The sequence below is a fragment of the Pseudomonas sp. GD04158 genome (assembly GCF_029834875.1).
GTDB classification, from domain to species: domain Bacteria; phylum Pseudomonadota; class Gammaproteobacteria; order Pseudomonadales; family Pseudomonadaceae; genus Aquipseudomonas; species Aquipseudomonas hydrolytica.
The window spans coordinates 1-115,343 of the sequence record NZ_JAODYT010000006.1; the positions used below are offsets into that span (position 1 = coordinate 1).

The window sequence follows — 115,343 nt, forward strand, 5'->3', positions numbered from 1 at the left end:
CCCGAGCTGCGCCGGGCCCGGCTGCTGGAGATGGCCGATGCCATGGACATGTTCACCCAGGGCAGCGATGGCGAGATGTTCGACCGCCCCGGCACGCCCTGGCCGGAGGCCGACATCACCATAGTCGACCTCGCCACCTACGCCCGCGAGGGCTACAACGCGCAGCTCTCCATCGCCTACATCTCGCTGATCAACACGGTCAACAACCTCGCCGAGCGCGACCAGTTCCTCGGCCGCCCGATCATCAACGTCACCGACGAGGGGCACATCATCACCAAGAACCCGCTGCTCGCGCCCTACATCGTCAAGATCACCAAGATGTGGCGCAAGCTGGGCGCCTGGTTCTGGCTGGCGACGCAGAACCTCGACGACCTGCCCAAGGCCGCCGAGCCGATGCTGAACATGATGGAGTGGTGGTTGTGCCTGGGCATGCCGCCGGACGAGGTGGAGAAGATCGCCAGGTTCCGCGAACTCACCCCGGCGCAGAAGGCCCTGATGCTCTCGGCCCGCAAGGAGGCCGGCAAGTTCTCGGAGGGGGTGATTTTGTCGCGCAGCATGGAGCTGCTGTTTCGCGCCGTGCCGCCCAGCCTCTACCTCGCGCTCGCGCAAACCGAACCGGAAGAAAAAGCCGAGCGTTACCAGCTTATGCAGCAACACGGCATCAGCGAACTCGACGCCGCGCTCAAGATCGCCGAACACATCGACCGGGCGCGCGGCATCACCTCACTGCCGCTGGACTGGAGCCGTCCGCGGTAGCCTCATGGCGGAATCGGCAGCATGAACAACCATCCCATCTCTGGCAGAATCGGCCACTTCTCCGGAACCCACCCCGTCGCTATGCCGCTGCCCTACGACATCCTGCGTCTGTTCACCTCGCCGCAGGGCTACCTCGTCGAGATCCACCACCTGGTCGGCCAGGCCGCTGCGGCAGCCGCCGCGCGGGAATGGCTATGGGTCACGGATCGCTCCGTCACCAGCCTGCGTGCCCTGCATACGGAAAGCGATACGCCGCAGGTGCGCTATTTCCGCGAGGCGCAGCTGCAGCTCGACGGCGTACGCGCGCAGTTGGTCTGGCCCAACGGTGACTGCCAGGCGCTTATGGCCTGCTCGATGCCGGCGCTGCCTGCTGCGCAGCACCAGCTCATCCACAACCATCTGAGTTGAGGCGCGCCTCAGCGTCCTTGGTTGATCTGCTGCTCCAGCGCAGCCAGGCGCTCGATGATGCGCTCGAAGGGCAGCGTCTCGCCGTAGAACATCTGCGCGGTCAGCATCGCCTGATAGTCCTCGCGCAACGCGCCGAGCAGCGCCGCTTCCGGTACCAGCCGCAGCCCACCTGCCGCACACCGGTCGTAGTGACTGTGGCCACTGCGGTAGAAGGTCTCCTTGATGTTCAGCACATCGCGCAGCAGCGCGATGTCGGACACGGCCCGACGACCAACATCATGATCCGCCAGGCGCGCCAGGTCGTACCAGTGCCGCGACAAGCGCTCGGCACCTGCGCGCATCTGCGGACGGTGGCACTCGACATGGATCAGCGTCGCCTTCTCCCAGAACGTCCGCATGGGCGACAGCACGACTACCTCCGCGCTCGGAAACGCCAGCTCCGGCACATAGGTGGCCACGTCCGGCACGATGGTCAGCCGGTCCTGCGGCAGGGTCGCGTTGCGACCGCCAAACTCGATCAGCACGCTGGGGCGCAGGTAGGCATCCGTGTTGTCCACCGCGCTCGGGTAGTAGAGCCAGAGCTTTTCCGCGTCCTCGCTGACCTCAATGCTGATTTCCCTGCCCGGTAGCGCCTGTGCCAGGGCTTCGCGTAGCGCCGGCACCAGTTCCTCGGTCACATGCTGTGCCAACGCGGCCTTGAGCAAGTCGGACAGGCGTCGGCGCTGGTTGCTGCCGAGGCTCGCCAGCTCCGGGACGTCCTCGACCAGGCTGCGGTAATCGACGGTGACATCGATGTCCTCGGAGAAGCGCTCGACGGCCTGATAGACCTTGGACAGCGACGTGCCCCCCTTGAACGCCATCGGCTTGCGGCACGGCAGACTGAACAGAAGCCCCAACACCTGGCACAACCAGATGTCCTTCTCCAGGATTTCAGCCCGGCGCCCCAGCACCGGGGCCAGCCCGAGCAACAGCTCGGCCTGCTCCGCCAGGGATAGATCGAAATAGCGCTCGGTGCCCTCAGCCATGCACGACCTCGCCACGCTCATAGCGGCGCAGCGCCGCCACCATCCAGGCCGGCATCACCGCCTTCGCCTGGCGCAGCGCCTCGAACTCGCTGCTCGGCAGGCGCTCGGCGATACGCTGGAAGGTCGCGGACGTCACCTGATGCCGCCCCAGGTACCACAGCGCGGACAGTGCCTGTCCGGCAGCGCGCCCCGCCAGCACCAGTTTGCGCGGAGCCACATGCTGCAGGCGCACGACCATCTTGCCCAAGCGCACCGTGCGCGACGAACCTGTGGTGTAGAACACCGGCTGCGCTGGTACCTGTGTCGACAGCCCGAACCGCCGTGCGGCCTCGGCGCCATGCACCTCGATGGTTGCGCCCTCACGCGCGGCCAGCGCTTGCGCCACCTGCTCCGGCGCTGGCATAGCCTTGATGCCGAAGCGTCCCACCTTGGGCACGCTGTACAGGCCATGGCCGATACGCTCGATATGGCCAGCCTTGGTCAGGCGCATCAGGGTCTGGTCGATGGCCGCGCGCGAGCCCACCCCGGCGAACAGGGCTGGGGTGAAGGGCTCACCGACTGGCTGCGCCGCGATGCGTTCGCGAATGACTTGGGCTGTACTCATGTCGACCTCCATTTGTTAGATATTTTGGTTAAAAACCTAACAACATGCAAGGTGAGCGCTTTCTGTGAGGGGGACCGCCGGATGGCGAGAGACGAACTCACAGCCCTGCCGGAGCCATTGCCTGGCGAGCGCAGGCTGCGCTGGAAGTGCTGCCATCTGGTGGAATCTCACAGCACTTGATCTTAATCGCCAAAGGCAGGGCTCTGACCAAAGCGGACACGCCGATTGCCGATTCCTTGTCGTGCACCTCGCCGCGCTGCGTTCGACTGATGCGGCAAGTCGGTAGCCAGGGTCTTAAGGCTACGCGTGCACTGCTGCGCTGACCCGTCCCGTTCGCCTCGCATCCCCCTGCGAACAGCCACCGCCAACGCGGTGGTGGATGCCCTGCCCATCTCGACACCATCCCTATCGTCCTCGGAGCCAAGCCCTCCACGGGCGTACCTCCGGACACTCCCACGGAGGTCTATGCCATGCTCACGTCCCACGCCCGTCTCGACACCTCAGCAGAACCGGGCTCTGCATCGGTTCTCGCGTATGAGAACCGCCTCATCGTCCAAGCCATTGCCATTCTGGAGCGCCGGCTGTTCGTCGATGGCCCGCCGATGTCGGATCCACAGGTCACCCGCGACTACCTGCGCCTGAAGCTGATGCCGGAACCCAGCGAAGTCTTCGTCGCCTTATTTCTGAATGCCAAGCATCAAGTCATCGCCTGTGAAACGCTGTTCCGAGGCACCATCGATGCCGCGCAGATCCATCCCCGTGTGGTGGTTCAGCGGGCGCTGCAGCATAACGCGTCCGCTCTGATCGTCTCGCATCAACACCCCTCGGGCTGCTCAGAACCTTCATCCTCGGATGAGCGCCTGACCCAGCGCCTCAAAACTGCACTGGAGTGCGTCGACGTGCGCCTGCTGGATCACTTCATCATCGGCAAAGGCCAGCCGTACTCGTTCGCGGAGCATGCCCTGCTGTAGTCCTTCGTGGCCGTGCCACGCTTCCTCCCTCACCCAGAGTCGGCCGTCCATATGGACGCGCCGGCTCGCGATGCAATCGGCGCGCCGCCGTTCCCGTTTGTTTGTCGTCGCGCCCTCGGTCTGCGAGTCAACTGTCTGCACCGTCCACCTCAGGGTTCTTCGACATGCCAGCCCAACGCCTCTGCCGGCTCCCATTGCGCCCGTCCCTCTGCACCGCAGCGTTGTGCGCCGCGTTGCTCGCGCCCTTGGCGCAGGCCGCTGAGATCCTGGTCGTCACCGACAGCCGGCACCCGGTGCAAGCCACCGGCGGTGCTCGGCTGATCGAGCTGGATCAACCCGCCCGTATCGAGGCCGAGCTGGGCGCCCATGTGCCGGCCGATCCCTCGCGCGGCGCCGCGATGGTGCAACAGCGCTTGTACAGCGGCGGTGTCGAGCTGCAACAACGCCTCGGCGCGGCCTATCAGGGAGTGGTCGATGCCTGGAGCCTCGGGGTGACAACGATTCCGGCGGTGATCGTCGATCACCGTTATGTGGTTTATGGCGAGCCGGACGTCGCCAAGGCGGTTGCGCTGATCGAAGCGCACCGGAGGACGCAACCATGACGCGCTCTTCCCGCCTGCACGCCGGCATCGCCACCATCTTGCTGAGCACGGGTGCACCGTCGTTCGCGCTCACCACGGCGACCATTGCCATCTCAACGCTCTCGCCGGACTGCCTGGAATACCGCGTGGTCGGCATCTGCTTCTGGCTGCGCTGCAGCAGTTTCGGTTGCTCGGTGGAGACCTCAGTCAAGGTGCGCCACTTCGTGCCGGACGCGGTGGTCTCCAGCTATGCCAACACCGGCGCCAATCCCTGGCTGGAGGTGCGGCCGATGAGCCCGCCCAACGCCACGGCGCAGGCCGGCGGCGATGGCACGACCAACCAACACCACGAAAACAACCTGGCCAAGCTCAAGAACGCCGATGTGATCGGCCATCCCGGCGGCTATGTGTTCAGCCAGTTCGCCTCCGGTTTCGGTTACAGCTGCGAAGGCGCTGGCACTGCCTTTATGCCCTACCTGTTGAGCACCCTCGACACCCTCGCATGGCGCTACAACCTCCCCGAAATGCTCTACCCCGAGGCGCTGATGCCCGGCGAGCGTGAGATTGGCAGCCGCAGCGGCGGCGATCTCTGGGGCAACGTCTACCCGCGCGGCGGCTTTCTGCACCAGAGCGACGACTACCTGGCAGGGGCCGTGGTGGCCCAGCGCGCCGGCGATATCGTCACCCGCCGCGGCCAACTCCACGTCTACCAGCCACTGCTCGCGAACGCCAAGGACGGCTACTGGCCAGCCGGGGCGTTGCTCGAAAGCGACGCGCAGACAGGCAAATGGCAGGAGCTGACGCCGACGCTCTCGCGCACCTGCGCGGTGTTCCCGCACCGCGCTGCTCGCGTACAGGCACGGCAGGGCGATTACGCCTGGGCGCTGTGGCGGCCCTACAGCTGCTGCAAGCGCGAAGGCCAGGTGTTTCTGGGCAGCGTCGATTTCAACTGAGGCCGGCCATGACCAACCGTTTTGTTTCCTCGTCCCGTCTCCGCCGCTACCTCGCCCTGCTGACGGCGCCGTGGGTATTGGTCTGCGTCAGCGCATCCGCCCAAACCAGCGTCAGTCAGTACGGCGTGCAACACCAGGGCGCTGTGATCGGTGACGACGTACTGTATTCGATCGGCGGCGGGCGCGCCGTGTCGATGACGCCCGCATCCGCCATGCGCTCGATTGGCGTCGGCGTCGGCTGGAACAGCAACCTGATGTGCGGCGATATGTCGATCTCCACCACCATCCAGAACCAGTTGAACGGTCTGACCAACGGCTTTCAGACCATCATGTCGTCGGTGATTCAGAACGCTACCGCCGCGGTCGCCTCCTTGCCGGCGCTGATCATCCAGCGTGCCGATCCCGGGCTGTACAACCTGCTCACCAACGGCGTGCTGCAGGCACGCTTGGACTTCGACCGCTCCAAGCTGACCTGCCGCGCCATGGTCGAGAAGATGGCCGACGTGGCGGGCGGCCAGGTCGGCTGGAACCAGCTCGCCGACGGCATGGTGCTGACCCAAGCCGTCGCCAGTAGCGACGCCGTATCCGCCATCGAGCAGACCGAAACCAGCCGTGGCAACGACGGCGTGACCTGGGTTGGAGGCCGCAATGCTGGCGGCTTCGGGCAGAACCCGATTCGCGTTATCAGTGACGTGACCCGCGCCGGCTACAACCTGGTCAACGGACGCGCTGTCGAAGACGCGAGTTCGATCGATCCTGTCCAGTGTGGCGGCAACCTGACCTGTCAGGCCTGGAGCTCGCCGGCGGCCGCCACGGCCTGGGCCGTGCGCGTGCTGGGTGAGCAGGAACAGCGCACCTGCGAAACCTGCAACAAGACCGTGACCACGCCGGGCGTGGGCCTCACCCCGCTGATCCAGGAGGAATACGAAAGCAAGCTCGCAGCGCTGAAGGCGCTGATCGTTGGCAGCCGCTCCCTGAGCCTCGACAACCTGCAGGCGGCCAGCAGCGCCTCCCTGCCCATCACCCGTGGTGTAATCGAGGCGCTGCGCGATGAGCCCGACCAAGACATTTTGGCGCGGCGCCTGGCCTCGGAGATCGCGCTGTCCAGCGTGCTCGAAAAAGCCCTGCTGCTGCAGCGCACGCTGCTGACCGGGCGCAAGGAGCCGAACGTTGCGGCCAATGACCTGGCGCAGAAAGCGGTGTCTCAGGAGAGCGACCTGCTCGACCGCGAGATCCACAACCTGAAAACCGAGCTGGAACTGCGCCGCGAGCTGGCCAGCAATTCGCCCAGCGCCATCATCCAGCGGCACAGCGCACGCTCCGCCGGCTCTCGCGCCGTCTACGAGGGCGACCCAATTCCCGACCGGCTCGAGCTGTTGCAGCGCCCAGCCCAGACCGGAGGTACCCCGTGAAGGGGCTGCGGTTGCGCTACGCAGGCCTGGTGCTGCTGGGCACCCTCCTCGTCCTGCTGGCCGCCGTCGCCGCCAATGTCGTCGGCATCCATCTGGCCGGCGGCATCGACGGCTGGCAGGCCTGGCTGGCCGCGCACAGTACGCATTTCCTGGCCTGGCGCCTGCTGCTCTATGCCGGCACCGCCTATGGCTGGATCTGGATGCGTCGCCGGGTACTGGCACGCGAGCCGGACGCCGGCACTCGGCGGCGCCTGCTGCGGGCCGAACTGGCCGCCGTCGTCGCGGTGGCCGCACTGGAACTCAGTCCTTACCTGCAGGCGGGATGACCGGAGGCTGCGATGACGCTCTACACCACCGACTACCTGGAGTACTACCTGACCCTGGTGAGCTGGGTCGTTCACAACGGCATCTGGGCCGTGCTGATCGCCAGCGGCGCCTTCGCCATCCCGTTCCTGGCCATCGTGCTCCAGGAGTGGCTCAAGGCCCGCGCCGAAGGGGCCGACGAAGGCAACAAAGGCGCGCTGTCGGCCGTGCGTATCGAGAGCCGCATCTTCGTCGCCATCGTGGTCATCCTGTTCGCGGGCATGCCGTTTATCGACGTCAGCTTCAACACCCTGCAGTTCGATCGCACCCGCTCGGCGCAATGTCAGGTCAGCGTGCCGCTGCCCTCGGCCACCGGCTGGTCGCAGTCCTTCAGCACCCTCAACAACCAGTCGGCCAAGGTGCCGGTGTGGTGGACCTTCATGCACACCGCCTCGCGCGCGCTGACCGGCGCGGCGGTGGCGGCGATCCCTTGCGGCACCGACTTGCGGCAGATGCGCATGGCGGTCGACGCCACGCGCATCGCCGACCCGGTGCTGGCTCAGGAGGTCAGCGATTTCACCCATGACTGCTACGGCCCGGCGCGGGCCAAGCTCTTCATGAACCGCCCGGCGCTGAATGAGGAGCAGATGCACGACGTAACCTGGATCGGTTCGCGCTTCTTCCTCGACACGGCGGGTTACTACGACACCTACCGCGCCAAGACGCCCCGCGAGGGTTGGCCATATGACAGCAACCGGGATGCGGGCCTGGCGCAAGTGCCCAGCGGCGCGGGTTATCCGACCTGTCGGCAATGGTGGTCCGACAGCAATGGGTTGCGCGCGCGCCTGTTGCAACAGGTGGACCCCGACCTGCTGAGCCGCATCGGCGGCTGGGCCAGCTTCCTGTCGCAGGAGCAGGTCGACGACTCGGTGATTCGCGCCATCGCCTCGCCCAGGCAGCAGAAACTCAACCAAGGTGCGGTCTACAGCGACTACGGCGGTCAGATCGAGATGAGCGTCCCCAATGTCGCCACCCGCGCGGTCAGTGACGTCGGCCTGACCATCGGCTCCATGGCCTTCTTCCCGGCCATGGATGCCATGCGCCAGGCCCTGCCGATGGTGCTGGCCCTGCTGAAGATGGCACTGGTGATCTGCATCCCGCTGGTGCTGCTGATCGGCACCTACGACCTCAAGACCGTGGTCACGATCAGCATCGTGCAGTTCGCGCTGTTCTTCGTCGACTTCTGGTTCCAGCTCGCGCGCTGGATCGATTCGACGATCCTGGATGCCCTGTATGGATGGGGTTGGGGATCGAATCGCCCGCATGCGAACTTCGATCCGCTGATCGGGCTCAACAACACCTTCGGGGACATGATCGTCAACTTTGTGATGGCGACGATGTTTATCGTCCTGCCCACGTTTTGGGTAGCCGCCTTGGGGTGGGTTGGCGTGCAGACTGGCGGCCTTCTCCAGGGGCTCTCGGATGGAACCCGGCCAGTGAGTCAAGCCGGGGGGAAGGCATCAGGAATGGCGTCAGGAAAACTCAAATAGAAAGCCAACCCGTAACACAAGGCGTCACTCATCGTCATAACGCGGGTCTGCATAACGCGAATCAGGGGCGTCGTTGTACAGGGCCGGATGATATCCAGGGTTGTTTTTGTGTTCGGACTGTTCACCAACCGCCCACTCTTCTGACTCATCTTGATCGGATTCACGTGCCATCCAGGCAGCAGCAATTGCAAATCCGAACAACAGCGCCAGCCAGAACGCGACATACAGCAGCACACCCAGCACGACCAGCTTCACGACCCACAGCAGTGCCGTCGCCGCACCAGCGGACAAGCCGTGCGCCACCAACCAACCGGCGACCTGATGTTCACAACGAACGAAGCCCCGCCACATTCCGCCGATCCGACGGCCGAAGCGTTCTGCTTTGCTGATGCGGGCTTTCGTGTTCATCGTCGTCACCTGCTACATGTGTTGGCTGGCTACTCCGGTTTGCTCCAATCCTGGCGGCTCGCAGTCACCAATGCGTTCCAGTCATCGGGCGGATTGCCTCGCCCCAGCATCTTCTCGAACACCGCATAGGGATCGGATTGGCTGCCTGCCGAGCGCAGGGTCTGCTCGTCGTTGACCCAGGCGAACACGATCACCTTCGTCCTGGAGTCGTAGCGGAAGAACAGGCGGAATCGCCGTCCGATCTTCGCGCGCCGCCAGTGGCGGTACGCCGGCCCCAGGGTGTTGCCCTGGCGGAACTCGTCGCGCGCGGGATCGCCCGGTACGACGTCCATAATCAACTGGCTCAGCGCCCGGAACAACCTTACGTTGGCATTGGCTTCGAACCCTTGCGGGTCGCTCCGTTCGGCTCGTTCCGCGGCCGCCTGCAGCTTGCGCAACTGCTCGATCACACCCTCGTGAAACAACAACGTCCAGCCATGCCGCTGCATCACAGCGCCACGTCGCCTTCGATGTCCTCATCCAGATTCACCGTTCGCCCCGCGCTCGCCAGCATAGCCCGCGCAAGATCCTCCGGCAGCGCCTGGACATGCCGGCCGGCCCGGATGTCCGCTTCCAGCAGCCCCAAGAAAGCTCCGATCGCCGGGTCTTCGTGCTCAGCGTCCGCTCGGGACACGATGACTTCGCCTCCACGCAGATCAAAGGCCACTTTGGCGCCGGTGTCCACGCCCAGCACCTGCCGGATGGGCTTGGGCAGCGTAAGCTGGCCCTTGGAGGTCAGCGTGGCGGTTTCATGAATTTCAGGCATCGTAGCTCCCTCGATAGCAATGCCTACACAGTAAGGCCATTTCCTTACTCCGTCAACCTGACCGAGCATGACACCTCCTTCGCTCGAAAAGAAAAGCGCCATCCTAGATTCGCCACAGCTCGCCTGCCCGCCTCAATCCGACTTGAGCCAAACCGCGTTGGTAGTGGTTCGCCAGGAGCCGCGGCCCTATACCCAAAGGCTTCCGTAAAGGCCAAAGGGTTGAAAAGGGGCAAGGGAATGGGGCCAAGGGGAAAGGCCCTACCCGAAAAGGCCAAAAGGCCCCCTGAGCAGCCCGTCATCGGGGTCCGCCATGCTCTCGCTGTTCCAGCCCCAAAGGGCTTCACCAACCACTGGCGCGCCGTCTACTCCAGCCATCGAACCCGCCCCGGGCCTGACGCAGCCACAGTCGGCGTCCTCACTTCTGGCCACACCCCGCCGGCAACGCCTGCTGGAACACATCTGGCAGCGCACCTCGCTCTCACGCCAGCAGTTCACCGCGCTGTACCTCGCCCCCTTGGAACGCTACGCGGAGCTGGTCCAACTATTCCCCGCCTCCGAGAGCCACCACCACGCCTACCCCGGCGGCATGCTGGACCACGGCCTGGAAATCGTCGCCTACGCGCTCAAGCTGCGGCAGTCCTATCTGCTGCCCACCGGCACCACGCCGGAAGATCAGGTGATTCAGGCGGAAGCCTGGACAGCCGCCCTCGCGTACGCCGCGCTGCTGCATGACATCGGCAAGGTCGCCGTCGATCTGCACGTCGAATATAACGACGGCAGCACCTGGTACCCCTGGCACGGCCCGTTGGCCCGCCCCTACCGATTCCGTTATCGCCAGGATCGCGAATACCGCCTGCACAGCGCCGCAACCGGCCTGCTCTATCGGCAGGTGCTCGATGAGGGGATTCTCGACTGGCTCAGCCAATATTCCCCGCTCTGGTCTGCCCTGCTGTATGTCCTGGCCGGCCAGTACGAGCATGCAGGCGTCCTCGGCGAGCTGGTAATTCAGGCCGACCGCGCCTCGGTTGCCCAAACCCTGGGCGGCGATCCTGCACGCGCCATGGCGGCGCCCAAGCACGCCCTGCAGCGCAAACTGCTCGACGGCCTGCGCTACCTCTTGAAAGAGGAACTGAAGCTCAACCAGCCTGGGGCTTCGGACGGCTGGCTGACCGAGGATGCACTATGGCTGGTCAGCAAGACGGTGTCCGACAAGCTACGCGCGCATCTGCTGGCCCAGGGCATCGACGGCATCCCCGCCAACAACACCGCCGTGTTCAACGTGTTGCAGGATCACGGCATGCTTCAACCGACCCCGGATGGCAAAGCGATCTGGCGTGCCACCGTCACTAGCGACACCGACTGGTCGCACAGTTTCACGCTCCTAAGGCTGGCACCTGCCTTAATCTGGGAGGGGGATGATCGGCCAGCGCCATTCACGGGCACCGTCACGATAGAGACCGGGACCTGCGATGCCTCGGTAGAGCCACCAAACGGTAGTGATGACACCTCACTGGAGGTGCCCTCCATAGCGACGCCGTCTCCTGAGCCTATTACCGACGGCGTCGACGACCTGCTGGCACTGCTTGGCAACGTAGACACAGAGCGGAACCTGGATGAGATGGTGACTCAACGGCCCTTAACAATAAACGCTGGTGAATCGCCAGCACCTGCGCTGGAGAGTGACTCGGCTCAGCATCATCCGATGCTTTCATCCACTGAGAACGAACGACACACGCAGGAGCTACCTTCCGGCGAACACTTTATGGTCTGGTTGCGGCACGGCATCCACAGCCGAAAGCTGATCATCAATGACAGCAAGGCACTGGTGCATACCGTAGCCAACACCGTATTTCTGGTCAGCCCTGGGGTATTTCAGCGCTACGCCCAAGAACACCTGCAAACAGCCGTTCTAGCTAATCAGGAGCAGATTGCCGATTGGCAGTGGGTGCAGAAGCAGTTTGAAAAGCTGAAACTACACCGCAAGCAAAAAAACGGATTGAACATCTGGACGTGCCTAGTGACGGGGCCACGCAAGTCCCGGCGATTACATGGCTATCTGCTGTCCGATCCGCAATACTTGGCTGAGGAAATTCCTCACGAAAACCCCTACCTACAACTGTCCCGTTCAGTAAGTTCAGGTATCTATACCCCCGGATCCACCAATCAAGAAGCTAAAGAAACTCTGAAGAATACTTCCCGAGTCTGGTGAAATACGCCGATCCCGTTGCCTGCGTATCCCGAAGAATCAGTCTGGCTATTGACCGCACTGATCGTGCGCAAAATGCGCTCAACCTCACTAACGACTATGGTCTGCTCTTCACCCGCCGATGCAATCTGGGTATTGAAGGAAACTATGCGGGAGATCGCGTCAGAGATGCACTCCAGTGCCCGCCCCATCTCGGCGGAGCTGGCTGCGGTCTAGCTCACCTTATTATGACTGACCCGCAGTGCCTTGACCGATTCGCTGACAGCGAAGTGCAGTCACGTGATCATCGCCTCGATCTCGGCGGTGGACTCCTGCGTCCGTTTGCCAACTCCCGTTGCTCCAATGTCGACATGCCCCCACCTTGGTAACAACCAAAGCCACCTCGCGCCATTGCTCGGCGCCTGCTTGATCTCATCCAGTGAAATGCCGGCGCGCTGCGCTACCTTGATGATACTGATATAGCGCAAGACTCCAGGCATATAACGTCGCTGGTTGGCCGAGGTGCGCAAGCTGCTGATCACCCCCTTGGACTCATAGAAGTGCAGGGTTGAAACGGCCACGCCACTGCGTTTAGCCACTTCGCCGACCTTGAGTAAGCGAGGTTGCTTTACATTTCTATTGGCCGAGAAATTGCTCATGGCGTTCACTCTATAGAGGCATCTATGACTGAGTTTCTAGAGGTTTGCAGACGATAACTGTGGCCGACCTCTAGGGAGGCGGCCGACCCACTTTGCGGCCCACATGTTCGGAGCGCTTTTCGACACCGGTGTCGCCCGCATCGGCGCAGACCACGTCCTCCTCACCATGCAGCAACTGGTCGACCTGGGTGACATCCGCCACGTTGGCCGCGGTGCCTACCATGCTATGCACCAGCCCCGACTCGTCATCCACGCCGATGTGGGCCTTCATGCCGAAGTAATACTGGTTACCCTTCTTGGTCTGGTGCATCTCCGGGTCGCGCTTGCCGTCCTGGTTCTTGGTCGAGCTGGGCGCATGGATCAGCGTGGCACCGACGATGGTGCCCTGGCGCAGCGACAGACCTCGGTCACCGAGATAGCCATTGACCACCGCCAGAATCCCGGCCGCCAACTCGTGTTTTTCCAACAGGCGCCGGAAGTTGAGGATGGTGGTTTCGTCAGGAATACGATCCAGGCTCAGCCCGGCAAACTGGCGCAAGATGGTGGTCTCATACAGCGCCTCTTCCATGGCCGGATCGCTGTAGCCGAACCAGTTCTGCATCAGGTGAATACGCAGCATGGCCAGCAGCGGATAGGCGGGCCGACCACCTTCGCCCTTCGGGTAATGCGGTTCGATCAGGGCAATCAGACCCTTCCACGGCACCACCTGCCCCATCTCGATCAGGAACAGTTCCTTGCGGGTCTGCTTGCGCTTGCCGGCGTACTCAGCATCGGCAAAGGTCATCTGCTTCATGGAAGAGCTCGGATGGTGGAATCGGCGTATTTCAGCAGATTCGGGAAGTCTTTTTCAGGCCTTCCATAAGAACCCAAGCCCCCCTCCTTTGAGAGGTTTGCACCAAACACGAACTGGTTAGCCTGAGACGTCGGCAGAAACAATAGGATTCTCTATCGCCCCTAGCCTGAGACTGCACCCTGCCCGAGAAAAAGGCCAAGGCTCTATAGCCAATCTCGCGAAGGAAACAAAAAGGCTTCGCTTAAAACGCGTGGCTGCAGCGAACTCACAGATATGGAATCAGTGTTGCCATGCCGATCTTGGCCGCCCTATTGGCTGCACGCAGCCCTTATCACCCACAGCCGGCACATTGCAATACGTTGACCGGACCCATGAAGAAAGTATGAGGTGACTCCATGAGCATGATGATGACTGCAGAACAAAAAATGGCCGTAGAGGGACTGCGTAAGTTTCTGGATAACGAAATCGAGCCGAAAATTCGCGCCCATGGCGAACACTTTATCCCAAAAAACATGATGAAGAGCCTAGTCAGCGCCCTGGCCGAGTATGGCCTTATCAAAGCACCGCATCCGGAAGAGTGGGGAGGGCTGAACATGGACTGGGTGACGCATCTACGGCTGTGGGAGGAAGTAGCCGTCAGTTCACTGGATCTGGCCATGCCGATCTTGATCAATGTGTGCGCTGCCGACCTCCTGATCAATCATGCACCTGGGCATATCCAGGAGAAGTACCTGCCCGGCCTACTGTCAGGCGAGATGTTTGCCGGCATAGGCATTTCCGAGCCCGATGTGGGCTCGGATGTCGCCGCCGCCAAGACCCGTGCCGTTCGCGATGGAGATCACTGGATCATCAATGGCGAGAAGACCTGGATTTCCAGCGGTGAGTACATGGATCTGTTCATCTGTACCTGCAAGACCGGCAAGGGTGAGCTGACCCATATCGCCATCGATGCCAACACGCCGGGCCTGGAAGCCCGTGGTATTTCCAAGATTGCCCTAAACGGCCAGTCGACCTCCCAGGTCTTCCTGTCGGATGTACGAGTACCGATGGAGAACACCATTGGTGGTGTGGGCCAGGGCCTGAAGAACACCCTGGTCACCTTCGAACGTGCCCGTTGTCACATGGCCGCCTGGGGATATTCCATCGCCCGCCGTGCACTTGAAGAGTCCATCAATTACAGCCAGATCCGCAGCCAGCACGGCAAGCAGATTGCAGGCCACCAGTTGATAGCGGAGAAGATCGCCGACATGGCCACCCACATCGATGCAGCACGGCTACTTACCCTTCGTGCCGCGGAATTGATCGATAACGGCCAGCGCTGTGACAAAGAGTGTTCGATGGCCAAGTGGTACAGCACCGAGATGGCCGTGAAAGCCTGCCGTGACGCGGTACAGATTCACGGCGGTAACGGCGTGACCAAGGAATTCATTGTTGAGCGCCTGGCGCGCGAGGCAATCCTCGGTCCGATTCCTGACGGCACAACGGAAATCCAGAAGCTGCTGATTGCCCGACTGCTGACGGGCATCCAGGCGTTCAGATAACAAAAAATATCCGATAGCAGGAGAGAAGAATGAGTGATGCTGCGCTGTTGTTTGAACAGGTTGGGCCGGTTGGCTGGATAATCCTGAACCGTCCAAAGGCCATGAATGCCATTAACCTCGCCATGATTGCCGCCTATGAAGAGCTGCTGCCACAGGTTGCAGGCAACAACGACATAAGGGTTCTGGCCATTACCGGGCAGGGACCGGCCTTCTGCGCCGGGGCGGACCTGAAGGAACTCCTGGCCTCGTCCCAGCTGTCGCCGGGCGAACCTGACTTCATCGACCTCTTGACCGATCGGGTTATCAACCCCTTGCGCGACTACCCTAAGCCGGTAATCGCGGCGTTGAACGGCATTACCATGGCGGGAGGCCTGGAGACGGCGCTATGCGCTGACATAGTGCTTGCAGCGGATAGCGCAAGGATCGGCGACGCGCACGCTAACTATGGTGTTTACCCCGGCGCTGGCGGCGCTGCCGTCTTGCCGCGCATCGTGCCGCTCAATGTTGCCAAATACCTATTGTTCACAGGCAAGACACTGTCAGCCGAAGAAATGAAAGCCTATGGCTTCGTCAACCAGGTGGTGAGCGCCGACGCGCTGCGCGAAGCAACCCAGTCCCTGGCCGAGGAAATTGCCGCCAAGAGCCCGATCGCCCTACGGCGCATGAAGGAAGTTGCGAACACGGCCGGCGACAAGAGCCGTCACGCTGCTTTGCAGCATGAGTTGGTAATGTTCCGGAAGCACATGCGCTCCTACGACGCCAACGAAGGCTTAAAGGCATTCAGCGAAAAACGCCCCCCCTGTTTCAAAGGCTACTGACCCTAGCGAGAACATATTCGAACATTAGTCCGTATTTCAGGATGCCCTGAAAGCCAGACTCATTCGCTAGATGCGATATGGAGACGAAAAATGAACCTACAGAACAAAGTCGTAGTGATTACCGGTGGTGCCTCCGGCCTGGGGCAGGCAACCGCTCGCTTCCTGGTCCAGGAAAAGGGTGCCAAGGTCGCACTGCTAGATATGAACGAAGCAGCAGGAAAGGAGACAGTGGACGAACTGGGCGGCGCGAATGCCGCCTTCTATCGTGTGGATGTCACGGTCGAGCAGGAGGTAGATTCGGCGCTCGATGCCATTATCGGCAGGTTCGGTGCCATTCATGCCGACATCAATGCTGCTGGGATTCCTTTGCCGTTCAAGCTCCTCGACAAGGAAGGAAAGGCCTCGGGGCTGCAGAAGTTTCGGAGCGTGGTCAACATCAACCTTATCGGCCTATTCACCGTGATGGCGAAGTGTGCGGAAAGGATGTCGCTGAACGAGCCCGACGAAAAAGGCGAGCGCGGCGTCATCGTGAACATTTCTTCCGGTGCTGCATTCGAGGGCCAGATCGGCCAGTGTGGCTATAGCGCCTCAAAGGCGGGCGTCAACGGCTTGAACATGCCAGCGGCCCGCGAGCTGGGACCGCTAGGCATTCGCGTCAACTCGATCGCCCCAGGCCTGTTCGCAACCCCCATGATCAACTCCCTGAACCCCAAGGTGCAGGAGGCATTGACTGCCATGTGCGAGGCGCCCAAGCGCATGGGCGAGATGGAGGAATTTGCCATGGCTTGCACATTCCTTATCGAGAACAGCTACATGAATGGCCGTACCATCCGCCTGGATGCAGCCACTACCATGCAGGCCAAGTAACAACCACAGCGCTCGCCGTCAACACACTAGCCTACGGGAAATAGCCGTAGCGAGGTGCCCGAGGCGGCTATAAACACAGAAACGCGCGGAGAGTCTGATCCTTCGCAATCGATTTGCTGCTTTCAAAATCGGTGGGGGCTGAAGACAGCCAGAAATACATGGCTACTTCAGACCATCCCTAAAAACAAACGCAATAGAGAACGCCCCATGCTGATCAACTTCAGTAATCATTTCGAGTCTTTGGCCAACCGCTTTGGAGACAGAGAAGCCATCGTTAATACCGAGCGCAACCGGCGATACTCTTACAGAGAGTTCCACCTATTAACCAACCGGATTGTAAACATGATGCAATCCACCTTGGGGCTGGGCCTGAACGACCGTTTTATTAACATACTCGAGAACGACAATCTATCGCTTCTGCACTTCCCTACTATTTTCAAAGGTCCGGCCACTGCCGCCTTCTGCAACTACCGGGACTCCCTGTCGGAGCATACCTGGCAGGTCGAATGCGCCAAAGCAAAAGTGGCATTCATCGAGAAAGAGCTGCTCGGCAGCCATTACGACATGCTGCGGGAGCGCCAGGTTACTGTTGTAGTCATGGACAGACCAGATGAACCAAAGGAGGGCGTCCACTATTTCTGGGATCTGCTCAGAACCGCCCCAGACCATAATCCCGAGGTTGAACTGAATGACCGCGACCATTGCGCAATCATCCGTTTTACCGGCGGCACGACCGGCAAGGGCAAGCCTGCGATGTACAGCATCGACAACTGGCTGAACTGCCGCGATACGGCATTCGCCATTACCGACAAGGGCATGTGGTCGGAAGCGACCCGGGTCCTGCATATCGCCCCGATCAGTCATGGCAGCGGCATGCTATACCTGCCGAGTTTCTATTCCGGCGGCTGCAACGTGACTCAGAATACGCCGGACCTGAAACACTACTGCACGAATATCCAAAAAGAGCAGATCACCCATAGTTTCCTAGTGCCTACCATTCTCTACCGCCTGCTCGAAATCGACGCTGACATGTCCTCCCTGCGCTACATGCTTTATGGCGCGGCCCCGATGAGCCCCGGCAAACTCAAGCAACTGCAGGCCAAGATGGGCAACATTTTCGTTCAAGTATATGGCTCCACCGAGCACTTCGGCTTCAGCTCTAATCTGAGCATCGAGCAGCACATTATCAACACACCAGAAGATGAAGTCCGTCTCAGCTCCGCGGGCCAGCCCACTTCTGGCGTCGAGTTCATTATTGTCGACGACAATGACCGAAAGGTTGCCCCGGGAGAAAGCGGCGAGATCTGGATGCGTTCTCGTGGCACCTGCCTGGGTTACCTCAATGCGCCGGAAAAGACCGCGGAAGAATTCCATAACGGCTTCTGGAAATCCGGCGATATCGGCTACATGGACAAAGATGGATTCATTTACCTGATAGATCGCAAAAAAGACATGATTATTTCCGGTGGGTTCAACATCTACGCTAACGAAGTCGAGGCGGCGCTGAACTGTCATCCGGCCGTTCTGATGTCTGCCGTTGTCGGTATCCCTCATGAGGAATGGGGGGAGGCGGTCCATGCAGAAGTGCTCCTGCGGGATGACAGCGAGGCCTCGGAGCAAGAGCTGATCAACTTCGTGAAAAACAGGATAGGCAACTATAAGGCCCCAAAATCCGTAAAAGTGGTGAAAGAGTTGCCGATGAGCGTGGTGGGCAAGATCCTGCGTCGAAAAGTCCGTGAGCACTATTGGGGCGAGGGACGCAAGATATCCTGAGTGCATTACCGATTCTATAAGCCACTCAAGGCGGTACCTGGCTGGTGTTACCGGGCCGGCGTTCCAGATACACCACCTTTAAAACAAGGAACTACAACATGAGCGATATTTTCATTGCCGGCATTGGCATGACCAAATTCGGTCGTCACCTTCAGCGCAGTTACAAAGACCTCACCCGCGAAGCGGTCGAGCAGGCCCTCACTGATGCGGGGGCCGAATTGCAGGATGTCCGCCAGGCCTACTTCGCTTCCTGTGTCATTGGATTCATGCAGGACCAGCACATGATTCCCGGGCAGGTGGCCCTGCGCTCGATGGGGTTTGCCAGCATTCCCATCTTCAACCTGGAAGGAGCCTGTGCTTCCGCCTCCACGGCGCTTTACTTGGCCGCCCAAGCCATCAAGGCGGGAAGCTGTGACATAGCTATCGCCGTCGGCACTGAAAAAATGAATAGCCCCGACAAGGCCAAGATGTTTGCGGCCTTCGACTCGGCCTGGGATGTATCGACCCTAGACGCGAATCGCGATGCCCTGATGCAAATGGGTGCCAATGTGGAATGCCCAGAAGGCTCTCAGTCCAGCCGCCCCTATTCCATGTTCATGGATGTCTACGCAGCCTTCTGCCGCCAGCACATGAAGACCTTCGGCACCACCCAGCGCCAGATTGCGGCCGTTTCGGCAAAGAACCACCTGCACTCCGTGCATAACCCGCGCTCCCAGTACCAGAACGCTTATAGCATCGATGAAGTCTTGGCGGCCCCGGCCATCACCTATCCACTTACACTCCCCATGTGTGCTCCCATTTCGGACGGATCCGCGGCTGTGGTGCTATGCAATGACAGTGGACTGAAACGCCTGAAAGGTGATGCATCACGCGCAGTGAAACTGCTCAGCAGCGTCGTGCGCTCTAGCACCGACCGCCACTATAGTGACTACCGGAACCACATTACCGCCCTTGCAGCGGCGGAAGCCTACGAGAAGAGCGGCATCTCCCCGGCGGATATCGATGTCGCCGAGGTGCATGACGCCACCGCCATGGGAGAGATCATCCAGGCTGAGAACCTGCAACTGGTCCCCTTCGGCGAGGCCGGCGCGGCAGCCGAACGCGGAGACTTTACGATTGGCGGGCGGATCCCAATCAACCCATCCGGCGGACTGGAGTCCAAAGGCCATCCAATTGGGGCCACGGGTCTCGGTCAGGTCTTCGAGTTGGTTAACCAGCTGCGCGGCGAGGCCGGCAAACGCCAGGTCGAAGGCGCCCGTATTGCTATCCAGGAGAATGGTGGCGGGCTGTATGGCATAGAAGAAGCGACCGCGGTCGTCAACATCTTCGCCAAACAATAAAACTAGCTACTGCAAGGTAAGCGTCTGGACAGCACACCAACTCGATCCTTCTAGCTCCCAGCATGGTGTCCACCTGTTTTTGGTGGACACCATTTCAAGCCCCTTTCCAGCACCGCCTTGGTCAGCCTGGGACGCAACCGTTACTCCGTACCTTGCGAGTTCGCCGGACGCTGAGTCAGCAGCCGTCTGTATCCGACGCGGGTCGACCTGGCGGCCGATGATGCCGTGATTGCCAGCCATGCTCGCCTGCTGGATCGTGACCAGGTCAGCTATGACTGGCAGCACTACCTACCGCTGATCGAGCGAAAACCGGGGGCACTGCGTAATGGTGCGCCTTTCGCGGATTTGCCCAGGCCACTGCGCCAACTTCGTCATGGGCTGGCGCGGCATGCCGGCGGTGACCGGATCATGTCCCAAGTGCTGGCCGCCGTGCCGGTCGCAGGATTGGAGGCGGTGCTGGTCGCTGTCGAGTTGGTGCTGGAAAGTGGCGTCCTGAGCGCCGAGCACATCCTCAATATCGTCGAGCGTCTGACCGCAGCAGCGCCACCGGCCACAGTGGAAAACCGCCTGCCACTTAAGGAAGCGCCACTCGCCAACCCAGCGCGCTACGACCGCCTGCGGGTGGCCAAGGAGCGCGGCCATGCGTGATCTTCTGGCGGAACTCAAGGAGCTACGCCTACACGGCATGGCCACTGCCTGGGCGGAGCTGAGCACGCAGGATGGAGCTGCTATCTCCTCCTCCCGATGGTTGCTCGAACACCTGCTCCAACAGGAGCACGATGACCGCGCCATGCGCTCGGTGCGTCATCAACTGAGCATGGCCAAGCTACCCATGCACCGTGATCTGGCCGGTTTCGACTTCGCAGCGTCCTGCGCTGACGCCCGTCTGATCAGGGAACTGGCCCGCCTGGACTTCACTGACAACGCACAGAACGTAGTGCTTATCGGTGGCCCAGGCACTGGCAAGACTCACCTGGCCACGGCACTGGCAATATCTGGCATCACCCTGCACGGTAAGCGTGTGCGTTTCTACTCCACGGTAGACTTGGTCAATCTGCTGGAGCGAGAGAAGCACGACGGCAAGGCCGGACGCATCGCCCAAGCCCTGCTACGCATGGATCTGGTGATTCTCGATGAGCTGGGCTACCTGCCGTCCTGGTAGAGCTTGCGCCAGTGGAACAGTTGGTTGGGGTTGATGCCGTTGCGCCGGGCCACCACCGAGACGCTTTGCCCCGGCTCTAGGCTCTCGCGCACCATGGCCAGTTTCTCCTCGACGCTCCAGCGGCGACGCCGCTCCTGGCCGAGCACTTCGAAGGTTTTGTCTTTGCTGGTAGTCATAAACACAGTCGTTTGCCTATCCCTTATGGTAAGGGGGAAACGGTGTCCTGTGTTTCAAGTGGCTCGTTCAACCACAATCGATCAAGTCATCCGCTCATTTCGGAGTTTTAGCCGCCGCGAGCACCTCTCAGCGAGCATTTCCCACATTACGGGCGCCCCTCTCCTGCATTCGTCAGCAAATGTCGGCGCGCCATCCACAGGTTCGACAGGGCATGGAGGGCAAATAGGGGGATATCCGTTCGACCACCCATGAGGTTTGGTCGCATCGCACCAACACCTTGCGTAAGGCTGCCTGGCAGCTAGGGCGCAAGCGGATTGCGGTGGCAAAGGTGTTGGTGGCTGATCAAGATCTGCGCTTCAGGTACGGCGCGTGCAATGCACTCGTCGGCCCTCTCCTTACATATTGAAACCCGCAAACACCCCCTTTGAGAGGTTTTACCGCCATCTGCCCAGAATAAGCTACCTGCATCAACGCGCGAATTTCAGCTCACCTAAAAGGACAACAAAGCAATGCCTCTACGCAATCTGAAGGTACTGGATTTCTCGACATTACTTCCCGGCCCCTACGCTACCATGATGATGGCGGATCTGGGCACGGATGTTCTCCGGGTGGAAGCGACGGAACGAGCCGATCTGCTCCGGCAACTACCGCCCTTCAACGCGGACGGTGCCTCCTATAACCATACTTACCTCAATCGCTCCAAGCGCTCCATTGGACTGAACCTGAAAGAACCGGAAGCGGTCGTCATCGTTAAGGCCCTGATCAAAGAGTACGACATAGTGGTCGAGCAGTTCCGCCCTGGTGTGATGAAGCGCCTCGGGCTCGGTTACGAATCGCTACGAGCAATCAATCCTTACCTGATCTATTGCTCGATCACTGGTTTTGGCCAGACCGGCCCCTATGCCGGCCGGCCTGGGCACGATCTCAACTACCTCGCCATCTCGGGTGTCTCCAGCCATACCGGCCGTGCCGGCCAGGGGCCCCTACCACTGGGCGTGGCTGTCGCAGACATTGCCGGCGGCTCGCTGCTAGCGATGACAGGCATTCTCAGCGCGGTCATTGAGCGCCAAAACAGCGGCCAGGGACAACACATCGATATCAGCATGACTGATGCTGCCTTCGCGCTGAATACGTTCGCCGGCGTAAGCGCGTTGAACACCGGGGTCGAGCCCGGCCCGGGCATGATGCTCAACGGCGGATCGTTCTATGACTACTACGAAACAGCCGACGGCCGCTACTTCTCCGTAGCCGGACTGGAGCCCAAATTCTTGCGGCTACTGTGCGGGGTACTTGGAAGACCGGACTTGGTCAGTAAAGGTCTGAGCCAGAATCCCACTGATCACCAGGAACTGCGCGAAGTGTTGGCCACGACTTTCAAAAGCGAGAGCTTCTCACACTGGCAATGCGTCTTTGCCGACATTGAAGCCTGCGTGGAGCCCGTGCTTAGCGTTTCGGAAGCGGCCGCACACCCACAGATGCGCGCACGGGGAATGGTGATCGAGCTGAGTGAGCCTGGTGGCAAAGTCCAACGGCAGGTCGCAAATCCCATACGTTTCTCGCGCAGCGCCCATCAGTACAAATTCACAGGAGTCGAACTAGGCGCTCACACGGAACAGGTGCTTGGGCAGCTCGGCTTCGACAGGAATGCCATCGACGCCCTCAGAAAAAAAGGCGTGGTTGGCTAAGCCAGGCGGTGCCCCCAACGAGACTCAGTCGATCAGGCCCAGCAGCTTGGACTTTTTCAAGGCCTGAGTTCTGCTGGAGACAGACAACTTGCTGTACAAGTTCTTCAAATGCCACTTCACCGTACCTTCCGATATGCCCAGCACTCGCGCAATTTCCTTGTTGTAGAGCCCGTTGGCGACCTGAGAGAGAATCTCCTTCTCGCGCTCGGTAATCTCGGAGCTGCTCAGCAGCTCCAGATCGGAGAGCCCGCCATCACCCTCCACTGACGTCCGGCCGCCTCCGGCAGCACCGTCCTGACCCGCTGACGGAAGCAGGGCGGCCCCGGCCTCCGCGAGCAAACTGTCAAGGTAAGACTTGAAGCTAGCATCGACGCGGGACACCTCGTTGCAGATGCCAACCAGTGCCTCGGGCAAGTGACGCACCTCATCGATGAAGATACGGCGGAAACCCTGCGTCTTGCCCAGTGCCAAGGCTGGAAGAAGAGCCCGGGCTGCCGCCACCTGCTCTCCAGCTAACCAGTGCAGCAATGCGAGCAGCATTCGCATGCGGGCACCAAGATAATGCACGCCCACTACCTCCAGATCAGCCACTCTCCGTCCCAGGTTCTCGATCAGCTCGGCGTTTAGCCCCGTGAAACAGCAGATTCTGGCCCTGGAAATCAGCGTTTCATCCGCGATCAACCTAAGCACAACAGGATCCAGCTGCTCATGGTCCGACAGGCTAGACAACCGGGCGAACTCGTTCCTGGCGGCGCTCAGATCACCGCTCCAGATTTCCGACTGTATGCGCTGTGCTCGACAGTTCGCCTCCAGACGAGGCCAGCGCCGCTTGAAAGCCACAGCCTCCATCTCATCCAGCAGCACCCAGGCCTCAGTCTTTGCGCCATTAATCTGGTTAATACGCGACATGGTCCTGTAGCCACTCTGAATAATTTCCGATATGCCCAAGTCCAGCGGGACGGTGTGCACCGACGTCAGCAGTTCCTCAGCCTCTTCAAGCTGGTTACGTTCGTAGTAGAGGTCCGCAAGACAGACAATACTGGCAATCGTAACCATAGAGCGGCGCCCAGCATACTGCTCAGAATACTGCCGCGCCTTCTTGAAGATGTATTCCGCCTTGTCCAGTCGTCCCCGCCACATCCAGCCGAGCCCCTCCAGCAAAAGGCGGTAGGGCACGCCGAAATGCATGCCCGGGCCTGGCATTTGCCAAGACTGCATGGCGTCGATCTGATCGAACCTGCCCTGATAGAGGTAGACTAAGGCCAACGTGTTGAGCAGCATCTCCCGATCGGTAATGTTGAGACCCTGCAACCTCTCGACAAGAGGCAGCGCCTGCGCCAGTGCGGCGTCAAAGTGATCATCCAGAGCAAATATCAGCCCCCGGGTGATCTGCTGTTGAACAGCAAATCGTTCGGCGCCGGCGTCTAGGTCGGCCTGGTTCTCGGCCATCCCCTCGAGCAGCGTAGCGGCGCCACGCAAGTCCATCATTAATACCTGTGCGCGGGCGATGGCCAGCCGCAGCTCTGGCTTTTTGCGCAGCATTTCCTCCGGCAAGCGCCGCCCCCAGCTCAGCAGCTTCCCGGTACGGCTGCGCCCTAGCATATCTAGGGCGCAGCGCTCGATGAAATCCTGAGCCTTTTCGTTGTCACCACAGGCCAGAGCATGTTGTACCCCCTCGGCCCACAGGCTCCGGGCCGCGAACCAGTCGCATGCGACCCGGTGCAGCGCCATGACATCCTCGGTCGGAGTGAGCTTCAGACGCTTGCGCAGAAACTCAAGAAACAGGCGATGGAAGCGATACCATTCGCCTTGCTCATCCAGTGCCGAAATGAACGGATTGACCTTAATCAGTTTGTCCAGCAGAGCCTTACCATCCAGCACTCCGGCGACCACTTCGCACAGTTCGGCGCTGAAACGGTCAAGGATGGCACAACGTAGCAGCACCCGCTCGAGCTCCCCCGGCAACAGGTCCAGCACCACCTCCGCCAGGTAGGCATGAAGGTCCTTCGACTTTGATGAGAACTCTTGCAGGTAGAGTTGCGGTTCGCTCTTGAAACGGGGTGACAATGTGGCGAGCTGAACACCGGCAATCCAGCCCTCGCTGACATCATAGAGGTCTCTCAGCAAGGTGGAGCTTGGCTCCAAGCTCAGCGAGTTCCGCACAAAGAGACCAAGATCCCCTTGGTCAAACCTGATATCCTCAACCCCGACCCGCAGCAACTGCCGATTGACCTTCAGCCGGGTCAGATTCAGGGCGGGCTCGGTACGGGAGGAAAACACTAGGTGCACGTTGGCCGGCAGGTTGTGGAGGAAATGCCCCATCAGGAGCTGGACACCCGAACCACCCAGGTAATGGTAATCATCCAGAACCAGTACCAGTTCCCTTTCGCTGACCTGCAGTTCGCTAAGCAGAACAGCTTCCACCGCCTGCACCGGAACCATGGGGCCGGCGGACAGCATTTCGCTGGTGCCATCACAAAGATGCGGGCATTCCGCAGAGAGTGCGGCGGCCATATACGAGAGTAAGCGGTGAGGACTGTTATCCTCCTCAGCAAGGCTGACCCAAGCGACGGTGGTTCCGGCTGCCTGCAGGCCAGCTCGCCATTGCGTCAACAGAGTGGTCTTGCCATAGCCCGCCGGCGCAATGACTAGGGTTAGCGTGGTCTTGAGAATTTCGTTCCTGAGAACATCGAGGCGAGCCCTCACGACAGGCTGCGCGGCACCACGGGGAGGTGAAAGCTTGGTCGGAATAAGGGGCAGTCTCCAGCCTCTAACACCTCCCGTGGCCAGAGAGTCGTATATGACAGATTGCTTCAAAGAACCTCACCTTCGACTCAGGATGGCGCGGAAGGTCGCCGAGCAAGGCGATAGCGATACGCGTCATCAATCGCAGAGGGTGACCCGACGACCTCTCCTCTGCAGACAAGATAAGTGATGTGGGCTAGGGTTTCATCCAGCGCCATATAGCGCGCCATCCCTGTCAGCCCCCCCCAACCGAGCACGTGGCTGAGCTCATGGACTGTACACCAGTCTACCAGGCTGCCGCGTAACTTCGCTAAGGAACTTTCGTGATGCTCGAGCACCGCTCCGATACGCCGAGCGCCGCCATAGAAGGGCTGACCGTGCGCCGGCAACACCAAGGCATCGTTAGGCAACCGGCACTGCATATCCGTAAGAGAGGCGAACCAGTCCGCTAACGGATTGCACTCCGGACTCATATAGCTCACGCCTACCAGAGGCGTGATCTTCTCCAGTAACTGGTCGCCGGCGATTAACAGCCGCGACTCCCTCTGATACAGGCAGACATGCTCTATCGAATGCCCGGAGCCCACCCATGGCTCCCAGTTCCGACCGCAGATCCGCATCATCCCATCGGCCTGTACCAGGCTGACCTCGCTGGCTAATGGCCCGAACAGCGGGTCCATCTGGCTCAACGCCGCGTGCAGGTGAACAACATCCTCGGAAGGCACGCCCATACGCCCATAGAAGGCTGCGACCGCCTGGGCGCTCCTGCCCTTCCTCTCTTCCGCCTCACGAAGTGCCCAGTGATGCGCCCCCGACGAGATGTAGATCGGCACGCCGAACTCGGCCTGCAGCCAGCCCGCCAGTCCAATATGGTCGGGGTGAGAGTGGGTAACCAGGACCCGACTCAGCTTCGCCCGACGCGGAAGCCCTGTAACCAGTTCCCGCCACAGGTCACGATTAACTGAGGTATCCGGGCCGGTATCAACCACAAACCAGCCATCGTCATCCTCGATTAGGTAAATGTTGATATGGTCTAACTTCGCCGGTATCCGCATACGAGCCCAGAGTAGCCCTTCACTAATCTGAGTCCAGTGACCCGGACCAGGTGGATCGACCTGAGAAAATGTAGAACGGGTCACTCGCAACGTCCTCGATTCGATAAATATTTGTTGAAATTCAGGAAGTCAGGCTCAATGAGTGGTAGGAAAGACGGAGTCCACGCCTAAGCGCTATTCTATTAGATTACGGTCATGCGCCTGCCGCCGATGAGCCAGGCCAGGGACGGTAGCAGCAACACGGCGCCAAGCAAGCTCTAAAGGATCATGAAGCCCAACGGTTTCCCGGTATTGTTCTGTAACTTAACCGGAGAGAAGACCCACGCCCCTCGCAGCTTGCCATTGTGATGACTGCGCAAGTAACTGCCCGGCCAGATGCTTTGATGATTATTCAGCCTCCAGACTTTCACCGGTATTGTTCCGCTTCTTCGAACCATCCGGAGTGGAGCGTCACTCAGCCTTGAAAGAAGCTCGAAAAATTCAACCAATAATTTATTCGGAGCTATAGATCACGCTTCATTTCTATAACTTTCCTTCAGTACACCCCCAGAACCTTGACCTCAGTTCCTGATATAGCGCCAAAGAGAAATGTCTGCCCGCCATTCGGGACGGGCAGCCAGATCTCCTCTGGGGAGCATGAGAAATCAACGAAGGCTTTGTCTGCGCAACGAGGCCGGAGTAAAGAACTCCGCCTTACGTGGCTCGGTAAACACTATTGCCTTAGCCTGCTCATTAACCGCAACGTTTACACCGTAGACACCGCTCACCAAATCGTAATGCACAAAGGATCCACGCATCACCCCGGGAGCAGTCCAATAGGCCAGGCTATGCATCGTATTTGTGCGCCAGAGGTTGCCGCGCCCATCGTAGCTATCGGATAGAACGACTAACCAACTGTCCTCGTCGACGTAGAAAGTTCGCTTGCCATATACATGCCGACTACCATCTTTCAAGGTAGCCTCGACTTCCCAGACCCGGTGCAGCTCCCAACGGCCATAGTTGGGGTTGGTATGACCACCTTTCATCACCTCGGTATAACGGGCGGGAGAATCTTGCTTGTAGTTGTTGTAGGGCACATAGAGTTCGCGCTTGCCTACTAGCTTCCAGTTATAACGGTCAAGCGCCCCGTAAAACATGTAGGTGTCATCGTATGTCGCCACACCGTTGAAATTGGGATTCGGAGTATCGTAGGCGACCGTCGGGGCCCTACGGACACGACGCTGTCCCGGCAGGTACAGCCAGGCGTTCCGCGGGTTTTTCACCTGATTGATCGGATCAACAATTAACAGTACCTCGCCCTTGCGCCGCGCAGGAGCCAAATAGTTGACCAGCAATGAGAAGTAGTCTCCACCAAAGGTCTCGACCGAGCCGCCGGGCAGATAAAAGGCAGACTGCTCGACTGCGATACTTTCACCAGAGCTTATGGTGCCATTGGGTTGTACCACCAATGCATTATAGCGATATTCTGAATCCCCCCCTTGCCAGCGTAGCAAGTGGTTCCACATCACCTCCTCGCCACTGGAGGGTATCGGGAAAGGTACACCACCATAGGCGCCCTCAATGCCGTTTCCACCGTCCACCAGTTTCGCCTTAATGGCATTCTGCTGGATGTTCCTTGCCACCCATTCAGGAACGGCGTGAGTACGGTGAGTCGGATAGATGTCCAGACGGTAGCTATCGGGGTATTTCTTCAGCAAGGCCCGCTGCCCTGCCGATAGCTTGTCCGCATACTGACCTAAGTTCTGCGCGGTTATAGCAAAGAGCGGCTTTTCATCCACAAAAGGGTTTGGCAGGAAATCGCCCGACTTGTGGGCGTACCCCTGCGGGCCGCTCGTCAAACCGCCGGTCCATGCGGGAATGGTGCCCTCTTCGTTGCCTGCCTTTATACCGCCGAATGGTGTAAGGTCATTGCCCAGCCGTACAGCCTCCTCCTGAGAAACTGCGCCGTTCACGGAGGAACAGCTTATTACTGCGCTCACAAGTAAAGCTATTTTCCATTGTTTGAAATTATTCATAACTTAGCCCACTGAATTAGAAGCTGTAAGAGGCGCTAACAGCGATAAAGTCGCGGTCGGTGAGAGCGCTATCCGCCGGGTCACCCATGAATCTCGAGTAGCCGACATCGAAAGCCATATGGTCGCCATAGTTCAAAACCGCCTTGATGCCCAAACGGTTGTCACCCTCGTTGAACTGGCCAGCCGCAGACCGGCCCTTGACGTTTTGGCTCCACGTGACAGGAATGGAAAGGTTGCCTCCGGGAATAATGTTGTAGTAGTCGAGCGACACACGAGCGGTATATCCCCAACCCCACTTGTCTTTTTCCAGCTCATTTCGCTCAAGGCCATTCACTTTGTTGATGCCCGCCTCGCCCAAGATGGTCACGTTATCGGCGAAGCTGGTCGGGCCGACAATATGTACAGCCGAAAGCTGCGCCTGAACGACAGGCGCCTCTGTATAGATTGTTACTGGCAACGCACCGAACACTAGCGCGGCATCCTGTTGCAGTACCGGTAGATTTCGGCGGTAAGACACTTCACCGGAAACATTGGTATTGCCGATGACAGTGCCGAAGCTGGCGCCGATCAAGTTGATATTTTCCTTGTAACGCAGGTGGTAATTGGCAGGCTCCGGGTAGCCTGGAACACCCAGCGCCAGAGGGTCTAGCACCAACTGCGGCAGTTTGTCGTGATAGTTGATGTAGTAGAGACCGAACTCAGTATTGTTAAGACTTTCAGCCATATAACGCAGCGCGACACCGAACTGCCCAGAGTCACCGGCCTTCTCGTCCTTTCCACGCTGGATGGCAGAGCAGGGAAGGCGTCCGAGATATACGCACTCCGCTCCGTCCCCAAGGTAGTCGAGGGTACTGAAATAGGATCCACTTTCATCCAGTCGATTGGCCTCCCACTCGAACTGCACATAACTTTCTAAACTGAGATTTTCAGTCAGGCCTATCTGGGCGAACGCCTGCTGTACAGGAAGGAAGATCTCCTTGATCTGGACGCCTGGCACATTGGCCTTGGTGATATCCAGAGGCCCCTGGGCCGAAGAAATACCGGTGAGAATGAAAAGACTCTCGCCCCAGCTCACCGTCTGCTGGCCCAACCGAACACTTACCGGCGTGTCGCCAAGCGTGAAATTGCCATAAGCGAACATATCGAGCAACTCAGCGTCCCGACCATGCACCTTTCGGGTATTCTTCTCGAAACTATTGCTGCGATCACCTACCGTATTAACCGTCGACGGGCGGTTGTTATCATTGCTTTTGTTATAGACATCGTCATACCAACCACGGGCACGGACAAACAGCCCCATATCGGAATATTTAATATCGGCCTCCGTAACGAAGGAGAGCCTGCTGGATATCAACCCTTTATTGAAGTTACGGTTTCCATCATCCTTGTTATTGCCACCAGTCGCGAAATTAGTGCCCCCCCTGACCGGCAGAGGTCCGACTGCAGTATTGACCATCGATGGCACGAACCCACTGTCCGCAGTCGTAAAGCCGTTCAGCAAACGGCTGTTTTGCCCTTGAACCCGCCAAGCAGCGCCGTAGGCCAAAGTAGTATCCCAATCGATGGTCACGCCGTTTTCTAGGTCAAAACTCTGTGCCTGCATATGGCTCCAAGGGAAGACCATGAGAGTCGAGCAGCCGATTAATGCCAGCCATCCTGGTGCAATCGGCCTCTTGTTCTTATTTTTCATATATAGCCCTTAAGCGCTCTAATAAACTCAGTTCGTTACAGCGCCTTTAAGCCTATTGCAGGCTGGGTGAATATCCCCCCCCCATAGGTAAGGGTATGGATTGGTCTGTCCCGGGCTGAGTGGACACTGACCTAAGGTGGATAATGTCCGCCGCAAGGAGTGTTCATGACCCAGACCAGACGACGTTTTCCCGAATCCTTCAAACGCGAGGCGGTAGAGCAGCTGCTTGCCGGTACGCCGCTTCGTCATGTGGCTGAGACGCTTGGCTTCGCTGAAAGCCTGCTGGGCAAATGGAAGCGCCAGTACAAGCAGCACGGTAACGATGCTTTTCCGGGCAACGGCAAGCAGCGTGGCGAGAGCGCGGAGCTGCGTCGGCTACGCCAGCAGCTGGCCCAGGTCACCATGGAGCGTGATGTTTTAAAAAACCGCCCCCCCGGCGCTCCGCGTCCCATTGGGTTAGAAACACGCCCACTACACTGACACCGCTGGACAGTGGTCGTCTGCTTTTTGGAGGCTGAGTCCCAGTCAAAAAACCTGACCCAGGGGAAGCTGCGGCCCCGTTAGTGGTGGCGCGTTTCGTGACCCTGTTTAGGAATGTGATTTGATCCGAGTCCCCGTCCCCGTCCAGCATTTCCTGCGATTGGAGGGAACTCATGAAAAAGTCCAGTTCGGAGCGTCATGGCCTGCCGGTTATTCATGAGCGTGCAGCCGGTATCGACATCGGCTCGCGCTTCCATGTTGTGGCGGTGCCCGCCGATATCACTGAAGAGCCGGTGCAAACCTTCAAGGCGTTTACCGCCGACGTGGAGCGCATGGCTAATTGGCTGGTCGATCTCGGGATGCCCGCGCAGTTCCTGGGCGCAAAACCGACGTTAACGATGCACAGTGGATCCAGCGCTTACATGCCTGTGGCTTACTGCGTGCCAGTTCCCACCCTGATCGGGAGATTGCCGCGTTACGCAGTTCTCTACGCTTGCGGGAGCGCCACCTTGAATTACGCAGCTGCGCATATCCAGCACATGCAGAAGGCGCTCACCCACATGAATTTGCAGTTGCACCATGTGGTCGCCGACATTACCGGGGCTACAGGTATGCGGATCATCCGTGCGATTGTCGCCGGCGAGCGAAGCGCTGCGACACTGGCGACCATGCGCGATACCCGTTGCAAGTCGAGCGTTGAGACCGTACAGAGTGCCTTAGTTGGCAACTACCAAACGGAGCATGTCTTGGCTTTGGCGCAAGCGTTAGCCATGTACGATGCCTATCAGGCACAGCTCGAAATCTGCAATCAGCAGATTGCCCAGACGTTGCTATGTCTCTCCCAGCAGAAGTCCCCGCCCAGCAAGCCGTTACCAAAACCACGCCACCGCACTCGGCAGCCGAATACGCTCAACTTCGATGTGCGTACCTTGCTCTATCAACTGGTTGGCGTCGACCTGGCCCAGATCCATGGCATCGGCCCTTACTTGGCGCTGCGTTTGGTGGCTGAGTGCGGAACTGACCTGAGTCGCTGGCGTACTGCCCATCACTTCACCTCCTGGCTGACGCTGGCACCTGGCTGCCGGATCAGCGGCGGCAAGGTACTGTCAGCGCATACGCGTAAGACCAAGAACCGGGTTACAGCACACTTGCGCTTGGCCGCGGTGACCATCGGCAAAACGAATACGGCATTGGGCGCATTCTACCGACGCTTGTCTGCGCGCATCGGCAAGGCCAAGGCGGTGACGGCTACCGCTCGAAAGATCGCCATCCTGTTCTACAACGCCATGCGTTTCGGCACGGCTTATCAGGACCCAGGTGCCGATCACTATGAACAGAAGTATCGGGAACGCGTGGTAAAAGGGTTGCACCGTCGAGCAGCCGAGTTTGGCTTCACGCTACAGGCTGTCGAGGGTGTTTCTTAGGAAGGCGCTCGCCATCTTCTCGCAGCCCACGAAGTGAGGTTCCGCGTCATCGAGGCGTTGGCCGGTCGTTACCCCGTAGCGCCCATGTGCCGGCTGCTGCGAGTATCGCGCAGCGGTTTCTATGCCTGGCAACAGCGACCTCCTTCGGCGAGAGAGATGGCGAATCGGCGCCTGAGCAAGGAGATCCGCACCATCCACCATGAGATGAATGGGATCTATGGCCATCGCCGCATCAAGGCAGAATTGACGGCCATGGGGCAGGCGTGTGGCCGGCATCGGGTCGCTCGACTGATGCGCGAAGCCGGTCTGCGCGTTCGTTCGCGCAAGCGCTGGCGGCTGGTTTCCAGTAGTCGCCACGATCTACCGATTGTCCCGAATCACCTGGATCGCCAGTTCGTCTCGGATCGCGCCAACCAGCATTGGGTCTCGGACATGACCTACGTGCGGACGGCCCAAGGCTGGCTGTATCTGGCGGTTGTGCTCGATCTCTATTCGCGTGCCGTCGTCGGCTGGGCAATGCACCACCGGATGCAGCTGGCCCTGGTCCATGCCGCACTGGAGATGGCTGTGGCACGCCGACAGCCGCAAGCGGGGGTGCTGCTGCACTCGGATCGCGGCAGCCAATACTGTGCCTACGACTACCAAGCCTTGCTGCGGCGACATCGCATCGTGCCCAGTCATTCGCGCCCCGGGAACTGCTGGGACAACGCCGCGATGGAGAGTTTCTTCCGCTCGCTGAAGACCGAGCGGGTGTACCTGACGCGCTACGCCAGCTACCAGGAGGCGAAAACCGACCTGTACGACTACATCCGCTTTTACAATCACCGCCGTCGCCACTCGACGTTGGGCTACCTCAGCCCGATGGAGTTTGAGCGGCGCTATACGAGCAGTAGCTCTTAACTACCTGTCCACCAGTTCCGGGACAGACCTGTCAGTGGTTATGCGTTAAGCTGCTTTTTTAACAGCCACCAGAATGGTGCACAGTTGCGCGCTGCTTTAGCCGGTAGTTGCCCGGACTGTCTCCCGTCCACTGTTTGAAAGCCCGGTGAAAAGCGCTGGTTTCACGGAAGCCGGCCTGCTCAGCAATCGCCGCGACACTCAACTCAGTGTTGCGCAAGCAGTCAAAGGCAATAGTGCGGCGTACTTCATCCTTGATCTCCTGAAAAGAGAAGCCCTCCCGTTGTAGCTGGCGACTAAAGCTGGCGACACTCAAGTTGCGTTCGCAAGCCAAGTCAGCCAGGGTCGGCCACTGTTCGTAGCGACAATTGCGTAGCTGCCTATATACCTGAGCGCTGAGTCCATCTCGATTGCTAAAGCGGATGATCACCCACTGCGGCGCCGTGCGCAGAAAGGTTTTGAGCGAGGCCAAATCCTGCACGACGGGCAGCTTCAGGTAGTCGGCTTCGAACTCAATTTCGGTATGTGTGGCCTCGAACGTCAGATCCGGCCCCCACAGCAGGTGATCGTCTCCATGGGCAGGCCGCGGGTGACCGAATTGCGTGCGATTGATCGGAATGCGTCGACCCGCCAGCCAACACAGCAGGCTGATAACCATGGTCAAGAAGGTTTCCTCGAGAATGCTGTGGATGAACTGATCCTCTTGGCGTGTGTGCAGGCTGATCACTGCGCGATTGCCGCGTAGAGCTAAATTTCCCTGGATATCCCTAAGGAACAACCGACAGCTGGCCAGGCACTGGCACAGTGCCTGGCCGAGTGTATTGGTCTGGATCAGGCCCCGGCAGATCAGGGCGAAACTGCCCACCGGCATACCGTGCGAGTCATAGCCGAAGAACTCGTCGTCCAACTCCTGGGCGACGGCTAGCCACAGCTTGGCGAAGGCTGCGGCCGATACCCGCGCGGAACTATCGGCTAGCAGCAGTTTCTCGATGCCTGCTTTCGACAGGATGGTATCCATGAGCTCTGGCTGCTCACGCAGCCCATGTAGCGCGGCCTGAACAAAATAAACGGACACCGAATCTTTCTCTTGCATTGCTTCGTGCCTGTTGCGCAGCCACCCGCCTGGAGTGGCAAAAAACATCAGCCAAGCCGGTAGTTTTCGGCATGGGCCTAATCTTGTCGCGTCCTTAGACTAACCGGACATAAGCGCTTGGTCGGATCGACGACATGTCTCGCCTGGCAGTCACCAATCGGTTAAATCAGCCGGCGCACATCGCCAATGCATCACCGGAGTGTCCTATGCCCAGCCCCGAAGTCTACATCGTCAGTGCCGTAAGAACCGCAATCGGCTCCTTCGGAGGTACGCTCAAGGATACCCCGCCCTGCGAACTGGCCACGACCGCGGTCAGCGTCGCCCTGCAGCGTAGCGGTTGTGCCGCCGAGCGGATCGGTCATGTGGTGATGGGCAATGTCATTCCCACCGAGACACGCGATGCCTATCTTTCCCGCGTGGCCGCGATGAATGCCGGCATACCCAAGGAAGTCCCCGCGTTCAACGTCAACCGCCTCTGCGGTTCCGGCCTGCAGGCCATCGTCTCGGCGGCGCAGAGCCTGCTGCTGGGCGACTGCGATATCGCCATCGGTGCTGGCGCAGAATCCATGAGCCGCGGTCCCTACCTGCTGCCGGGTGCCCGCTGGGGCGGGCGCATGGGCGACATGCAGGCGGTGGACTACATGCTCGGCATCCTCCACGATCCGTTCCAGCGTATGCACATGGGCATCACTGCCGAGAACATCGCAGAGCGGCTGGGCATCAGCCGCGAAGACCAGGACGCTCTGGCGCTGGTCAGCCAGCAGCGTGCGGCTCGCGCCATCGCCGAAGGCCGCTTCGCCGGTCAGATAGTGCCGGTTGAAATCAAGAGCCGCAAAGGCACCCAGCTGTTCGAGGTCGACGAGCATGTCCGCGGCGACACCTCGCTCGAGCAACTGGCGGGCATGCGCACCGCGTTCAAGCAGGGCGGCACCGTCACCGCCGGCAACGCCTCGGGCCTCAATGACGGCGCGGCGGCGGTGGTGCTGGCCACAGGCGCGACGGTGCGGGCCGACAACCTGCGCCCGCTGGCCCGTCTGGTCAGCTACGCGCATGCCGGCGTCGAGCCCGAGCTGATGGGGCTGGGGCCGATTCCGGCAACCCGCATGGCGCTACAGCGTGCCGGCCTGAACATCGCCGACCTGGACGTGATCGAGTCCAACGAAGCCTTCGCCGCCCAGGCCTGTGCCGTGGCCCGCGAGCTCGACTTCGACCCGGCCAAGGTCAATCCGAACGGCTCGGGCATCTCCCTCGGCCATCCAGTCGGCGCCACCGGAGCGATCATCGTCACCAAGGCCATCCACGAGTTGCAGCGCACCCAGGGCCGCTATGCCTTGGCGACCATGTGCATCGGCGGTGGCCAGGGTATCGCCGCGATCTTCGAGCGCGTTTGAGCCAACAGGAGAGCAGGATCATGAGCGACGAACGTATCGGCGTCATCGGTGGCGGGATCATGGGCAGCGGTATTGCCCAGGTGTGTGCCCTGGCAGGTCTGTCCGTTGCCCTGGTCGACATATCCGAGGCCGCCCTGGCCAAGGCCAGGGCGAGCATCGCCAGTGGGCTTGGGCGACAGGTGGACAAGGGCACGCTGACCGAGCAGCAGCGCGCCGCCGCGCTAGGGCTCATTGCTACCAGCACCGACTATGCCAGCCTGGGCGATGCCGGCCTGGTGATCGAGGCGGCCAGCGAGAACCTGGAACTGAAGCAGCGCATCCTCAAGCAGATCGGTGCGCAGGTCGCGGTTGACGCCATCATCGCCAGCAATACCTCGTCGCTATCGATCAGTCAGCTGGCCGCCCAGGTGGAGCACCCGGGGCGGTTTATCGGTCTGCACTTCTTCAACCCGGTGCCGCTCATGAGCCTGGTGGAAGTGATTCGCGGACTGGACACCGCCGAGGCGTGCTACAGCCGTACCCTGGCGTTTGCCGAACGCATCGGAAAGACCGCGATCAGCGCCGGCAACCGCCCGGGCTTCGTGGTCAACCGCATCCTGGTGCCGATGCTCAATGAGGCCATCTTCACCCTGCAGGAGGGCCTGGCCAGTGCCGAGGACATCGACACCGGCATGAAGTTGGGCTGCGGCCAGCCCATGGGGCCACTGGCGCTGGCGGACCTGATCGGCCTGGATACCCTGCTGGCGATCCTGGAATCCCTCCAGCAGGGATTCGGCGATCCAAAATACCGTCCGGCCCCCTTGCTCAAGGAACTGGTGGCAGCCGGTCGCTTGGGGCGCAAGAGCGGTCATGGCTTCTATCGCTATGGCTGACCAGCCGCAACCAAGGATGGGCCAGCACTGGCTTGTTCCGGGAGGCATGGCGCCATGAATACCAAGCGATCGCTCACCTCGGCTTGCCCAGGCGAACCAGGCGAGGCAGTGCCCTCGCGGCTTGAACAGATCCGCGAAAAGGCGCTGGAACTGTTCGCCGAACGGGGCTTTGCCGAGGTGGGCATGCGTGAACTGGCCCTGCACCTGGGGATAGGCGCCGGCTCGGTTTACCACCATTTCGCAAGCAAGGAGCAGTTGCTGTTCGAGCTGATCGAGGAGCTCTACGAAGACCTGCTCGACGCGGCCCTGCTCACCGAAACGGGCGTTGTCCATGGCCGCCTGCAGGCGTTGTTGTGGGCCCATATCGGCTTGCACGAACGCCGCGGCCTGCATTTCCTGATGGCCGAGCGGGAGTATCGCTGTCTCTCGCCGCAGCACCAGGGTCAGATCCAGCAGATGCGTCAGCGCTATGAGGAAAAGCTCCTGGCTCGTCTGCTGGAGGCTGGCGCCAGCGGTTCGCTGGCGGTGCTCAAGGCCACCGTGCAAGGCGTCGTCGCCTGGCTTAACAACCTGCCGGCCTGGCTGGATCAGTCTGGTTTGAGCCGGGCGCAGAGGCAGGAGGTGATCGGCGCGATTGTCCTCGGTTCGCTGTCCGGCGTTCTCAAGCAGCCGGCCGCGGCTGCAGATAGCACAACCGTTGTTACGTTGCGCGTCCCAGGGGCAAGCCCGCGCGGCTAACCTTTTATATCAACCGGGGCATGCTCAATGCCCTCGCATTACCCGAGTGACTCAAGCATGTCTGATTACCAAGCTCCCCTGCGCGATATGCGCTTCGTGCTCAATGAAGTGTTCGAGGTTTCCAAGCTCTGGGCCGAGCTGCCGGCTCTGGCCGAAGTGGTCGACGCCGACACCGCCGCCGCCATCCTCGAGGAAGCCGGCAAGGTCACCGCCGGTGTGATCGCCCCGCTCAACCGCAGCGGCGACGAGGAAGGCTGCAGCTGGACCGATGGCGCGGTGACGACCCCGAGCGGTTTCCCCGCAGCCTACCAGACCTATGCCGAAGGCGGCTGGGTCGGCGTCGGCGGCTCGCCGGAGTTCGGCGGCATGGGCATGCCCAAGGTGATCGGCGCTCAGGTCGAGGAGATGGTCAACGCGGCCAACCTGTCGTTCGGCCTGTACCCGATGCTGACCGCCGGCGCCTGCCTGTCGATCCTCAACCACGCCAGCGAAGCGCTGAAGGCGCAGTACCTGCCGAACATGTACGCCGGCGTCTGGGCCGGCTCCATGTGCCTGACCGAGCCGCACGCCGGCACCGACTTAGGGATTATCCGTACCAAGGCCGAGCCCCAGGCCGACGGCAGCTATCGTGTCAGCGGCACCAAGATCTTCATCACCGGCGGGGAACATGATCTCACCGAGAACATCATCCACCTGGTGCTGGCCAAGCTGCCGGACGCCCCCGCCGGCCCGAAGGGCATCTCGCTGTTTATCGTGCCCAAGGTGATGGTCAATGCCGACGGTTCGCTGGGTGAGAAGAACGCGCTGTCCTGCGGCTCCATCGAGCACAAGATGGGCATCAAGGCCTCGGCCACCTGCGTGATGAACTTCGACGGCGCCACCGGGTATCTGGTCGGCGAAGTGAACAAGGGCCTGGCGGCCATGTTCACCATGATGAACTACGAGCGCCTGGGCGTCGGCATCCAGGGCCTGGCCCTGGGCGAGCGCAGCTACCAAAGCGCCGTGGAATACGCCCGCGAGCGTATCCAGAGCCGCGCGCCGACCGGTCCGGTCGCCAAGGACAAAGCCGCCGACCCGATCATCGTGCATCCGGACGTGCGCCGCATGCTGCTGACCATGAAGGCGCTGAACGAGGGCGGTCGCGCCTTCTCCAGCTACGTCGCCATGCAGCTGGACACTGCCAAGTACAGCGAGGACAAGGACACCGCCAAGCGCGCCGAGGAGCTGGTCGCCCTGCTCACCCCGGTGGCCAAGGCCTTCCTCACCGACATGGGCCTGGAAACCACCGTGCACGGCCAGCAGATCTTCGGCGGCCACGGTTTTATCCGCGAGTGGGGCCAGGAGCAGCTGGTCCGCGACTGCCGCATCACCCAAATCTACGAAGGCACCAACGGCATCCAGTCGCTGGACCTGATGGGGCGCAAGATTGTCGGCAGCGGCGGCAGCTACTACCAGCACCTGGCCGACGAGATCAAAGCCTTCGTCGCCGGCGCCGATGCCTCGCTGGCCGAGTTCACCCAGCCGCTGGCCGCCGCGGTGCAGAACCTCGACGAGCTGACCGCCTGGGTGCTGGACCGCGCCAAGGGCAACCCCAACGAGATCGGCGCGGCCTCGGTGGAGTACCTGCAGGTGTTCGGCTACACCGCCTACGCCTATATGTGGGCGCTGATGGCACGGGCCGCGCTGGGCAAGGAGGCGCAGGACGAGTTCTATGCCAGCAAGCTGGGCACCGCGCGTTTCTACTTCGCCCGCCTGCTGCCGCGCATCCACTCGCTGAGCGCCTCGGTCAAGGCCGGCAGCGACAGTTTGTACCTGTTGGGCGCGGAGCAGTTCTGATGCACTTTCAATCTATCGGAACATGATAAGTGAGTTAGATAAAGAGACAATGAGCATGCAAGCCAATCCCACATGGTTGGTACCGGCCAGTGAAGGTTTGAACCATACTGGCCGACAGCGCTCTGGTGGTCGGTGGTGGCTAATTGGTGCAGTGAACCGCCATACAGTGGTGGCAAGAGAGTTCGCATGATCCTGTCGGAACTAGGTTTCCCTGTCTGGTCACCAATTGCACTGGATTGTGCCTCCTGGCCTGTTGCTGCCCTCCCCCGCGGTTGCTGCTCAACAGCATCTGCGTTGGGCTCAAGATCTACTAGTTTGTGAGCGTTCTGGCGGCCTTAGGGCCGCCTTTTTTTGGGTTCTTCGCGGAGTCAGGGGGAAGTGCGAGTTGACAGTCAGGGAAATGGGTAGATTGGCAGTCGCCAAACACACCAACCCCCACTCCCTGCTGTCGCCGTGCATCCTATTGATCTTGCTGCTTTCTGTGCGGATTTCGGTGAACGTGACCGAGCGTTTCGCTAATACGTGACCGGTGCTTCCACCCCGGTTGCGCGGGTTCTGGATTGTAATTGCATCGGTCACGATGCGTGTTGGCGCTGACCGAAAATTGACCCAGTAAAGGCCCTTGTGCCGACCGAAAACTGACCCAGGTGCTCAACTGCTCTTGCCCGTTTTTTGAGCAGGAGACCACAGGGTGATCAGTATGGAAATGATGGGCAAAATTCGGCGGATGTATTTCCGCGACCAGCTGTCGCTGCATAAGATAACCAAGCGCACGGGGTTGTCGCGCAATACGATCCGCAAACGGATCAGAGCGCCTGAAGCGACCCAGCCGGTGTATCAGCGACGCGCTTTGTTCAACAAGCTCAGTCCGTTTCACGCCACGCTGGAGCAGGCACTAAAAGCCGATGCGCTGCGTCCCAAGTCGCAGCGGCGTACCGCCAAAGCACTGTTAGCGCAGATCCGCGCAGAGGGCTACGACGGCGGTTACAGCCAACTCACTGCCTTTATCCGCGCCTGGCGCGGGCAGCAGGGCAAGAGTTTACGAGCCTTCGTGCCGCTGAGCTTTGCACTTGGCGAGGCGTTCCAGTTTGACTGGAGCGAGGAAGGTCTGCTGATTGGCGGTATTTATCGGCGCATGCAGGTGGCGCACCTGAAGCTGTGTGCCAGTCGCGCGTCCTGGCTGGTGGCTTACCCCAGCCAAGGCCACGAGATGCTCTTCGATGCTCATACCCGTTCCTTCGCGGCCTTGGGTGGGGTGCCACGCCGGGACATCTACGACAACATGAAAACTGCCGTCGACCGGGTCAACAAGGGTAAAGGACGCACGGTCAATGCCCGCTTCTCGGTGATGTGCGCGCACTACCTGTTCGATCCCGACTTCTGCAACGTCGCTTCGGGCTGGGAAAAAGGCATCGTCGAGAAGAACGTGCAGGACAGCCGACGACGTATCTGTCAGGAGGTGCAGGGCGAGCATTTCTCCAGCTACGAGGCGCTCAATGCCTGGCTGGGGCAGCGCTGCCGGGCACTCTGGTGCGAGTTGCAGCACCCGCAGTATCACGGTCTCAGCGTGGCTGAGGTGCTGGAACTGGAGCAGGCGGAGTTGATGCCGATGCCGGCGCCCTTCGACGGTTATGTCGAGAAGGCCGTGCGCGTTTCCAGCACCGCCTTGGTCAGCCTGGGACGCAACCGTTACTCCGTACCTTGCGAGTTCGCCGGACGCTGAGTCAGCAGCCGTCTGTATCCGACGCGGGTCGACCTGGCGGCCGATGATGCCGTGATTGCCAGCCATGCTCGCCTGCTGGATCGTGACCAGGTCAGCTATGACTGGCAGCACTACCTACCGCTGATCGAGCGAAAACCGGGGGCACTGCGTAATGGTGCGCCTTTCGCGGATTTGCCCAGGCCACTGCGCCAACTTCGTCATGGGCTGGCGCGGCATGCCGGCGGTGACCGGATCATGTCCCAAGTGCTGGCCGCCGTGCCGGTCGCAGGATTGGAGGCGGTGCTGGTCGCTGTCGAGTTGGTGCTGGAAAGTGGCGTCCTGAGCGCCGAGCACATCCTCAATATCGTCGAGCGTCTGACCGCAGCAGCGCCACCGGCCACAGTGGAAAACCGCCTGCCACTTAAGGAAGCGCCACTCGCCAACCCAGCGCGCTACGACCGCCTGCGGGTGGCCAAGGAGCGCGGCCATGCGTGATCTTCTGGCGGAACTCAAGGAGCTACGCCTACACGGCATGGCCACTGCCTGGGCGGAGCTGAGCACGCAGGATGGAGCTGCTATCTCCTCCTCCCGATGGTTGCTCGAACACCTGCTCCAACAGGAGCACGATGACCGCGCCATGCGCTCGGTGCGTCATCAACTGAGCATGGCCAAGCTACCCATGCACCGTGATCTGGCCGGTTTCGACTTCGCAGCGTCCTGCGCTGACGCCCGTCTGATCAGGGAACTGGCCCGCCTGGACTTCACTGACAACGCACAGAACGTAGTGCTTATCGGTGGCCCAGGCACTGGCAAGACTCACCTGGCCACGGCACTGGCAATATCTGGCATCACCCTGCACGGTAAGCGTGTGCGTTTCTACTCCACGGTAGACTTGGTCAATCTGCTGGAGCGAGAGAAGCACGACGGCAAGGCCGGACGCATCGCCCAAGCCCTGCTACGCATGGATCTGGTGATTCTCGATGAGCTGGGCTACCTGCCGTTCAGCCAGGCCGGCGGGGCGCTGCTGTTTCATCTGCTGTCCAAACTCTACGAACACACCAGCGTGGAGATCACCACCAACCTCAGCTTCGCCGAATGGTCGAGCGTATTCGGCGACGCCAAGCTGACCACGGCCTTGCTGGATCGCCTCACGCACCACTGCCACATCATCGAAACGGGCAACGAGTCTTACCGCCTGGAACACAGCAGCCTGGTCGCTCAAGCCAAGATCAAATCACGCGAACGCTCGCGCAAGGGGGCTCAGGAAACAGAAGACAACGAACCATTCTGAGGAGCGAGAAACAGGCCTGCCGGGGCTGCATATCCGGCAGGCCATTCAGTGTTGGGTCTTTCTGGCAATGCACAGCGAGAACACATCAGCGGCTAAACTTATCCACAATTGCTGAGGCTAAAAACAGCAATCTGCCCTGGGTCAATTTTCAATCGGCAGGGTGGGTCAGTTTTCGGTCGGCGCCAACACCCAGCAAGCACGGAGGCTGTTGTATGCGGATACGCCATCTGCGCTATTTTCTGGTCGTCGCCGAAGAACTGAGCTTCTCGCGGGCTGCAGCCCGAGTTCATATCGACCCCCCCCTGTCGCGGGCCATCAGAGAGTTGGAGTCGGGGTTGGGGGTCAGCTTATTCCAACGCACGAAGGCAGGCATGCACCTGACCTGGGCCGGTGAAGTCTTCCGGGATGAAGCACGACGCATACTCAGCCTGGTGGAAGACGCGCAGAGTCGTGTCCGTGCGGCGGAGAAAGGCTACCGCGGCCGGCTGCGCATCGGAACCATTGCTCGAAGTTCCAGCAAACCCTTCTCCAAAAACTGTCGTACAGCCTCGTCCACAAGGCGCCCCTGTGTGATCTTCGAGCCAACGCCACCAATCACGATCTGCGGGTAGCGGACCAGCTCCACAGGGATAGCCCAGAGCGTTTCGTTGAGCTGTTGCTGAGCGCGGACGCCGCCAGTGAATGCCGGAGAGGCGGTGAAGGTGAGGACGGGCTTGCCCTTGAGTACTGACTTACCATGCGGGCGAGAGAGCCAATCAAGAGCAATCCGCCCACGCCGAACGCCCGAGATATTTCCGCTCCTGGAATTGGCTCAGGCAGTAAAGCTCCCTCGGCAGGTGCTTGCTCAGCACTCCTCAAGTCGACGCCCGACGAATTAGTGGCGCACCAAATTCAATTACCTCCGCAGACGCACCTGCTCTTTCATCTAGCACTGGCACACCATCGATGCGAATAGTTAGGTGCATTCGAGCTGCTTTCACCTCCCCCTGCTCCAGCAGATCGAGGCGATCAGCCCAGTCCTGCATCATCTTCCTGCGAGGTTCCACATACAAGGCGTGGTTGTAGGTCGCACTGACCTTGTTGGGATCCGCGTGAGAGAGCTGGGCATCCACCCAGACTCTGGGATAGCCGATTTCATTAAGTGCAGTAGAGAGCGTGCCACGAATGCCGTGGCCTGTAAGCAAGCCCTCGTAGCCCATACGCTTGAGTGCTCCGTTCAGTGTGTTCTCGCTAATGCGTTCTTTCAGCTCGCTACGGTGGACCAGCAGGTAACGCTGGGCAGGTTTGACCCGCCCCAGTAACTGACGCACGATCTCGATCGCCTGAATCGACAACGGCACGATATAGGCTGGAATATCCTGCGGCCGCTGACCACGCTTGCGCATGCCGTCCTGCAGTTGCTTGACCACTTCGGGCGGAATGATCCATAGGCCACGCTCCAGATCGAATTGATCCGGCGTCGCCAGGCGCAATTCGCCGGTGCGTACACCCGTCAGCAGCAACAAACGGATGCCGAGCTGCGTGGTCATCATGCCCCTATAGCGACGTAGCTTGTACAGCAGCTCAGGCAACTCGTGCAGACGCAGAAAGGGGTTGTTGACCACTGGCGGTTTGGGAACCGCGACCACATCCAGATCCGATGCGGGATTGCTCTCCACCCCTTCGACTTTCACCATGGCAAAGCGGAACAAGTGCCTGAGCCAGGTGCGCACCTTTTCCGCGGTGGTTAATGCCCGACGCTGCTCGATGCGAGCCAGTACGGCTAGGAGATCGGGGCGACGGATATCATGGATGGCGATGCCGCCCAAGGCAGGAAGCACGTCTTTGTCGAAGATGCGCTGGATCTGCGACAGCGTGCTCTGCCGTCCCTCCTTGAGCTCCAGCCTGCGGTGCGCGAGCCACTGCAGGTACACCACCTTGAAGCTGTTCTCGCTCGCCAAACGAACAGCACGGAGCTTGTGCTTGCGGTCTAGCTTGGGGTTGACGCCTTTAGCGGCCAAAGCACGGGCCTCATCACGCAACGCGCGCGCCTCCCGCAGGCTAACCGACGGATAGGTGCCCAGGGACATCCGCTTCTGCTTGGCAGCCCAGTAGTACCTGAAGTGCCACGATTTGCCGCCCTTGGCGGATACCGCCAAAGAAAGGCCATCAAAGTCAGGGAGGGTATAGTCTTTGCCAGTCGGGCGGGCCTGCCGGACGGCGACGTCTGTAAGTGCCATGAGCCAACTCCTGAGCAAGAGTCAGGACCCGATGCTTACCTCGCCGACCGCACTCCTCCAGCAACAATCCGGAAACCACAGTCCCCGTAAAGGTGGACTCAAAAATGGACTTAATCACCCCGGCTGGGGGCAGATTCCGGTAGATATCGCTGGAACGAAAAAAGGGCCGAAAGGCCCTCATTTCAACGACTTACAGACTTTGGTGGACGCCTGTAGATCTTAATCTGGAGCGGGAAACGAGACTCGAACTCGCGACCCCGACCTTGGCAAGGTCGTGCTCTACCAACTGAGCTATTCCCGCTTGTCTTGTCGACGGGCGCCATTCTATAGAATCGAATCGCCGCGTCAACCCTTTGATTCAAAAATAATTATTTCTTCTCGGAGGTGGTGCTGAGGTGCGGCCAGGCGGCCAACAGGTACTGCAGCATCGACCACAAAGTCAGCACGGCAGCGATGATCAGCAAGGCATATCCGAGGATCACCCAGACGGTGAACTGAGGTGGATTGGCCAGCAGAATCACCAAGGCCACCATCTGTGCCGCAGTTTTCCATTTGCCGAGATTGGACACTGCCACGTGTGCACGAGCCCCAAGCTCGGCCATCCATTCACGCAATGCCGACACCACGATCTCGCGACCGATGATGGTCGCCGACGCCAGCGTCAGCCAGAGATTGGAGTGTTCGGCCGTCAACAGCACCAGAGCCACCGCCACCATCAATTTGTCAGCAACCGGATCGAGGAAGGCGCCAAAAGGCGTGCCCTGCTCCCAGCGACGGGCCAGATAACCGTCGAGCCAGTCGGTCACGGCGGCAATGGCGAACACTGCGCTGGCGGCCCAGTAGCTCCAGGAGAACGGCAGGTAGAACAGCAGGATGAAAACCGGAATCAGCAGAACCCGGAGCACGGTAAGCAAGTTGGGGATATTCATCGGCACAACTAGGCTGCGAGGTGAACGGGCATTCTACTCGCTGTGCAGGGTGGCATAAATCAACTCTGCGAGCTTTTTGCTGATTCCCGGCGCTTTGGCGATTTCCTCGGCGCTGGCGCGGGACAGTTCCTGCAGCCCGCCGAAGTGATTGAGCAGCTCGCGCCGCCGCTTGGGACCGATACCGGCCACCTCTTCCAGCGTCGAGGTACGACGGGCCTTGGCGCGTCGCGCACGGTGTCCGGTAATGGCGAAGCGGTGCGACTCGTCGCGAATCTGCTGGATCAGATGGAGCGCGGGAGAATTGCCCGGCAAGGTGAACTCATGCTCGGCATCGTTCAGGTAGAGCACCTCGAGGCCCGGCTTGCGCGTCGTGCCCTTGGCCACGCCGAGCAGAATCAGGTCCGGCACCGCCAGCTCCTGCAGCACCTCCCGCGCCATGGCCAGTTGCCCTTTGCCGCCGTCCACCAGCAGTACATCGGGCAGCTTGCCCTCGCCGTCCTTGATCTTGCTGAAACGCCGTGTCAGCGCCTGGTGCATCGCCGCGTAGTCATCACCGGGCGTGACGCCTTCGATGTTGAAGCGGCGATAGTCGGACTTCAGCGGCCCTTCGGGACCGAATACCACGCAGGAGGCGACCGTCGCTTCGCCGCTGGAATGGCTGATATCGAAGCATTCCATGCGCTGCGGCGGCTCATCCATTTCCAGTACGGTGGCCAACGCCTCGAAGCGCTCGGCCAAATGCTGCCGGTTGGCCAGGCGCGCCGCCAGCGCCTGTTCGGCGTTGGTAACGGCCAGCTGTTGCCAGCGAGCCCGGGTGCCGCGCACGCGCAGGCTGATACTGAGGCTGCGCCCACGCAGCGACTCGACCGCTTCGATCAAGGTGGCGAAGTCTTCATGCTGAACGTTGACGATCAGCTCGCTCGGCAGGTCGCGCTCGGCATTGCCGAGGTAGTACTGGGCGAGGAAGGCCATCAGAACCTCGCCCCCCTCTTCCTCTATCGCCACCTGCGGGAAGAAGTTCTTGCTGCCCAGCACGCGGCCGCCGCGCACGCTGATCAGGTGTACGCAGGCGCCACCGGGGTTGAGCAAGACCGCAACCACGTCGACGTCGCCGCTGCCGCCTTCCATGCTCTGCTGGTCCTGCACGCGGCGCAGCATGGAAATCTGATCACGCAGTTCAGCGGCGCGCTCGAACTCCAGGGCCATGGAGGCCTTTTCCATGCTGGCCGACAACTCTTCGCTGAGCGCATTGCTGCGCCCTTCGAGAAACATCACCGAATGGCGCACGTCCTCTGCGTACTCTTCCGGGCTGACCAGGCCGACGCAGGGCCCCTTGCAGCGCTTGATCTGGTACTGCAGGCAGGGCCGCGTGCGGTTCCGGTAATAGCTGTCTTCGCACTGGCGAACGAGAAAGGTCTTCTGCAGCAGGCTCAGGCTTTCGCGAATCGCCAGCGCGCTGGGATAGGGGCCGAAATAGCGCCCCTTGGCCTTCTTGGCGCCACGGTGAATGCCCAGTCGGGGGAATTCACCGTCAGACAGGAACACGTAGGGATAGGACTTATCGTCGCGCAGCAGGATGTTGTATGGCGGCCGCCATTCCTTGATCAGCGTCTGCTCGAGCAGCAGCGCCTCGGTCTCGTTGGCGGTGATGGTGGTTTCGACTTGCGCGATACGCGCGACCAGCGCGGCCGTCTTGGGTGCCTGACCGGTCTTGCGAAAGTAACTGGAAAGACGCTTCTTGAGATTCTTCGCCTTGCCCACGTAGAGCAAACGGGCCTCGGCGTCGAACATGCGATAGACGCCCGGGCGACCGCTGCAGGTCGCCAGGAAGGCGCTCGAATCGAAGGAAACGGACATCTTCAGCTGACGGCGTCGACCATGCCGTGGCGTACCGCAAGCAGGGCCAGCTCGACGTCGCTGGTAATGGAGAGTTTCTCGAAGATGCGGTAGCGATAGGTATTGACCGTCTTCGGCGACAGGCACAGCTTGTCGGAGATGTTCTGTACCTTGTGGCAGTTGGCGATCATCAACGCGATCTGGATTTCGCGCTCGGACAGAAGATCGAACGGCGAGCCTTTGCTCTGCGGCTGGAAGGACTTCAGTGCCAATTGCTGGGCAATCTGCGGATCGATATAACGCTGACCGGCGAAGACCAGGCGAATGGCCTGGACCATCTCATCCAGCGCCGCGCCCTTGGTCAGATAGCCGGCAGCACCTGCCTGCAGCAGACGCGTCGGGAAAGGATCTTCCTCGCACACGGTCACGGCGACGACCTTGATGTCGGGGTGGCTGCGCATCAGCTTGCGGGTGGCTTCCAGGCCGCCGATGCCGGGCATCTTGACGTCCATCAGAACGACATCGGGCTTGAGCTCGCGCACCTTGAGCAGGGCTTCTTCCCCGCTGCAGGCTTCGCCTACCACTTGCAGACCATCGATATCAGCCAGCATGCGGGTGATGCCCGTGCGAACCAGATCGTGATCGTCGACCACCAGGACCCTAATCAATCGCCACCTCGTTGCACCTAGTCAGCCACCGTGCAGCGACGGTGAGATTGAACTTGCCGGTCACCTTAGCAAAAAGCCAGGGCCTGACCTAGCTTGGCGCACGGCAGTCAAAAAGCAAGCGCCAGATTAAGGTCAGAAATCGCGTCAAGGCAATATGGAGAATTGGCGGAAGCGGTGAGATTCGAACTCACGGATAGTTGCCCATCGACGGTTTTCAAGACCGTTGCCTTAAACCACTCGGCCACGCTTCCAAACGCTGAGTGCAGAGGATGAGATTTGAACCTCCGCTGCAGTGCGGGCGGCAATCTTACCGGAACGCAACACACTGTCAAACTCTATGCCTTGGCACGAAGTGCTGCTCTGTTATGATCCGCCTCAAGTCGAATAACGGAACCCTTGTGCCACAGGAGCGTTGCCATGCAAGAGCGAGACTACGTACTAAATCATTCGCAGGCTGACCAGCTGGAAGTCAGCAAGGTGCTGCGCAACACCTACGGCCTGCTGGCCATCACCCTGGCCTTCAGCGGCCTGGTCGCTTTCCTCAGCCAACGCGCCAACGTGCCGTACCCGAACTTCTTCGTGGTGCTGATCGGCTTCTACGGCCTGTTCTTCCTCACCTACAAGCTGCGTAACTCGGCCTGGGGTCTGGTTTCCACCTTCGCCCTGACCGGTTTCATGGGCTTCACCCTCGGCCCGATCCTCAACCGTTACCTGGGCATGGCCAACGGTGCGGAGGTGATCAGCTCGGCGTTCTCCATGACCGCGCTGGTGTTCTTCGGTCTGTCCGCCTACGTGCTGACCACCCGCAAGGACATGAGCTTCCTCAGCGGCTTCATCACTGCCGGCTTCTTCGTCCTGCTCGCCGCCGTCCTGGCCAGCTTCTTCTTCCAGATCAGCGGTCTGCATCTGGCGATCAGCGCCGGCTTCGTGCTGTTCTCCTCGGTCTGCATCCTGTTCCAGACCAGCGCCATCATCCACGGCGGTGAGCGCAACTACATCATGGCCACCATCAGCCTGTACGTGTCGATCTACAACCTGTTCGTCAGCCTGCTGCAGATCTTCGGCATCATGGGCGGCGACGACTGATAGCGTTTCGTCCCCCTTCGAGCCCGCTTCGGCGGGCTTTTTCTTGCCCGCCTGCTTTGCCTCGCTGCAGTGATTCTTTGTTTGCCGGACACCCTGGCCTTATCATTGCCCCAGTTTTGCCTCGCCGGACGCCCCATGAAATTTGCCATCGCCCTGTTCGCTGCTCCTCATCTGCCTGCCTCGCGACGCGCGCTGCGTTTTGCCCAGGCGGCGCTGGACGGCGGCCACGAGATCGTTCGGCTGTTCTTCTACCAGGACGGCGTGCACAGCGCTGCCAGCAATGTCGTGAGCCCGCAGGACGAGCTGGACCTGCCCCGAGAGTGGCGCGAATTCGTCACGACCAATGGGCTCGATGCCGTGGTGTGCATCGCTGCCGCCCTGCGGCGTGGCGTACTCAACGCCGAAGAGGCGCAGCGCTATACCCGCCCGGCGGCCAATCTGCAGGCCCCTTGGGAGCTTTCCGGCCTCGGCCAATTGCATGAAGCGGCGCAACAGGCCGACCGCCTGATCTGCTTCGGAGGCCACTGAATGAGCAAGTCGCTGTTGATCATCAGCCGCCAGGCGCCCTGGAGCGGCCCCGGCGCCCGCGAGGCACTGGACATCGCCTTGGCCGGCGGCGCCTTCGACCTGCCCATCGGCATGCTGTTTCTCGACGATGGCGTGTTCCAGCTGAGCACGCGCCAGCAGCCCGGCAATCTGCAGCAGAAGGACCTCGGCGCCAATCTGCAGGCCCTGCCGATGTTCGGCGTGGAGGATCTTTACGCCAGCCAGCGCAGCCTGGCCGAGCGCGGACTTGATACCGCCGAACTGAACATCTCGGTACAGCGCCTCGACGACAGCGCGCTGACCGCCCTCCTCGATCGTTACGACCAGGTGATCACCCTCTGATGGCCACCCTGCATATCCTTTCCCACTCGCCGTTCGCCGACAGCCGCCTGGCCAGTTGCCTGCGCCTGCTCGGTGCCAACGACGCGCTGCTGCTCAGCGGCGATGCGGTCTACGCCCTGCAGCCCGACACCGCCAACCTGCAGGCGCTGCAGCTGATACCCGCCAGCGTCGCGCTCTACGCCCTGGACGAGGACCTCGCCGCACGCGGCCTGCAGGCGCCCGAGCGCGTGAGCGCCGTGGATTACCCGGCGCTCGTCGAGCTGTGCACCCGCTACGCCAAGGTCAACAGTTGGCTATGAGCACGCTCAACGTCGCCGGACGCGAAATCGCTCTGGACAAGGATGGCTACCTGGCCGATCTGCAGGACTGGTCACACCCGGTTGCCGAAGCGCTGGCCGCCGCCGAAGAGCTGCAGCTGAGCGACGAGCACTGGGAAATTCTCGACCTGCTGCGCGCCTTCTACGATGAGTTCCAGTTGTCGCCGGCCAATCGCCCCCTGATCAAGTACGTGGCGCTCAAGCTCGGCCCGGACAAGGGCAACAGCCTGCACCTCAACCGCCTATTCAAGGGCACGCCCGCCAAACTCGCCGCCAAGCTCGCCGGCCTGCCGAAACCGACCAACTGCCTATGAACCTGATCACGCCCGCCGAACATCCCTTCGCCCAGTTCGTGCGCATTCTCGGCAAGGGCAAACGCGGCGCCCGCGGCCTGACCCGCGAGGAAGCCCGCGAAGCCATGGGCCTGCTGCTCGACGGCAAGGTCGAGGACACCCAGCTCGGCGCTTTCCTGATGCTGCTGCGGCACAAGGAGGAAAGCGCGGAGGAGCTCGCCGGCTTTACCGAAGCCATCCGCTCACGACTGGCCGCACCCGGCATCAGGGTCGATCTGGACTGGCCCAGCTATGCCGGCAAGAAGCGTCACCTGCCCTGGTACCTGCTGGCGGCCAAGGCGCTGGCCGCCAGCGGCGTGCGCATCTTCATGCACGGCGGTGGCGCGCATACCACCGGGCGCCTGTATAGCGAGCAGCTGCTGACCGCCCTGGATATCCCCTGTTGCCGCGACTGGCGGAGCGTGGCAACGGCAATCGATCGACATGGTCTGGCCTACAGCTACCTGGGCGACTGGATGCCGGCACTGCAACGCATGATCGATCTGCGCAACACGCTGGGCCTGCGCTCGCCGATTCACTCCCTGGCGCGCGTCATCAACCCGCTGGGGGCCAGTTGCGGGCTGCAGAGCATCTTCCATCCTGGCTACCAGGCCGTGCACCGCGAAGCCAGCCGCCTGCTCGGCGACCCTGCCATCGTCATCAAGGGCGAAGGCGGCGAGATCGAGGTCAACCCGGACGTGGCCTGCCACCTGTACGGCACCCGCGATGGCGAGGACTGGGACGAGGAATGGCCGGCGCTTTCGGCGCAGCGCCACGTCAAACCGGAGCAGCTCGACCCGACCGTCCTGAGCGCGTTCTGGCGCGGCGAACGCGAGGATGCCTACGGCCAGCTGGCCGTCGTTGCCACCATGGCCGTCGCGTTGCGAGGGCTGGGCATACCGCGCGAGCAGGCTTTCGAACAGGCCCGGCAGCGCTGGGACGCACGCTTTCAATCTAGCCAGTCGATGGGTTAAGCCAGCTTTTTCCACCTTTTAATCGAGCTCACAGCGCTAGACTCCAGGTTCACTCAAGAACGGAGGCAAGCGTTATGGGTTTGCTGATCGATGGACGCTGGCACGACCAGTGGTATGACACCGGCGACAGTGGCCGCTTCCAGCGCGAAAGCGCACAACGCCGCAACTGGGTAACCGCCGACGGCAGCGCCGGCCCAAGTGGCGACGGCGGTTTCAAGGCCGAAGCCGGGCGCTATCACCTGTACGTCTCGCTGGCCTGCCCCTGGGCTCACCGTACCCTGATTCTGCGCAAGCTCAAGGGTCTGGAATCCTTGATCGACGTATCCGTGGTCAGTTGGCTGATGCGCGAGCACGGCTGGACCTTCGACCGCAATTTCGGCTCCAGTGGCGACCGTCTCGACAACCTCAGCTACATGCACCAGCGCTACACGGCCGACGATCCCCACTACAGCGGCCGCGTCACCGTGCCGACACTCTGGGACACACAGAGCGGCGGTATCGTCAGCAACGAGTCGGCGGAAATCATCCGCATGTTCAACAGCGCCTTCGACGGCCTGACCGGCAATGACCTGGACTTCTACCCAGAGCCGCTACGCGAACGTATCGACCAGCTCAACGAGCGTATCTACCCAGCGGTGAACAATGGCGTCTACCGCGCCGGCTTCGCCACCACCCAGGAAGCCTACGAAGAAGCCTTCGACGAGCTGTTCGCCATGCTCGATGAGCTGGAAGCACTTTTGGACAGCAATCGCTATCTGGCCGGTGAATACCTGACCGAGGCCGACATCCGCCTGTTCACCACGCTGATCCGCTTCGACGCCGTCTACCACGGCCACTTCAAGTGCAACCTGCGGCGCATCGAGGACTATCCGAACCTGTCCAACTGGCTGCGCGAGCTGTATCAGTGGCCGGGGATCGCCGAGACGGTGGACTTCACCCATATCAAATCGCACTACTACGCCAGCCACGCCACCATCAACCCGACCGGGGTGATCCCCAAGGGGCCGCAGCAGGATTTCACCCGCGCGCATGACCGCCAGCGCCTGCCGGGCAAGGGTGTATTCAAGCGTTGATAGCGATGACGGAAGCCTCGCAAGAGGCTTCCGTCGTGATGCGTCAGAGGCTGCCCTGAGCGCCTTCGAACCAGGCCAGCTTGTCCCGCAGGGTGACTACTTCTCCGACTATCACCAGGGTGGGCGCATGCACTTCGTGCTGCGCTAGCAGCTGCGGCAGGGTTTCCAGGGTGCCGGTGAAGACCCGCTGATTCTGCGTGGTGCCCTGCTGCACCAGCGCCGCGGGCGTTGCACGCGAGCGGCCGTGCGCGATCAATTGCTCGCAGATGCCGGATAACCCGACCAGGCCCATGTAGAACACCAGCGTCTGCCCAGGCGCCACCAGATCCTTCCAGGGCAGGTTGCTGCTGCCGTCCTTGAGGTGACCGGTGACGAAACGCACCGACTGCGCATGATCGCGATGGGTCAGCGGAATCCCGGCATAGGCCGCGCAACCGGAGGCCGCGGTAATACCCGGCACCACTTGGAACGGAATATCCTCGGCGGCCAGCTGCTCGATCTCTTCGCCACCGCGGCCGAAGATGAACGGATCGCCCCCTTTCAGGCGCAGCACGCGCTTGCCCTGACGCGCCAGGTCGATCAGCAGCTGGTTGATCTGCTCCTGCGGTACGGCATGATCGGCGCGGCGCTTGCCGACGTAGATGCGCTCGGCATCGCGCCGGCACAGCTCGATGATGGCCGGCGCCACCAGGCGGTCGTAGAGCACCACATCGGCTTGCTGCATCAGGCGCAGGGCGCGAAAGGTCAGCAGATCGGGATCGCCCGGGCCGGCGCCGACCAGATAGACCTCGCCCAGCGCACGTGGCGCCGCACCGGCCAGACGTTCCTCCAGCAGGCGCTCGCCCTCTTCCGGCTTGCCGGCAAACACGCTCTCGGCGATCTGCCCCTGAAAGACGTCCTCCCAGAACACCCGACGTTGCTGTACGTCGGGAAACAGCTGCTTGACCCGATCACGGAAGCGCTTGCCCAGGTTGGCCAGCTGGCCATAGGTGGCCGGAATCCAGGTTTCGATCTTGGCGCGGATCAGCCTGGCCAGCACCGGCGCATCGCCGCCGCTGCTGACCGCGACGATCAGCGGCGAGCGATCGACGATGGCCGGGAAGATCACGCTGCACAGTGCCGGCGCGTCCACCACGTTGACCGGAATGCCCTGCGCCTGAGCCTCGGCAGAAATACGTGCGTTGAGCGGCTCGTCATCGGTGGCGGCGATGACCAGGGCAACGCCCTGCAGATCGCTGCTGGCATAGCCGCGCAGGCAAATGCCGTCGGCCCCGGCCAGTTCTTGCAACTCGCTGCGAATCTCCGGCGCAACGACGCGCAGACGCGCGCCGGCATCGCTCAGCAGGCGCGCCTTGCGCAGCGCGACCTCGCCACCGCCGATAACCAGTACCGGGCGACCCTGCAGCTTGTGGAACAGCGGAAGGAATTGCATCAATCAGCCTCGCAGGAGGACGTCCGTAGGGTGCGCCGCGCGCACCAACCTACGATGGAGGGCCTTGGTACGCACGGCGCACCCTACGCGCGGCGATCATCGCCAGGCCAAAAACGGGGCGGCCATTGCCACCCCGTATTCTGCACCGCGATCACCGGCTTAGCCGATCACCTCGATACCGCCCATATAGGGCTTGAGCACCTCGGGCACGCGGATGCTGCCGTCGGCCTGCTGGTAGTTCTCCAGCACGGCCACCAGGGTACGACCCACCGCCAGGCCGGAGCCGTTGAGGGTGTGCACCAGCTCCGGCTTGCCGGTTTCCGGGTTGCGGTAACGCGCCTGCATGCGGCGCGCCTGGAAGTCGCCACAGTTGGAGCAGGAGGAAATCTCGCGGTACTTGTCCTGGCTCGGCACCCAGACTTCCAGGTCGTAGGTCTTCACCGCGGAGAAGCCCATGTCGCCGGTGCACAGCGCCAGCTTGCGGTACGGCAGCTCGAGCAGTTGCAGCACACGCTCGGCGTTGGCAGTCATACCCTCCAGCGCCTCGAAGGACTCGGACGGCTCGACGATCTGCACCATCTCCACCTTGTCGAACTGGTGCTGGCGGATCATGCCGCGGGTGTCGCGACCGGAGGCGCCCGCCTCGCTGCGGAAGCACGGGGTATGGGCGACGAACTTCAGCGGCAGCTGCTTGGCATCGAGAATTTCACCGGCGACGATATTGGTCAGCGAGACTTCGGCAGTCGGGATCAGGTACAGATCGGCCTGGTCTTCACGACGGATCTTGAACAGGTCTTCCTCGAACTTCGGCAGCTGGCCGGTGCCCTGCAGTGCCGGGGCCTGCACCAGATACGGTGTGTAGGCCTCTTCGTAGCCGTGTTCGCCGGTGTGCAGGTTGATCATGAACTGCGCCAGGGCGCGATGCAGGCGGGCGATGGGGCCGCGCAGCAGAGCGAAACGCGCGCCGGACAGTTTGGCGGCGGTCTCGAAGTCCAGCCAGCCGTGCTGCTCGCCGAGGGCGACGTGATCCTTGATTTCGAAATCGAAGCTGCGCGGGGTGCCCCAGCGCGCCACCTCGACGTTGCCGTCCTCATCCGCGCCGACCGGCACGGACTCGTGCGGCAGGTTGGGGATGTTCAGCAGCAGGTTGTCCAGCTCGTTCTGGATGGCGTCCAGCTCGCGCTTGCCGGCTTCCAGATCGCTGCCCATCTGATCGACTTCCGCCAGCAGCGGTGCGATGTCCTCACCGCGCGCCTTGGCCTGGCCGATCGACTTGGAACGGCTGTTACGCTCGGCCTGCAGTTGCTCGGTGCGCACCTGCACCGACTTGCGCTGACTCTCCAGGGCCTCGAAGCGGGCGACGTCGAGGGCGAAGCCACGGGTAGCGAGGCGCTCGGCGATTTCGGTGAGTTGCGTGCGGACAAGTTTGGAATCGAGCATGTTCGGGTCTCAGGACAACGACGAAATGGTGATGGCCAGCAGTGTGGCGCGGGTTGTGGAGTGTAAAGCCTTAGCGGGTCAGGATGCCAATCGAGCCAGGGTCAGTCCTGCCCAGGCCGCCAGCAGACCGCCAAGGATGCTGAATGCCAGATAGCAGAAGGCTTCCACGGCGCGCCCGCCTTCCATCAGCTTGATGATTTCCAGACTGAAGGACGAAAAGGTGGTGAAACCGCCCAGCACACCGGTAATCAGGCCGGTACGCAGCTCCAGAGGCAGATCGCTGCGGGCCAGGAACAGGCCGGATAACAGGCCAATCAACAGGCAGCCAATGATGTTCGCGGCGAAGGTTCCCAGGTAGAAGTGCCGTGGCCAGTTGGCAGCGACCCAGCTCGCCAGCAGAAAGCGCATGACGGAGCCTGCCGCGCCCCCTGCGGCCACGGCGAGTGCAACGCGGATCATCATTTTCTTCTCTGCCTCGGGCTGCTGGCGTCCAGATTGCGCAGGTGCTGCAGTTTGTCGCGAATCTTCAGCTCCAGGCCGCGCGGCACCGGAACGTAGTACTGGCGCGGCTCCAGGGCTTCGGGAAAGTAGTCCTCGCCAGCGGCGTAGGCATCCGGCTCGTCATGGGCGTAGCGGTACTCCTCACCATAGCCAAGCTGCTTCATCAGCTTGGTCGGCGCATTGCGCAGGTGCAGCGGCACCTCCTGCGAGCCCTGCTCGGCGGCATCGCGCATGGCCGCCTTGAAGGCCATGTACAACGCGTTGCTCTTCGGCGCGCAGGCCAGATAGACAATGGCCTGAGCCACCGCCAGCTCGCCCTCGGGGCTGCCCAGACGCTCCTGCACATCCCAGGCGTTGAGGCACAGGGTCAGGGCGCGCGGGTCGGCGTTGCCGATGTCCTCGCTGGCCATGCGCACCACGCGCCGGGCGATATAGAGCGGGTCGCAGCCGCCATCGAGCATGCGTGCGTACCAGTACAGCGCGCCGTCCGGATTGGAACCGCGTACCGACTTGTGCAGGGCGGAAATCTGGTCATAGAACGCCTCACCGCCCTTGTCGAAGCGGCGGCGGCTGTCGCCCAGCAGGTTCTGCAGCAGCTCGACGCCGATTTCGCCACCGTCCTCGGCCAGGTCGGCGGCATTCTCGAGGAAGTTGAGCAAACGACGGCCGTCGCCATCCGCGGCAGCCAGAAGGATCTGAAAGGCCTCGTCCGGCAGGCTGAGATGGCGCTCGCCCAGGCCTTTCGGATCGGTCAAGGCGCGATTGACCAGCTTGCGCATCGCCGCCTCGTCCAGGCTTTTCAGCACATAGACGCGGGCGCGCGACAGCAGCGCGTTGTTCAGTTCGAACGAGGGGTTTTCCGTGGTGGCGCCGATGAAGATCAGCGTGCCGTCTTCCACATAGGGCAGAAAGGCGTCCTGCTGACTCTTGTTGAAGCGGTGCACCTCGTCGACGAAGAGGATGGTGCGCCGACCGTACTGGGCGGCGTGCTGCTGGGCGACCTCGACGGCCTGGCGAATCTCCTTGACCCCCGAAAGCACGGCCGAGATGGTCTCGAAATGCGCATCGGTGACCTTGGCCAGCAGGCGCGCCAGGGTGGTCTTGCCCACGCCGGGCGGCCCCCAGAAGATCATCGAATGCAGCGCGCCCTGCTCCAGCGCCTCACGCAGCGGCTTGCCCGGCGCCAGCACGTGCTCCTGCCCGACGTACTCGTCCAGGCTGGTGGCACGCAAACGCGCAGCCAGAGGCTGCGCGACGGGTTGGCGGCCGAACAGATCCACGGCTTACTCCTGGATGACGTCTGCGCCTTCCGGAATGTCGAAGGTGAACAGATGGTCTTCCACCGGCTCGTTCATCTTCACATTGAGGAACAGGATGTTGGTGCGCTGGCCGATGCTGTCGATCAGTTGCATGTCGTTGAGCATGCGATTGCGGAACGACAGGCGCAGGCTGTCGAACAGGCTGTCCTTGGCCTTGGGCTTGAGGATGAAGTCGACCACGCTGCCGCCTTCCTTGTAGTCGATCTCGAAGTTCTCGCGAATCTGCGACACGTCGCCGGACAGCAGCAGCGCCGGCGTATGAGTCAGGCGCTGATCGAGGCTCTGGATGGTCACCTGCTCCAGGTCCGGGTCGTACAGCCAGACCTTCTGGCCGTTGGAGACCAGCAGCTGCTCCATGGGCTCATCGGTGTGCCAGCGGAACAGGCCCGGACGCTTGAGCACCAGTTGCCCGGCGGTCTCCTGCAGCTGCGTGCCGCTGGCGTCGAGGGTCAGTTGGGAGAAACGCGCGCTGATGGTCTGCGCCTGGCTGAGCAGCTCGGTCAGGCGCTTGGTGGCCGCCTCTTCGTCGGCCTGGGCGGTCAGCAGGGTAAAACTCAGAGCAGCCAGCATCAGCAGGCGAATAACACGCATATAAACCCCTTGAGTCGTATGAGAATGGCGAGGCGACTCCGTACCTCGCACTGCTCGGCAGCACCTGAGCCGCCGTGAATCCTGTAGACCGCGAATTCAGCCGTTCATCCGCGACGCGCAACACTCAGTCACGTGATGAACCGGGCGCGAGTACCTCGCGCGAGCCGTTGGTATTCATCGAACTGACCACACCAGCCATCTCCATCGCCTCGATCATTCGCGCGGCGCGGTTGTAGCCGATCTTCAGCTTGCGCTGTACCGCGGAAATGGAGGCACGGCGGCTTTCCAGAACGAAGTTGACGGCCTCGTCGTACAGCGGGTCTTCCTCGCTGCCCTCGCCGCCTTCGCCACCGCCGCCACCTTCGAAGCCGCTGCCGCTTTCCTCGACACCGGCGAGAATGTCCTCGATGTAATCCGGCGCACCGCGCTGCTTCCAGGCCTCGACCACGCGATGCACTTCGTCATCGGAGACGAAGGCGCCATGCACACGAATCGGCAGACCGGTACCCGGCGGCAGGTAGAGCATATCGCCGTGGCCGAGCAGCTGTTCGGCACCGCCCTGGTCGAGAATGGTGCGCGAGTCGATCTTGCTCGACACCTGGAACGCCATGCGGGTGGGGATGTTGGCCTTGATCAGGCCGGTGATCACGTCCACCGACGGACGCTGGGTGGCGAGAATCAGGTGGATGCCGGCGGCACGCGCCTTCTGCGCGATACGCGCGATCAGTTCTTCGACCTTCTTGCCGACGATCATCATCATGTCGGCGAATTCGTCGACGACCACGACGATGGTCGGCAGCGTTTTCAGGTGCGGCGGCTCATCGTCCATCGACTCGCGCTTGTAGAGCGGATCATGCAACGGCGTACCGGCCTCGATGGCATCCTTCACCTTGCGGTTGAAGCCCGCCAGGTTACGCACCCCCATGGCCGCCATCAGCTTGTAACGGCGCTCCATCTCGGCGACCGACCAGCGCAGCGCGTTGGCCGCCTCCTTCATGTCGGTGACCACCGGGCACAGCAGGTGCGGAATGCCTTCATAGATCGACAGTTCCAGCATCTTCGGGTCGATCATGATCATCCGCGCCTCTTCCGGCGTGGACTTGAACAGCACCGACAGGATCATCGCATTGACGCCCACCGACTTACCGGAACCGGTGGTACCGGCCACCAGCAGGTGCGGCATCTTGGCCAGATCGGCAATCACCGGGCGCCCGCCAATATCGTGACCCAGGGCCAAGGTGACCGGCGATTTGGCGTCGTCGTATTCGCTCGAGGACAGCACCTCGGAGAAGCGCACGATCTGCCGGTCCTCGTTGGGCACCTCGATGCCCACGGTGGTCTTGCCGGGAATCACTTCGACCACGCGCACGCTGACCATGGCCATCGAGCGCGCAAGGTCCTTGGCCAGGTTGGAAATGCGGCTGACCTTGACGCCGGCGGCGGGCTGAATCTCGAAACGGGTAATCACCGGGCCGGGATGGACCGACTCGACCACCACGTCGACACCGAACTCCTTGAGCTTGATCTCCAGCAGGCGCGACATGGCCTCCAGCGACTCGGGGGAGAACTGCTTCTGCTTCTTCTCGGCGGCATCGAGGATGGAAATCGGCGGCAGGCTGCCTTCGATGGCGGTGTCGACGAACAGTGGCGCCTGTTTTTCCTTCAGCACGCGCTTGCTCGGCTCGGCCGCCTTCGGCGGTGCCGGCGGGGTGATCACCGGCGCGGGACGCTTCTCGCGCTCGCTCATGTGCTTGCTCAGGGACTCTTCGCGCTCGATCAGGCGCTCCTTGACCTTGGCCTGCTCACGACGATCCGACACCACCGGTGCGGCGACCTCGATGACGCGGTCATCCAGCTCGCGAAGCTGCGCAACCATCTGCTTGCGCTCGCTGCGGGCGTTCCACCAGCCGGTGATGGCGCCATGAATCAGCTCGATCAGGTCGAGGGTGATCTTGCCCGTCAGGTCCATCACGCGGAACCAGGACAGATCGGTGAAAACGGTCAGGCCGAACAGAAACAGAGCCAGGAACAGCAACGTGCTGCCCTGCACGTTCAGCGCATGCACGGCCAGGTCACCGAGACTGGCGCCGAGCATGCCGCCGCCGGAGCCCTGCATGCCGGCGGCTGCGCCGAAATGAATGTCGCCCAGAGCGGCGCCCGAGAGAATCAGGAATACCAGGCCAATGCTGTGCCAGGAAAACAACCAGCCGTTCCAGTGCCAGGGCTGATTACGCGTGCGGAACACCTGCCAGGTCTTGATGCCCAGCAGCAGCGGGAAAATGTAGGCGAAATACCCCAGGGCACCGAACAACGCGCTGGACAGCCAGGCGCCGATGCTGCCACCGGCATTGATGATGCGCTCGACCTGGACGCTATTGTCCCAGGCCGGATCGGCAGCGTTGTAGGTCAACAGCGCCATCAGCAGATACAGGCACATCGCGCCCAGGGCGATCAATGCGCCTTCCTTCAGTCGATACTGAAGCTTCTGACGCCAGTCGGTAATCTGGGTGGTGGAATTCTTCAAAACAGCCATTTCCTGCGCCCTGGGCGCGTCCATCTGATGGTTAACCGCAAAGGCGGATATTGTAGGGCCAGCCTGACGACTAGGCCAATTGCCAAGCTCCCGCACCCACCCTGCTTCGGTGTAGCATAGCCGCCAGCAGCTTCCATGCGGCTCAATTGGAGCACGCATTCTCTTTTGTGACAAAGGCTTATGGGGTTTTTTTATGAGCGAAGTCAAGCATTCCCGCCTGATCATCCTGGGCTCCGGCCCAGCGGGCTACAGCGCCGCCGTTTATGCCGCGCGCGCCAACCTCAAGCCTGTGGTCATCACCGGCATCCAGCCCGGCGGGCAGCTCACCACCACCACCGAAGTGGACAACTGGCCGGGTGACGTCGAAGGCCTCACCGGCCCGGCATTGATGGAGCGCATGCAGAAGCACGCCGAGCGCTTCGACACCGAGATCATCTACGACCATATCCACACCGCCGAGTTGCAGAGCCGCCCTTTCGTGCTCAAGGGCGATAGCGGCACCTACAGCTGCGACGCACTGATCATCGCCACCGGCGCCAGCGCCCAGTACCTCGGCCTGCCGTCGGAAGAAGCCTTCTCCGGCAAGGGCGTTTCCGCCTGCGCCACCTGCGATGGCTTCTTCTATCGCAACCAGGTGGTCGCCGTGATCGGTGGCGGCAACACCGCCGTTGAAGAAGCGCTTTATCTGTCGAACATCGCCAAGGAAGTGCACTTGGTGCACCGCCGCGACAAGCTGCGCTCGGAAAAGATTCTGCAGGACAAGCTGTTCGACAAGGTCGAGAACGGCAACATGCGCCTGCACTGGAACCACACCCTGGACGAAGTGCTGGGCGACCAGAGCGGCGTGACCGGTGTGCGCCTGAAAAGCACCCTCGACGGCAGCACCAAGGAACTGGCGCTGGCCGGCGTGTTCATCGCCATCGGCCACAAGCCCAATACCGAGCTGTTCGTCGGTCAGCTGGACATGCATGACGGCTACCTGAAGATCAAGGGCGGCAGCGAAGGCAATGCCACCGCCACCAGCATCGAGGGCGTATTCGCCGCCGGCGACGTGGCCGACCACGTCTACCGCCAGGCCATCACCTCGGCCGGCGCCGGCTGCATGGCCGCGCTGGATGTCGAGAAGTTCCTCGACAACAACTGAAGCACCAGGGCGAGCCACTGCGCTCGCCCTCCCCCGCCCCGCTGGACAACCGCGCATGCTGACCTGGCTGCAACGTGATTCTTTTCAGTTCCCGCCACTGGCCAAGGCCATGCGCGAACCCAATGGCCTGCTGGCGGCCGGCGGCGACCTGAGCGCCGAACGCCTGATCAGCGCCTATCGCCATGGCTGCTTTCCCTGGTTTCAGGACGGCCAGCCAATTCTCTGGTGGTCACCCGACCCGCGCACCGTACTGTTCCCGCAGGAACTCCACATATCTCGCAGCCTGGCCAAACTGCTGCGCCAACAGCGCTATCGCGTCACCTTCGATCAGGACTTCGCCGCCGTCATCGCTGCCTGCGCTGCACCGCGCGCTTATGCCGACGGCACTTGGATCACCCGCGGCATGCAGGAAGCCTATAGGCAGCTGCACCAGCGCGGCATCGCTCACTCGGTCGAGGTCTGGCAGGACGAGCAACTGGTGGGCGGCCTCTATGGCCTGGCCATCGGCCAGCTGTTCTTCGGCGAATCCATGTTCAGCCGCGCCGACAATGCTTCCAAGGTGGGTTTTGCCACGCTGGTCGGCAAGCTGCAGGAATGGGGCTTCGTGCTCATCGATTGCCAGATGCCCACCCAGCACCTGCACAGCTTCGGCGCCAGGGCCATACCCCGCGCGACGTTCGCCGACTATCTGCAGCGCCATCTCGACCTGCCCAGCCGAGCCGACTGGCTCGCCTAGTCGATCGAGCAAGCCTGGCTTACACTCTTTATCAGGCTTTCCCGAGACACCGCCATGACCGAGCTGGCCCGCCTGAAGTTCTATGCCACTCAGCCACATCCATGCAGCTATCTGCCCGCGGAGCAGGCCACCACCCTGTTTCTCGACCCCAGTCAGCCCATGGACGTGCTGGTCTATGCCGAGCTTTCGGAAATGGGCTTTCGCCGCAGCGGCGACCACCTCTACCGCCCACACTGCCAGCAGTGCACGGCTTGCATTCCGGCACGCATCCCGGCCGCCCTGTTCACACCCAATCGCCAGCAGCGACGCATTCTCAAGCGCAACGAAGACGTCAGCGTGCATCCCGTGCGCCCCGCCTTCACCGAGGAGTATTACGACCTCTACGTGCGCTACATAGAACAGCGCCACGCCGATGGCGACATGTACCCACCGAGCCGCGACCAGTTCTCCACCTTCCTCGTCCGCGACCTGCCGTTCTCGCGCTTCTATGAATTCCGCCTGGCGGGACGCCTGGTGGCCATCGCGGTGACCGACGTTCTGCCGAACGGTCTTTCGGCGGTCTACACCTTCTACGATCCGGCCGAAGAGCGCCGCAGCCTGGGGCGCTTCGCCATCCTCTGGCAGATCGGCGAGACCGCGCGCCTGGGGCTGGGGGCCGTCTACCTTGGTTACTGGATCAAGAACTGCCGCAAGATGAACTACAAGACCCAGTACCGGCCCATCGAACTGTTCGTCAATCAGCGCTGGACGCTTCTGACCTAATCACGCGCGCCCTCAAGGCAAGCCGAACAATCCAAGCCCCTTGGCGCAGCCTCCTGTTTTCGGGCACAATGCACGCCGCTTTTGCCTGGCGCCAGTTGCACCGGGCCATTTCCTGGATACCGAGGGCTTTACTGCATGTCGAAAGAAGACAGCTTCGAAATGGAAGGCACTGTCGTCGACACCCTGCCCAACACCATGTTCCGCGTGGAGTTGGAAAACGGGCACGTCGTTACCGCGCACATCTCCGGCAAGATGCGCAAGAACTACATCCGCATTCTCACTGGTGACAAGGTGCGCGTCGAGCTGACACCTTATGACTTGAGCAAGGGCCGCATCACCTACCGCGCCCGTTAAGCCAAGCACCAAACGAAAACGCCCGGCACTGCCGGGCGTTTTCGTTGGTGTTGCCTTCGATCAGGCGACTTCCGCCGTCGTCTCGTACTCGAAGCTCGGCTCGCCATCCTTGATGTCGATGTGCACCACGCCGCCATGCTCGGCCAGCTCGCCGAAGAGGATTTCCTCTGCCAGAGGGCGCTTGATCTTGTCCTGGATCAAACGCGCCATCGGCCTGGCGCCCATCATCACGTCGTAACCACGCTCGGCCAGCCAGCTGCGCGCCGCATCGCTGACCTCCAGGGTGACACGCTTGTCTTCCAGCTGCGCCTGCAGTTCGGTGAGGAACTTGTCGACGATGCTCTTGATCGTCTCGTGACTGAGGCGACCAAACTGGATGATGGTGTCCAGACGGTTGCGGAACTCCGGCGTGAAGCTCTTCTTGATCACTTCCATGGCATCGGTGGAATGATCCTGCTGGGTGAAGCCGATCGACGCACGCGAGGCGGTTTCCGCACCGGCGTTGGTGGTCATGATAAGGATCACGTTGCGGAAGTCCGCCTTGCGCCCGTTGTTGTCAGTCAGCGTGCCGTGGTCCATCACCTGCAGCAGCAGGTTGAAGACTTCCGGATGCGCCTTCTCGATCTCGTCGAGCAGCAGCACGCAGTGCGGCTGCTTGGTGATGGCCTCGGTGAGCAGACCGCCCTGATCGAAACCGACGTAGCCAGGCGGCGCGCCGATCAGACGGGAAACGGTATGCCGCTCCATGTACTCGGACATGTCGAAGCGCACCAGCTCGATGCCCATCGCCTTGGCCAACTGACGAGCCGCCTCGGTCTTGCCCACGCCGGTGGGACCGGCGAAGAGGAAGGAGCCGACCGGCTTGTCCGGCGCCTTGAGCCCGGCGCGCGACAGCTTGATCGCGGTGGCCAGCGAATCGATGGCGGCATCCTGACCGAACACGGTGAGCTTGAGATCACGCTCGAGGTTGCGCAGCAGCTCCTTGTCGGAGCTGGACACATGCTTCGGCGGAATCCGCGCGATCTTGGCGACGATGTCCTCGACCTGCGCCACGTCGATGCGCGGCACACGCTTGTCTTCCGGCTGCAGGCGCTGATAGGCGCCGGCTTCGTCGATCACGTCGATGGCCTTGTCCGGCATATGCCGGTCGTTGATGTAGCGCGCAGCCAGCTCGGCCGCGGCGCGCAGGGCCTCATCGCTGTACTCGATATGGTGATGCTGCTCGAAACGCGCCTTGAGCCCCTTGAGGATGCCGACGGTGTCCTCCACAGACGGTTCGACCACGTCGACCTTCTGGAAGCGCCGCGCCAAAGCGCGATCCTTCTCGAAGATGCCGCGAAATTCCTGGAAGGTGGTGGAACCGATGCAGCGAATCTCGCCAGAGGACAGCATCGGCTTGAGCAGGTTGGAGGCATCCATTACCCCACCCGATGCAGCACCGGCACCGATGATGGTGTGGATCTCGTCGATGAACAGAATGGCATGCGGACGCTTGCGCAGCTCATTGAGCAGCGCCTTGAAGCGCTTCTCGAAGTCGCCGCGGTACTTGGTCCCGGCCAGCAGCGCACCAAGGTCCAGGGAATAGACCACGCTGTCGGCCAGCAGATCGGGCACCTGCTCGTCGACGATACGCTTGGCCAGGCCCTCGGCGATGGCGGTCTTGCCGACACCGGCCTCACCCACCAGCAGCGGGTTGTTCTTGCGCCGACGGGCGAGAATCTGCGCTACGCGCTCGACCTCATGCTCGCGACCGACCAGCGGATCGATACGCCCCTGGCGCGCCAGCTCGTTGAGGTTGCTGGCGTAGGCATCCAGCGGGTTGCCGGAGGTGGACGACTCGCCACCCTCCTCGTCCTGCATGTCCTGGTCGTGCTCATGCTGATCGCCATGGCCAGGGACCTTGGAAATACCGTGAGCGATGTAGTTGACCACGTCGATACGGGCCACGCTCTGCTGCTTGAGCAGGAACACGGCCTGACTTTCCTGCTCGCTGAAGATCGCCACCAGCACGTTGGCGCCGGTCACTTCACGCTTGCCGGAACTCTGCACGTGGAACACTGCACGCTGCAGCACGCGCTGGAAGCCCAGGGTCGGCTGGGTTTCGCGCTCCTCGTCGTGCTGCGGAATCAGTGGCGTGGTGGAGTCGATGAACTCCTGCAGATCATGGCGCAGCTTGTCGAGATTGGCCCCGCAGGCCCGCAGTACACTGGCCGCAGCTTCGTTATCCAGCAAGGCGAGCAGCAGATGCTCGACCGTCATGAATTCATGACGTTTGGCACGGGCCTCCTTGAAAGCCAGATTGAGGGTGACTTCGAGCTCTCGATTCAACATAGCTTCACCTCATACCCAAGTGGCCGGCGTTAACCGTCCTTCTCTATTTCACAGAGTAGCGGATGCTGACTCTCCCGCGCGTACTGGTTGACCTGCATTGCCTTGGTCTCCGCAATATCGCGGGTATACACGCCACATACCGCACGTCCTTCTGTATGGACGGTCAGCATGATCTTGGTCGCCAGCTCCCGGTTCATGCCGAAAAAGGTTTCAAGCACTTCGACGACAAAATCCATCGGGGTGTAGTCGTCATTGAATAAGACCACCTTGTACATCGGTGGTGCCTGCAATGCTGGCTTGGATTCCTGGACAGCGATACCGGACGAGTCGTCCTCATGCTCTGCCGGGTGATCCTGATTGAATGTTAGTCGAATCTGGCTACTTGCATGCATGCTGGAATCAGAGGTTCGGGGCCGGACGAACAGGGATGCTAGAGGGAGTTTGACTGAGTTCTCAGCCGTCCGCCGTATAGCCTTGACTATCGGCAAAAGGGTGTTACAAACAATGAATACCCATTGGTGGGTATCCGGGGTTCCACGCCTTCGCCCAGCCTGGTCGGTTATCGCGCGGAATCGAAGTGGATGATACTCCAGAGATGGAGTCCTTTGCAGAGGGATATCAGCATGCTCAGTGGTAAGGTCAAGTGGTTCAACAACGCCAAGGGCTATGGATTCATCCTGGCCGATGGCCGAGATGAGGACCTGTTCGCCCACTACTCGGCCATCCAGATGGACGGTTATAAAACACTCAAGGCCGGCCAGCCGGTCCGCTTCGAGATCGTGCAAGGCCCCAAAGGACTGCATGCGGTCAATATCAGCGCGGTTACCGCCACCCAGGACGCCCCAGCGGCCGTACCCCAGGCGCAAAATATCGCGAGCACTGTCGAAGTCTGAGTACCCTGGCAAGTCGCCATGAAAAGGCCGGTCATGTGACCGGCCTTTTTTTCACGCTCTGAACCGATCTGCCGATCACATGTGGCTGATCATCGCATCGCCGAATTCGGAGCAGGACATCAGTTTCGCTCCCTCCATCAGACGCTCGAAGTCATAGGTCACGGTCTTGGCGGCGATGGCGCCGTTGGTGCCCTTGATGATCAGATCGGCCGCCTCGCTCCAGCCCATGTGGCGCAGCATCATCTCCGCAGAGAGAATGACCGAGCCCGGGTTGACCTTGTCCTGACCGGCATACTTCGGCGCGGTACCGTGAGTAGCCTCGAACATGGCCACCGAATCGGACAGGTTGGCGCCGGGCGCGATACCGATGCCACCGACTTCGGCCGCCAGTGCGTCGGAGAGGTAGTCACCGTTGAGGTTGAGGGTGGCGATCACGTCGTACTCGGCCGGACGCAGCAGGATCTGCTGCAGCATGGCATCGGCGATCACGTCCTTGACCACGATGTTCTTGCCGGTACGCGGGTTCTTGAACTGCATCCAGGGGCCGCCATCGAGCAGCTCGGCGCCGAACTCCTCGCGAGCGATCTCGTAACCCCATTCCTTGAAGGCACCCTCGGTGAACTTCATGATGTTGCCCTTGTGCACCAGGGTCACCGAGCTGCGGTCGTTGTCCACTGCGTACTGCAGGGCCTTGCGCACCAGGCGCTTGGTGCCTGCCTCGGAAACCGGCTTGATGCCGATACCGCACATGTCGGTGAAGCGGATCTTCTTGACGCCCATTTCCTCGGTGAGGAACTTGATGACCTTCTCGGCCTCGGGGCTGCCGGCCTTCCACTCCACGCCGGCATAGATGTCTTCGGAGTTCTCGCGGAAGATCACCATGTCCACATCACCCGGCTTTTTCACCGGGCTGGGTACGCCCTCGAACCAGCGCACCGGACGCAGGCAGACATAGAGGTCGAGCTCCTGACGCAAGGCCACGTTCAGCGAACGAATGCCGCCGCCAACAGGCGTGGTCAACGGGCCTTTGATCGAGACCACGTAATCACGTACGGCCTCGAGGGTTTCTTTCGGCAGCCAGGTGTCCTGATCGTAAACCTGAGTGGCCTTCTCACCGGCGTAAACTTCCATCCAGGAGATCTTGCGGGCGCCGCCATAGGCTTTTTCGACGGCAGCGTCGACGACCTTGATCATCACCGGGGAAATATCGACGCCGATACCGTCACCCTCGATGAACGGGATGATCGGATTGTTCGGAACGTTCAGCGACATATCGGCATTGACGGTAATTTTGTCACCGCTGGCTGGCACCTGGATCTTTTGGTATCCCATGCTGGACTCCATCTTGTGGTTAGGCAGTGTGCATCCCCGAGAGTAGCGCAATCCCGTCGGGCGAGACACATGTGCAAAGGTCTTATTCAACTGGGCATTCTGCGGCGAGGTGCCGCAGTGGTATACTGCTTAGGTGACTAACGAGTCATAAGGGGCCACTTGCCTGGAACCAGGCAGCAACCTCTTGAAACCGGTAAACGGCCACCACTGTCTGCCGGATCGAAATGCTCGACACTCTACGGGTGCATCCAACATCACCGCGGCGAGTCCTCGACCCGGCCCCGCCACCATGGGGTCCAGGCGCCTACCCGCGCAGGTCGAGTTTCTATGCGCGCTCAGCAAAGAAGAGAGTTAACGCTAAATGTCCACCCCTTCGAAGATCATCTACACCTTCACCGACGAAGCTCCGGCCCTTGCTACCTATTCGCTTCTGCCCATTGTAGAAGCCTTTGCCGCATCGGCTGACATCTCCGTTGAAACCCGCGACATCTCTCTTGCTGGACGGATCCTGGCAAGCTTTGCTGACCGCCTGGACGCCGACAAGCGCATCGATGACGACCTGGCCAAACTGGCCGAGCTGACCCTGCAGCCGGACGCCAACATCATCAAACTGCCGAACATCAGCGCCTCCGTACCCCAGCTCAAGGCTGCCATCGCCGAGCTGCAGGCCCAGGGCTACAACATTCCCGATTTCCCGGAAGATCCGCAGAGCGAAGAAGACAAGGAAGTGCGCGCGCGCTACGCCAAGGTGCTGGGCAGCGCGGTGAACCCGGTGCTGCGCGAAGGCAACTCCGACCGCCGCGCGCCGGCCGCGGTCAAGGCCTATGCGCGCAAGCACCCGCACAGCATGGGCAAGTGGAGCATGGCTTCGCAGTCCCACGCCGACTACATGCGCGGCGGCGACTTCTTCTCCAGCGAGCAGTCGATCACCATGGCCAAGGCCGGTGACGTGCGCATCGAGTTCGTCGGCAAGGACGGCAAGGTTGAGGTCAAGAAGCAACTGGCCCTGCAGGAAGGCGAAGTGTTCGACAGCATGTTCATGAGCTGCCGCAAGCTGCGTGACTTCTTCGAGAAGACCCTGCAGGACTGCAAGGAAACCGGCGTGATGTGGTCCCTGCACGTCAAGGCGACCATGATGAAGGTCTCCCACCCGATCGTCTTCGGCCACGCGGTCAGCGTTTACTACAAGGACGTGTTCGACAAGTACGGCGAGCTGTTCAAAGAGCTGGGCGTCAACCCGAACAACGGCATCAGCAGCGTCTACGACAAGATCAAGGCCCTGCCCGCCTCGCAGCAGGAAGAGATCCTGCACGACATCCACGAGGTCTACAGCCATCGCCCGGAAATGGCCATGGTCGACTCGGTCAAGGGCATCACCAACCTGCACATCCCGAGCGACGTGATCGTCGACGCCTCGATGCCGGCGATGATCCGCAACTCCGGGCAGATGTGGGGCAAGGACGGCAAGCAGAAAGACACCAAGGCCGTCATGCCTGAGAGCACCTATGCGCGCATCTACCAGGAAATGATCAACTTCTGCAAAACCAACGGTGCGTTCGACCCGACCACCATGGGCAGCGTGCCGAACGTCGGCCTGATGGCGCAGAAGGCCGAGGAATACGGCTCCCACGACAAGACCTTCGAAATGACCGCTGACGGCACCATGCGCGTCGTCGCTGCCGACGGCACCGTGCTGATGCAGCACCAGGTCGAAGCCGGCGACATCTGGCGCGCCTGCCAGACCAAGGACGCGCCGATCCGCGACTGGGTCAAGCTGGCCGTTACCCGCGCCCGTCAGTCCAACACCCCGGCGATCTTCTGGCTGGACCCGGAGCGCGCTCACGATCGCGAGCTGCAGAAGAAGGTCGAGCTGTACCTCAAGGACCACGATCTGACCGGCCTGGACATCCGCATGATGGGCTACAACGAAGCCATCCGCGTATCCATGGAGCGCATGATTCGTGGCCTGGACACCATCTCGGTGACCGGCAACGTATTGCGTGACTACCTGACCGACCTGTTCCCGATCATGGAGCTGGGCACCTCGGCCAAGATGCTGTCCATCGTTCCGCTGATGGCGGGCGGCGGCATGTACGAGACCGGTGCCGGCGGCTCGGCGCCCAAGCACGTGCAGCAGCTGGTCGAAGAGAACTACCTGCGCTGGGACTCCCTGGGCGAGTTCCTGGCCCTGGCCGTGTCGCTGGAAGAAACCGGCATCAAGACCAACAACGCCAAGGCCAAGGTACTGGGCAAGACCCTGGACCAGGCCACCGGCAAGCTGCTGGACAACAACAAGTCCCCGGCGCGCAAGGTGGGTGAGATCGACAACCGCGGCAGCCACTTCTACCTGGCGCTGTACTGGGCCCAGGCCCTGGCCGAGCAGAACGACGATGCCGAGCTGAAGGCTCACTTCGCCCCGCTGGCCAAGCAGCTGACCGAGCAGGAAGCGACCATCGTTGGCGAACTGGCTGCCGTACAGGGCAAGCCGGTCGACATCGGAGGCTACTACCGCTCCAACCCCGAGCTGACCAGCCAGGTGATGCGCCCCAGCGCCACCTTCAACGCGGCCCTGGCTGCGCTGAATGCCTGATCAGGCTTGAGTGTCAGAAGAACCCCGGCCTGGTGCCGGGGTTCTTTATTTATGGATACGGACAATCGCTCCTGCGGGGCTCGTCCAGCAAACAGTACCGGAGAACGCGAAGATGGAATGGCAACCCCATATCACCGTGGCCACGGTAATCGAAGACGATGGCCGTTTTCTGTTAGTCGAAGAATTCAAGGCTGGCCGCATGGTGCTCAACCAGCCGGCCGGCCATCTGGAAGCCAACGAATCGCTGCGCGAGGCGGCGCTGCGCGAAACCCTTGAGGAAACCGGCTGGGAGGTCGAACTCACCGGCCTGCTCGGCATCTACCTCTATACCGCCCCGAGCAACGGCGTGACCTACCAGCGCGTGTGCTTCAGCGCCCGCCCCGTGCACCATGACCCCGCGCGCGAGCTGGACAGCGACATCAGCGGCATCACCTGGCTGACCCGCGACGAGCTGGCGGTGCAACCCGAGCGCTGGCGCAGCGAGCTGGTGTTGCGTTGCGTGGATGATTACCTGGCCGGCATAAACGGACCGCTGGAGCTGGTGCGCGATTGAACGCGAGCATATGCCGTTGCGCAGGGTTGCGCCGTGCGCACCACGGACACCGTGGCAAGTGCTCGGTGCGCATAGCGCACCCTACCTGTTAAACTCGACAACTTTTCAGGCTTCACTCGCAGATTCCCATGCAAGCACCTAGCACCCAACGCGTGATCGTCGGCATGTCCGGCGGCGTCGACTCGTCCGTTTCCGCCCTGCTGTTGATGGAGCAGGGTTACCAGGTCGAAGGCCTGTTCATGAAGAACTGGGACGAAGACGACGGCACCGAATACTGCACTGCCATGGACGACCTGGCCGACGCCCAAGCCGTATGCGACCGCATCGGCATCAAGCTGCACACCGCCAACTTCGCCGCCGAGTACTGGGACAACGTGTTCGAGCATTTCCTGGCCGAATACAAGGCCGGACGTACGCCGAACCCGGACATCCTGTGCAACCGCGAGATCAAGTTCAAAGCCTTCCTCGACTACGCCCTGTCGCTCGGTGCCGACCTGATCGCCACCGGCCACTACGTGCGCCGTCGCGATATCGAGGGCCGTACCGAGCTGCTCAAGGGCCTGGACCCGAACAAGGACCAGAGCTACTTCCTGCACGCCGTCGGTGGCGAGCAGATCGCCAAGACCCTGTTCCCGGTCGGCGAGCTGGAGAAGCCGCAGGTACGCGCCATTGCCGAAAAATACGAGCTGGCCACGGCGAAGAAGAAGGACTCCACCGGCATCTGCTTCATTGGCGAACGCCGCTTCAGCGACTTCCTCAAGCAGTACCTGCCGGCACAGCCGGGTGACATCGAAACCACCGAAGGTCAGGTCATCGGCCGTCATCACGGCCTGATGTACCACACCATTGGCCAGCGCCAGGGCTTGGGCATCGGTGGCCTCAAGGATGCCGGCGACGATCCCTGGTACGTGCTGCGCAAGGACCTGACGCGCAACGTGCTGATCGTCGGCCAGGGTAACGAACACCCCTGGCTGTTCTCCCGCGCCCTGCTCGCCTCGGACATCTACTGGGTCAACCCCGTGGACCTGAGCACGCCGCGCCGCCTCACGGCCAAGGTGCGTTACCGCCAGAGCGATCAAAGCTGCACTCTGGAGAAGACCGAGAACGGCTATCGCGCCGTGTTCGACGAGCCGCAGCGCGCCGTTACCCCGGGTCAGTCCGTGGTGTTCTACGACGGTGAGGTGTGCCTCGGCGGCGGCGTGATCGAAACCGCGCAAGCCTGGTACGAGGACGCCCGATGACTCCGATGCAGGAACAGCTGGTCGCGCTCGGCGCGGTATTCGAAGCCGCCGTGCTGGCCGACAAGATCGCCCGCACCGGCCAGGTCAGCGAAGCCTCGATGAGCTGCATGCTCGGCAGCCTGCTGGTGCGCGATCCGCAAACCACGCTGGACGTCTACGGCGGCGACGATCTCAACCTGCGTGATGGCTATCGCGCGCTGATCAGTTCGCTGGAACGCAACCCGTCCGCCCTGCAGCGCGAGCCGCTGCGCTACTCCCTGGCAATGATCGGCCTGGAGCGCCAACTGGACAAGCGCAGCGACATGCTGCAGATCATGGGCAGCCGCCTGGACCAGATCCAGCAACAGGTCGAGCATTTCGGCCTGGTCCACGACAATGTCATCGCCGCCTGCGGCGGCCTGTACCAGGACACCATCAGCACCTTCCGCCAGCGCATCCAGGTGCACGGCGACATGCGCTTCCTGCAGCAGCCGAACAACGCAGCGAAGATCCGCGCCCTGCTGCTCGCAGGCATTCGCTCGGCGCGCCTGTGGCGTCAGCTCGGCGGCCACCGCTGGCAGCTGGTGTTCAGCCGCGGCAAGCTGCTCAAGGCGCTCTACGACATGACGCGAAACTGACCATGGAGCCCGCCAGCCGCAGCGTCAAACCCCTTCAGGGTGCCCTGCTGCTGGCACTCTCGGCGCTGCTGTTCGCCTTCACCGGAGTCGGCATTCGCGAGGTCTCCGCCAGCGTCAACAACGAGTCGGTGGTGTTCTTCCGCAACCTGGTCGGCGTGCTGTTCTTTTTGCCGCTGCTGCTGGTGCGCGGCGTCCGTCCGCTGCGCACGACCCGCCTGAAGTCCCACCTGTGGCGCACCACCTACGGCCTCGCGGCGATGTACTGCTTCTTCTACGCCATCGCCCACCTCCCCCTGGCCGACGCCATGCTGTTCACCTACTCGGCGCCGGTGTTCACCCCGCTGATCGCGCATATCTGGCTCAAGGAACCGCTGACCCGGCGCATGCTGATCAGCAGCCTGATCGGCCTGTGCGGGGTGCTGCTGGTGGCCAAACCCAGCGCCGCACTGTTCGAAGGTGCAGCCCTGGTCGGTCTGGCGGCCAGCCTGCTGGCCGCATTCGCCTTCGTTTCCATCCGCGAGATGAGCGACAGCGAGCCAGCGACGCGCATCGTCTTCTATTTCTCGCTGTTCAGCGCGCTGTTTTCCGCCATCCCGCTGACCTGGAGCTGGCAACCGCTCGATGCCACGCAACTGAGCTGGCTGCTGGGCATCGGCCTGCTGGCCACCGCCAGCCAGGTGATCATGTCGCGCGCCTATGGCCTGGCGCCGCCCGGGCTGATCGGCCCGGTCGCCTACCTGGCCATCGTCTTCGCCGGCATCATCGCCTGGCTGCTCTGGGGCGAGACGCCGGACAGCCTCTCGCTGCTCGGCGCGGCGCTGATCTTTGCCGCCAGTCTGTTATCGGTCGCCAGGCGCAGGGCATAGGCGGCCAAGCGTCGGTTTTCATGTATGATATGCGCCCTTTTCGTCAGAGGTCGTCCCGGCGCCTGAGCTAGAGCCCGCTTCATCGAAGCCGGCGCGATGCGCAGCGATCCAGGATGGCTTTTCAGCCCGACAGCCCGAGAACGCCTACATGCAGCTTTCCTCGCTCACCGCGGTTTCCCCCGTCGACGGCCGCTACGCCGGCAAAACCAGCGCCCTGCGCCCCATCTTCAGCGAATACGGCCTGATCCGTAGCCGCGTACTGGTCGAAGTGCGCTGGCTGCAGCGCCTGGCCGCCCAGGAAGGCATCCCGGAAGTCGCGCCCTTCTCCGCCGAAGCCAACGCCCTGCTCAACGAGCTGGCCGAGAACTTCGCCGTCGAGCACGCCGAGCGCGTCAAGGAAATCGAGCGCACCACCAACCACGACGTCAAGGCCGTGGAATACCTGCTCAAGGAGCAGGCCGCCAAGCTGCCGGAGCTGGACAAGGTCAGCGAGTTCATCCATTTCGCCTGCACCAGCGAGGACATCAACAACCTGTCCCACGCCCTGATGCTGCGCGAAGGCCGCGACAACGTACTGCTGCCGCTGATGAAGCAACTGGCAGGCGCCATCCGCGAGCTGGCGGTGAAGTTCGCCGACGTGCCGATGCTGTCGCGCACCCACGGCCAGCCGGCCTCGCCGACCACGCTGGGCAAGGAACTGGCCAACGTCGTCTACCGCCTGGAGCGGCAGATCGCTCAGGTCGCTGCCGTGCCGCTGCTGGGCAAGATCAACGGCGCCGTGGGCAACTACAACGCGCACCTGTCGGCCTACCCGAGCATCGACTGGGAAGCCAACGCCCGTCAGTTCATCGAAGGTGACCTGGGCCTGACCTGGAACCCCTACACCACCCAGATCGAGCCGCACGACTACATCGCCGAGCTGTTCGACGCCATTGCCCGCTTCAACACCATCCTGATCGACTTCGACCGCGACGTCTGGGGCTATATCTCCCTCGGCTACTTCAAGCAGAAGACCGTGGCTGGCGAGATTGGCTCCTCGACCATGCCGCACAAGGTCAACCCGATCGACTTCGAGAACTCCGAAGGCAATCTGGGCATCGCCAACGCGATCTTCCAGCACCTGGCCAGCAAGCTGCCGATCTCCCGCTGGCAGCGCGACCTGACCGACTCCACCGTGCTGCGCAACCTGGGTGTCGGCTTCGCGCACAGCGTCATCGCTTATGAGGCAAGCCTCAAGGGAATCAGCAAGTTGGAGCTCAATGCTCAACGTATTTCAGAGGATCTGGACGCCTGCTGGGAAGTGCTCGCCGAGCCGATCCAGACCGTGATGCGCCGCTACGCCATCGAGAACCCGTACGAGAAGCTCAAGGAGCTGACCCGCGGCAAGGGCATCAGCCCCGAGGCCCTGCTGGCCTTCATCGACGGCCTGGACATGCCGGCCGCCGCCAAGGAAGAGCTCAAGCAACTGACCCCGGCGCGCTACATCGGTAACGCCGTGGCCCAGGCCAAGCGCATCTGAGCGACACCAGCCTCGAGGACGCCCGGCTGAGCCGGGCGTTTTTGTTTTAAGGTTTTTATTCATTTCAAGGGCTTACTGATGAATCCTGATACTCCGCTGCAATTGCTGGGTGGCCTCACAGCCCGTGAATTCCTGCGCGACTACTGGCAGAAGAAACCGCTGCTGGTGCGCCAGGCCATTCCCGACTTCGAAAGCCCGATCAGCCCGGACGAACTGGCCGGCCTGGCGCTGGAAGAGGAAGTCGAGTCGCGCCTGGTGATCGAGCATGGCGAGCGCCCCTGGGAACTGCAGCGTGGCCCGTTCAACGAAGACACCTTCCAGGATCTGCCCGAGCGCGACTGGACCCTGCTGGTCCAGGCCGTCGATCAGTTCGTCCCGGAAGTGGCCGAGCTGCTGGAGGACTTCAAGTTCCTGCCCAAGTGGCGCATCGACGATCTGATGATCAGCTTCGCCGCGCCCGGCGGCGGCGTCGGCCCGCATTTCGACAACTACGACGTATTCCTGCTGCAGGCTCACGGTCATCGCCGCTGGCAGATCGGCCAGATGTGCGATTCCGACAGCCCGCTGCTCCCCCACGCCGATCTGAAGATCCTGGCCGAATTCGAACCAACCGATGAATGGGTGCTGGCACCCGGCGACATGCTCTACCTGCCGCCATGCCTCGCCCACTGTGGCACCGCTGAGGATGATTGCATGACTTATTCCGTGGGCTTCCGCGCGCCGAGCGCCGCCGAAGTACTGACCCATTTCACCGATTTCCTCGGCCAGTTCCTGCCCGACGAAGAGCGCTACAGCGATGCCGACATCCAGCCGAGCGAGGATCCCAACCAGATCCAGCGCGACGCCCTGGAGCGCCTCAAGGCCCTGCTCAACGAGCACATGAGCGACGAGCGCCTGCTGATGACCTGGTTCGGCCAGTTCATGACCGAGCCCAAGTACCCGGAGCTGGTCGCCGGCATCGAGATCGAGGAGGAAGATTTCCTCGGCGCCCTGGAAGATGGCGCGATCCTCATCCGCAACCCCAGCGCACGCATGGCCTGGTCGGAAGTCGGTGACGACCTGGTGCTGTTCGCCAGCGGCCAGAGCCGCCTGGTTTCGACCAGCCTGCGCGAGCTGCTGAAGCTGATCTGCAGCGCTGACGCGTTACATGTGGAAAACCTCGGTGCCTGGCTGGCCGATGACGAGGGGCGTACCCTGCTATGGGAACTGGTCAAACAGGGCAGCCTGGGGTTCGCCGATGAGTGAGATCACCGTCCGCGTCGCGGACTGGCATAGGGACAATGCCGAGCTTCGCCGCATCCGCGACAGCGTGTTCGTCGCCGAGCAATCGGTGCCGCCGGAACTGGAGTGGGACGCCGAAGACACCGACGCCGTGCACTTTCTCGCCGAAGAAGGTGATTACGCGGTGGGCACCGCACGCCTGCTGCCGGACGGTCACATCGGCCGCGTTTCGGTGCTCAAGGACTGGCGCGGCCTCAAGGTCGGCGAAACCCTGATGCAGGCGGTGATCGCCGAAGCGGAAAAGCGCGGCCTGCGTCAGCAAATGCTCACCGCTCAGGTGCACGCCACGCCGTTCTATGAAAGGCTAGGCTTCAGGATTGTCAGCGACGAGTACCTCGACGCCGGCATACCGCACGTGGATATGGTGCGCACCAGCCAGTAGAGGCCCCGATGAACGAAAAAGACGCCCCGGTCGAACCGATCGATACGCCAGAAGCCATTGAGCTGGCAGCCATCGAATTCGAGTCGCCGGGGCGTTTTGCCGTGCACAACCCGCAGTCCGTGACGCCGGATGCGGCGCAATGGGAGCCGGCGCCCTTCATCCTCGGTCAGCACGAGCACCTGGAACGCTTCAGCCAGCCGCAGGAGGCGCGCGCTCACGTGCTGGCACTGATCCAGCAGGCCCAGCGCAGCCTGTGCCTTTACAGCGACGACCTGGAGCCCTGGCTCTATCACCACAGCAGCGTGCAGCATGCCTGCACCCGCTTTCTGCTGAGCAGCCCGCGTGCGCGCCTGCGCATCCTGCTGCGCGATCCGACCCGTGCCGTGAAGGAAGGTCACCGGCTACTCAGCCTGTCTCGCCGCTTGTCGTCGAATCTGCATATCCGCAAACTCAACCCGGACCATGCCAGCGAGGAGCTGGCCTACCTGATTGCCGACGACCGAGGGCTGCTGTTACGCCCGGAGCTCGACCAGCAGTCCGGCTATACCCTGTACAACGACCCGGCGCGCGTTCGTCAGCGCCAGGCCCAGTTCGACCAGGCCTGGGACACCAGCATCACCGACCCCGATCTGCGGAGCTTTCTGCTATGACCCTGCGCACGCTGTTCGCCGCCCTGCTTCTCGGCCTGTGCCTGCCGCTGCACGCGGCTACCGAGGTGATTCCGCTGAACTACCGCACCGCCGACGATGTGCTTGGCGTGGTGCAGTCGATGCTCGGCAACGAGGGCAAGGTCAGCGCCTACGGCAACCAGCTGATCGTCAATGCTTCACCCGCCAAGATCGGCGAGATTCGCGTGCTCCTGCAGCAGCTCGACACCCGTCCTCGCCGCCTGCTGATCACGGTCGAAAGCGCCGACAGCAGCTACCAGAACGACCGCGGCTATCGGGTCGACGGCACGCTCAGCGCCGGCAATGCCGAGGTGCAGGTCGGCCGTGGCGAAGTGAACGGCCGCGACCAGGTGCGCATAATTCGTCGCAGCACTGACAGTCGTGGCGGCGGCACCCAGCAGGTACAGGCCACCGAAGGTTATCCGGCGCTGATCCAGGTCGGCCAGAGCGTGCCGCTGACCACCACCAGCACCGGCCCCTACGGGCGGATCTATCAGGACACCCAGTACCGCGACGTCACCCGAGGCTTCTACGTAACGGCCAGCCTCTCCGGCGAACTGGTGCATGTGGCCATCAGCAGTCAGCGTGATCGCGTCAACAGCAACCGCCCAGATGTGATCGACGTGCAGAGCACCGACACCCGCGTCAGCGGCCGACTCGGCGAATGGATCACCCTTGGCGGAGTCAGCGAGGACACCAGCTCCAGCGGCCGCGACGTGCTGCGTAGGCACACCACCCAGGGCCGCGAAGACATGTCGCTGCGGATCAAGGTCGAGGCGCTCGACTGACGCCACCGACCAAAGTCGAATGCATTTTCCTCACAAGAACGATGGACAACACGCGCAACCCGCAAAACCGCTGAAACGCCCGCCTCATGGGCTGCCATGCGTGACCAGCCAGTCGTCTCCTGAATATGTAGTAGTCTGAAAAAACCACTACAAAACGTTTGACGAAGCATTTCTCGAGAGGCATGATGGCCTCGCTCCCGCTAGCCAGGGGTCCTGAAAAGGATCTCCAGATCGTTCACGAAGTACTTCGTAACGGTCCGTGTCCCAACAGCCCACAAGGCCGTACGACGAGGTTGCGACTGGAACGAAGTTGTCCTGAGGGACGGGGAAGCGTTTAGCGTCAGACAGATCGAAAGATGCAACAGGTGCCCAAGGTTTCCACGAGCCGACCGGCCCAAGCGACCTTATCGAGCTGTTCGCCACATCCCCCCTCCTCGCGGTCAATCCTCGCCCCAGCCGTCTTCTCGCCGTCAAAGTGGAAGCCTCCCGCAGCCGCTGCATCCGTGCACGCATTGCGAGGGTAGTCGGTGCTCAACCAACACATTTTTTGAAGGATTGACCATGTCCGCATATCAAAACGACATCAAGGCTGTAGCCGCTCTGAAAGAGAAGTTCGGCAGCAGCTGGAGCGCTATCAACCCCGAGTCCGTCGCCCGTATGCGCGCTCAGAACCGCTTCAAGACCGGTCTGGAAATCGCTCAGTACACCGCTGACATCATGCGCAAGGACATGGAAGAGTACGACGCCGACTCCTCCCTCTACACCCAGTCCCTGGGCTGCTGGCACGGCTTCATCGGTCAGCAGAAGCTGATCTCGATCAAGAAGCACCTGAAGACCACCAACAAGAAGTACCTGTACCTGTCCGGCTGGATGGTTGCGGCTCTGCGCTCCGACTTCGGCCCGCTGCCGGACCAGTCGATGCACGAGAAGACCGCCGTCTCCGACCTGATCGAAGAGCTGTACACCTTCCTGCGTCAGGCCGACAGCCGCGAGCTGGACCTGCTGTTCACCGCGCTGGACGCTGCTCGCGAAGCCGGCGACCAGGCCAAGGCTGCCGAGATCCAGAACCAGATCGACAATTTCGAGACCCACATCGTCCCGATCATCGCCGACATCGACGCCGGCTTCGGTAACCCGGAAGCCACCTACCTGCTGGCCAAGCGCATGATCGAAGCCGGTGCCTGCTGCATCCAGATCGAGAACCAGGTTTCCGACGAGAAGCAGTGCGGCCACCAGGACGGTAAAGTGACCGTTCCGCACGCCGACTTCCTCGCCAAGATCGCTGCCGTTCGCTACGCCTTCCTCGAGCTGGGCATCGACAACGGCGTGATCGTCGCACGTACCGACTCCCTGGGCGCCGGCCTGACCAAGCAGATCGCCGTCACCAACAAGCCGGGCGACCTGGGCGACCTGTACAACAGCTTCCTCGATTGCGAAGAAATCTCCGAAGCCGAGCTGGGCAACGGCGACGTCGTGATCAAGCGCGAAGGCAAACTGCTGCGTCCGAAGCGCCTGCCGTCCAACCTGTTCCAGTTCCGCGCTGGCACCGGTGAAGACCGCTGCGTACTGGACTGCATCACCAGCCTGCAGAACGGCGCCGACCTGCTGTGGATCGAGACCGAGAAGCCGCACGTTGGCCAGATCAAGGGCATGGTTGACCGCATCCGTCAGGTCATCCCGAACGCCAAGCTGGTGTACAACAACAGCCCGTCCTTCAACTGGACCCTGAACTTCCGTCAGCAGGTGTTCGACGCCATGGCTGCCGAAGGCAAGGACGTGTCCGCCTACGACCGCGCCAAGCTGATGAGCGTGGAGTACGACGAGACCGAACTGGCCAAGCTGGCCGACGAGAAGATCCGTACCTTCCAGCGCGACGGTTCGGCCCACGCCGGCATCTTCCACCACCTGATCACCCTGCCGACCTACCACACCGCGGCCCTGTCCACCGACAACCTGGCCAAGGGCTACTTCGCCGACCAGGGCATGCTGGCCTACGTGAAGGGCGTGCAGCGTCAGGAAATCCGTCAGGGCATCGCCTGCGTCAAGCACCAGAACATGGCTGGCTCCGACATCGGCGACAACCACAAGGAGTACTTCGCTGGCGAAGCTGCTCTGAAGGCAAGCGGTAAAGACAACACCATGAACCAGTTCCACTAAGAACGGTTCCCCTGCTGCGGACCACGCATCCGCAGCAGCTTGTTTGCCTAACTAGCCCCGGCACTGCCGGGGCTTTTTTTATCCCCCGCTTTCGGCACTTGTGCGCGCGGCTGTGGCAGGGGGCGCCATGCGCACCAGCTGTTTGCAGCGGCCTCGGTGCGCACGATGCACCCTGCAGAAAGCCCAACCTCGCAGTTTTGTGCAACAGCGCACAGCCGTTGTCACTATTCCGTCGTTTTCCTTGGTTAGCGTCATGGCTCCGTCGATCAGCCTAACCAGGAGCCCTCCATGCGCAATGAACACGAACAAGACGTGCTATTCGGCAATGGTGATGAACCGCTCAGCAACACTTCCGCCAACCCCCATATCAATGACCTTATCGAAGCCGGCCTGAGCCGTCGCCAGGTCGTCGCTGGCGGCGCTGCGCTGGGTGTCATGGGTTTTCTCGGGGTGGCCATGCCCGGCACCGCCGAGGCCGCCGGCAACCCGCTCAAGGACCTGCTCGAGCGCCTGAAAAAGCGCAGCAAGCGTCTGCCGTTCAACCCGGTGGCGGTGACCCGTGCCGATACCATCACTGTACCGGCCGGCTACAAGGCCACCACCTTCATTCCCTGGGGCACGCCGATTCGCGGCAGCTTCCCGGCTTTCCTCGAGAACGCCGGCAACAGCGCCGCCGATCAGGCCGACCAGATCGGCATGCACCATGACGGCATGCACTTCTTCCCCATCGACGGCCAGCGCGGCGGCGGGCACAAGAGCGACCACGGCCTGCTGGTACTCAACCACGAGTACATCGACGCCCCGCTGCTGCACCCCAACGGCCCCACCCTGATCGGCGGCAAGCGCAGCAGCGCCGATGAGGTTCGCAAGGAAATCAATGCCCACGGGGTTTCCGTGGTGGAAGTGCGCCGTGTGCGCGGCCAATGGGAGGTGCTGCCCAGCGCCCGCAACCGCCGCATCACCGGCGCCACGCCGATGCAGATCAGCGGCCCGGTACGCGGCCACGCCCTGCTCCGGACTCGCTACAGCCCCGACGGCACCGCCACCCGCGGCACATTGAACAACTGCGCCAACGGCTTCACCCCCTGGGGCACCTACCTGACCTGCGAGGAAAACTGGGCCGGCTATTTCGCCAGTGGCGATGCCGAACGCCCGCGTGAAATGACCCGCTACGGCGTGGGCAGCGCCAGCCGTTACGGCTGGGATCACCTGGCCGGCGACGAATTCCAGCGCTTCAACGCCACCCGCCTGGCCGCCGACGCCACCGGCGACTACCGCAACGAGCCGAATCACTTCGGCTGGATCGTCGAGATCGACCCCTTCGCGCCGGAATCCGCCCCGATCAAGCGCACCGCACTGGGTCGTTTCGCCCACGAGGGCCTGGTGTTCGCCCCGGTCAAGCCGGGCCGTCCGGTGGTGTGCTATTCCGGCGACGATTCGCAGAACGAGTACATCTACAAGTTCGTCAGCCGCGGCAAGTACGTACCGGGCCGCAGCAACGGCAGCCTGCTCGACGAGGGCACCCTCTACGTGGCGCGCTTCAAGGCCAATGGCAAGGGTGAGTGGCTGGCCCTGGACATCAAGGACAAGGCCTTCCAGGCGGCCTGCAAGGCTGCCGGAGTGAGCTTCGCCGACCAGGGTGAGGTGCTGATCAACACCCGCCTGGCTGCCGATATCGTCGGCGCCACCAAGATGGATCGCCCGGAATGGGGCGCGGTGAACCCGAACAACGGCGACGTCTACTTCACCCTCACCAACAACAGCTCGCGCACCGTCGCCGACGCGGCCAACCCGCGCCCGGCCAACGCCTACGGTCACATCATTCGCTGGCGCGAGCAGAGCCGCGACTATGCCGGTCGTGAGTTCGTCTGGAGCCTGTTCCTGCTGGCCGGCCCGGAAAGCGACAGCCTCGATCCCAACGGCAAACCGCTGACCGCCGACAATCGTCTGGCCAGCCCGGATGGCCTGTGGTTCGACGATGAAGGCCGGCTGTGGATCCAGACCGACATGAGCGGCAGCCAGCTCGCCAATGGCCCGTTCGGTAACAACCAGATGCTGGTAGCCGAACCGACCACCGGCGAGATGAAGCGCTTTTTGGTCGGCCCCGTGGGCTGCGAAGTCACCGGCATCACCGCCACGCCGGACTTCCGTACGCTGTTCGTCAACATCCAGCACCCGGGCGAAGGCTCGACCCCGACCGATTTCCGCAGCACCTGGCCGGACGGCCCCGGCCGCCGCCCGCGCTCGGCCACGGTGATCGTCACCCGCGAAGACGGAAAACCGCTGTTCTGATCCACTGCCGGCACCCTCTCCCCCTGCGGGAGAGGGTTGTCCGGCGCGTTCATTCGATGCATGGACAGGCAAAGCGCCGTGGCAGCTTCTACGCTGAGAACGCCATCGACTCGCGCAAGGAATGCCCATGCCCCGCTCCACCCTGCTGTTCGGCACCTGTCTCGTTCTGGCCGGGGCCGCCCTGAGCTGGTACTGGCTGCAGCCTGCTGCCCGGACTGCGCAGCAGGCACCTGCCACGCCGCCTACAACCAGCGCCTTGCCGCAACCAGTCGTCCCCAGCGAGCAGCCGCCTACCTCCGAACAGCTGCAGCTGCTGGCCGCCCCACAGGTCAGGCAACAGCAGCAGCGCCTGGCCTTTCATAACCGCTATCGGGACTTTATCGAGCGCGCCGCAGAACTGGACGCCGCAGCCCGCGCCGCCGAGGTGCGCGACCTCGAGCAAGGCATCGAGACGCTGGAGCAGCAAGGCGAGCTGGCCCTGAGCGAGGCGCTGCTGCTGCAACTGGCGCTGATCAAGGCGGACACTCAGGATGAAGCCGCGCAGAAGGCCCGCGGCGAGGCCCTGATACGTCGCTACCAGGCGCTGAGCGCCGAGCGCGAGGCTGCCCAGGCGCAGCGACCGGATCCGCAGTTCGAGCGCTACAAGGCCGAGGAGCGGCGCATCGTCGAGGAAGTCATGGCCCTGCAGAACGTCCCCGACGGCCTCAGCCGTGATCAGTATCTGCGTCAGCGCCTGCAGGAAGCCCGCGAGCGCAGCTATCAGTGATGATGCACTGGCAAGAAGCTACTGATTGCCCGGCAGATGTTCACCGAAATAGCCGCCGAAGAAGCGCAGCCCGAAGTTCATGCCTCTGCGTCCGGACTGGTAATAGGAGCGGTTCTGCGGCGGCACTCTCAGCTCATCAAACAAGCTATCCGCTTCCGAGAAGGCAATCCCGCCGTAGTACTGGGCGACCACGGCAAAGCGTGGGCCTCGTACCCTGCGCAGCACATGGCTGGCCAGCTGCATTGAGTGCGAAGTGATGGCCGACCCGGCCAAATGCTCGAAGTAACAGCGTCCCCAGCCGTTGCGCTGCGGCTCCCATTCCATGATGGCCACCACCGAACAATCGGATATGCCCTCGGTGAAACACCCCGCATACGCCTCGTCTGCCACGTCCCCGCACCAGGGCTGGCTCATCTGCAGATGACGCAGGTCGTTCTTCTCGCGGATGACCAGCGGGCCTGCCGTGGGCGGGAAAGGCAGTGCCAATCCGGCGCGTCCATGGCCGGCATTTCTGTCCTGCACCACGTAGGTTCCCGGCATGGATCGACTCCCTGAATGCTGCTGAAAAAGGGGCGCGGTCTGGCGCCGCGCCCCTGCGTACCATCAGAGCAACTGGTCCAGCAGGTAATACAGCAGATTGAACGGCTTGTTGCGGTCGGCTACGTCGCTGCTCTCGGAAGCATCCAGCACCTGGCCGGTGCCATCGAGCACATTGCTGACGAAGTGATCCAGCTCCAGGTTCTGCTCCTGAATATCGGAGTTGGCGAACTCGATGATGCTGGTGCAGTGGCTTTCGTTGACGTTGCGAAACTGCGGGAAATAGCCGCCGACGTTGCCCAGGTTGGCCAGCTGGCCACGCAGACGGCTGGTGTCGGTGCGCCAGCGCTGCTTGATCAGCGCCTCCTTGGTGGCCTGATCCGGCGCGTTGACGATCTCCGGATAGAAGCGCTCGTAGGAATAGGACGAGTAGTTCAGATCCTGCCAGAAGTGGGTGTGGCCCATACGGTCGCCCGGCAGGTTGCTCGACAGCGCCGGATACAGGCTGCCCAGGTCAGTGCTGGAGAAACCGGGCAGGCGCGCCTGCAGGTACTGCAGCGGCCCCTGCGCGGCATCCAGCCCCCAGGCCTGACGGATCAGGGTCTGCAACGGATAGGAGGGATAAGCCTGGTTGTCGCCGGCCAGCGCGGTGTAGACGGGGCCGGAATCGTTGATCAGGTAGCCACGATTGGGCGCGATGTCCTGACGCAGGTTGGCATAGTTGGTCAGGCTGCCGGCGCCGCCGGCACTGCAACCGGTAGCGAGCATCTGCGTCGGCCGCGGCAGGTTGTCCTTGAGCCAGCCCACCACCGCGCGCATGTTGCGCAGCCCGTTGTGATGCCACACCAGTGGCGGCTGCTGACCTTGCGGGTCTTCGTACACCGCCACCTTGTCGCCGGAGTAGATGTCGCCGGTGCAGTAAGGCACGTAGACCATGTTCCAGTTCTGCGTCTTCACCCGCGTCCAGGGATGCAGGCGCACGACGAAGGGGCTGACCAGACTCGCGCCCGGGTTGAGCAGCGACATGTAGTCGTCGGCGATGCCATTGGGGTTGCGAGCACCGCGGATGCCGCTCTGCCCGCTGCAGCTGGCGTAATCCCAGCAGGCACCACCGCCCTCCAAGTAGATGATGGTGTTGCGGGTATTGGGCACGCGGTTGATGAAGAACTTGTAGGGCGAGCCGTTGCCGCACACGGCACCGGTCTGCGGCGCCATCTGAATGGTCTGCCAGCCGTAGTAGTTACCGGGATTGAAACCGCTGTTGAAGCCGGCCGGATTGGCCAGAAGCGGATAAGGCCCGGTGCGCTGCGCCGGCGTTACCGGATTGTCCGCCTTGGGTGGCGACACCAGATTGCTCAGCGTCTGCCAGAAGTTGTAATCGCCCAGCTCCGCGCTTGCGGGCGCAGACAGGGCCAATAGCAGGACAGCGGGCACGGCACGGTACAAGGACCAAGGTGTGACGACAGGCATGGCAAACCCCTCATGTTGTTCTGGTACGAAGGGTCGGCATACCCAGGCAGGGGCAACTGCGCAGACCCAGCGAATGGTCGGGTACTGCTGGATCAGCGAATGCGTCGCGCGGCGGCGATTCATGCACGCTAGTACAAGATCGCCAGAGTGTCTCAAAACCGAGAATATCTTTTCGGGATGGAACTTAGCCTTCTAATTGCTCTCGGTTATTTCACTGCACGGTTTCTGGTCATGCTTTCGTGCTGCTACCAAAGCCTCAGGCAATTGCGCATTTCGCCGAAGATGATGCTCTCGAAAAGTCCGGCAGACTCAGCGGATGAATGAGTCGGGTGCTCAGGGCCAGCGCTCGGACGCACAAGAATGGGGCTTTTTTTGCTTCGACAAATTTACTTACATTTAACCTGCGCATAGTATGGAGCACATACTTTTGCTCAGGCGCCCTCGCAGGCGCTCATTAGCGACTAGATTAAAAGCCGTTCCTTAGCTCAAGGAGTACCGGCATGCCTGATGTGCCATCGACCCTGTCCCACGACTGGGCCTTTGCTGTCTTCCTGCTCGGAGTGTGCGGGCTCATCGCCTTCATGCTCGGCGTTTCCAGCCTGCTCGGCAGCAAGGCCTGGGGACGCAGCAAGAACGAACCCTTCGAGTCGGGCATGCTCCCCACCGGCAACGCGCGGCTGCGCCTGTCCGCCAAGTTCTATCTGGTCGCGATGCTCTTCGTGATCTTCGACGTTGAAGCCCTCTTTCTCTTCGCCTGGGCGGTCTCGGTACGCGAAAGCGGCTGGGTCGGCCTGGTCGGTGCTACCGTTTTCATAACCATTCTGTTCGCGGGTCTTGTCTACGAGTCGGCGATAGGTGCGCTGGATTGGGCACCTGAAGGACGCCGCAAGCGGCAGGCGAAGCTGAAACAATGAGGCTTTGGCGATGCAATACAAACTTACTCGGGTCGACCCGAATGCGCCCAACGAGGCGTATCCGATCGGCCAGCGGGAGCTCGTGTCCGACCCGTTGCTAGAGGATCAGGTCCACAAGAACATCTACATGGGCAAGCTGGAAGAGGTGCTCAACGGCGCCATCAACTGGGGACGCAAGAACTCCCTGTGGCCCTACAACTTCGGCCTCTCCTGCTGCTACGTGGAAATGACCACGGCCTTCACCGCCCCGCACGACGTTGCGCGTTTCGGCGCCGAGGTCATCCGCGCCTCACCCCGCCAGGCCGATTTCATGGTCATCGCCGGCACCTGCTTCATCAAGATGGCGCCGGTCATCCAGCGTCTCTACGAGCAGATGCTGGAGCCCAAGTGGGTCATTTCCATGGGTTCATGCGCCAACTCCGGCGGCATGTACGACATCTACTCGGTCGTTCAGGGGGTGGACAAGTTCCTTCCCGTGGACGTCTACATCCCCGGCTGTCCGCCCCGCCCCGAGGCATTCCTGCAAGGCCTGATGCTGCTGCAGGAGTCCATCGGCCAGGAGCGTCGCCCGCTATCCTGGGTGGTAGGAGACCAGGGCATCTACCGTGCCGAGATGCCTTCGCAGAAGGAGCAACGCCGCGAGCAGCGAATCGCCGTTACCAATCTACGTAGCCCCGACGAAGTCTGAACCGCCTCTTGCTCCGCAAGAGTCCGGCCCATTCCCTACGTTGACCGATAGCGACCGAGATCATGACTGCAGACACCGCTGTGTCCATACCGCCTTACCAGGTCGATGACCAGGACGTCATCGCCGAACTTCGCGCCCGCCTTGGCGACGACGGCTTCACCCTGCAAGCGACACGTACCGGCATGCCGGTGCTCTGGGTGAGCCGCGAACGGCTGCTGGAGGTGCTCAAATGCCTGCGCCACCTGCCGCGCCCCTATGTGATGCTCTACGACCTGCACGGCGTCGACGAGCGCCTGCGCACCCAGCGCCGCGGCCTGCCGGACGCCGATTTCACCGTGTTCTACCACCTGATGTCGCTGGAGCGTAACAGCGACGTGATGGTCAAGGTCGCCCTCAGCGAGCGCGATCTCAACCTGCCGACCGCCACCGGCATCTGGCCCAACGCCAACTGGTACGAGCGCGAGGTCTGGGACCTGTACGGCATCACCTTCCAGGGCCACCCGCACCTGACCCGCATCATGATGCCGCCGACCTGGGAAGGTCACCCGCTGCGCAAGGACTACCCGGCGCGCGCCACCGAATTCGATCCGTTCAGCCTGACCCTGGCCAAGCAGCAGCTCGAGGAGGAAGCCGCGCGCTTCCGCCCCGAAGACTGGGGCATGAAGCGTGGCGGCGAGCACGAGGACTACATGTTCCTCAACCTCGGCCCCAACCACCCGTCCGCGCACGGCGCGTTTCGCATCATCCTGCAGCTCGACGGCGAGGAGATCGTCGACTGCGTGCCGGAGATCGGCTACCACCACCGTGGCGCCGAAAAGATGGCCGAACGGCAGAGCTGGCACAGCTTCATCCCCTACACCGACCGCATCGACTACCTCGGCGGGGTGATGAACAACCTGCCCTACGTGCTGGCGGTGGAGAAGCTGGCCGGCATCAAGGTGCCGGACCGGGTCGACTTCATCCGCGTGATGCTCGCCGAGTTCTTCCGCATCACCAGCCACCTGCTGTTCCTCGGCACCTACATCCAGGACGTCGGCGCCATGACTCCGGTGTTCTTCACCTTCACCGACCGCCAGCGCGCCTACAAGGTGATCGAAGCCATCACCGGCTTCCGCCTGCACCCGGCCTGGTACCGCATTGGCGGCGTCGCCCACGACCTGCCGCGCGGCTGGGACAAGCTGGTCAAGGAGTTCGTCGACTGGCTGCCCAGGCGCCTCGACGAATACGAGAAGGCGGCGCTGAAGAACAGCATCCTCAAGGCCCGCACCATCGGCGTGGCGCAATACAACACCAAAGAAGCGCTGGAATGGGGCACCACCGGCGCCGGCCTGCGCGCCACCGGTTGCGACTTCGACCTGCGCAAGGCGCGCCCCTATTCCGGCTACGAGCACTTCGAGTTCGAAGTGCCACTGGCCGCCAATGGCGATGCCTACGACCGCTGCATGGTGCGCGTGGAAGAGATGCGCCAGAGCATCCGCATCATCGACCAGTGCCTGAAGAACATGCCGGAAGGCCCGTACAAGGCCGATCACCCGCTGACCACGCCGCCGCCTAAAGAACGCACGCTGCAGCATATAGAAACCCTGATCACCCACTTCCTGCAGGTTTCCTGGGGGCCGGTCATGCCGGCGGGCGAAGCCCTGCAGATGATCGAGGCGACCAAGGGCATCAACAGCTACTACCTGACGAGCGACGGCAGCACCATGAGCTACCGCACCCGGATTCGCACGCCCAGCTTCGCACACCTGCAGCAGATCCCCTCGGTGATCCGCGGCAGCATGGTGGCGGACCTGATCGCCTACCTGGGCAGTATCGACTTCGTCATGGCCGACGTGGACCGCTGACATGATCCAGACAACCAATAGCAGCACGCTGATCCAGACCGATCGTTTCACCCTCAGCGAAACCGAGCGCTCGGCCATCGAGCACGAGATGCATCACTACGAAGACCCGCGCGCGGCCAGCATCGAGGCGCTGAAGATCGTGCAGAAGGCGCGCGGCTGGGTGCCGGACGGCGCCAGCGAGGCCATCGGCGAGGTGCTCGGCATCCCGGCCAGCGACGTCGAGGGCGTGGCCACCTTCTACAGCCAGATCTTCCGCCAGCCGGTCGGCCGCCACGTCATTCGTGTGTGCGACAGCATGACCTGCTACATCGGTGGCCACGAAAGCGTGCTGGCCGAAATGCACAAGCAGCTCGGCATCGGCCTCGGCCAGACCACTGCAGACAACCGCTTCACCCTGCTGCCGGTGTGCTGCCTGGGCAACTGCGACAAGGCGCCGGCGCTGATGATCGATGACGACACCTTCGGCGACGTCCGCCCCGATGGCGTCGCGGCGCTGCTGGAGGCCTATCCATGAAAACCATGACCTCCATCGCCCCGGCCAACCGCGTACCGCGTCAGGAGGAAAGTCACCCGCTGACCTGGCGCCTGCGCGACGACGCCCAGCCGATATGGCTCGAGGAATACCAGGCCAAGAACGGCTACGCCGCCGCGCGCAAGGCGCTGACCGCGATGGCCCAGGCCGACATCGTGCAGACCGTCAAGGATTCCGGGCTCAAGGGCCGTGGTGGCGCGGGCTTCCCCACCGGCGTGAAGTGGGGCCTGATGCCCACCGACGAATCGCTCGATATCCGCTATCTGCTGTGCAACGCCGATGAAATGGAGCCCAACACCTGGAAGGACCGTCTGCTGATGGAACAGCTGCCGCACCTGCTGGTGGAAGGCATGCTGATCTCGGCACGGGCGCTCAAGGCCTACCGTGGCTACATCTTCCTGCGCGGCGAGTACGTCGAAGCGGCGCACAACCTCAACCGCGCCATCGAGGAAGCCAAGACCGCCGGCCTGCTCGGCAGGAACATCTTCGGCTCGGGCTTCGACTTCGAGCTGTTCGTGCATACGGGTGCGGGGCGCTACATCTGCGGCGAAGAAACCGCGCTGATCAACTCCCTGGAAGGCCGCCGCGCCAACCCGCGCGCCAAGCCGCCCTTCCCCGCCGCCGTCGGCGTATGGGGCAAGCCCACCTGCGTGAACAACGTCGAGACCCTGTGCAACGTGCCGGCCATCGTTCAGCACGGGGTGGACTGGTACAAGTCGCTGGCGCGCGAAGGCAGCGAAGACCACGGCACCAAGCTGATGGGTTTCTCCGGCAAGGTGAAGAACCCCGGCCTGTGGGAGCTGCCGTTCGGCATCAGTGCGCGCGAGCTGTTCGAGGAACATGCCGGCGGCATGCGCGATGGCTACCGGCTCAAATGCTGGCAGCCCGGCGGCGCCGGCACCGGCTTTCTGCTGCCCGAGCACCTCGATGCGCTGATGTACGCCGGCGGCATCGCCAAGGTCGGCACGCGCATGGGCACCGGCCTGGCGCTGGCGGTGGACGACTCGATCAACATGGTCTCGCTGCTGCGCAACATGGAGGAGTTCTTCGCCCGCGAGTCCTGCGGCTGGTGCACCCCCTGCCGCGACGGCCTGCCCTGGAGCGTGAAGATCCTCCGTGCCCTGGAGCGCGGCGAAGGCACTCGCGAGGACATCGCCACCCTGCTCGGCCTGGTCAACTTCCTCGGCCCCGGCAAGACCTTCTGTGCCCACGCGCCAGGCGCCGTGGAGCCGCTGGGCAGTGCCATCAAGTATTTCCGTGAAGAGTTCGAGGCCGGCGTAGCCCAGGCGACGACCACGCCCCGCATGCCGGCGGCCGCGAGCTGAACAGACGAATTCCCTTAGCCAGCCGCTTTGATCAAGCGGGCAAACGAAGACCGAAGAAATGGCCACTATCCACGTAGACGGCAACGATTTCGAAGTCGATGGGGCGGACAACCTGCTGCAGGCCTGTCTGTCTCTCGGTCTCGACATCCCCTACTTCTGCTGGCACCCGGCGCTGGGTAGCGTCGGTGCCTGCCGCCAGTGCGCGGTCAAGCAGTACAACGACGAGCATGACACCCGCGGCCGCATCGTCATGTCCTGCATGACACCCGCCACCGACAATACCTGGATCAGCATCGACGATGGCGAAGCCAAGGCCTTCCGCGCCAGCGTCGTCGAATGGCTGATGACCAATCACCCGCACGACTGCCCGGTGTGCGAGGAAGGCGGCCACTGCCACCTGCAGGACATGACGGTGATGACCGGGCACAACGCCCGCCGCTACCGCTTTACCAAGCGCACTCATCAAAACCAGGAACTGGGCCCCTTTATCGCCCACGAGATGAACCGCTGCATCGCCTGCTACCGCTGCGTGCGCTACTACAAGGACTACGCCGGCGGCACCGACCTGGGCGTGTTCGGCGCGCACGACAACGTGTACTTCGGCCGTGTCGAGGACGGCACGCTGGAAAGCGAGTTCTCCGGCAACCTGGTGGAGGTCTGCCCGACCGGCGTGTTCACCGACAAGACCCACTCGGCGCGCTACAACCGCAAGTGGGACATGCAGTTCGCCCCGAGCATCTGCCATGGCTGCGCCAGTGGCTGCAACATCAGCCCCGGCGAGCGCTACGGTGAGCTGCGGCGCATCGAGAACCGCTTCAACGGCTCGGTGAACCAGTACTTCCTCTGCGACCGCGGCCGCTTCGGCTACGGCTACGTCAACCGCGCAGACCGTCCGCGCCAACCGCTGCTGGCCGGCCAGGCCATCGGCATCGACGCCGCGCTGGACAAGGCCGCCGAGCTGCTCGAAGGCAAGCGCGTGATCGGCATCGGCTCGCCGCGCGCCAGTCTGGAATCCAACTTCGCCCTGCGCGAACTGGTGGGCGCCGACAACTATTACAGCGGTATCGCCGCCGGCGAACTGGCCAATATCCGCCTGATCCGCGACATCCTGCAGAATGGCCCGCTGCCGACCCCGACCCTGCGCGACGTCGAGCTGCACGACGCCATCTTCGTCCTTGGCGAAGACGTGACCCAGACCGCCGCCCGTCTGGCCCTGGCCCTGCGTCAGGCAGTCAAGGGCAAGGCCACGGAGATCGCCGCCGGGGCGCGCATTCAGGACTGGCACATGGCAGCGGTGCAAAACGTTGCCCAGCACGCCCTGCACCCGCTATTTATCGCCAGCGTGACGGCGACCCGACTCGACGATATCGCCGAGCAGTGCGTGCACGCCGCGCCGGCCGACCTGGCCCGCATCGGTTTCGCCGTGGCCCATGCCATCGACCCCAGCGCACCGCCCGTCGACGGCCTGGAAGCTGAGGCGCAAGCGCTGGTACAACGCATCGCCGACGCTTTGCTCGCGGCCAAACGCCCGCTGATCGTCTCCGGCGCCTCGCTGGGCGACAAGGCCCTGATCGAAGCCGCCGCCAATATCGCCAGCGCGCTGAAGAACCGCGAGAAGAGCGGTTCGCTGAGTTTGGTCGTACCCGAAGCCAACAGCCTGGGGCTGGCCCTGCTGGGTGGTGATTCGGTCGATGCTGCATTGGACGCCCTGAGCAGCGGCCAGGCCGATGCCGTGATCGTGCTGGAGAACGACCTGTACCGCCGCGCCGAGGCGGCCAAGGTCGATGCCGCGCTCGGCGCCGCCAAGGCGGTGATCGTCGCCGATCACCAGCGCACCGCCACCGGCGAACGCGCCCACCTGCTGCTGCCGGTGGCCAGCTTCGCCGAAGGCGACGGCACCCTGGTCAGCCTCGAGGGCCGCGCTCAGCGTTTCTTCCAGGTCTATGAACCGAGCTACTACGACGCGGGCATTCTGATCCGCGAAGGCTGGCGCTGGCTGCACGCGCTGCACAGCACCCTGCAGGGCAAGGCCGTGGACTGGACGCAACTGGATCAGGTCACCGCCGCCTGCGCCGCCAGCAACCCGCTGCTGGCCGGTATCGAGAACGCCGCGCCGAGCGCCTCGTTCCGCATCAAGGGTCTCAAGCTTGCGCGCGAGCCGCACCGCTACAGCGGCCGCACCGCCATGCGCGCCAATATCAGCGTGCACGAGCCGCGTCAGCCGCAGGACCAGGACTCGGCCTTCGCCTTTTCCATGGAAGGCTACGCCGGCAGCGTTGAGGCCCGGCAGCAGATTCCCTTCGCCTGGTCGCCAGGCTGGAACTCGCCGCAGGCCTGGAACAAGTTTCAGGACGAAGTCGGTGGGCATCTGCGCGCAGGCGACCCCGGCGTGCGGCTGATCGAAGCCGCCGGCAACGCCCTGCCCTGGTTCAGCGTGAACGCTGCGTTCAGTCCGGCAGCCGGCACCTGGCAGGTGGCGCCGCTGCACCACCTGTTCGGCAGTGAGGAAAACTCCGCGCGCGCCGAGCCCATCCAGCAGCGCATGCCCGAGCCCTACGTGGCCCTGCCGCGCGAAGAAGCGGCGCGCCTGGGTGTTAACGACGGCGCGCTGCTGGCCCTGCGTATCAATGGCCAGGCCCTGCGCCTGCCGCTCAAGGTACGCGACGACCTGGCCGTCGGTCTGGTCGGCCTGCCGGTTGGCTTGCCGGGGCTTGCGGCGACGCTTGCCGGTGCCAGCGTGACCCTGCTGCAGGAGGCCGCGCAATGAACTGGCTGACGCCCGAACTGATCGAGATACTGGTCGCGGTGCTCAAGGCCATCGTCATCCTGCTGGCGGTGGTGGTCTGCGGCGCGCTGCTGAGCTTCGTCGAACGGCGCCTGCTCGGCTGGTGGCAGGATCGCTACGGCCCCAACCGCGTCGGGCCGTTCGGCATGTTTCAGATCGCCGCCGACATGATCAAGATGTTCTTCAAGGAGGACTGGACGCCGCCGTTCGCCGACAGATTCATCTTCGTCCTGGCACCGATGATCGCCTTCGCCGCCATGCTGATGGCTTTCGCCATCATCCCGATCACCCCGACCTGGGGCGTGGCGGACCTGAACATCGGCATCCTGTTCTTCTTCGCCATGGCCGGCCTGTCGGTCTACGCGGTGCTGTTCGCCGGCTGGTCGAGCAACAACAAGTTCGCCCTGCTTGGCAGCCTGCGCGCCTCGGCCCAGACCATCTCCTACGAGGTGTTCCTGGCCCTGGCGCTGATGGGTGTGGTGGCGCAGGTCGGCTCGTTCAACATGCGCGACATCGTCGACTACCAGGCGCAGAACCTGTGGTTCATCATTCCGCAGTTCTTCGGCTTCTGTACCTTCTTCATCGCCGGCGTGGCCGTGACCCACCGTCACCCCTTCGACCAGCCGGAAGCCGAGCAGGAGCTGGCCGACGGCTATCACATCGAATACGCCGGGATGAAATGGGGCATGTTCTTCGTTGGCGAATACGTCGGCATCGTGACCATTTCGGCGCTGCTGGTGACGCTGTTCTTCGGTGGCTGGCACGGTCCGTTCGGCCTCCTGCCGCAGATCCCGTTCTTCTGGTTCGCGCTGAAAACGGCCTTCTTCATCATGATCTTCATCCTGCTGCGCGCGTCGATCCCACGTCCGCGCTACGACCAGGTCATGGCCTTCAGCTGGAAGTTCTGCCTGCCGCTGACCCTGATCAACCTGCTGGTGACCGGCGCCCTGGTGCTGGCCGCGGCCCAGTAAGGAGACCCACAGAATGTTCAAGTACATATGGGATGTGCTGGTCGGTACCGGCACCCAACTGCGCAGCCTGGTCATGGTGTTCAGCCATGGCTTTCGCAAGCGCGACACCCTGCAATACCCGGAAGAGCCGGTCTACCTGCCGCCGCGCTACCGTGGCCGCATCGTCCTGACCCGCGACCCCGATGGCGAGGAGCGCTGCGTGGCATGCAACCTGTGCGCCGTGGCCTGCCCGGTGGGCTGCATCTCGCTGCAGAAGGCCGAGACCGACGACGGTCGCTGGTACCCGGAGTTCTTCCGCATCAACTTCTCGCGCTGCATCTTCTGCGGCCTGTGCGAGGAAGCCTGCCCGACCACCGCGATCCAGCTCACCCCGGACTTCGAGATGGGCGAGTACAAGCGCCAGGATCTGGTGTACGAGAAGGAAGACCTGCTGATCAGCGGCCCCGGCAAGAACCCGGACTACAACTTCTACCGCGTTGCCGGCATGGCCATCGCCGGCAAGCCCAAGGGCGCCGCGCAGAACGAGGCCGAGCCGATCAACGTCAAGAGCCTGCTGCCATGACTCGTTCTTACCCTCTCCCCCAGCTCCTTTCCCGTACACGGGAAAGGGGCGCCATGAGGAGCTTCTGATGGAATTCGCGTTTTACTTCGCCGCCGGCGTGGCGGTGGCAGCCACGGTGGGGGTGGTCACCAACACCAACCCGGTGCATGCCCTGCTGTACCTGATCGTCTCGCTGCTGGCAGTGTCGATGGTGTTCTTCGCCCTTGGTGCGCCCTTCGCCGGCGCACTGGAAATCATCGTCTACGCGGGCGCCATCATGGTGCTGTTCGTCTTCGTGGTGATGATGCTCAACCTCGGCCCGGCCGCCGTGGATCAGGAGCGCAAGTGGCTTGCCCCCGGCATCTGGATCAGCCCGGCGCTGCTCAGCGCCCTGCTGCTGGGGCAGCTGCTCTACGTGCTGCTGGCACAACCCGGCGATGCGACCATCGGCCATGCCAGCGTCGAAGCCAAGGCGGTCGGCATCAGCCTGTTCGGCCCCTACCTGCTGGCGGTGGAGCTGGCCGCCATGCTGCTGCTCGCCGCGCTGGTCGCCGCCTTCCATCTCGGCCGTCACGATGCCAAGGAGCCCAACGCATGACCGGCATTCCCATGGAGCACGGCCTGGCACTGGCCGCGGCGCTGTTCTGCATCGGCCTGGTCGGCCTGATGGTGCGGCGCAACATCCTGTTCATTCTGATGAGCCTGGAAGTGATGATGAACGCCGCCGCGCTGGCCTTCGTCGTCGCCGGCGCCCGCTGGGGCCAGCCTGACGGCCAGGTGATGTTCATCATGGTGATCACCCTGGCCGCCGCCGAGGCCAGCATCGGCCTGGCGATCCTGCTGCAGCTGTATCGCCGCTTCAACACCCTGGATATCGACGCTGCCAGCGAGATGCGCGGATGAACCTTCTAGCCCTGACCCTGTTCTTCCCGCTGCTTGGCTGGCTGCTGCTGGCCTTCTCGCGCGGACGCCTGACGGAAAACACCAGCGCGCTGATCGGCGTCGGCTCCATCGGCCTGGCGGCGGCCAGCGCTGCCTGGGTGACTGCCGACTTCCTCGGCAACCCGCCGGCCGGCGGCGCCTACAGCCTGACCCTGTGGCAGTGGATGAGCGTCGAAAGCCTGGCGCCGAGCTTCACCCTGTATCTCGACGGTCTGTCGCTGACCATGCTGGGCGTGGTCACCGGCGTGGGTTTTCTGATCCACCTGTTCGCCAGCTGGTACATGCGCGGCGAGGAAGGCTATTCGCGCTTCTTCGCCTACACCAACCTGTTCATATTCAGCATGTTGCTGCTGGTACTCGGCGACAACCTGCTGGTGCTGTTCTTCGGCTGGGAAGGCGTGGGCCTGTGCTCGTACCTCCTGATCGGCTTTTACTACAAGCACGTACCCAACGGTAACGCGGCGCTCAAGGCCTTCATCGTCACCCGCGTGGGCGACGTGTTCCTGATGATCGGCCTGTTCCTGCTGTTCCTCAACCTCGGCACCCTGAACATCCAGGAGCTGATGACGCTGGCGCCGCAGCAGTACGCGGCCGGCGACGCCTGGCTGTGGCTGGCCACCCTGATGCTGCTGGGCGGCGCAGTGGGCAAGTCCGCCCAGTTGCCGCTGCAGACCTGGCTGGCCGACGCCATGGCCGGCCCGACCCCGGTCTCGGCGCTGATCCACGCGGCGACCATGGTCACTGCCGGCGTGTACCTGATCGCCCGTACCCACGGCCTGTTCCTGCTGACCCCCGAGATTCTCGAGCTGGTCGGCATCGTCGGCGGCGTGACCCTGGTGCTGGCCGGCTTCGCCGCCCTGGTGCAGACCGACATCAAGCGCATCCTCGCCTACTCGACCATGAGCCAGATCGGCTACATGTTCCTGGCCCTGGGCGTCGGCGCCTGGGATGCGGCGATCTTCCATCTGATGACCCACGCCTTCTTCAAGGCCCTGCTGTTCCTCGCCTCCGGTGCAGTGATCCACGCCTGCCACCACGAGCAGAACATCTTCAGGATGGGCGGGCTGTGGAAGAAGCTGCCGCTGGCCTACGCCAGCTTCGTCGTCGGCGGTGCGGCCCTGGCTGCCCTGCCGCTGCTCACCGCCGGTTTCTACTCCAAGGACGAGATTCTCTGGGAAGCCTTCGCCAGTGGCCACCGCGACCTGCTCTACGCGGGGCTGGCCGGTGCCTTCCTGACCTCGATCTACACCTTCCGCCTGATCTTCATCGCCTTCCATGGCGAGCAGAAGACCGAAGCGCATGCCGGCCATGGCCTCGCCCACAACCTGCCGCTGCTGGTGCTGATCGTGCTGTCCACCTTCATCGGCGCCTGGATCACCCCGCCGCTGGCCGGCGTGCTGCCGCAGAGCGCAGGCCATGCCGGCGGCGAAGCCAAACACAGTCTGGAACTGCTCTCCGGCCTGATCGCGGTAAGCGGCATCGTCCTCGCCGCCCTGCTCTTCCTCGGCCAGCGCCGCGTTGCATCGGCCGTCGCGCAGAGTGCGCCGGGTCGCCTGCTGAGCGCGCTATGGTTCGCCGCCTGGGGTTTCGACTGGCTCTACGACAAGCTGTTCGTACGCCCCTACCTGCTGCTCTGCCGCCTGCTGCAGCGCGACCCCATCGACCGCGGCATCCGCGTGATTCCGCTGCTGGCCCGCGGCGGCAACGCCCTGCTGGCCAGCAGTCAGACCGGCCAGGTGCGCTGGTACGCCGCCTCGGTCGCTGGCGGTGCCGTCCTGGTCATCGCCGTCATCCTCTTTCTGAGTTAAGGAAAACAGCCTGATGATTCTCCCCTGGCTAATCCTGATCCCCTTCATCGGCGGTCTGCTGTGCTGGCAAGGCGAGCGTTTCGGCCACGTCCTGCCGCGCTGGCTCGCGCTGATCACCATGGGCCTGCTGCTCGGCCTCGGCCTGTGGCTGTGGGCCAGCGGCGACTTCACCCTGGCGCCGGCGCCGGACGGCGGCCCGCGCTGGGCCCACGAGTTCGTCATCGACTGGATTCCGCGCCTGGGCATCACCATCCATCTGGCCATGGACGGCCTGTCGGTGCTGATGGTGGTACTCACCGGCCTGCTCGGCGTGCTCTCGGTGCTGTGTTCGTGGAACGAGATCCAGCACCGCGTCGGCTTCTTCCACCTCAACCTGATGTGGATTCTTGGCGGCGTGGTCGGCGTGTTCCTCGCCGTCGACCTGTTCCTGTTCTTCTTCTTCTGGGAAATGATGCTGGTGCCGATGTACTTCCTCATCGCGCTCTGGGGTCATAGCGGCAGCGACGGGCGCACCCGCATCACCGCCGCCACCAAGTTCTTCATCTTCACCCAGGCCAGCGGCCTGATCATGCTGGTGGCGATCCTCGCCCTGGTGCTCGTGCACTTCAACCAGACCGGCGTGCTGACCTTCAACTACGCCGACCTGCTGCAGACCGAGCTGGCGCCGGGCACCGAATACCTGCTGATGCTCGGCTTCTTCATCGCCTTCGCGGTGAAGTTCCCGGTGGTGCCGGTGCACTCCTGGCTGCCGGACGCCCACGCCCAGGCGCCCACCGCCGGCTCGGTGGACCTGGCCGGCATCCTGCTGAAGACCGCCGCCTACGGCCTGCTGCGTTTCGCCCTGCCGCTGTTCCCCAACGCCTCGGCGGAGTTCGCGCCCATCGCCCAGTGGCTGGGCGTGTTCGCCATCCTCTATGGCGCCTTATTGTCCTTCGCGCAGACCGACATCAAGCGCCTGGTGGCCTACTCCAGCGTGTCGCACATGGGCTTCGTGCTGATCGCCATCTACTCCGGCAGCCAGATCGCCCTGCAGGGTGCGGTGGTGCAGATGGTCGCCCACGGCCTGTCCGCCGCCGCGCTGTTCATCCTCTGCGGCCAGCTCTACGAGCGCCTGCACACCCGTGACCTGCGCCAGATGGGCGGGATCTGGGCGCGCATGCCGTGGCTGCCGGCCATCAGTCTGTTCTTCGCCGCCGCCGCGCTGGGCCTGCCGGGCACCGGCAACTTCGTCGGCGAGTTCCTCATCCTGATCGGCAGCTTCCACGGCGCGCCCTGGGTCGTGGTGATCGCCGCCACCGGCCTGGTGCTGGGCTCGGTGTACGCCCTGGCGATGATCCACCGCGCCTATTTCGGCCCGGTGCAGCAGGATGCGCCGCTGCCCGGGCTCAAGCCGCGCGAGCTGAGCATGGTGCTCGGCCTCGCGGTCCTGCTGATCCTGCTTGGCGTCTACCCGCAGCCGGTGCTCGACACCTCAGCCGCCAGCATGCATGGCGTGCAGCAGTGGATGGCAGACGCTCTCAATCAACTCGCTTCGGCCCGCTAGCTTATGGAGCATCACGCTGTGGAATTCACCGCCCAACACCTGATCGCCCTGTTGCCGCTGCTGGTCACCTGCACGAGCGCGATCGTGGTGATGCTGGCCATCGCCGCCAGGCGCAACCATGCCCTGACCTTCGTGCTGACCGTGCTCGGTCTCAACCTCGCACTGCTGTCGCTGCTGCCGGCCATGGGCGTGGCGCCCCTGGAGGTTACCGCGCTGTTGCAGATCGACCGCTTCGCCGGCTACTACATGGCCCTGGTGCTCGCCGCCAGCCTGGCCTGCGTGACGCTGACCCACGCCTATCTGGGCGGTCAGTCCGGCAAGGGCTATCCGGGCAACCGCGAGGAGCTGTATCTGCTGATCCTGCTGTCGGCCGCCGGCGGCCTGGTGCTGGCCAGCGCGCAGCACCTGGTGGGTCTGTTCATTGGCCTGGAGCTGCTGTCGGTGCCGACCTACGGCATGATCGCCTACGCCTTCTTCAACAAGCGTTCGCTGGAGGCCGGCATCAAGTACATGGTGCTGTCGGCCGCGGGTTCGGCCTTCCTCCTGTTCGGCATGGCGCTGCTCTATGCCGAGGCCGGCGACATGGGTTTCCGCGCCATCGGCGCCAGCCTGGCGCAGGGCAGCAGCCTGCTGGTGGAACTGGGCATCGGCATGATGCTGATCGGCCTGGCCTTCAAGCTGTCGCTGGTGCCCTTCCACCTGTGGACGCCGGACGTCTACGAAGGCGCGCCGGCGCCGGTGGCAGCCTTCCTCGCCACGGCCAGCAAGGTGGCGGTATTCGCCGTGCTGCTGCGCCTGTATCAGATCTCTCCGGCCACCGCCGGCGGCTGGCTGAACGAGCTGCTGACGCTGATCGCCATCGCCTCGATCCTGTTCGGCAACCTGCTGGCGCTGCTGCAGAACAACCTCAAGCGCCTGCTGGGTTATTCCTCCATCGCCCACTTCGGTTACCTGCTGGTGGCGTTGATCGCCAGTCAGGGCCTGGCCGTGGAAGCCATCGGCGTGTACCTGGCCACCTACGTGCTGACCAGCCTCGGCGCGTTCGGCGTGATCACCCTGATGTCCACGCCCTACAGCGGTCGCGATGCCGATGCGCTGTACGAGTACCGCGGCCTGTTCTGGCGCCGTCCGTACCTGACCGCCGTGCTCACGGTGATGATGCTGTCGCTGGCCGGCATACCGCTGACGGCCGGCTTCATCGGCAAGTTCTACGTGATCGCCGCCGGGGTCGAGGCGCAGCTGTGGTGGCTGCTGGGTGCCATGGTGCTGGGCAGCGCCATCGGCGTGTTCTATTACCTGCGGGTGATGGTCACGCTGTTCATGCGCGAGCCCAATCTGCGCCGCCACGACGCCCCCTTCGACTGGGGCCAGCGTGCTGGCGGCATCATGCTGCTGGTGGTGGCTCTGCTCGCCTTCTTCCTCGGCGTGTATCCGCAACCACTGCTGGAGCTGGTGCATAACGCAGGGCTGGTCGCCCTGGCGCAGTGACCGACAAGCCCCGCGAAATGCGGGGCTTGTTTCATCGGCTGAGGCTTAGGTCGCGTAGCCCGGATGCAATCCGGGGAACTGGCGTCGATCCCTTCCCGGATGGCATCCGGGCTAGCGCCGAGCCACCAGGAACAGACGCGGAAACGGCAGCAGCACCCGGCCATCGGCCTGCGCCGGATAGGCCTCGGCAATCGCCGCCTGGTAACGCTCGAGGAAGGCTGCCTGCTCTGCGGCATCCAGCGGCTGCAGGAACGGCAGCAGCGCCGTCGACTTGAACCACTCCACCACCGCAGCGGCATTGTCCAGTACGTGGAAGTAGGTGGTGCGCCAGATATCCAGTTCGCTGGCATGGGCGCCGAGGATGTCGTAATAGGTCTGTGCGCTGTGCCGCTCGGCATGGCGCACGTCGCCGATGCGCGCCGCCCATGGCCCCACGGCGGCCACCTCGCGGGCCAGGCGATGGGCCGGCTCCTGCAGGTTGTCCGGGGTCTGGATCGCCAGCCAGCCACCCGGCGCCAGCTGTCTCAGCAGCGCCGGATAGAGCTGGGCATGGTCCGGCAGCCACTGCAGCGAGGCGTTGGCCAGGATCAGCTGCGGCGCTACCTCGGCCTGCCAGTGCTGGATATCCGCCAACTGGAAGCTGACCTGTGGCAGGCGCTCGCGGGCGGCGCGCAGCATGTCTTCGCTGTTGTCGATGCCGATCAGCCGCGCCCCCGGCGCATGCGCCTGCAGCACTGCGGTGGAGTTGCCGGGGCCGCAACCCAGGTCAATGGCCAGTTCGATGCCTTCGCGCGGCACCGCCGCCAGCAGGTCGTATACCGGGCGGGTACGCTGGCGTTCGAACAGGGAGTACTGCTGGGCAGACCAACTCATCGCATCGTTCCTCCAATTCAATGGCGAGCGGCAGGATAGCAGGCGCATCCGGCTTCTCGACCACACCGGCAAGTTTCCGCTTTCCGCCATCGCGCACATGGCGGAAACCCGCCACGCGCTGTGCGCCAGGTCACAGTGCTTTTCGCACGCCCAGCAGGCTGGCGAAATTTCGCCACACTGGCATAAGGCTTGCCATGCAAGCAGCCAGCTTCGCTGGAAAAAGCCTGTTACCCCAGCACCGAAGCGACCAACACTCAAGCAGCCGTCAAGGCTCCGCAACCGATAAGAAGAAAAGGAAGCAGTATGTTCAATACCCTACGCGCCCTGGCCGCCTGCGCCCTGGCGTTAGCCTCTCTCAGCGCCGCCACGGCGCTGGCCGACGAACCTATCCTGATCAAGTTCTCCCATGTGGTTGCCGACGGTACGCCGAAGGGTCAGGGTGCGTTGCTGTTCAAGCAACTGGTCGAGGAACGCCTGGCCGGCAAGGTCCGGGTGGAGGTCTACCCCAACTCCACGCTGTATGGCGATGCCAACGAACTGGAGGCCCTGCGCAACAACGACGTACAACTGCTGGCACCTTCGCTGGCCAAGTTCGAGCAGTACACCAAGCAGCTGCAGGTGTTCGACCTGCCCTTCCTGTTCGACGACCTGGAGGCCGTCAACCGCTTCCAGAAGCGCGCCAAGGGCCGTCAGCTGCTGCGCTCGATGGAAGACCACAACATCGTCGGCCTGGCCTACTGGCACAACGGCATGAAGCAACTCTCGGCCACCCGTGCGCTGAACATGCCCGGCGATGCCAATGGTCTGAGCTTCCGCATCCAGCCCTCGGCGGTGCTCGAGGCGCAATTCCGCCAACTGGGCGCAAATGCGCAGAAACTGCCCTTCGCGGAGGTCTTCAAGGCGCTGCAAAGCGGTCAGGTGCAGGGCGCGGAGAACCCCTGGTCGAACATCTACAGCCAGAAGCTGCATGAGGTACAGCCGTTCATCAGCGAAACCAACCACGGCGTGCTGGACTACATGCTGGTGAGCAACTCGCGCTTCTGGTACGGCATTCCGCATCAGATCCGCATGGAACTGGAAGGCATCATCGACGAAGTCACCTACGCGGTGAACAAGCAGGCCGAGGCCGCCAACCAGACCGACCGCCAGCGCATCGTCAGTTCCGGCCGCAGCCAGGTCATCACCCTCAGCCCCGAAGAGCGCGAAGCCTGGCGCGAAGCCATGCGCCCGGTGTGGCAGCAGTTCGAGACGGTGATCGGCAGCGATGTGATCAAGGCGGCGCAGACGGTGAACCGCAAGCAGCGCAACTGATGGCGAAAAACCGCCACCCTCATGCCGCCGACAGATGCTCCGGCGGCAGAGGCTGGCCAAGCAGGTAGCCCTGCAGGGAATCGCAGCCCAGCTCGGTGAGAAACGCCTGCTGCTGACGGGTCTCCACCCCTTCGGCGACGATGCGCAGGTCCAGTGCCTGCCCCAGTGCGACGATGGCCGAAACGATGGCGGCGTCGTCGCCATCGTGCTCCAGGTCGCGCACGAAACCGCGGTCGATCTTCAGCTCGTTGGCCGGTAGCCGCTTGAGGTAGAGCAGGCTGGAGTAACCGGTGCCGAAATCGTCGATGGCGATGTCCACGCCCATACCGGCCAGCTGTTCGAGAATCGCCAGACTGGCGTTCACATCGTGCATCGCCGTGCTTTCGGTAATCTCCAGGGTCAGGCAGTTGGCCGGCAGCCCATGCCGGTCCAGGGTCCGCCGCACGCTTTCGACCAGCTCACCATGACAGAACTGCAGCGCCGACAGGTTCACCGCTACGCGCCAGTCGCGGCGCCCCTGCTCGTACCACAGGCGCATCTGCCGGCAGGCCTCGTTCAGCACCCAGTCGCCGATGGCGATGATCAGCCCGGTCTTTTCTGCCAGGCCGATGAAACGATCCGGCGTCAGCAAGCCCTGCTGCGGATGCTGCCAACGCAGCAGCGCCTCGGCGCCGATCATGCGCTCGCTGCCGGTGGCGAACTTGGGCTGGTAGTACAGCAGGAACTCGCCGCGCTCCAGCGCCGCCCGCAGATCGTGCAGCAGCTGCAGTTGCTGGCGCGCATTGGTGTTCATCGAGCGTTCGAAGAAGCTATAGCCGTTCTTGCCCAGCCCCTTGGCGTGGTACATCGCGGCGTCGGCATTGATCAGCAGTTCCTGTTGATTGCTGCCGTCCCCCGGGTACACCGCGATGCCGACGCTGGTGGAGACGCGCAGCTCGTGCTCGTCCACCCGGAACGGCTGGCTCAGCAGGCTGACCACCTGCCCCGCCACGCTGGCGGCATCGTCGGCCTGGCGCAGTTCGGCGAGCAGCACGAACTCGTCGCCGCCGATGCGTGCCAGGCTGTCCTGTGCTCGCAGATTGGCGCGCAGGCGCTGGGCCACGGCCACCAGCAACTGGTCGCCGATGTGGTGGCCGAAGGCGTCGTTGACCGGTTTGAAGCCGTCCAGGTCCATGAACAGCAGGGCGAAATGGCCGCCGTTGCGCTGCACCTTGAGAATACTCTGGCCGATGCGGTCTTCCAGCAGCAGGCGGTTGGGCAGCTTGGTCAGGCCGTCGTGCAGGGCCAGCTCGGTGAGCTCCGCGTTAGCCCTGGCCAGCGACTGGCTGAGCAGCGCCGTACGTGCCTCCAGGCGGGCATCGAGAATCGAGGTGAGCAAGGCGATGGCCAGCACCGCCAGGGTCACCACCACCACCAGGCTGGCCAGCCAGCCGCTGCCCAGCCCGCTGCCGGCTGCAGCGCAGTAGCTGCCCTCGGCGAAGTTCGCCGCCGCCATACCGGTGAAGTGCATGCCGACGATGGCCACGCCCATGATCACCGCCGCCCCCGCCCGCGCCACGCGCACGTAGGGGGTGTCGCGACGCAGGCGGAAGGCGATCCATAGCGCCGCGCCCGAGGCGACCACGGCGATCAGCAGCGACAGGCCGAACAACAGCGGGTCGTAGTCGATCCCCGGCTGCATGCGCAGCGCCGCCATGCCGATGTAGTGCATGGCCGCGATGCCCGTGCCCATGGCCAGCGCGCCGAGGCCCAGCTGCCAGGCCGGCAGCTCGGGCTGGCTGACCAGCCACAGGGCAAAGCCCGAGGCGAGTATGGCGATGCCCAGCGACAACAGGGTGATGGTCAGGTCGTAACCCAGCGGGATGGGCAGACTGAAGGCGAGCATGCCGACGAAATGCATGGACCAGATGCCAATGCCCATGGCCAGCGCGCCGCCGACTATCCAGAGCGAGCGGGCAACACCTCGGGCACTGGCGATGCGGCCAGCCAGATCGAGCGCGGTGTAGGAGGCGAGAATCGCCACGCACAGCGACAACAGCACCAGGGAATAGTCGTAACTACCGATCAGCATTCGAACACTCTACAGGTTTGCGCCGACCGCGGAGCGCGGTGTGCTCCGTATCCCTGATGGCCAGTTGCAAGCATCATCGACAAGAGCGCGAATCTTAGCGCAAAGCCCGACCAGGGATGAACCCGATACCCCAGTTGACTACTGGGTCATTGTGCTTTGCTCGTCCGCTCGTCGGTTTCGCGCAACTGCTCGCTCTGCCAGCCACCGCCGAGAGCGGCAATCAGTTGCACGCTCGCGGTCAGCCGGCTGCCCAGCAACGTGAGGTTGCTACGTTCGTTGTTCAGCGCGGTGGCCTGCACATTGACCACGCTGTTGTAGTCCAGGGTGCCGGCGCGGTACTGGTTCTCGATCAGGCGCAGCGATTCGCGCGCGGCGTCCAGTGCCTGCTGCTGGATGCCGCTCTCCTGCTCCAGCACGCGCAGTTGCACCAGATAGTCTTCCACCTCGCGAAACCCGTCCAGCACCGCCTGGCGGTACTGCGCCACGGTCTGGTCGTAGGCGGCCTCGCTGCGTTCCAGCTCGGCGCGGCGGGCGCCGCCGTCGAACAGGGTCAGCGCCAGTTGCGGGCCGAGCGACCAGAAGCGGTTGGGCACTTCGATCCAGTCGGCGAAGCTGCTGCCGCGGTAGCCGCCGCTGGCCGAAATGGTCAGGTCGGGAAACCAGGCCGCCTCGGCCACGCCGATCTGTGCGTTGGCCGCCATCACCCGTCGTTCGGCCGCGGCGATGTCGGGACGCCGCTCGAGCAGCTGCGAAGGCAATGCCAGCGGAATCGGCGGCAGCTGCGGCACGCTTTCGCGCTCGGCGATGGACAGTTCGGCCGGGCTGACGCCCACCAGCACGGCGATGGCATGTTCCAGCTGGGCGCGCTGCCACTCGAGATCGACCGCCTGCGCCTGGGTGCTGCGCAGCTGGGTGGTGGCCTGGGTCACGTCGGATTTGGGCACGATGCCGGCCCTGTACTGGTTTTCGGTCAGGCGCAACGAGCGCGCATAGGCGGCGACCGTGGCATCGAGCAGGCGCTTCTGCTCATCCAGCACGCGCAACTGCAGGTAGTTCTGCACCAGCTCGCTCTGCAGGCTCAGGCGCGCCGCGGCCAGGTCGGCGGCACTGGCCTCGAACTCGGCACGGCTGGCCTCCAGGCCGCGGCGCAGCTTGCCCCAGACATCCAGCTCCCAGGCGGCGTTGAGGCTGAGGTCATAACTCTTGGAAATGCTCGACGCACCGGAGCCGCTGACGGTGACGCCATCGGCGGTACGGATGGTGCTGTCACCGCCCCCCTGCCCGGCCCGAGTCACCCCGGCGCTGCCGGACAGGGTCGGATAGAAGCGCGCCCGCGCGCCACGCACCAGCGCACGGGCCTGGCGGTACTGCGCCTCGGCCGCGGCCAGGTTCTGGTTGGACAGGTGCAGGCGCTCGACCAGGGCGTTGAGTTCGGCGTCGCCGTACAGCTCCCACCAGGCGCCGCGCTCCAGGGCGTCGCCTGGGGTAGCGGCCTTCCAGCCCGCGACCTGTTTGAACTGCATCGGCGCTGCCAGCTCGGGGCGCTGATAGTCGGGGCCGAGCATGCAGCCGCCGAGCATCCCCAGCAGCACGAACAGACCGTAGCAGCGGGCTCTGCTGGCGAACGGAGCGGAATTGAAGGCTTCGCGAGCAGCGCTCGCTTCTGGGATGTTCATAGCGGGGTTTCCAACGAAGCATCGGTGCGCACGCCGCGCCAGCGGTTGACGCGGTGGCGCAGGCGGTCGAAGTAGAGGTAGATCACCGGCGTGGTGTAGAGCGTCAGCAACTGGCTGAGTACCAGGCCACCGACAATGGTGATGCCCAGCGGCTGGCGCATTTCCGAGCCTTCGGCACTGCCCAGCACCAGCGGCAGCGCGCCGAGAATGGCCGCCAGGGTGGTCATCAGGATCGGCCGAAAGCGCAGCAGGCAGGCGCGGCGGATGGATTCCTGCGGGCTGAGATGCTCGCCGCGTTCCAGTTGCAGCGCCAGGTCGACCATGAGGATGGCGTTCTTCTTGACGATGCCGATCAGCAGGAACAGGCCCAGGAGCGAAATCAGGCTGAACTCCATGCCCACCAGCTGCAGCGCGAGCAAGGCGCCGACGCCGGCCGAGGGCAGCGTGGAGAGGATGGTCAGCGGATGCACGTAGCTCTCGTAGAGCACGCCGAGCACGATGTACACCACCACCAGCGCCAGCAGGATCATCAGCGGCTGGTTGCCCTGGGTCTGCTGGAAGGCCGCGCCGGTGCCGCCCAGGGTGCCCTGCACCTCGGTGGGCAGACCGAGGCGCGCCACCGCGTCTTCTATCGCCCTGCTGGCCTGATCCAGGCTTACGCCCTCGGCCAGGGCGAAGCCGATGTTCTCGGCGGCGAACTGACCCTGGTGGTTGACCCTGTCCTCCTCCAGGCCGCGTTCCCAGCGGGCGAAGGTGGACAGCGGCACGCGCGCCCCATCGGTGGTGATCAGCTGGATCTGGTCCAGCGCCTCGGGGTGCTGGGCATAGCGCGGGTTGATTTCCATCACCACGCTGTACTGGTTCAGGGCCTGGTAGATGGTCGACACCTGACGCTGACTGAAGGCGTTGTTGAGCACCGCGGTGATCATGCTCATCTCCACGCCCAGGCGCTGCGCGGCCTCGCGGTCCACCACCAGGCGGATCTGCTGCGCACCGCTGTTCTCGCGGGCGTCGATATCGGTCAGTTCGGGCAAGGCGCGCAGGGCTTCGCGCACCTTCGGCAGCCACTGGCGCAGGGCGTCGAGGTCGTCGGAGAGCAGCATGTACTCGTTCTCCGAGCTGCGGCCCTCGCGGCCGCCGATCTGCAGATCCTGATCCGGCATGAGGAACATGCGCCCGCCCGGCACCTTCGGCACGCTGGCGCGCAGACGATTGATCACCTGCTGCGAGGAAACGTTGCGCTCGCTGATCGGCTTAAGACGCACGATCATAAAGGCGTTGTTGATACCGCCGGCGCCACCGATGAATCCCGCCACGCTGTCCACTGCCGGATCGGCCAGCACCGCCTTGCGGAAGATCTCCATCTTCGGCTGCATGACCTGGAACGACAGGCCGTTGTCGCCGCGAATGAAGCCGATCAGTTGGCCGGTATCCTGCTGCGGCATGAAGGTCTTGGGAATGCTGACGAACAGGTAGACGTTCAGCGCAATGGTCGCCAGCAGGCTCAGCAGCATCAGCAGCGAGTGACGCAACGCCCAGTCCAGGCTGCGCCCGTAGAAGGCCAGCACGCGGTTCTGCAGGCGCTCGCCCCACTGCTGCAGGCGGCCCTGCGGCTGCTCGGTCTCGGCCTTGAGCCAGCGTGCGCAGAGCATCGGCGTCAAGGTCAGTGACACCACCAGGGAGATCACCACGGCCACCGCCAGGGTGATGGAGAACTCGCGAAACAACCGCTCGACGATGCCGCCCATGAACAGGATGGAGATGAACACCGCGACCAGCGACAGGTTCATCGACAGCAGGGTGAAGCCCACTTCGCGCGAGCCCTTGAAGGCGGCCGCCATGGGCTTCTCGCCGTTGTGGATGTGGCGGGCGATGTTTTCCAGCACCACGATGGCATCGTCCACCACCAGGCCGGTGGCGATGATCAGCGCCATCAGCGACAGGTTGTTCAGCGAGAATCCCAGCAGGTACATGGCGGCGAAGCTGCCGATCAACGACACCGGCACCGCCAGCGCCGGAATCAGCGCCGCGCGCCAGCGCCCGAGGAAGGCCAGCACCACCAGGATCACCAGGCCCACGGCGATCAGCAGGGTGCGCTCGGCTTCGTGCAGGGTGGCGCGGATCACCGGCGAACGGTCCATGGCCACTTCCAGGTCGACGCTGGCCGGGATCACTTCGCGCAGCGCCGGCAGCTCGGCACGTATGTCGGCGATGGTCTGCAGAATGTTCGCCCCGCTCTGCCGGTTGATCACCAGCAGCACGGCCTCGCGGTCGTTGAAGAAGCCGCTGTTGTAGCGGTCCTCGACGCCGTCGGTGACGGTGGCCACGTCGCCCAGGCGCACCGCGGCGCCGTCCTGGTAGCGGATGATCATCGGCAGGTAGTCGGCGGCCTTGGCCAGTTGGTCGCTGGCCTGCACCTGCCAGCGGCGCTGCTCGTCCTCCACCGCGCCCTTGGGCCGCAGGGCGTTGCTCGCCGCGATGGTCTGGCGCACTTCGTCCAGGGCGATGCCGTACTGGTCGAGCAGGCGCGGCTCCAGCGACACGCGCACCGCCGGCAGGGAGCTGCCGCCGACCTGCACCTCGCCGACACCGCCGACCTGCGCCAGCTTCTGCGCCAGGATGGTCGAGGCCACGTCGTACAGCTGGCCCTTGCTCAGGGTGTCGCTGGTCAGCGAGATGACCATGATCGGCGCCTGCGACGGATTGATCTTGCGGTAGCTGGGCATGGTGCGCATGCCGCTGGGCAGCAGCTCGCGGGCGGCGTTGATCGCCGCCTGCACCTCGCGCGCGGCGGTGTTAATGTCCTTGTCCAGGTCGAACTGGATCATGATCCGCGTGCTGCCCTGGCTGCTGCGGCTGTTCATCTGGCTGATGCCGGCGATGGTGCCGAGCGAACGCTCCAGCGGCGTGGCCACGGTGGCCGCCATGATCTGCGGGCTGGCCCCCGGCAGGCTGGCCTGCACGGTGATGGTGGGAAAATCCATCTGCGGCAACGGCGCCACCGGCAACAGGCCGAAGCTGACGCCGCCGAGCAGCATGATCGCCAGGCTCAGCAGCAGGGTCGCCACCGGACGGCGGATAAAGGGGGCGGAGAGGTTCACCGTCCTTCTCCCTCCGGGAGAAGGTGGCGCGCAGCGCCGGATGAGGGTCGCGACGGCGCCCCGATTGAAGTTCGGGCAACCTTCATACCCTCACCCCCAGCCCCTCTCCCGAAGGGAGAGGGGAGCGAAAGCGCTGCGCCGCTCATATGGCCAGCCCCGCCGCACTGCGCCCGCTGACGCGACGCGACAGACGATCGAAGTACAGGTAGATCACCGGCGTGGTGAACAGCGTCAGCACCTGGCTGACCAGCAGGCCGCCGACCATCACCAGGCCCAGCGGCTGGCGCAGCTCGGCGCCGGAGCCCGAAGCCAGCATCAGCGGGATGGCGCCGAACAGCGCGGCCAGGGTGGTCATCAAGATCGGACGGAAACGCAGCAGCGCCGCCTGGTAGATCGCCGCCTCGGGCGCCATGCCCTGGTTGCGTTCGGCCTCCAGGGCGAAGTCGATCATCATGATCGCGTTCTTCTTGACGATGCCGATCAGCAGGATGATGCCGATGATGGCGATCAGGCCCAGGTCGTTGCCGGTCAGCAGCAGCGCCAGCAAGGCGCCGACACCGGCCGAGGGCAGGGTCGAGAGAATGGTGATCGGGTGGATATAGCTCTCGTAGAGCACGCCGAGCACGATGTACATGGTGATGATGGCCGCCAGGATCAGCAGCAGCGTGGAGCTCAGCGAGGCGCGGAAGGCCTCGGCCGCGCCCTGGAACTGGGTGTTGATCGCGCCGGGCAGGCCGATCTCCCGCTCCACCTGCTCGATCACTGCCACCGCCTCGCCCAGCGACACGCCCGGCGCCAGGTTGAACGACAGGGTCACCGCCGGGAACTGGCCGATATGGTTGACCAGCAGGCTGGCCGGGCGCTCTTCGATCCGTGCCAGGGAGGACAGCGGTACCTGCTGGCCATCGCCGGTGGCGACGTGGATCTGACGCAGCGCGGCCAGACCGATGCGGCCGCCGTCGCGGCTCTCCAGCACCACCCGGTACTGGCTGGACTGGGTATAGATGGTGCTGATCTGGCGCTGGCCGAAGGCGTCGTAGAGCGCATCGTCGATATCGCCGACATTGATGCCCAGACGCGCGGCGGCGTCGCGGTCGATATCCAGGTACACCTGCAAGCCGCGGTTCTGCAGATCGCTGGCGACATCGGTGAGCTGCGGCTGCTCGCGCAGCGCCTCGACCAGGCGCGGCGTCCAGGTTTCCAGCAGCTGGCTGTCGGGCGATTCCAGGGTGAACTGGAACTGGGTGCGGCTGATGCGATCCTCGATGGTCAGGTCCTGCACCGGCTGCATGAACAGCTCGATCCCGGGAATCTTCGCCAGCTCGGGGCGCAGCCGCTCGATCACCTGGCTGGCGGTGACGTCGCGCTCGCCATGGGGTTTGAGGTTGATCAGCAGGCGGCCGCTGTTGAGCGTGGGGTTGTCGCCGTCCACACCGATGGACGAGGACAGGCTGGCCACCGCCGGATCGCGCAGGATGACGTCGGCCAGGCGCTGCTGGCGCTCGCTCATGGCGCTGAAGGAAATCGACTGCGGCGCCTCGGAAATGCCCTGGATCACCCCGGTGTCCTGTACCGGGAAGAAGCCCTTGGGTACCGCCAGGTACAACAGCACGGTCAGGCCCAGGGTGGCCACGGCCACCAGCAGGGTCAGCGGCTGGTGCCTGAGCACCCACTGCAGCCACACGCCGTAGCGCTCGATCATGGCGTCGATGAAGCCTCCGGCGGCGCGGTAGAAGCGCCCCTCCTCTTCGGGCTTTTCCGCCTTGAGCAGGCGCGCGCACATCATCGGCGTAAGGGTCAGCGACACCACCAGGGAAATCAGGATGGCCACCGCCAGGGTGATGGCGAACTCGCGGAACAGCCGCCCGACCACATCGGCCATGAACAGCAGCGGGATCAGCACGGCGATCAGCGACAGGGTCAGCGAGACCAGGGTGAAGCCGATCTGCCGCGCGCCCTTGAGCGCGGCCTCCAGTGGCGTCTCGCCCTCCTCCAGATGGCGGGCGATGTTCTCCAGCATGACGATGGCGTCGTCCACCACGAAACCGGTGGCGATGGTCAGCGCCATCAGCGTCAGGTTGTTGATGGTGAAGCCGGCCAGGTACATCACGCCGAAGGTGCCGATCAGCGACAGCGGCACGACGATGGACGGAATGACGGTCGCCGACAGCTTGCGCAGGAACAGGAAGGTCACCATCACCACCAGGGCGATGGCCAGCAGCAGCTCGTGCTGCACGTCGCGCACCGCGGCGCGGATGGTCTGGGTACGGTCGGTGAGCACCTTGACCTCGACGCTGGCCGGCAGGCCTTCGGTAAGGTGCGGCAGCAGGGTCTGGATGCGGTCGACCACCTCGATGACGTTGGCCCCGGGCTGGCGCTGCACGTTGACCAGCACCGCCTGGTTGCGATCGGCCCAGGCGGCCAGACGTTCGTTCTCGGCACCGTCGATGATCTCGGCGACATCCTTCAGGCGCAGCGCGGCGCCGTTCTGGTAGCTGAGGATCAGCTCGCGGTACTCGTCCACGGTTTTCAGCTGGTCATTGGCGTCGAGCTGCGAGACCCGGGTCGGCCCGTCGAAATTGCCCTTGGGCTGATTGACGTTGCTGGCGGTGATCAGACTGCGCACGTCGGCCAGGCTCAGGCCGTAGGAGGCCAGCGCCTCGGGGTTGACGCGGATGCGCACTGCCGGGCGCTGGCCGCCGGCCAGAGTGACCAGGCCGACACCGCTGGTCTGCGCCAGTTTCTGCGCCAGGCGGGTGTCCACCAGGTCGTTGACCTGCGGCAGCGGCATGGCGCTGGACGTCACCGCCAGGGTCAGCACCGGCGTATCGGCCGGGTTGACCTTGTTGTACACCGGCGGCGCCGGCAGATCGCCCGGCAGCAGGTTGCTCGCCGCATTGATCGCCGCCTGCACCTCCTGCTCGGCCACCGCCAGCGGCACCTCCAGATTGAAGCGCAGGGTGATCACCGAGGCGCCGCCGGAGCTGGTCGAGGACATCTGCTTGAGCCCGGCCATCTGCCCGAACTGGCGCTCCAGCGGCGCGGTCACCGCACTGGTCATCACGTCCGGGCTGGCGCCCGGGTACAGGGTCAGTACGCGGATGGTCGGATAATCCACCTCCGGCAATGCCGAGACCGGCAACAGGCGGTAGGCGATCAGGCCGCTCAAGAAGATCGCCACCATCAGCAGCGTGGTGGCGACCGGCCGCAGGATGAAGGGGCGGGAGATGTTCATGCGTCGTTCCGTGCTGCGCCGTCGCGCTTGCCCTGGAGGGCGTCCGGCTCATTGGCCGCGCCGTCGGGGCTCTGCACCAGGTCCGGGTCGACCACTTCCACCTCGCTGCCGTCGCGCAGGCGGTCGGTGCCCTCCAGCACCAGCCGTTCGCCAGGCTGCACGCCGCCGGCCACCAGGCTGCGCTCGGCGTCGCTGGCCGCGATGGTGACCTGGCGGATGCTCACCTTGCTATCGCTGTCGACGACGTAGACGAAGGTGCCACGGGTGCCGAACTGCACGGCAGCCGACGGAATGATGGTGGCCGCTTCGCGGGTTTCCACGCGCAGGCGCACATTGACGAACTGGTTGGGAAACAGCATCTGCTCGGCATTGTCGAAACGCGCCTTGAGCTTGACCGTGCCGGTGGCGGTATCGATCTGATTGTCCAGGCTCTGCAGCACGCCCTCGGCCAGCTTCAACCGCTCGCCGCGGTCCCAGGCTTCGACGGCCAGGGTCACGCCGTCGCGGCGTCTTTGCAGCACCGCCGGCAGATCGCCCTCGGGGATGGTGAAGATCACCGCAATCGGGTCGGTCTGGGTGATCACCACCAGCGGCGTGGTATCGCCGCCGCTGACCAGGTTGCCGACATCCAGCTGCCGCAGACCGAGACGACCGGAGATCGGCGCACGAATCTGGGTGAAATCCAGATTGAGCTTGGCGGTGGCGACATCCGCCTGATTGCTCTGCAGGCTGCCGCGGTACTGGTTGACCAGCGCCTGCTGGGTATCCAGGGTCTGCTTGGCGATGCTGTCTTCGGCGAACAGCCCCTTGTAGCGCTGCAGGTCCAGCTCGGCGTTCTTCAGCAGCGCCTGGTTCTCCTGCAATGCGCCCTGCGCCTGCTGCAGCGCCACCTGATAGGGGCGCGGGTCGATCACCGCGAGCAGGTCGCCGGCCTTGACCTGCTGGCCTTCCTCGAACAGCACCTTGACCAATTCGCCCTCCACTCGCGAGCGCACGTTGACGGTGTTGTAGGCGGTCACCGTGCCGAGCGCCTTGAGTTCGATGGCGAAATTGCCCTGCTCCACCTCGGCCAGGCGCACCGGTACCGGGCCCATGTCGCCGAAGCGACCGCGCCCCGTGGGCTGGGATTGCGGCTTGCTCGGCCAGAACCACCAGAGCAGCAGAAACAGCACGGCCAGCAGAGTCAGGCCGATCAGCCATTGGCGGGAGGTAGTGGCGGAGGTCGCAGAGGCGTTGGACATGGCGGGGAAACGGATCACTTCTTGTGGGAGTCGGCACCATAAGCACTGACAACCGCCAAGCAAAGCCCATTTACCCGCTTTTTACCCAGGACTTACGTTACTAACTATTTGAGGTGCGAATAAAAACGGCCTGCAGAGCAGGCCGTCTTGCGCCTTTGGCAGCCTTACTTGAGCGCCGCCAGCGCCGCTGCGTAGTTCGGCTCGTCGGCGATCTCGCCGACCAGTTCGCTGTGCAGCACCTTGTCGTTCTCGTCCAGCACCACCACCGCACGGGCAGCAACGCCGGCCAGCGGGCCAGCGGCGATGGCCACGCCGTAGTCCTTAAGGAAGTTCGCGCCACGCATGGTGGACAGGTTCATCACGTCGTTCAGGCCTTCTGCGCCGCAGAAGCGCGCCTGGGCGAACGGCAGGTCGGCGGAAATGCACAGCACCACGGTGTTGGGCAACTGCGCGGCCTCGGCGTTGAACTTGCGCACCGAGGTGGCGCAGGTCGGGGTATCAACGCTGGGGAAAATGTTCAGCACCTTGCGCTTGCCGGCCAGGCTGGCCAGGGTGACGTCGCCGAGGTCCTTGCCGACCAGACTGAAGGCCGGCGCCTGCTGGCCGGCCTGTGGCAGCTGGCCATCGACCGGAACCGGGTTGCCTTTGAGGGTGACTTGCGCCATGGGAGTTTCCTTATCGTTCAGGGAGTTGAAGGGCGAATGTGTGACATGGGCGACGCCGACAGCGGGTCGCCCATCGAATGGCAGGTCACGGCCCGACCAAGGCTCCAGCCTAGCGCAGAAGTGGCGCCGATACACCCGAGGCCGAGTAGGGATTTAGCGAAGCGCCGAGGCGGCATCAGAAATCCCTGCGATAGAACAGGTCCAGCGAACTGGCCAGGCCGCTGGCGGCCTCCAGATACAGACGCCGGCTCAATTGATAACGCAGCGCGATGGTGTTGGCCGGCTCGAACACGCCCACGCCATAGCGCAGGCTGAGCCGTTCGGTGATGTTGCCGCTGGCTACCACGCTGGTGGTCACCCCGCTGCC

The 115,343-nt window shown here is 62.9% G+C and carries 93 protein-coding genes, 2 tRNA genes and 10 pseudogenes (1 of these 105 running past the window's edge); 66 read left to right on the plus strand and 39 right to left on the minus strand.

Translation table 11 applies throughout. The annotated features are described in order from the left end of the window. Both N7333_RS03920 and N7333_RS03925 read left to right on the plus strand, forming a co-directional pair. Positions 1 to 756 (plus strand): annotated as a pseudogene (locus N7333_RS03920) (conjugative transfer ATPase); the annotation flags it as partial. Positions 757 to 777: 21 nt separating this feature from the next. Further along, complete coding sequence (locus N7333_RS03925) at positions 778 to 1,164, plus strand: hypothetical protein (RefSeq protein WP_279858505.1); 387 nt, start codon at positions 778 to 780, stop codon at positions 1,162 to 1,164. Positions 1,165 to 1,172: 8 nt separating this feature from the next. On the opposite strand, the gene N7333_RS03930 is transcribed toward N7333_RS03925, so the two are convergent. After that, positions 1,173 to 2,189 (minus strand): nucleotidyl transferase AbiEii/AbiGii toxin family protein, encoded by a 1,017-nt coding sequence (locus tag N7333_RS03930; RefSeq protein ID WP_195883275.1) that lies wholly within the window; start codon positions 2,187 to 2,189, stop codon positions 1,173 to 1,175. Continuing rightward, positions 2,182 to 2,793 carry a DUF6088 family protein gene (locus N7333_RS03935; RefSeq protein ID WP_057390365.1) on the minus strand — a complete coding sequence of 204 codons (612 nt, stop codon included), beginning with the start codon at positions 2,791 to 2,793 and terminating at the stop codon, positions 2,182 to 2,184. Before N7333_RS03935 ends, N7333_RS03930 begins: the two co-directional genes overlap by 8 nt. A gap of 470 nt (positions 2,794 to 3,263) precedes the next feature. Here N7333_RS03935 and radC point away from each other — a divergent pair, with 470 nt between their 5' ends. The 6 genes from radC to N7333_RS03965 all read left to right on the plus strand — a co-directional run bounded on the left by radC (position 3,264) and on the right by N7333_RS03965 (position 8,563). Further along, complete coding sequence (gene radC, locus N7333_RS03940) at positions 3,264 to 3,764, plus strand: DNA repair protein RadC (protein WP_003244840.1); 501 nt, start codon at positions 3,264 to 3,266, stop codon at positions 3,762 to 3,764. Positions 3,765 to 3,928: 164 nt separating this feature from the next. Further along, the gene (locus N7333_RS03945) at positions 3,929 to 4,366 is read left to right on the plus strand and encodes a TIGR03757 family integrating conjugative element protein (protein WP_279858506.1); all 438 of its coding nucleotides are present in this window, start codon (positions 3,929 to 3,931) and stop codon (positions 4,364 to 4,366) included. Beyond that, on the plus strand, positions 4,363 to 5,298 hold the full coding sequence (locus N7333_RS03950) for a TIGR03756 family integrating conjugative element protein (protein WP_279858507.1): 936 nt from the start codon (positions 4,363 to 4,365) through the stop codon (positions 5,296 to 5,298). The genes N7333_RS03945 and N7333_RS03950 overlap by 4 nt, the downstream gene beginning before the upstream one ends. Positions 5,299 to 5,306: 8 nt before the next feature. Next, positions 5,307 to 6,710, plus strand: coding sequence for an integrating conjugative element protein (locus N7333_RS03955; protein ID WP_279858508.1), 1,404 nt, complete (start codon positions 5,307 to 5,309; stop codon positions 6,708 to 6,710). Between the two features lie 11 nt (positions 6,711 to 6,721). Beyond that, on the plus strand, positions 6,722 to 7,036 hold the full coding sequence (locus N7333_RS03960) for a hypothetical protein (RefSeq protein WP_279858509.1): 315 nt from the start codon (positions 6,722 to 6,724) through the stop codon (positions 7,034 to 7,036). Positions 7,037 to 7,048: 12 nt separating this feature from the next. Then, on the plus strand, positions 7,049 to 8,563 hold the full coding sequence (locus N7333_RS03965; protein WP_279858510.1) for a conjugal transfer protein TraG N-terminal domain-containing protein: 1,515 nt from the start codon (positions 7,049 to 7,051) through the stop codon (positions 8,561 to 8,563). 24 nt (positions 8,564 to 8,587) lie between these two features. On the opposite strand, the gene N7333_RS03970 is transcribed toward N7333_RS03965, so the two are convergent. Genes N7333_RS03970 through N7333_RS03980 form a run of 3 tightly spaced genes read right to left on the minus strand, consistent with a single transcriptional unit; the run spans position 8,588 to position 9,776 of the window. Next, a complete protein-coding gene (locus N7333_RS03970) occupies positions 8,588 to 8,971 on the minus strand; it encodes a DUF3742 family protein (protein ID WP_003244829.1) in 384 nt (127 codons plus the stop codon). Positions 8,972 to 9,000: 29 nt separating this feature from the next. Continuing rightward, positions 9,001 to 9,459: a type II toxin-antitoxin system YhaV family toxin gene (locus N7333_RS03975; protein WP_221104603.1), complete on the minus strand. Its 459-nt coding sequence runs from the start codon at positions 9,457 to 9,459 to the stop codon at positions 9,001 to 9,003. Then, positions 9,459 to 9,776 (minus strand): type II toxin-antitoxin system PrlF family antitoxin, encoded by a 318-nt coding sequence (locus tag N7333_RS03980; RefSeq protein ID WP_221104602.1) that lies wholly within the window; start codon positions 9,774 to 9,776, stop codon positions 9,459 to 9,461. The genes N7333_RS03975 and N7333_RS03980 overlap by 1 nt, the downstream gene beginning before the upstream one ends. 310 nt (positions 9,777 to 10,086) lie before the next feature. Here N7333_RS03980 and mobH point away from each other — a divergent pair, with 310 nt between their 5' ends. Next, on the plus strand, positions 10,087 to 11,985 hold the full coding sequence (gene mobH, locus N7333_RS03985; RefSeq protein ID WP_279858511.1) for a MobH family relaxase: 1,899 nt from the start codon (positions 10,087 to 10,089) through the stop codon (positions 11,983 to 11,985). Positions 11,986 to 12,389: 404 nt separating this feature from the next. On the opposite strand, the pseudogene N7333_RS03990 reads toward mobH, so the two are convergent. Next, positions 12,390 to 12,620 (minus strand): annotated as a pseudogene (locus N7333_RS03990) (MerR family DNA-binding transcriptional regulator); the annotation flags it as partial. 88 nt (positions 12,621 to 12,708) lie between these two features. Next, positions 12,709 to 13,413 (minus strand): annotated as a pseudogene (locus tag N7333_RS03995) (IS5 family transposase); the annotation flags it as partial. 395 nt (positions 13,414 to 13,808) lie between these two features. Between N7333_RS03995 and N7333_RS04000 the strand changes: the two are divergent. The 7 genes and pseudogenes from N7333_RS04000 to N7333_RS04030 form a co-directional block, all read left to right on the plus strand. Continuing rightward, the gene (locus N7333_RS04000; RefSeq protein ID WP_124084276.1) at positions 13,809 to 14,954 is read left to right on the plus strand and encodes an acyl-CoA dehydrogenase family protein; all 1,146 of its coding nucleotides are present in this window, start codon (positions 13,809 to 13,811) and stop codon (positions 14,952 to 14,954) included. Positions 14,955 to 14,983: 29 nt separating this feature from the next. Continuing rightward, the gene (locus tag N7333_RS04005) at positions 14,984 to 15,772 is read left to right on the plus strand and encodes an enoyl-CoA hydratase/isomerase family protein (RefSeq protein WP_124084275.1); all 789 of its coding nucleotides are present in this window, start codon (positions 14,984 to 14,986) and stop codon (positions 15,770 to 15,772) included. 90 nt (positions 15,773 to 15,862) lie between these two features. Further along, positions 15,863 to 16,639, plus strand: coding sequence for an SDR family NAD(P)-dependent oxidoreductase (locus N7333_RS04010; protein ID WP_124084274.1), 777 nt, complete (start codon positions 15,863 to 15,865; stop codon positions 16,637 to 16,639). 207 nt (positions 16,640 to 16,846) lie between these two features. Beyond that, complete coding sequence (locus N7333_RS04015; RefSeq protein ID WP_279858512.1) at positions 16,847 to 18,412, plus strand: AMP-binding protein; 1,566 nt, start codon at positions 16,847 to 16,849, stop codon at positions 18,410 to 18,412. A 98-nt stretch (positions 18,413 to 18,510) separates the two neighbouring features. Next, entirely contained in the window at positions 18,511 to 19,752 is a 1,242-nt protein-coding gene (locus N7333_RS04020; protein ID WP_124084272.1) for a thiolase family protein, read from the plus strand. Between the two features lie 96 nt (positions 19,753 to 19,848). Further along, positions 19,849 to 20,400: pseudogene (locus tag N7333_RS04025) on the plus strand (IS21 family transposase); the annotation flags it as partial. Continuing rightward, a pseudogene (locus N7333_RS04030) lies at positions 20,393 to 20,905 on the plus strand (ATP-binding protein); the annotation flags it as partial. The pseudogenes N7333_RS04025 and N7333_RS04030, both read left to right, overlap by 8 nt. On the opposite strand, the pseudogene N7333_RS04035 reads toward N7333_RS04030, so the two are convergent. Beyond that, positions 20,902 to 21,090, minus strand: a pseudogene (locus N7333_RS04035) (transposase); the annotation flags it as partial. The pseudogenes N7333_RS04030 and N7333_RS04035 sit on opposite strands and share 4 nt — an antisense overlap. A 510-nt stretch (positions 21,091 to 21,600) precedes the next feature. Between N7333_RS04035 and N7333_RS04040 the strand changes: the two are divergent. Then, on the plus strand, positions 21,601 to 22,776 hold the full coding sequence (locus tag N7333_RS04040; RefSeq protein WP_124084332.1) for a CaiB/BaiF CoA-transferase family protein: 1,176 nt from the start codon (positions 21,601 to 21,603) through the stop codon (positions 22,774 to 22,776). A 24-nt stretch (positions 22,777 to 22,800) separates the two neighbouring features. On the opposite strand, the gene N7333_RS04045 is transcribed toward N7333_RS04040, so the two are convergent. The 4 genes from N7333_RS04045 to N7333_RS04060 all read right to left on the minus strand — a co-directional run bounded on the left by N7333_RS04045 (position 22,801) and on the right by N7333_RS04060 (position 30,281). Beyond that, the gene (locus N7333_RS04045; protein WP_124084331.1) at positions 22,801 to 25,482 is read right to left on the minus strand and encodes a LuxR C-terminal-related transcriptional regulator; all 2,682 of its coding nucleotides are present in this window, start codon (positions 25,480 to 25,482) and stop codon (positions 22,801 to 22,803) included. A 128-nt stretch (positions 25,483 to 25,610) separates the two neighbouring features. Further along, on the minus strand, positions 25,611 to 26,660 hold the full coding sequence (locus N7333_RS04050) for an MBL fold metallo-hydrolase (RefSeq protein WP_124084330.1): 1,050 nt from the start codon (positions 26,658 to 26,660) through the stop codon (positions 25,611 to 25,613). Positions 26,661 to 27,220: 560 nt separating this feature from the next. Further along, on the minus strand, positions 27,221 to 28,591 hold the full coding sequence (locus N7333_RS04055) for a DUF1329 domain-containing protein (RefSeq protein WP_124084319.1): 1,371 nt from the start codon (positions 28,589 to 28,591) through the stop codon (positions 27,221 to 27,223). A gap of 16 nt (positions 28,592 to 28,607) precedes the next feature. Next, complete coding sequence (locus tag N7333_RS04060; RefSeq protein WP_279858513.1) at positions 28,608 to 30,281, minus strand: DUF1302 domain-containing protein; 1,674 nt, start codon at positions 30,279 to 30,281, stop codon at positions 28,608 to 28,610. Positions 30,282 to 30,446: 165 nt separating this feature from the next. On the opposite strand from N7333_RS04060, the gene N7333_RS04065 reads away from it, so the two are divergent. From N7333_RS04065 to N7333_RS04075, 3 genes and pseudogenes are all read left to right on the plus strand, one after another. Continuing rightward, positions 30,447 to 30,761 (plus strand): transposase, encoded by a 315-nt coding sequence (locus N7333_RS04065; RefSeq protein WP_124212932.1) that lies wholly within the window; start codon positions 30,447 to 30,449, stop codon positions 30,759 to 30,761. A 611-nt stretch (positions 30,762 to 31,372) separates the two neighbouring features. Continuing rightward, a complete protein-coding gene (locus N7333_RS04070) occupies positions 31,373 to 32,185 on the plus strand; it encodes a transposase (RefSeq protein WP_347815283.1) in 813 nt (270 codons plus the stop codon). A 24-nt stretch (positions 32,186 to 32,209) separates the two neighbouring features. Continuing rightward, a pseudogene (locus tag N7333_RS04075) lies at positions 32,210 to 33,085 on the plus strand (IS3 family transposase); the annotation flags it as partial. 58 nt (positions 33,086 to 33,143) lie between these two features. Here the strand turns inward: N7333_RS04075 and N7333_RS04080 are convergent. Further along, positions 33,144 to 34,175 (minus strand): AraC family transcriptional regulator, encoded by a 1,032-nt coding sequence (locus N7333_RS04080; RefSeq protein WP_124084324.1) that lies wholly within the window; start codon positions 34,173 to 34,175, stop codon positions 33,144 to 33,146. 206 nt (positions 34,176 to 34,381) lie between these two features. Here N7333_RS04080 and N7333_RS04085 point away from each other — a divergent pair, with 206 nt between their 5' ends. The 7 genes and pseudogenes from N7333_RS04085 (at position 34,382) to N7333_RS04115 (ending at position 42,616) form a co-directional block, all read left to right on the plus strand. Beyond that, entirely contained in the window at positions 34,382 to 35,566 is a 1,185-nt protein-coding gene (locus N7333_RS04085) for an acetyl-CoA C-acyltransferase family protein (RefSeq protein ID WP_124084325.1), read from the plus strand. 20 nt (positions 35,567 to 35,586) lie between these two features. Then, positions 35,587 to 36,438 (plus strand): 3-hydroxybutyryl-CoA dehydrogenase, encoded by an 852-nt coding sequence (locus N7333_RS04090; protein ID WP_124084326.1) that lies wholly within the window; start codon positions 35,587 to 35,589, stop codon positions 36,436 to 36,438. A gap of 54 nt (positions 36,439 to 36,492) precedes the next feature. Then, the gene (locus tag N7333_RS04095) at positions 36,493 to 37,176 is read left to right on the plus strand and encodes a TetR/AcrR family transcriptional regulator (RefSeq protein WP_124084327.1); all 684 of its coding nucleotides are present in this window, start codon (positions 36,493 to 36,495) and stop codon (positions 37,174 to 37,176) included. Positions 37,177 to 37,233: 57 nt separating this feature from the next. Continuing rightward, positions 37,234 to 39,012 (plus strand): acyl-CoA dehydrogenase C-terminal domain-containing protein, encoded by a 1,779-nt coding sequence (locus tag N7333_RS04100; protein ID WP_124084328.1) that lies wholly within the window; start codon positions 37,234 to 37,236, stop codon positions 39,010 to 39,012. Between the two features lie 700 nt (positions 39,013 to 39,712). Further along, positions 39,713 to 41,209: pseudogene (gene istA / locus N7333_RS04105) on the plus strand (IS21 family transposase). Further along, positions 41,202 to 42,005 carry an IS21-like element helper ATPase IstB gene (istB, locus tag N7333_RS04110; RefSeq protein WP_279858514.1) on the plus strand — a complete coding sequence of 268 codons (804 nt, stop codon included), beginning with the start codon at positions 41,202 to 41,204 and terminating at the stop codon, positions 42,003 to 42,005. Before istA ends, istB begins: the two are co-directional and overlap by 8 nt. Before the next feature lie 212 nt (positions 42,006 to 42,217). Next, positions 42,218 to 42,616, plus strand: a complete 399-nt coding sequence (locus N7333_RS04115) for a LysR family transcriptional regulator (RefSeq protein ID WP_347815284.1) — start codon at positions 42,218 to 42,220, stop codon at positions 42,614 to 42,616. A gap of 50 nt (positions 42,617 to 42,666) precedes the next feature. Here N7333_RS04115 and N7333_RS24235 read toward each other — a convergent pair. The 7 genes and pseudogenes from N7333_RS24235 to N7333_RS04150 form a co-directional block, all read right to left on the minus strand. Next, positions 42,667 to 42,795: pseudogene (locus N7333_RS24235) on the minus strand (NAD(P)H-dependent oxidoreductase); the annotation flags it as partial. 142 nt (positions 42,796 to 42,937) lie between these two features. Continuing rightward, positions 42,938 to 44,224: pseudogene (locus tag N7333_RS04125) on the minus strand (integrase arm-type DNA-binding domain-containing protein); the annotation flags it as partial. 225 nt (positions 44,225 to 44,449) lie between these two features. Further along, a tRNA-Gly gene (locus tag N7333_RS04130) sits at positions 44,450 to 44,525 on the minus strand. A gap of 67 nt (positions 44,526 to 44,592) precedes the next feature. Beyond that, positions 44,593 to 45,153 carry a CDP-diacylglycerol--glycerol-3-phosphate 3-phosphatidyltransferase gene (pgsA, locus tag N7333_RS04135; protein ID WP_003240624.1) on the minus strand — a complete coding sequence of 187 codons (561 nt, stop codon included), beginning with the start codon at positions 45,151 to 45,153 and terminating at the stop codon, positions 44,593 to 44,595. Positions 45,154 to 45,186: 33 nt separating this feature from the next. Further along, complete coding sequence (uvrC, locus tag N7333_RS04140; protein WP_279858515.1) at positions 45,187 to 47,010, minus strand: excinuclease ABC subunit UvrC; 1,824 nt, start codon at positions 47,008 to 47,010, stop codon at positions 45,187 to 45,189. Positions 47,011 to 47,012: 2 nt separating this feature from the next. Further along, positions 47,013 to 47,657 (minus strand): UvrY/SirA/GacA family response regulator transcription factor, encoded by a 645-nt coding sequence (gene uvrY, locus N7333_RS04145; RefSeq protein WP_003240627.1) that lies wholly within the window; start codon positions 47,655 to 47,657, stop codon positions 47,013 to 47,015. A 163-nt stretch (positions 47,658 to 47,820) separates the two neighbouring features. Next, positions 47,821 to 47,908, minus strand: a tRNA-Ser gene (locus N7333_RS04150). A gap of 166 nt (positions 47,909 to 48,074) precedes the next feature. On the opposite strand from N7333_RS04150, the gene N7333_RS04155 reads away from it, so the two are divergent. The 7 genes from N7333_RS04155 (at position 48,075) to N7333_RS04185 (ending at position 52,327) form a co-directional block, all read left to right on the plus strand. Beyond that, on the plus strand, positions 48,075 to 48,743 hold the full coding sequence (locus N7333_RS04155) for a Bax inhibitor-1/YccA family protein (protein ID WP_003240629.1): 669 nt from the start codon (positions 48,075 to 48,077) through the stop codon (positions 48,741 to 48,743). Between the two features lie 135 nt (positions 48,744 to 48,878). Then, on the plus strand, positions 48,879 to 49,271 hold the full coding sequence (tusD, locus tag N7333_RS04160; RefSeq protein WP_003240631.1) for a sulfurtransferase complex subunit TusD: 393 nt from the start codon (positions 48,879 to 48,881) through the stop codon (positions 49,269 to 49,271). Next, positions 49,272 to 49,631 carry a sulfurtransferase complex subunit TusC gene (tusC, locus tag N7333_RS04165; protein ID WP_129482615.1) on the plus strand — a complete coding sequence of 120 codons (360 nt, stop codon included), beginning with the start codon at positions 49,272 to 49,274 and terminating at the stop codon, positions 49,629 to 49,631. It begins immediately after the preceding gene. Further along, the gene (gene tusB / locus N7333_RS04170; protein WP_129482614.1) at positions 49,631 to 49,930 is read left to right on the plus strand and encodes a sulfurtransferase complex subunit TusB; all 300 of its coding nucleotides are present in this window, start codon (positions 49,631 to 49,633) and stop codon (positions 49,928 to 49,930) included. The genes tusC and tusB overlap by 1 nt, the downstream gene beginning before the upstream one ends. After that, entirely contained in the window at positions 49,927 to 50,262 is a 336-nt protein-coding gene (locus tag N7333_RS04175) for a TusE/DsrC/DsvC family sulfur relay protein (protein ID WP_003240638.1), read from the plus strand. The genes tusB and N7333_RS04175 overlap by 4 nt, the downstream gene beginning before the upstream one ends. Continuing rightward, complete coding sequence (locus tag N7333_RS04180; protein WP_129482613.1) at positions 50,259 to 51,254, plus strand: glycosyl transferase family protein; 996 nt, start codon at positions 50,259 to 50,261, stop codon at positions 51,252 to 51,254. Before N7333_RS04175 ends, N7333_RS04180 begins: the two co-directional genes overlap by 4 nt. Positions 51,255 to 51,328: 74 nt before the next feature. Next, positions 51,329 to 52,327, plus strand: coding sequence for a glutathione S-transferase family protein (locus tag N7333_RS04185; protein WP_129482612.1), 999 nt, complete (start codon positions 51,329 to 51,331; stop codon positions 52,325 to 52,327). A 43-nt stretch (positions 52,328 to 52,370) separates the two neighbouring features. On the opposite strand, the gene cysG is transcribed toward N7333_RS04185, so the two are convergent. The 6 genes from cysG to ftsK all read right to left on the minus strand — a co-directional run bounded on the left by cysG (position 52,371) and on the right by ftsK (position 60,167). Then, the gene (cysG, locus tag N7333_RS04190; protein ID WP_129482611.1) at positions 52,371 to 53,759 is read right to left on the minus strand and encodes a siroheme synthase CysG; all 1,389 of its coding nucleotides are present in this window, start codon (positions 53,757 to 53,759) and stop codon (positions 52,371 to 52,373) included. 159 nt (positions 53,760 to 53,918) lie between these two features. Beyond that, complete coding sequence (serS, locus tag N7333_RS04195) at positions 53,919 to 55,199, minus strand: serine--tRNA ligase (protein ID WP_129482610.1); 1,281 nt, start codon at positions 55,197 to 55,199, stop codon at positions 53,919 to 53,921. Between the two features lie 78 nt (positions 55,200 to 55,277). Further along, entirely contained in the window at positions 55,278 to 55,658 is a 381-nt protein-coding gene (crcB, locus tag N7333_RS04200; protein ID WP_129482776.1) for a fluoride efflux transporter CrcB, read from the minus strand. After that, the gene (locus tag N7333_RS04205) at positions 55,658 to 56,980 is read right to left on the minus strand and encodes a replication-associated recombination protein A (RefSeq protein ID WP_129482609.1); all 1,323 of its coding nucleotides are present in this window, start codon (positions 56,978 to 56,980) and stop codon (positions 55,658 to 55,660) included. The genes crcB and N7333_RS04205 overlap by 1 nt, the downstream gene beginning before the upstream one ends. Positions 56,981 to 56,983: 3 nt before the next feature. Then, positions 56,984 to 57,610 (minus strand): outer membrane lipoprotein chaperone LolA, encoded by a 627-nt coding sequence (lolA, locus tag N7333_RS04210; protein ID WP_003240650.1) that lies wholly within the window; start codon positions 57,608 to 57,610, stop codon positions 56,984 to 56,986. A 124-nt stretch (positions 57,611 to 57,734) separates the two neighbouring features. Continuing rightward, a complete protein-coding gene (gene ftsK, locus N7333_RS04215; RefSeq protein ID WP_080518504.1) occupies positions 57,735 to 60,167 on the minus strand; it encodes a DNA translocase FtsK in 2,433 nt (810 codons plus the stop codon). Positions 60,168 to 60,336: 169 nt separating this feature from the next. Between ftsK and trxB the strand changes: the two genes are divergently transcribed. From trxB to infA, 4 genes are all read left to right on the plus strand, one after another. Continuing rightward, positions 60,337 to 61,287: a thioredoxin-disulfide reductase gene (trxB, locus tag N7333_RS04220; protein WP_003240652.1), complete on the plus strand. Its 951-nt coding sequence runs from the start codon at positions 60,337 to 60,339 to the stop codon at positions 61,285 to 61,287. Positions 61,288 to 61,342: 55 nt separating this feature from the next. After that, positions 61,343 to 62,023 (plus strand): leucyl/phenylalanyl-tRNA--protein transferase, encoded by a 681-nt coding sequence (aat, locus tag N7333_RS04225; RefSeq protein ID WP_129484223.1) that lies wholly within the window; start codon positions 61,343 to 61,345, stop codon positions 62,021 to 62,023. A 54-nt stretch (positions 62,024 to 62,077) separates the two neighbouring features. Next, positions 62,078 to 62,785 carry an arginyltransferase gene (locus N7333_RS04230; protein WP_012018713.1) on the plus strand — a complete coding sequence of 236 codons (708 nt, stop codon included), beginning with the start codon at positions 62,078 to 62,080 and terminating at the stop codon, positions 62,783 to 62,785. Between the two features lie 135 nt (positions 62,786 to 62,920). Next, complete coding sequence (gene infA, locus N7333_RS04235) at positions 62,921 to 63,139, plus strand: translation initiation factor IF-1 (RefSeq protein WP_002553999.1); 219 nt, start codon at positions 62,921 to 62,923, stop codon at positions 63,137 to 63,139. A gap of 60 nt (positions 63,140 to 63,199) precedes the next feature. Here infA and clpA read toward each other — a convergent pair whose 3' ends face one another. Both clpA and clpS read right to left on the minus strand, forming a co-directional pair. After that, entirely contained in the window at positions 63,200 to 65,470 is a 2,271-nt protein-coding gene (gene clpA / locus N7333_RS04240) for an ATP-dependent Clp protease ATP-binding subunit ClpA (RefSeq protein WP_012018714.1), read from the minus strand. A gap of 29 nt (positions 65,471 to 65,499) precedes the next feature. Continuing rightward, complete coding sequence (gene clpS, locus N7333_RS04245) at positions 65,500 to 65,862, minus strand: ATP-dependent Clp protease adapter ClpS (protein WP_003240656.1); 363 nt, start codon at positions 65,860 to 65,862, stop codon at positions 65,500 to 65,502. Positions 65,863 to 66,093: 231 nt separating this feature from the next. Here clpS and cspD point away from each other — a divergent pair, with 231 nt between their 5' ends. Then, on the plus strand, positions 66,094 to 66,363 hold the full coding sequence (gene cspD / locus N7333_RS04250; RefSeq protein ID WP_012018715.1) for a cold shock domain-containing protein CspD: 270 nt from the start codon (positions 66,094 to 66,096) through the stop codon (positions 66,361 to 66,363). Between the two features lie 75 nt (positions 66,364 to 66,438). Here the strand turns inward: cspD and icd are convergent, their stop codons facing one another. Further along, positions 66,439 to 67,695: an NADP-dependent isocitrate dehydrogenase gene (gene icd / locus N7333_RS04255; protein WP_003240658.1), complete on the minus strand. Its 1,257-nt coding sequence runs from the start codon at positions 67,693 to 67,695 to the stop codon at positions 66,439 to 66,441. A gap of 361 nt (positions 67,696 to 68,056) precedes the next feature. On the opposite strand from icd, the gene N7333_RS04260 reads away from it, so the two are divergent. The 13 genes from N7333_RS04260 (at position 68,057) to N7333_RS04320 (ending at position 83,415) form a co-directional block, all read left to right on the plus strand. Next, a complete protein-coding gene (locus tag N7333_RS04260) occupies positions 68,057 to 70,285 on the plus strand; it encodes an NADP-dependent isocitrate dehydrogenase (RefSeq protein WP_012018716.1) in 2,229 nt (742 codons plus the stop codon). 112 nt (positions 70,286 to 70,397) lie between these two features. Then, the gene (locus tag N7333_RS04265) at positions 70,398 to 70,838 is read left to right on the plus strand and encodes an NUDIX hydrolase (RefSeq protein ID WP_129483589.1); all 441 of its coding nucleotides are present in this window, start codon (positions 70,398 to 70,400) and stop codon (positions 70,836 to 70,838) included. A 128-nt stretch (positions 70,839 to 70,966) separates the two neighbouring features. Beyond that, the gene (gene mnmA / locus N7333_RS04270) at positions 70,967 to 72,079 is read left to right on the plus strand and encodes a tRNA 2-thiouridine(34) synthase MnmA (RefSeq protein WP_129483590.1); all 1,113 of its coding nucleotides are present in this window, start codon (positions 70,967 to 70,969) and stop codon (positions 72,077 to 72,079) included. Continuing rightward, on the plus strand, positions 72,076 to 72,696 hold the full coding sequence (gene hflD / locus N7333_RS04275) for a high frequency lysogenization protein HflD (protein WP_024308143.1): 621 nt from the start codon (positions 72,076 to 72,078) through the stop codon (positions 72,694 to 72,696). Before mnmA ends, hflD begins: the two co-directional genes overlap by 4 nt. A gap of 2 nt (positions 72,697 to 72,698) precedes the next feature. Beyond that, complete coding sequence (locus N7333_RS04280; protein WP_090429016.1) at positions 72,699 to 73,562, plus strand: DMT family transporter; 864 nt, start codon at positions 72,699 to 72,701, stop codon at positions 73,560 to 73,562. A 148-nt stretch (positions 73,563 to 73,710) separates the two neighbouring features. Beyond that, a complete protein-coding gene (gene purB / locus N7333_RS04285; protein ID WP_129483591.1) occupies positions 73,711 to 75,081 on the plus strand; it encodes an adenylosuccinate lyase in 1,371 nt (456 codons plus the stop codon). A gap of 78 nt (positions 75,082 to 75,159) precedes the next feature. Next, a complete protein-coding gene (locus N7333_RS04290) occupies positions 75,160 to 76,326 on the plus strand; it encodes a cupin domain-containing protein (RefSeq protein WP_012018721.1) in 1,167 nt (388 codons plus the stop codon). After that, a complete protein-coding gene (locus N7333_RS04295) occupies positions 76,319 to 76,744 on the plus strand; it encodes a GNAT family N-acetyltransferase (protein ID WP_003240666.1) in 426 nt (141 codons plus the stop codon). Before N7333_RS04290 ends, N7333_RS04295 begins: the two co-directional genes overlap by 8 nt. An 8-nt stretch (positions 76,745 to 76,752) precedes the next feature. Next, positions 76,753 to 77,394 carry a histone acetyltransferase HPA2 gene (locus N7333_RS04300; RefSeq protein ID WP_129483592.1) on the plus strand — a complete coding sequence of 214 codons (642 nt, stop codon included), beginning with the start codon at positions 76,753 to 76,755 and terminating at the stop codon, positions 77,392 to 77,394. Beyond that, positions 77,391 to 78,200, plus strand: a complete 810-nt coding sequence (locus N7333_RS04305) for a secretin N-terminal domain-containing protein (protein ID WP_003240668.1) — start codon at positions 77,391 to 77,393, stop codon at positions 78,198 to 78,200. Before N7333_RS04300 ends, N7333_RS04305 begins: the two co-directional genes overlap by 4 nt. Before the next feature lie 561 nt (positions 78,201 to 78,761). Further along, complete coding sequence (locus tag N7333_RS04310; protein WP_012018723.1) at positions 78,762 to 80,357, plus strand: isocitrate lyase; 1,596 nt, start codon at positions 78,762 to 78,764, stop codon at positions 80,355 to 80,357. Between the two features lie 288 nt (positions 80,358 to 80,645). Further along, positions 80,646 to 82,649 carry a PhoX family phosphatase gene (locus N7333_RS04315; RefSeq protein ID WP_273265809.1) on the plus strand — a complete coding sequence of 668 codons (2,004 nt, stop codon included), beginning with the start codon at positions 80,646 to 80,648 and terminating at the stop codon, positions 82,647 to 82,649. A gap of 127 nt (positions 82,650 to 82,776) precedes the next feature. Continuing rightward, positions 82,777 to 83,415, plus strand: coding sequence for a hypothetical protein (locus N7333_RS04320; protein ID WP_279858517.1), 639 nt, complete (start codon positions 82,777 to 82,779; stop codon positions 83,413 to 83,415). A gap of 18 nt (positions 83,416 to 83,433) precedes the next feature. Here the strand turns inward: N7333_RS04320 and N7333_RS04325 are convergent, their stop codons facing one another. Together N7333_RS04325 and N7333_RS04330 are read right to left on the minus strand one after the other, a co-directional pair. Then, positions 83,434 to 83,955, minus strand: coding sequence for a hypothetical protein (locus N7333_RS04325; protein ID WP_279858518.1), 522 nt, complete (start codon positions 83,953 to 83,955; stop codon positions 83,434 to 83,436). A gap of 63 nt (positions 83,956 to 84,018) precedes the next feature. After that, positions 84,019 to 85,422: a pectin acetylesterase-family hydrolase gene (locus N7333_RS04330; RefSeq protein ID WP_279858519.1), complete on the minus strand. Its 1,404-nt coding sequence runs from the start codon at positions 85,420 to 85,422 to the stop codon at positions 84,019 to 84,021. 500 nt (positions 85,423 to 85,922) lie between these two features. Here N7333_RS04330 and N7333_RS04335 point away from each other — a divergent pair, with 500 nt between their 5' ends. From N7333_RS04335 to nuoN, 13 genes are all read left to right on the plus strand, one after another. Further along, positions 85,923 to 86,336 carry an NADH-quinone oxidoreductase subunit A gene (locus N7333_RS04335; protein ID WP_003240678.1) on the plus strand — a complete coding sequence of 138 codons (414 nt, stop codon included), beginning with the start codon at positions 85,923 to 85,925 and terminating at the stop codon, positions 86,334 to 86,336. A 10-nt stretch (positions 86,337 to 86,346) separates the two neighbouring features. Next, entirely contained in the window at positions 86,347 to 87,024 is a 678-nt protein-coding gene (locus N7333_RS04340; protein ID WP_003240680.1) for an NADH-quinone oxidoreductase subunit B, read from the plus strand. 62 nt (positions 87,025 to 87,086) lie between these two features. After that, complete coding sequence (gene nuoC / locus N7333_RS04345; RefSeq protein WP_273265818.1) at positions 87,087 to 88,868, plus strand: NADH-quinone oxidoreductase subunit C/D; 1,782 nt, start codon at positions 87,087 to 87,089, stop codon at positions 88,866 to 88,868. 1 nt (position 88,869) lies between these two features. Beyond that, positions 88,870 to 89,382, plus strand: coding sequence for an NADH-quinone oxidoreductase subunit NuoE (nuoE, locus tag N7333_RS04350; RefSeq protein WP_012018729.1), 513 nt, complete (start codon positions 88,870 to 88,872; stop codon positions 89,380 to 89,382). Next, on the plus strand, positions 89,379 to 90,725 hold the full coding sequence (nuoF, locus tag N7333_RS04355; RefSeq protein ID WP_129483598.1) for an NADH-quinone oxidoreductase subunit NuoF: 1,347 nt from the start codon (positions 89,379 to 89,381) through the stop codon (positions 90,723 to 90,725). Before nuoE ends, nuoF begins: the two co-directional genes overlap by 4 nt. A gap of 58 nt (positions 90,726 to 90,783) precedes the next feature. After that, positions 90,784 to 93,492: an NADH-quinone oxidoreductase subunit NuoG gene (nuoG, locus tag N7333_RS04360; RefSeq protein WP_129483599.1), complete on the plus strand. Its 2,709-nt coding sequence runs from the start codon at positions 90,784 to 90,786 to the stop codon at positions 93,490 to 93,492. Next, positions 93,489 to 94,481, plus strand: a complete 993-nt coding sequence (gene nuoH, locus N7333_RS04365) for an NADH-quinone oxidoreductase subunit NuoH (RefSeq protein WP_012018732.1) — start codon at positions 93,489 to 93,491, stop codon at positions 94,479 to 94,481. Before nuoG ends, nuoH begins: the two co-directional genes overlap by 4 nt. Before the next feature lie 13 nt (positions 94,482 to 94,494). Beyond that, complete coding sequence (gene nuoI / locus N7333_RS04370; protein ID WP_003240692.1) at positions 94,495 to 95,043, plus strand: NADH-quinone oxidoreductase subunit NuoI; 549 nt, start codon at positions 94,495 to 94,497, stop codon at positions 95,041 to 95,043. 67 nt (positions 95,044 to 95,110) lie between these two features. Then, the gene (gene nuoJ, locus N7333_RS04375) at positions 95,111 to 95,620 is read left to right on the plus strand and encodes an NADH-quinone oxidoreductase subunit J (RefSeq protein ID WP_129483600.1); all 510 of its coding nucleotides are present in this window, start codon (positions 95,111 to 95,113) and stop codon (positions 95,618 to 95,620) included. Continuing rightward, entirely contained in the window at positions 95,617 to 95,925 is a 309-nt protein-coding gene (nuoK, locus tag N7333_RS04380) for an NADH-quinone oxidoreductase subunit NuoK (RefSeq protein WP_003240696.1), read from the plus strand. The genes nuoJ and nuoK overlap by 4 nt, the downstream gene beginning before the upstream one ends. Then, positions 95,922 to 97,772, plus strand: a complete 1,851-nt coding sequence (gene nuoL / locus N7333_RS04385) for an NADH-quinone oxidoreductase subunit L (RefSeq protein WP_129483601.1) — start codon at positions 95,922 to 95,924, stop codon at positions 97,770 to 97,772. Before nuoK ends, nuoL begins: the two co-directional genes overlap by 4 nt. A 13-nt stretch (positions 97,773 to 97,785) precedes the next feature. Continuing rightward, positions 97,786 to 99,315, plus strand: coding sequence for an NADH-quinone oxidoreductase subunit M (gene nuoM / locus N7333_RS04390; protein WP_129483602.1), 1,530 nt, complete (start codon positions 97,786 to 97,788; stop codon positions 99,313 to 99,315). 18 nt (positions 99,316 to 99,333) lie between these two features. Further along, complete coding sequence (gene nuoN / locus N7333_RS04395; protein WP_003240701.1) at positions 99,334 to 100,803, plus strand: NADH-quinone oxidoreductase subunit NuoN; 1,470 nt, start codon at positions 99,334 to 99,336, stop codon at positions 100,801 to 100,803. A 111-nt stretch (positions 100,804 to 100,914) separates the two neighbouring features. Here nuoN and tam read toward each other — a convergent pair whose 3' ends face one another. Next, on the minus strand, positions 100,915 to 101,676 hold the full coding sequence (gene tam / locus N7333_RS04400) for a trans-aconitate 2-methyltransferase (protein ID WP_129483603.1): 762 nt from the start codon (positions 101,674 to 101,676) through the stop codon (positions 100,915 to 100,917). 303 nt (positions 101,677 to 101,979) lie between these two features. Between tam and N7333_RS04405 the strand changes: the two genes are divergently transcribed. Beyond that, positions 101,980 to 102,987, plus strand: coding sequence for a TRAP transporter substrate-binding protein (locus tag N7333_RS04405; protein ID WP_003240705.1), 1,008 nt, complete (start codon positions 101,980 to 101,982; stop codon positions 102,985 to 102,987). Between the two features lie 19 nt (positions 102,988 to 103,006). On the opposite strand, the gene N7333_RS04410 is transcribed toward N7333_RS04405, so the two are convergent. The 7 genes from N7333_RS04410 to N7333_RS04440 form a co-directional block, all read right to left on the minus strand. Beyond that, a complete protein-coding gene (locus N7333_RS04410) occupies positions 103,007 to 105,058 on the minus strand; it encodes an EAL domain-containing protein (RefSeq protein ID WP_129483604.1) in 2,052 nt (683 codons plus the stop codon). A gap of 146 nt (positions 105,059 to 105,204) precedes the next feature. Continuing rightward, the gene (locus tag N7333_RS04415; RefSeq protein WP_195881626.1) at positions 105,205 to 106,638 is read right to left on the minus strand and encodes an efflux transporter outer membrane subunit; all 1,434 of its coding nucleotides are present in this window, start codon (positions 106,636 to 106,638) and stop codon (positions 105,205 to 105,207) included. Positions 106,639 to 106,730: 92 nt separating this feature from the next. Further along, positions 106,731 to 109,835: a multidrug efflux RND transporter permease subunit gene (locus N7333_RS04420; protein WP_129483606.1), complete on the minus strand. Its 3,105-nt coding sequence runs from the start codon at positions 109,833 to 109,835 to the stop codon at positions 106,731 to 106,733. 142 nt (positions 109,836 to 109,977) lie between these two features. Then, positions 109,978 to 113,070: an MdtB/MuxB family multidrug efflux RND transporter permease subunit gene (locus N7333_RS04425; RefSeq protein WP_129483607.1), complete on the minus strand. Its 3,093-nt coding sequence runs from the start codon at positions 113,068 to 113,070 to the stop codon at positions 109,978 to 109,980. Then, the gene (locus N7333_RS04430; RefSeq protein WP_129483608.1) at positions 113,067 to 114,311 is read right to left on the minus strand and encodes an MdtA/MuxA family multidrug efflux RND transporter periplasmic adaptor subunit; all 1,245 of its coding nucleotides are present in this window, start codon (positions 114,309 to 114,311) and stop codon (positions 113,067 to 113,069) included. The genes N7333_RS04425 and N7333_RS04430 overlap by 4 nt, the downstream gene beginning before the upstream one ends. A 164-nt stretch (positions 114,312 to 114,475) precedes the next feature. Next, a complete protein-coding gene (gene tpx, locus N7333_RS04435) occupies positions 114,476 to 114,976 on the minus strand; it encodes a thiol peroxidase (RefSeq protein WP_003240712.1) in 501 nt (166 codons plus the stop codon). Positions 114,977 to 115,151: 175 nt separating this feature from the next. Then, positions 115,152 to 115,343 carry the 3' portion of a translocation/assembly module TamB domain-containing protein gene (locus N7333_RS04440; protein WP_129483609.1) on the minus strand. It continues 3,489 nt past the right edge of the window, so the window shows 192 of its 3,681 coding nt (coding positions 3,490-3,681); its start codon lies beyond the right edge, outside the window — the gene reads right to left on this strand; it ends in the stop codon at positions 115,152 to 115,154.

Excerpts from the sequence above, each read along its gene's own strand:
- N7333_RS03925 (WP_279858505.1), top strand. The coding sequence starts at position 778 with ATGAACAACCATCCCATCTCTGGCAGAATCGGCCACTTCTCCGGAACC.
- aat (WP_129484223.1), top strand. The coding sequence starts at position 61,343 with ATGCTGACCTGGCTGCAACGTGATTCTTTTCAGTTCCCGCCACTGGCC.
- N7333_RS04175 (WP_003240638.1), top strand. The coding sequence starts at position 49,927 with ATGAGCACGCTCAACGTCGCCGGACGCGAAATCGCTCTGGACAAGGAT.
- hflD (WP_024308143.1), top strand. The coding sequence starts at position 72,076 with ATGACTCCGATGCAGGAACAGCTGGTCGCGCTCGGCGCGGTATTCGAA.
- N7333_RS04180 (WP_129482613.1), top strand. The coding sequence starts at position 50,259 with ATGAACCTGATCACGCCCGCCGAACATCCCTTCGCCCAGTTCGTGCGC.
- N7333_RS04000 (WP_124084276.1), top strand. The coding sequence starts at position 13,809 with ATGAGCATGATGATGACTGCAGAACAAAAAATGGCCGTAGAGGGACTG.
- N7333_RS04185 (WP_129482612.1), top strand. The coding sequence starts at position 51,329 with ATGGGTTTGCTGATCGATGGACGCTGGCACGACCAGTGGTATGACACC.
- lolA (WP_003240650.1), bottom strand. The coding sequence starts at position 57,610 with ATGCGTGTTATTCGCCTGCTGATGCTGGCTGCTCTGAGTTTTACCCTG.
- N7333_RS04305 (WP_003240668.1), top strand. The coding sequence starts at position 77,391 with ATGACCCTGCGCACGCTGTTCGCCGCCCTGCTTCTCGGCCTGTGCCTG.
- N7333_RS04415 (WP_195881626.1), bottom strand. The coding sequence starts at position 106,638 with ATGCTCGGCGGCTGCATGCTCGGCCCCGACTATCAGCGCCCCGAGCTG.
- N7333_RS04070 (WP_347815283.1), top strand. The coding sequence starts at position 31,373 with ATGCGGATCATCCGTGCGATTGTCGCCGGCGAGCGAAGCGCTGCGACA.
- N7333_RS04310 (WP_012018723.1), top strand. The coding sequence starts at position 78,762 with ATGTCCGCATATCAAAACGACATCAAGGCTGTAGCCGCTCTGAAAGAG.
- clpA (WP_012018714.1), bottom strand. The coding sequence starts at position 65,470 with ATGTTGAATCGAGAGCTCGAAGTCACCCTCAATCTGGCTTTCAAGGAG.
- N7333_RS04315 (WP_273265809.1), top strand. The coding sequence starts at position 80,646 with ATGCGCAATGAACACGAACAAGACGTGCTATTCGGCAATGGTGATGAA.
- tusD (WP_003240631.1), top strand. The coding sequence starts at position 48,879 with ATGAAATTTGCCATCGCCCTGTTCGCTGCTCCTCATCTGCCTGCCTCG.
- nuoL (WP_129483601.1), top strand. The coding sequence starts at position 95,922 with ATGAACCTTCTAGCCCTGACCCTGTTCTTCCCGCTGCTTGGCTGGCTG.
- N7333_RS04080 (WP_124084324.1), bottom strand. The coding sequence starts at position 34,175 with ATGCAAGAGAAAGATTCGGTGTCCGTTTATTTTGTTCAGGCCGCGCTA.
- cysG (WP_129482611.1), bottom strand. The coding sequence starts at position 53,759 with ATGCAATTCCTTCCGCTGTTCCACAAGCTGCAGGGTCGCCCGGTACTG.
- clpS (WP_003240656.1), bottom strand. The coding sequence starts at position 65,862 with ATGCATGCAAGTAGCCAGATTCGACTAACATTCAATCAGGATCACCCG.
- nuoH (WP_012018732.1), top strand. The coding sequence starts at position 93,489 with ATGAACTGGCTGACGCCCGAACTGATCGAGATACTGGTCGCGGTGCTC.
- N7333_RS04015 (WP_279858512.1), top strand. The coding sequence starts at position 16,847 with ATGCTGATCAACTTCAGTAATCATTTCGAGTCTTTGGCCAACCGCTTT.
- N7333_RS04040 (WP_124084332.1), top strand. The coding sequence starts at position 21,601 with ATGCCTCTACGCAATCTGAAGGTACTGGATTTCTCGACATTACTTCCC.
- N7333_RS04090 (WP_124084326.1), top strand. The coding sequence starts at position 35,587 with ATGAGCGACGAACGTATCGGCGTCATCGGTGGCGGGATCATGGGCAGC.
- istB (WP_279858514.1), top strand. The coding sequence starts at position 41,202 with ATGCGTGATCTTCTGGCGGAACTCAAGGAGCTACGCCTACACGGCATG.
- N7333_RS03945 (WP_279858506.1), top strand. The coding sequence starts at position 3,929 with ATGCCAGCCCAACGCCTCTGCCGGCTCCCATTGCGCCCGTCCCTCTGC.
- N7333_RS04335 (WP_003240678.1), top strand. The coding sequence starts at position 85,923 with ATGCCTGATGTGCCATCGACCCTGTCCCACGACTGGGCCTTTGCTGTC.
- nuoF (WP_129483598.1), top strand. The coding sequence starts at position 89,379 with ATGAAAACCATGACCTCCATCGCCCCGGCCAACCGCGTACCGCGTCAG.
- nuoM (WP_129483602.1), top strand. The coding sequence starts at position 97,786 with ATGATTCTCCCCTGGCTAATCCTGATCCCCTTCATCGGCGGTCTGCTG.
- N7333_RS04280 (WP_090429016.1), top strand. The coding sequence starts at position 72,699 with ATGGAGCCCGCCAGCCGCAGCGTCAAACCCCTTCAGGGTGCCCTGCTG.
- N7333_RS03975 (WP_221104603.1), bottom strand. The coding sequence starts at position 9,459 with ATGCAGCGGCATGGCTGGACGTTGTTGTTTCACGAGGGTGTGATCGAG.
- N7333_RS04425 (WP_129483607.1), bottom strand. The coding sequence starts at position 113,070 with ATGAACATCTCCCGCCCCTTCATCCTGCGGCCGGTCGCCACCACGCTG.
- tusB (WP_129482614.1), top strand. The coding sequence starts at position 49,631 with ATGGCCACCCTGCATATCCTTTCCCACTCGCCGTTCGCCGACAGCCGC.
- nuoJ (WP_129483600.1), top strand. The coding sequence starts at position 95,111 with ATGGAATTCGCGTTTTACTTCGCCGCCGGCGTGGCGGTGGCAGCCACG.
- tusC (WP_129482615.1), top strand. The coding sequence starts at position 49,272 with ATGAGCAAGTCGCTGTTGATCATCAGCCGCCAGGCGCCCTGGAGCGGC.
- uvrC (WP_279858515.1), bottom strand. The coding sequence starts at position 47,010 with ATGTCCGTTTCCTTCGATTCGAGCGCCTTCCTGGCGACCTGCAGCGGT.
- N7333_RS04410 (WP_129483604.1), bottom strand. The coding sequence starts at position 105,058 with ATGCTGATCGGTAGTTACGACTATTCCCTGGTGCTGTTGTCGCTGTGC.
- infA (WP_002553999.1), top strand. The coding sequence starts at position 62,921 with ATGTCGAAAGAAGACAGCTTCGAAATGGAAGGCACTGTCGTCGACACC.
- N7333_RS04060 (WP_279858513.1), bottom strand. The coding sequence starts at position 30,281 with ATGAAAAATAAGAACAAGAGGCCGATTGCACCAGGATGGCTGGCATTA.
- N7333_RS03970 (WP_003244829.1), bottom strand. The coding sequence starts at position 8,971 with ATGAACACGAAAGCCCGCATCAGCAAAGCAGAACGCTTCGGCCGTCGG.
- cspD (WP_012018715.1), top strand. The coding sequence starts at position 66,094 with ATGCTCAGTGGTAAGGTCAAGTGGTTCAACAACGCCAAGGGCTATGGA.
- N7333_RS03955 (WP_279858508.1), top strand. The coding sequence starts at position 5,307 with ATGACCAACCGTTTTGTTTCCTCGTCCCGTCTCCGCCGCTACCTCGCC.
- nuoI (WP_003240692.1), top strand. The coding sequence starts at position 94,495 with ATGTTCAAGTACATATGGGATGTGCTGGTCGGTACCGGCACCCAACTG.
- N7333_RS04330 (WP_279858519.1), bottom strand. The coding sequence starts at position 85,422 with ATGCCTGTCGTCACACCTTGGTCCTTGTACCGTGCCGTGCCCGCTGTC.
- serS (WP_129482610.1), bottom strand. The coding sequence starts at position 55,199 with ATGCTCGATTCCAAACTTGTCCGCACGCAACTCACCGAAATCGCCGAG.
- N7333_RS04320 (WP_279858517.1), top strand. The coding sequence starts at position 82,777 with ATGCCCCGCTCCACCCTGCTGTTCGGCACCTGTCTCGTTCTGGCCGGG.
- N7333_RS04065 (WP_124212932.1), top strand. The coding sequence starts at position 30,447 with ATGACCCAGACCAGACGACGTTTTCCCGAATCCTTCAAACGCGAGGCG.
- N7333_RS04325 (WP_279858518.1), bottom strand. The coding sequence starts at position 83,955 with ATGCCGGGAACCTACGTGGTGCAGGACAGAAATGCCGGCCATGGACGC.
- nuoC (WP_273265818.1), top strand. The coding sequence starts at position 87,087 with ATGACTGCAGACACCGCTGTGTCCATACCGCCTTACCAGGTCGATGAC.
- N7333_RS03965 (WP_279858510.1), top strand. The coding sequence starts at position 7,049 with ATGACGCTCTACACCACCGACTACCTGGAGTACTACCTGACCCTGGTG.
- trxB (WP_003240652.1), top strand. The coding sequence starts at position 60,337 with ATGAGCGAAGTCAAGCATTCCCGCCTGATCATCCTGGGCTCCGGCCCA.
- N7333_RS04260 (WP_012018716.1), top strand. The coding sequence starts at position 68,057 with ATGTCCACCCCTTCGAAGATCATCTACACCTTCACCGACGAAGCTCCG.
- N7333_RS04230 (WP_012018713.1), top strand. The coding sequence starts at position 62,078 with ATGACCGAGCTGGCCCGCCTGAAGTTCTATGCCACTCAGCCACATCCA.
- N7333_RS04340 (WP_003240680.1), top strand. The coding sequence starts at position 86,347 with ATGCAATACAAACTTACTCGGGTCGACCCGAATGCGCCCAACGAGGCG.
- N7333_RS04100 (WP_124084328.1), top strand. The coding sequence starts at position 37,234 with ATGTCTGATTACCAAGCTCCCCTGCGCGATATGCGCTTCGTGCTCAAT.
- pgsA (WP_003240624.1), bottom strand. The coding sequence starts at position 45,153 with ATGAATATCCCCAACTTGCTTACCGTGCTCCGGGTTCTGCTGATTCCG.
- icd (WP_003240658.1), bottom strand. The coding sequence starts at position 67,695 with ATGGGATACCAAAAGATCCAGGTGCCAGCCAGCGGTGACAAAATTACC.
- N7333_RS03950 (WP_279858507.1), top strand. The coding sequence starts at position 4,363 with ATGACGCGCTCTTCCCGCCTGCACGCCGGCATCGCCACCATCTTGCTG.
- N7333_RS04085 (WP_124084325.1), top strand. The coding sequence starts at position 34,382 with ATGCCCAGCCCCGAAGTCTACATCGTCAGTGCCGTAAGAACCGCAATC.
- tam (WP_129483603.1), bottom strand. The coding sequence starts at position 101,676 with ATGAGTTGGTCTGCCCAGCAGTACTCCCTGTTCGAACGCCAGCGTACC.
- N7333_RS04055 (WP_124084319.1), bottom strand. The coding sequence starts at position 28,591 with ATGAATAATTTCAAACAATGGAAAATAGCTTTACTTGTGAGCGCAGTA.
- N7333_RS04005 (WP_124084275.1), top strand. The coding sequence starts at position 14,984 with ATGAGTGATGCTGCGCTGTTGTTTGAACAGGTTGGGCCGGTTGGCTGG.
- N7333_RS04430 (WP_129483608.1), bottom strand. The coding sequence starts at position 114,311 with ATGTCCAACGCCTCTGCGACCTCCGCCACTACCTCCCGCCAATGGCTG.
- mnmA (WP_129483590.1), top strand. The coding sequence starts at position 70,967 with ATGCAAGCACCTAGCACCCAACGCGTGATCGTCGGCATGTCCGGCGGC.
- nuoK (WP_003240696.1), top strand. The coding sequence starts at position 95,617 with ATGACCGGCATTCCCATGGAGCACGGCCTGGCACTGGCCGCGGCGCTG.
- N7333_RS04115 (WP_347815284.1), top strand. The coding sequence starts at position 42,218 with ATGCGGATACGCCATCTGCGCTATTTTCTGGTCGTCGCCGAAGAACTG.
- radC (WP_003244840.1), top strand. The coding sequence starts at position 3,264 with ATGCTCACGTCCCACGCCCGTCTCGACACCTCAGCAGAACCGGGCTCT.
- N7333_RS04095 (WP_124084327.1), top strand. The coding sequence starts at position 36,493 with ATGAATACCAAGCGATCGCTCACCTCGGCTTGCCCAGGCGAACCAGGC.
- ftsK (WP_080518504.1), bottom strand. The coding sequence starts at position 60,167 with ATGGACGCGCCCAGGGCGCAGGAAATGGCTGTTTTGAAGAATTCCACC.
- N7333_RS04155 (WP_003240629.1), top strand. The coding sequence starts at position 48,075 with ATGCAAGAGCGAGACTACGTACTAAATCATTCGCAGGCTGACCAGCTG.
- N7333_RS04405 (WP_003240705.1), top strand. The coding sequence starts at position 101,980 with ATGTTCAATACCCTACGCGCCCTGGCCGCCTGCGCCCTGGCGTTAGCC.
- mobH (WP_279858511.1), top strand. The coding sequence starts at position 10,087 with ATGCTCTCGCTGTTCCAGCCCCAAAGGGCTTCACCAACCACTGGCGCG.
- N7333_RS04265 (WP_129483589.1), top strand. The coding sequence starts at position 70,398 with ATGGAATGGCAACCCCATATCACCGTGGCCACGGTAATCGAAGACGAT.
- N7333_RS04010 (WP_124084274.1), top strand. The coding sequence starts at position 15,863 with ATGAACCTACAGAACAAAGTCGTAGTGATTACCGGTGGTGCCTCCGGC.
- N7333_RS04020 (WP_124084272.1), top strand. The coding sequence starts at position 18,511 with ATGAGCGATATTTTCATTGCCGGCATTGGCATGACCAAATTCGGTCGT.
- N7333_RS03935 (WP_057390365.1), bottom strand. The coding sequence starts at position 2,793 with ATGAGTACAGCCCAAGTCATTCGCGAACGCATCGCGGCGCAGCCAGTC.
- N7333_RS03930 (WP_195883275.1), bottom strand. The coding sequence starts at position 2,189 with ATGGCTGAGGGCACCGAGCGCTATTTCGATCTATCCCTGGCGGAGCAG.
- N7333_RS03980 (WP_221104602.1), bottom strand. The coding sequence starts at position 9,776 with ATGCCTGAAATTCATGAAACCGCCACGCTGACCTCCAAGGGCCAGCTT.
- crcB (WP_129482776.1), bottom strand. The coding sequence starts at position 55,658 with ATGATCCGCGTTGCACTCGCCGTGGCCGCAGGGGGCGCGGCAGGCTCC.
- nuoE (WP_012018729.1), top strand. The coding sequence starts at position 88,870 with ATGATCCAGACAACCAATAGCAGCACGCTGATCCAGACCGATCGTTTC.
- nuoG (WP_129483599.1), top strand. The coding sequence starts at position 90,784 with ATGGCCACTATCCACGTAGACGGCAACGATTTCGAAGTCGATGGGGCG.
- N7333_RS04295 (WP_003240666.1), top strand. The coding sequence starts at position 76,319 with ATGAGTGAGATCACCGTCCGCGTCGCGGACTGGCATAGGGACAATGCC.
- N7333_RS04290 (WP_012018721.1), top strand. The coding sequence starts at position 75,160 with ATGAATCCTGATACTCCGCTGCAATTGCTGGGTGGCCTCACAGCCCGT.
- N7333_RS04300 (WP_129483592.1), top strand. The coding sequence starts at position 76,753 with ATGAACGAAAAAGACGCCCCGGTCGAACCGATCGATACGCCAGAAGCC.
- tpx (WP_003240712.1), bottom strand. The coding sequence starts at position 114,976 with ATGGCGCAAGTCACCCTCAAAGGCAACCCGGTTCCGGTCGATGGCCAG.
- purB (WP_129483591.1), top strand. The coding sequence starts at position 73,711 with ATGCAGCTTTCCTCGCTCACCGCGGTTTCCCCCGTCGACGGCCGCTAC.